This is a genomic window from Plantibacter elymi (nom. nud.) (assembly GCF_900177795.1).
Taxonomy (GTDB): domain Bacteria; phylum Actinomycetota; class Actinomycetes; order Actinomycetales; family Microbacteriaceae; genus Plantibacter; species Plantibacter elymi.
In genome coordinates, this window is sequence record NZ_FXWJ01000004.1 from 339,663 (window position 1) to 455,005 (window position 115,343).

The following is a 115,343-nucleotide window of genomic DNA, read 5'->3' on the forward strand; positions in this document are numbered from 1 at the left end:
GTCGTAATACTGGGTCGGCAGGAAGGCGAGCACCCGGCAACGCACCCAGGTGGGTTCGTCGCTCGGCTCGTAGAGGCGGATCGCGAACGGATGCGGGTCGAGGGTCGTCACGGTGCCCCCATCGTAGAGGCGGAACTCCTGTGCAGGCCAAGCACTCACCCGGCGGTCGGCACCACGTCCCAGTGCTCGCGGATGAGCTTGTCGTCGACGCGGAAGATGTCCGCTGCCAGAACGGGGTCGTCCGCCTTCGCGCCGACGCTCTGCGAGAACGTCCAGACGAGGTCGCCGTCGCTCAGCGAGATGACCGACTCCTGCGGCGGGAAGGTCGCGGAACCTGAGAAGAAGGACTTGAGCGCCGCCGTTCCGTTCGGTGCGACCGGGTTGTGCTGGAGGTAGGCGGGGTCGAAGGCCTTGTCGAGGATCGAGACGTCCTGGTCGCGGAACAGCGTGTTGTACGCGTTCACCGCGAACGTCCGGTTCTGCTCCTCCTGCTTCTCCGACGGCGCGACCGCGGGCTTCGCCGGGCTGTAGAGGTCGCTGAACATCGTGTTGGTGTTCCCGCTCGCCGGTGTCCCGGTCGCGATCGGCTGATCGAACGCCCATCGCTCGACGACGGCGCCGTCCCGCACGCGGAACAGGTCGACAGCGGCCTCGCCTGTCCGCTCATCGGCCGGGTCGGAGGCGACCTGGTAGTGCACGGCGACAAGGTCACCGTCGGCCGCGGTGTGCTTGACGACCGCCTGCGCCCCGGGGACCCGTGTCCGGTCGGCGGTGAACTCGGCGAGGACGCCGCTCGGCCCGCTCTTCTGCCCGGAGCCGTGCGCGACGGCGTCGGCCGCGACCAGCTTGTCGGTCGTGGCCACCGCTTTCGAGGAGGCGGGGTCGGGGAAGGCGTCCGTGTAGAGCTTGAGCACGGCGGCGAGGTTCTTCTGCTCGGTCTTCGAGTCGCTGCGGTCGCCCGTCGAGCCGCCGTCGGCGCTCCCCTTTCGCGCCGACGAGACCGAGGACGACGGATCAGGCACGGCTGCGGAGGTGGCCTGGCACCCCGCGAGCAGTGAGACGCCGGCGAGGACAGCAACGGCGCGGACGAGGGGGACGACGAGGGCACGTGATCTGGTCATGGAATCACTGTGCGACGGCGTTCTGAACCTCAGGTGAGGTGTCCCTGGGCTTCGCTGGGAATCCGTGTCTTTCAGTTCGACGGCGGTTGAAACCTCCCGAAGTCTGCTCTCGCGGCTCGCATCTGCCTGGCCTGTTCTCTACCCTGGGTGCAACGATCGTGTCATCCGGGGGGGGTGCATCGTGGGCTTGATCCAAGACGTGGGTGGTGGGCTGCTGCTGGCGCTCGGACTCCTGCTCGCCGTGCTGGTCCTCTTCCTCGTCCTCGCGCTCGGCACCCAGTACATGCGGATGCGCCGTCGACGGCCGCAGGGGAAGCAGGCTCGTGCCGACGTCGAGGTCCGCGCGCAGCTGTTCGAGGACGGCTTCTCCGAGCACGAGGTCGCAGACGCGATCCAGACATCCCGACCCCGTGATGATGCCTGATCGCTTTGACGAAAGGCTCCGTGCATGCTGAACCGGTACGCGCTCGCTCGCACCGTCGGCGGTCTGCTGGGCCTCGGGGTCGGCTACCTCCTGTGGGAGGGGCTGCGGAACGCGATGCTGCGCGAGATCCCCGCTGGTGCGTGGGAAGCGGCGACGATTTCCGACGCCTTCGTGTCGCTCATCGGCATCGCGGCGGTAGCACTGATCATGACGCCCGGGCTGGTGCTGTCCGCCGTCGCAGAGCAGGCGACGAGGTGGATGTCGCGCTCCTCATCTCGCCGGGCACCTGTCGACCGGAGTCGATCATCATGAACGAGCCGTGGCTCCTTGCGCTCATTCCGATCTGCAGCGTGCTCGCGCGGAACGTTACTCGCGATCTCTCGGCTCTCGGTCAGCGTGTAACCCGGCGCCCCGGGCCGGGATAGGGCCCGGGCTCGATCCGATGCCGAGAATGTCGACGTATCCGTTCCACGATCTCATCGCGTCGGCCATGCATCCATGGCGCAGTGACCGCGTCCCACTCTTCTGGGAACGGGATGTAGAGCACGGGCGGATCCACGCCCCACCCGGCGTCGAAGACGAAGCCCTCGGCCCCCTCCCAGTAGACGACCTCTTCCTTCCAGCGAGGCTCGACCTCGAACTCCGCGTCTTCCCCCGTCTGCACGCTTCGATGCTATGCCGCCCGTGCCGCCGACGGACGGGCATGACGACGAAAAACCCCCTCCGTCCCGGTGTTGCTCGGGGATGGAGGGGGCTTCTTCGTGGCGGTACCGGTGGGATTTGAACCCACGGTGCTCTTTCAAGCACACAACTTTTCGAGAGTTGCACCTTCGGCCGCTCGGACACGGTACCGGGGTCGAGTGTAATAGAAGACGAGCGCCGACGCGAATTGAGCGATGCCGGTCATCCACAGGCGGCGCGGAGGGCCGGCGGTGTCGGCGGCCGCGCTTAGGCTGGCCGCATGGCCAAGGCACCCTCCCCCGCATTCCGCTGCACCGAATGCGGCTGGACCACCGCCAAATGGGCCGGTCGCTGCGGCGAATGCCAGCAGTGGGGCACGGTCGTCGAAGCGTCGGCTCCCACCGGCGTCCTCGGCAAGCTGACCCCGATCCGCGCCACCGACGAACGCGCCGCACGTCCCATCACGGAGGCCCGCGCCGACGAGGCACCGCGCTGGTCGAGCGGCATCGCGGAGTTCGACCGAGTGCTCGGCGGCGGCATCGTCCCCGGCGCCGCGATCCTCCTCTCCGGCGAGCCTGGCGTCGGCAAGTCGACCCTGCTGCTCGAGGTCGCGTCCCGCGCGGCGAAGACCGGCGCCCGCGTCCTCTACGTCAGCGCAGAGGAGTCGGTCGGCCAGGTCCGCCTCCGTGCCGAACGCACCGGCGCGCTCCACGACGACCTCTACCTCGCCTCCGAGACCGATCTCGCCACCATCCTCGGCCACATCGACCAGGTACAGCCCAAGCTCCTCATCGTCGACTCCGTCCAGACCGTGTCCTCCTCGCAGTCCGACGGCCTCGCCGGACAACCCGGCCAGGTACGCGAGGTCTCAGCCGTCCTCACCCGCATCGCCAAGGAACGCGACCTCCCGATCCTCCTCGTCGGCCACGTCACGAAAGACGGATCGATCGCCGGCCCTCGGCTCCTCGAGCACCTCGTCGACGTCGTCTGCCAGTTCGAAGGCGACCGCCACACCGCGCTCCGGTTCCTCCGCGCGCAGAAGAACCGCTTCGGCGCCACCGACGAGGTCGGCTGCTTCGAGATGGCCGGCGACGGCATCGCCGAGGTCCCCGACCCGAGCGCCCTCTTCCTCAGCCAGAACGAGCCCGTCGCCGGCACCTGCGTCACCATCGTCATGGAGGGACGCCGCGCACTGCCTGTCGAAGTCCAGGCGCTCATCAACAAGACGCAGGCGCCGAACCCCCGCCGGGTCACCAACGGCGTCGACCCCTCTCGAGTCGCGATGATCCTCGCCGTGCTGCACGGCCGCTACTCCTACGACCTCACCGACCACGACGTCTACATCTCCACCGTCGGCGGCGTGAAGATCAGCGAACCGGCAGCCGACCTCGCGATCGCCCTCGCCCTGGTCTCCGTCATCCGCGACCTGGCCCTCCCCCGCGACCTCGCGGCTTACGGCGAGATCAGCCTCAGCGGCGAAGTGCGTCCGGTGAGCGTCGCGAAGCAGCGCGGCTCGGAGGGCAACCGACTCGGCTACAAGCTGCTGCTCAACTCCGACGTCAGCAACGACCTCAAGTCGGTGCTGGGCATCGCGAAGACCGCAGCCGAGGCGGCACAGCCCGCCCGACGCGAACGCGAGCTCGACGCCGCCTTCTGAGCGGACCCGCCCGCCTGCTCCACGAACCAGGCCCGGGGCGCCCTGTTCACAACTCCTGCGGACTGGTCCCGCAGGGCCCCAGAACGGGACCTGTCCGCGTTCGGACGACGACGTGCAGGAGTTGTGAACCGCAGACGCCGCCGAGAGCAGGACCTGCGATCAGGATCGAGCTATTCGGCGGCCGGCGCCTCGAGCTCGAGCACCCGCAGCAGTTCCTCCGGCGACGCCTGCAGCGAGTGCGGACCGGCGACGTCGAAGAGCACCGTCTCGATGTCGTCGCCGTAGGTGCGGAGGAAGCTGGCGAGCCAGGCGCCGTCGTGCAGGCCGACGTAGGGCGGCAGGGCGGCCGGCTTGTTCTTCGCATCGGAGAAGAGGAGCAGCGCGAGCCTCGCGGTCTCAGGCTGGCGGAACATCCAGACCTCGCCGGTCTCCGTCGGCTTGTCGGGGTTGCCCGGCTTCATGAGCGGGACGACGAACCGACCGTTCCGCAGGGCGAGGGCCACGGCGACCATGTCGCCGGCGGCGAGGGCTGCGGCCAAGGGCTCGGAACGGAACTCGGGTCGCTTCTGCTTCGCCATGCGTCCATTGTCGCAGGCCGGTGCGGGGCCGCGAGTCGAGCACTTCGACAGGCTCAGTGACCGAGGGGGCGGCTCGGTGACCGGGGCGGCTCGGCGAGCAGGTTCCGTCAGTTGAGGAGGAACTGCGCGCTGTCGGCGGAGACGAAGCCACCGATCGACGTGTTGAGGTGGTACGACGCACCACCGGCGGGCACCGGGTCGCGCGGCTGGTCGCAGGTGTCGGGCGCCGACCGCGTGCGGTCCCAGGTGATCGGCGGGTTCGACGAGACCGTCTTCCCCGGCTCGAGGAGCACCTGCTGGTCGCTCGGTGCGGTCTGGCAGTCCGTCGACGTCCAGTAGGGCTCGTCACCGCTCGAAACGGTGAACACCTGCTGGCTCGTGCCGGCGTTCATCGTGCACGCGGCCGAACCGGTGTTCGTCACGCTCAGCGAGAGCTGCGGGAGTTCGTCCGCCGCGAAGCTCGTCCCGTTCACGACCGCCTCGACGCGGATCTGGTCGGCCGTGCACGCGGCCGCCGAACCGGGGTCGGTGGTCGCGGCCTCGTCGATCGGTGCGGTCGTCGACGCCTCCGGAGCAGCCGTCGGCGCGGGGGTCGCGGTGGGCGTCGGGGTCGTCTTCGCCGCGGTGTTCTCGGTGCCCGGACCCGACGCGAGACGGACGATGAGCACGATGACCAGGACGATGACGGCGAGCAGGACACCGAACACGATCAACCTGCGTCGCCAGTAGACGGCGGGCCGCTCCGGTCCGCGGGGATTCGTGAGGCTCGACATGCTCACAGATTAAGTGCAGTGGCGCGGAAACGCCCGATGCCCCGCCGTCGGTGCGGACCGTGGTCCGACCGATGACGGGGCATCGGGATGGTGCTCGGTGGTGCTGGGTGTCGTGAGCGCCTAGAGCTGCTGCGCCGAGCGACGACGGGCGATCACGAGCGCGAGACCACCGACGAGGAGCAGCGCGGCGAGCGCCGCGTTCCCCCACGGCTCGGCACCGGTCTTGCTCAGGCTGCCGTCCTGGCTTCCGCCGGCCGTTCCCGAACCGGTCCCGCCGCCCGCACCGGGCTGGGTGCCCGGGTCGGTACCGGGGTCGACCGCCGCAGCCTGCACGACGATGTCCTGCCAGCCGATGACGTTGCCGTCGGCGTCTTGGACGACGAGGCGGTGGGCACCGACCGGGGCGTCCTCAGGAACCGTGACCTGCACGTTGCCGTCCGCGTCGACCTGCACGAGGCCGTCGCTGACGAGGATCGGGTCGGAGTGCAGCCAGACGCTGACCCAGGTGCCGGCGTACTCCTTGCCGACGTGGATCGTGGCGAGCTTGCCGATGATGAAGTCGGTGATCGCCTTGATCAGGTCCTTGAGCGCCTGGATGAGCGCGGACTCCGGTGCGGGCGTCGGCGGCGTGACCACCGGCGGCGTCGCGACCGTGAGCGGCACCGTCAGCGTCGTCCCCGACTCGAGTGCCGTGAGGCGCACCGTCGCCGCGCCGTCAGCGGTACCCGCCGGCACGGTGAAGGACACCGTTGCTGCACCCGCGGTGACCGGGACCGTCCCGATCGGCGAGCCGTTGAGTTCGATCGCCAGCGAGGTGTTCACCGGGCTGCCGGTCGAGGTGAGGTCGAGCTTCGCGACGTCGAACGAGACCGTCTTCCCTGCGGCGACCGCTGCGGTCGGCGCGTTCGTGACCTGCACGCTCTGGCGGGCGAAGTCCGGGGACACCGGGCTGTTCGCCGTCAGGTAGGCGATCCACGCGTCGCGGTCGACGAGACCGGAGTCGCGCGTGTCCGTGCCGTTCGCGAACTCGCGGAAGTTGTCGCCACCCTGCAGCAGGAAGCTGAAGGAGCCGATCCGGTAGCTCTTGCTCGGGTCGATCGGCGCACCGTTCACCGTGATGCTCGTGATCCGCTGTCCCTGGGCCTTCGTGGGGTCGAACGTGTACTGCACGTTCGACGACAGTCCGAGCTGCAGGTACGGACGGGACGGCACGTTCCCGGCCGCGTCGAGCTGCCACTGCTGCTCGAGCACGGTCTTGAACTGCGCACCCGTGAGCGAGGTCGTCCACAGGTTGTTGAGGAACGGCAGTACCGCGTTCGCCTCGGCGTAGGTGATGTCGCCCGCGAGGATCTCCTCACGCATGCCACCCGGGTTGACGATGCCGATGTCGGCTCCGCCCCGGTCGGCACTCGAGAGCGAGGCGCGGAGCGAGTCGGCGACGAGCGCACCGAGCGTCGACTCGGCGCCGCGGTCGTCCTTCACCCCGTTGTTGAACGCGCGGGTGATGTCGGCCTTCGCCTCACCGATCTTCTGGTTGCCGATCTCCGCCGCGACCGCGAGGGCCTTGTCGGTGATCGTCTTGACCGTCGCGACCGCCGGGAACTGCTTGACCAGGTCGGCCTCGGCCACCGTGGTGCGGGCGACGTTCTTCGCGGTGTAGGCGGTGACGTCACCCGACGCGCGGTCGACGGTCAGCGTGATCTGACCGATGAACTCGCCGTAGCTGCCGGTCTGGAGCACCGGGCGGGTCTTGCCGGTCACGCCGGGGATCGGGGCGTCCCACGCATACTGCTTGTGCGTGTGGCCGGTGAAGATGGCGTCGACGTCCGCGCTCGTCGTGGTGACGATCTCGGTGAAGGCGCTCTGTTCGGCGAGCTCCTGCTCGAGGGTCGCGCCGTCCGGCGTGCCGGCCCCGGCACCCTCGTGGTACTCGGCGACGATGACGTCCGCCTCACCGTTGGACTCGTCGCCGTCGGTGAGCTGGGCAGCGACGCGGTTCACGGCCTCGACCGGGTCCCCGAAGTCGAGGTCCGCGATGCCGGCGGGCGACACGAGCGTCGGCGTCTCCTGCGTGATGGCACCGACGACGGCGACCTTCACCCCGTCGATGTCGAGGATCGTGTACTCCTTGAGCGCCGGGTTCTTCGTGCCCTTCTGGTACACGTTGGCCCCGAGGTACGGCCAGGCGGCGTTCTTCCCGTCGGCCATGACGCGGTCGACGAGGTCGCCGTAGCCCTGGTCGAACTCGTGGTTGCCGACTGCGGACGCCTTCAGGCCGAGCGCGTTGAGCACGTCGATCGTCGGCTGGTCCTGCTGCGAGGAGGAGGCGAACAGCGAGGCGCCGATGTTGTCACCAGCGGAGATGAACGCCGTCTGGTCGGGCGCGAACATCGCCTTGAGCTGCTCGATCGTGCCCGCGAACTTCGTCGTGTTGGCGTCGATCCGACCGTGGAAGTCGTTGATGTTGAGCAGGTTGACGGTCGCGGACTCGCTCGCGTCGGCGCTGATGCCGACGATCACGGGGTCGTGGTCGCTCGAACGGAACATGTCCGGCACGTTGAAGTCGGTCACGTTCGCGTTGTAGCGGGAGTACTCGAGGGCGATCGACTCGACGGAGTTGATGTTCCACACGTCCGCACCGGTGACGCTCTGGTCGGCCTCCGGCGATGCGAAGATGTGGTCGAGTGACCCGACCGCGCCTTCGTACGCGTAGGTGTACTCGCCGGTCTTGGCCTCCTGGCTGATGTAGCCGGCGTCGCGGAGCACATCCAGCGGGTCCTCGGCGTCGTAGGAGTTGAAGTCACCGACGAGGAAGACCTTCTTCGTGCCGACGTCCTTCGAGACCGTGTCCGCGAAGGTCACGAGGGCCTTGGCCTGACGCGTGCGGTCGCCGGTGAAGGCGCCCTGACCGGTGTTGGCGTTGTCACCGGTGGCTGCTGCCGAGGTGCTCTTCGACTTGAAGTGGTTCGCGATCACGAGGAACGTCGCGGCGTCGTCCGCACCCTTGGGCTTGAACGCCTGCGCGTCGGGCTCACGGGCGTTGTCGAAGGCGGGCGAGTCGAGCAGGATGCGCGATTCACCGACGGTCTCGACGGTGGCGGACTTGTAGATGAAGGCCGTGCGGATGACGTCCTCGTCCGTGGGCACCTTCGCGGGCGACGGGACGAACGTCCAGGTGCCCTCGCCGGCATCGGCGTTGAGCGCCGCGGTCAGCGTCGTGAGGGCGTCGTCGCGGTCGAGCCCGATCGAGGCGGAGTTCTGGATCTCCTCGAGCGAGACGACGTCGGCGTCGAGGGCGTTGATCGCCGAGACGATCTTCGCCTGCTGACGGGCGAGGCTCTCGGCCGTCGCCGCACCTCGGACACCGCAACCGGCGGCGTCGGAGTTGTTCACCGTGGTCTTGCCGCCCTGACGGTCGGTGTAGAAGGTGCACCCGGTGCGGGAGTCGCCGGTGGTGGCGAAGTAGTTGAGGACGTTGAAGGTCGCGAGGGAAACGTCGCCGCCGACGCCGCGAGGCGAGGTGGAGCGCGTGTTCTCGAACGTCGCCGGCTGCACGGTCGCCGTGTTGGCACCGGTCAGCTGCTGCGTGGGCTGGAACTTCCAGTTGCTGTTGCGGAAGTCGAAGACGACCGGAGCGGTGAAGTCGACGGCGGCACCGACCCGGACGGGCGCGGTGGTCGAGAGGTACGGCAGCGGCGTGCCGGTGTTCTCCGCCTTCGAGAAGTCGACGGTCGCGCCGTCGTCGAGGACGACCTTCTCTGCCGGGACCCGCGCCGCGGCTGCGAGCGCCTCAGCGGAACCGGGCTTGCCGAGGACCGTCGGCGTGACGAACGGCGTCGTCGACGCCGCGAGCGCGATCTCACCGTAGCGGTTCGTGCTGTAGTTGTCGGTGACCGTGTAGTCGCCGGCGGGGGCGAGCAGCATGCCCTCGAGGCGTTCGCGCTCCTCATCGGTCGCCGGGAAAGCGACACTCGCGGCGGTCGGTGCCGTGACGCCGGTGGCGTCGAGCACCGTGACGGCGGCCGCGTCCGTGACCTTCAGCTGTGTCAGGCCGTAGTACTCGTCCACGACGCCGGTGACCTGCAGGTACTGGCCGACGGCGACGGAGCCGACGGTGGCCGGCGAGTAGACGAAGACGCCGTCGGACGCGAGGTGCGTCGCGGGGTCGATCGCTCCACCGGTGCCCGCGGTCTGCAGGTAGTAGCCGTTGAAGCCGCCGGTCGGGAAGCTCGCGGTGACGAAGCCCGTGGTGGTGACCGTCTGGCCGACCATCGTGCTCGCGGCGCCGGTGCCCTGGATGTCGGCGATCGTCGCTGTACCGGGCTCGACCGGGGTGGTCGGGTCGGTGGGCTCGGGGCTGGGCTCGGGGTCGGGGGTCGGCTCGGGGTCGACCGGGGTGTCGCCGGCGCTGTTCTGCGGCGTGATCGTGCCGCTGAGCGTGAAGTCGGCGGCGTTGCTGTCGGTGTCGGCGAAGTTCGTCCGGTTGATCGACTGCGGGACGCTGTTGCTCGAGGGCCCCGGGGCCACAGCTGTCTCGAAGGTGTTCGAGGTGCCGTACCCGAGCAGGTCGACCACCGAGGGGTCAGCGCCGGTCGAACCGATCGGCAACGTGACCGCCGAGGTGGACGCGACCAGCGCGATGGTGCCGGTCGACCCCGAGGGGTTGAGCGTGCCTGACACGTCTGGGGTGGGCAGAGCCGCACCGTTCCCGCCAGAGTTTCCGGCAGCTCCGACGAGGTAGTACCCGCCGGCAGCAATCGAACCGGTCAGTGGCGTCACACCGGAGGACGGGCCGGTCCCGGTCGCGTTGCGGTACTGGATCGACCAGCCGCTGACATCGACGGCCGCATCGCTCGGGTTGTAGAGCTCGACGAACTTGTTCTGGTAGGGCGCGTTCGCGCTCCCGCCCGAGAGGTAGGCCTCGTTGATGACGACGCCGAGGCCGTCGGTCGAGGCGACGGCTGGTGTCGCCACGAGGGGTGCGGCGACGAGCCCGGCAAGGGCGGCGAAGGCGGACAGCCTCCACGGGTGTTTGAACGACATGTGGCTCCGAATCGAGGGCCGTCCTCGTTCGGAGCGCGCGACAACGCACCCCCCATTCGAGGCACAGACGATGGGTAGTGCCTCACAAGCTAACCGACATGCGTGACGGAAGACCACCGCGAATGTGAACGGCACGTAAATCCGGGCCTGCTCATCTGAGCACGCGGTTCGCACTGGAAACCGGCGAAAGTGCTGATCAGCGGTGTGTTGTGAACGGTCTCATCGGTCACTCCGACGAGCACCAACCTTCAAGCTGTGGTTCAGAGCAGCTTGAGCATCCGCGTGTTACCGAGCGTATTCGGCTTGACCCGCGCGAGGTCGAGGAACTCCGCGACACCTTCGTCGGACGAGCGCACGAGCTGTGCGTAGACCTCGGGTGGGACGATCTCCTCGCCGATCTCCTGATAGCCGTGCTTCGTGAAGAAGCCGGTTTCGAAGGTCAGGCAGAACAGGCGACGCAGACCGAGCTCGATCGCGTCGTGCTCGAGGCGTTCGACGAGCGCGTGGCCGACCCCAGTGCCGAGATGGTCGGCGGAGACGGCGAGTGTGCGGACCTCACCGAGGTCCTCCCAGATGACGTGCAGCGCGCCGCAGCCGATGAGTTCGCCGTCGGGTGTCTCGGCGACGCGGAACTCCTGGACCGCTTCGTAGAAGACGACGTCATCCTTGCCGAGGAGGATGCGCTGCTGCACGAGCGGTTCGACGAGCGCCTGGATGCGGCGGACGTCGCTCGTGCGGGCGCGACGGACCACATACCCCTGCTGAGCCTGCTCGACCATCCCGCCTCCTCCTGTCAGAACCTCCGAGAAGTCTACTGACGCCAGCGCGGCGCTCCCGACCGAGCGCGGGTTGGTGGGCGCCAGCGCGGTGCTCTCGCGCGAGCGCTGCCGAAGCGGCGTGAGCGCGACCCAGCCGCGTGAGCGCGGCCCTCCAGAGGGGCGCGCTCGGTCCGGTGGGGCGCCGTCAGCGCACCGCGCTGGCGCCGGATACCGGAGTGGCGGCACCGGATCACGAGGGGCGGATCAGTGCCAGGACTTCGGGCCCGCGGTACCGGCCGGGTAGGTGTCGATCGACACCTCGTCCTTGCGCCACGCCTTGAGGACCGGCGCGACGATCCGCCAGCACTGCTCGGCGACGTCACCGCGCACCGACAGGGTCGGGTCCCCCTCGAGGATGCTCGACAGGACCTCGCCGTAGGCACTGAGCTGCCCGGCCTGGAGTTCGGCGTGGAGGGCGACCGGGTCCAACTCGAAGGGGTCGTCCTCACCGTTGATCATCAGGTCGAGGTCGAGCGACGCCGGCTTCAGGCCGATGCGGAGCCGCGCCGGGGTCTTCATGCCGTGCAGACCGGACGGGAGGTGCGGCACCGGCTTGAAGGTGAAGACGATCTCCTGACGGGTGTCCGCCAGCGCCTTCCCGGACCGCAGCACGAACGGGACACCGGCCCAACGCCAGTTGTCGATCGCGAGGGTCATCTCGGCGAGCGTCTCGGTGTGGTGCGACGGGTCCACGCCCTGCTCGTCGATGTAGGCGGGCAGCTTGCGGTCGCCGATCGTCCCGGCGCCGTAGCGTGCACGCCGACTCTCCGTGCCGTTCGCCTTCCACGTTCGGGTCGCCCGCAACACCTGGGCCATGCCGCCACGCAGATCCTCGGCGTCGACGCTCGCCGGTGGCTCCATGGCCGCGAACGCGAGGACGAGGAGCAGGTGACTCTGGATCATGTCGATCAGGGCGCCCGCACGGTCGTAGTACCCGGCGCGACCCTCGAGGGCCAGCTGCTCGTCGAAGACGATGTCGACGCGTTCGACGTTGTCGGCCGAGAGGAGCGGTTCGAAGATGCGGTTCGCGAACCGCAGGCCCAGCAGGTTGAGGACCGTCGACTTGCCGAGGAAGTGGTCGACGCGGAACACCTGCTCCTCCGGCACCAGGTGCTGGAGCAGACGGTTGAGCGAGCGGGCGGAGGCGTAGTCGGTGCCGAACGGCTTCTCGAGGGCGAGCATGATGCCCTTGGGGAGCTCCAGCTTCCGCAGCGCCTTGCACGCGAGCAGGGTTATGGCGGGCGGCAGGGCGAAGTAGAGGGCGACGTTCGTTCCGGCGGCCGCAAGGACGCGTTCGAGCGACGCCGGGTCGGAGACGTCGGCCTGCACGTAGGTGGTCTCGGCGACGATCGTCTCGGCGAGCTTCGACGGGGCGTCGGCGAATGCGGTCTCGACACGCTTCCGCCAGGCCTCGTTGCTCGACTCGGAGCGGTCGACCCCGATGAGGCGCACCGCCTCGCCACGCGGGGAGGCGAGGAGCGACGCGAGTCCGGGCAGTAGGAGTCGGGCCGTGAGATCGCCCCCGGCACCGAGGATCACGAGGGTTCGAGGGGCGGAGGATTCCGAGGTGGCGGCGGTCATGCGGCGATCCTACGCGGTGGGCCGACGAGGTCGCGCGGCCTTGCGCCCTCCCGAGGTCCACCTCACCCCGGTCCAGCGCGGTGCGCTGACGCGAGCGCGAGGGTGTGGGCGTCAGCGCGGTGCGCTGACGCGAGTGGCGCGGTATCGGCCTCACCGCGGGTCAGGGACGTGGGCGCGCCCCTCCGGAGACCCGCGCTCACGCGCTGGACCCGCGCTCACGTCAGCGCACCGCGCTGGCGACCCACCACAGCAGACCCGGGCGGGCAGGCAGTACTGTGAGCGCATGCGACTCGGAGTCCTCGACGTGGGATCGAACACCGTCCACCTGCTCATCGTCGATGCCCACCCGGGAGCGCGGCCGATCCCCCAGTCGTCGCACAAGTCGGTGCTGCGACTCATGCGCTATCTGACACCCGACGGATCGATCAGCGACGAGGGCGTCGCGGTCATCCTCGAGTCGATCGGTGCAGCGGCAGCGATCGCCCGCGAGAGTGGCCTCGACGAACTGCTGTCGATGGCGACCTCGGCCATCCGCGAGGCGACGAACGGCCCGGAGGTCCTCGCCCTCGTCGAGGAGCGGACCGGCATCGCCCTGCAGGTCCTGTCCGGTGACGACGAGGCGAAGCTCACCTTCCTCGCCGTCCGCCGCTGGTACGGCTGGTCGGCCGGCGAGATGCTCCTCCTCGACATCGGTGGCGGCTCGCTCGAGATCGCAGCCGGCGGCGACGAGTACCCCGATGTCGCGATCTCCCTCCCGCTCGGCGCCGGCCGCTCCACCGTGGGCTTCCTCCACGACGACCCGCCGACCGCCGCACAGCAGGAGGCACTCCGCCTGCACGCCCGCGAGGTGCTGACCGCAGCACTCCCCGCGTTCGCCGAGGAGCCCGACGCCCATCACGTCGTCGGGTCGTCCAAGACCATCCGCTCCCTCGCACGCCTCGCAGGCTCGGTTGCCGACGGCATCGGTGGCACCGAACGGTCGCTGCTCCGGCGCAGCCAGCTCGACGACTGGATCCCGCGCCTCGCCCGCATTCCGGCTGAGGCGCGACCGGCGCTCCCCGGGATCACCGCCGACCGCACCTTCCAGATCGTCGCCGGCGGCATCGTCCTGTCCGAGGCGATGGCCGCCTTCCGCGTCCGTGAGCTCGACGTCTCCCCCTGGGCGCTCCGCGAGGGCATCATCCTCCGGTACCTCGACCGCCTCGGCTGACCGCCGCTGTTCGTTCGCCCAGGTTTGGGCGAGTGAGCGCCGAATCGCCCGAAGATGGGCGAACGAACACCCCCGACACGACGAAGGCCCCCACTCCGCGGAGTGGGGGCCTTCGGTGACTCGGGGCTACTCGCCCGTGATCGCGAGATCCGGCGTGGCCGAACCCGTGCCGAGCGACGCCTGCGCGTTGACGCCGGCACCGACCGACTCACCACGAGCCGAGGTCGTGAAGGCGAATGCACCGTTCACGAAGTCGACGTGCACGTGGTCGCCGGCGTTGAGCTCACCGTGGAGGATCTGCTCGCTGAGCTGGTCTTCGACCTCGCGCTGCATCGCACGACGCAGCGGACGAGCACCGAGGGTCGGGTCGAAGCCGACCTCGATGAGGCGCTCCTTCGCAGGCAACGTGAGCTCGATCGTCATGTCGCGGTCGAGCAGACGCTCCGAGAGACGCTTCGTGAACAGGTCCACGATCTGCAGAAGCTCCGGCTTCGACAGCTGCGGGAACACGATGATGTCGTCGACACGGTTCAGGAACTCGGGCTTGAAGTGCTTCTTCAGCTCCTCGTTCACCTTGCCGCGCATGATGTCGTACCCGGTCGAGGCGTTGCCCTCGATCTGGAAGCCGACCGGACCACCGGCGATGTCACGAGCACCGAGGTTGGTGGTCATGATGATGACGGTGTTCTTGAAGTCGACGACGCGACCCTGACCATCCGTCAACCGGCCCTCTTCCAGGATCTGGAGGAGCGAGTTGAAGATGTCGGGGTGGGCCTTCTCGATCTCGTCGAAGAGCACGACGCTGAACGGCTTGCGACGCACCTTCTCGGTGAGCTGGCCGCCCTCTTCGAAGCCGACGAACCCGGGAGGAGCACCGAACAGTCGCGAGACCGTGTGCTTCTCGCCATACTCCGACATGTCGAGGGAGATCAACGCGCCTTCGTCGTCGAACAGGAACTCGGCGAGCGCCTTCGCGAGCTCGGTCTTACCGACACCCGTGGGGCCGGCGAAGATGAACGAGCCCGAGGGACGCTTCGGGTCCTTGAGGCCGGCACGCGTGCGGCGGATGGTCTTGGAGAGCGCCGAGATGGCCTCCTCCTGACCGATGACCCGCTGGTGCAGCGCCTTCTCCATGAAGACGAGTCGCGAGGACTCCTCTTCGGTGAGCTTGAAGACGGGGATGCCGGTCGCCTGGGCGAGCACCTCGGCGATCAGACCCTCGTCGACCTCGGCGGTCGTCTTGACGTCGCCCGAGCGCCACTGCTTCTCGAGGCGCAGACGCTCGCCGAGGAGGTTCTTCTCCTCGTCGCGGAGGGACGCCGCCTTCTCGAAGTCCTGCTCCTCGATAGCCGTCTCCTTGGCCTCGCGGACGCCGGCGATCTTGTCGTCGAACTCGCGCAGCTCAGGCGGGCTCGAGAGGATCGACAGACGCAGGCGTGCACCGGCCTCGTCGATCAGGTCGATGGCCTTGTCGGGCAGGAAGCGGTCGGAGATGTACCGGTCGGCGAGGTTCGCCGCCGAGACGAGCGCGCCGTCGGTGATGGACACCTTGTGGTGTGCCTCGTACCGGTCGCGCAGCCCCTTGAGGATGTTGATCGTGTGGGGCAGCGACGGCTCCATGACCTGGATCGGCTGGAAGCGACGCTCGAGTGCGGCGTCCTTCTCGAAGTGCTTGCGGTACTCGTCGAGCGTGGTGGCACCGATGGTCTGGAGCTCACCGCGGGCGAGCAGCGGCTTGAGGATGGAGGCTGCGTCGATCGCGCCTTCGGCGGCACCGGCACCCACGAGGGTGTGGATCTCGTCGATGAAGACGATGATGTCGCCGCGGGTGCGGATCTCCTTGGTGACCTTCTTCAGGCGCTCCTCGAAGTCACCGCGGTAGCGGCTACCGGCGATGAGCGAGCCGAGGTCGAGCGAGTACAGCTGCTTGTCCTTCAGCGTCTCCGGGACATCGCCCTTGACGATCGCCTGGGCGAGACCCTCGACGACGGCGGTCTTGCCGACGCCGGGCTCACCGATGAGGACCGGGTTGTTCTTCGAGCGACGGGAGAGGATCTGCATGACCCGCTCCATCTCCTTGTCGCGACCGATGACCGGGTCGAGCTTGTTGTCGCGCGCGGCCTGCGTGAGGTTGCGGCCGAACTGGTCGAGGATCTGCGACCCGCCCTGTGCCTGCTGCTCACTCTGGTTGCCGCCGACCGGGGCTGCTTCCTTGCCCTGGTAGCCGGACAGCAGCTGGATGACCTGCTGGCGCACACGGTTGAGGTCGGCGCCCAGCTTCACGAGGACCTGGGCTGCGACGCCCTCGCCCTCGCGGATGAGGCCGAGCAGGATGTGCTCCGTGCCGATGTAGTTGTGGCCGAGTTGCAGCGCTTCGCGCAGGCTCAGCTCCAGCACCTTCTTGGCGCGCGGCGTGAACGGGATGTGTCCCGTCGGCTGCTGCTGGCCGGTACCGATGATGTCGGTGACCTGCTCGCGCACGGCATCGAGGGAGATCCCGAGGGACTCGAGCGCCTTGGCGGCGACTCCTTCTCCCTCGTGGATGAGGCCGAGCAGGATGTGCTCGGTCCCGATGTAGTTGTGGTTGAGCATCTTGGCCTCTTCCTGGGCCAGGACGACGACACGACGCGCACGGTCGGTGAATCTCTCGAACATGATCACTCTCCTCCGGCACCGGGCAGGGTGGTGATGCCGTTAGTAGGAGCGTAACGACCGCCGCAGCTCTCTTCGCCCCTGTTCGCCGTGGGCGTGATGCGCGGCCTCCGGGAACGCCGCAGCGCACGTGCACCGGGCACGTGCGCTGCGGGTGTCGGCTGATCGCGGCTCGGTCAGACCGGGAACCGGACGGTCGCCGCGAGGGCGCCCCCACCGGGGACGTCGTCGGCGCGGACGGCGAGGATCCGGGCGTCGGAGAGCAGCGCCCGGCGGAGGATCTCGTCGATCACGCCGTAGTTCGTCGCGTCGGCGTCGTCGGCGAGCGTGACGACACCGGTGGTCTCGTCGACCGTGCCCGGCAGGTTGCTGTCGATGTCGACGAACAGGGTGTCGACCGCGTTCGCCGTCGCGGCGCGTGCCACGTCGCCGAGGTCGGTCACGGCACGACCGTTCGACGCGCGGGTGCCGAACTCCTCGCACAGCGCGTGCAGCTCGGCGGCGTACAGCTCGTCGAGGATCGGGCGCGCCGCTGCGGCGAGCTGCTCGTCCGAGCGCTCCTGCTGGTTGCCCTCGATCTCGGGCTTCACGAGGTGCTTGTAGCTCGAGACGGATCGGAAGATCCCCGTCATCGGTTCGGCACCCGCGAGGATGAGCGGCTCCTTCGAGCCGGCGAGCACCGGCGACAACGCCTTGTTGATCGCCTGCGCGTATTCCTGCATCCGGACCTTCTGTCCCTCGGAGCCCTGGATGCGTCCCTGGGGGCTGCGTCCGTCGGAACCGCGACCCCGGATCGAGTCGACTCCGGCGGCCGCGGCGACGTCGGCTGGGACACCCTCGAGTTCGATGCTCGTGGCCGGCAGATCACGCGAGACGGCGACGAGTCGCACGCCGCTCTGCGCGAGCGCCAGGACGTAGGCCGACTGCGGGAAGGTGAGCGCACGCATCAGCGGCTTGATGAAGAAGCGGTCCGAGACCTCCGTGCAGGACTGGAGGATGTTCGGGACGCGGAAGTAGCGCGTGAGGCTCGGGCTGATGTACAGCGCCAGGCTCGACGACAGGTAGCGGAGGAAGTCCGGATCCTCCTGGAGGTCGTCGACCTGCTGCGTGAACGCCGCGATCGCCGCCCGGTCTGCTCCCGCGGCCGTCAGCTGCTCGACCGCCACCTTCACCTGGTTCTTGAGGTCCAGGCGGATATGGCTCGTATCCGAGGGGTTGGTGCTCGTCGCGAGGATGATCGACACGCTGCCGGGCTCGCGAGCGGTGGCGAGCTCGACGATGTCGGAGCGGGTCGGAATATCGGTGTGGTGCACTGATGCCTCCTTCGATCGCGTCAGGCGAAGGGTCGACCGGGAGCAGGCGACGCCGTCGTGGGCCTGACTTGACCCCAGTATAGGGAGCACCCACCCCTCGATCCGGGGTCGATTCTGCGGACATTCGGAGCCGGGTCGGGCCGCGGGGACATCGATCCCGCGGCCCGGCCCTCAGGTCAATCGATGGAGACTCCGGGGTCCGCTGAGACGCTCGGTCGTCCGTCCGTGTCCCCGACCCGTCGTCTCCGGCGGAGGGCCAGGACGGACAGACCGCCGAGCAGGAGCACGCCGGCGACGACGAGCGCTCCGGTCGTGAGCCCGGCGCCGGTGACGGCCAGCGGACCAGGAGGGGCCGCCTGTCCGGTGCCGTCGGCCGGGATGACCCCGGGATGCTCCGGCTCGGGACCGGTCTCGGGTTCGACGGGGAGGATGCCGCCGTTCCATCGGAGATCCAGCGCGTCCGAACCGCTCGGTGCCGGATCGGGGATCTCGACGGCTGGCATCGTCCACAGCTCCGGATCGATCGCCGAGTTCAGCAGTTCGTCGTCCCCGACGCGCATCTCGGTCGCTGCAGCGGTCGAGCCGTCGGGGAGCCGGACGTCGACCCGATACGCACCCGAGATCACGGACTCGAAGCGGTAGGCACCGTCCGCATCCGTCGTCGCGGTCCGACTCACGATCGCTCCGTGCTTGTCCGTGCCGTGGAGTTCGAGCACGACGTCCTGGACGCCCGGGCCACGCTCGCCGTCGGGGCCGTCGTCGTCGATGCCGTCACCGTCGACGTCCCACCAGATCCGCTCACCGATCGTGGTCGACACGAGCCGCGCCGCGACCTCGTCCGACTGCGCGCCGAGGGTCTGCGTCGCGGAGTGGACGACCGCGTCGTTCACGAAGACGGCATCGGGTGCGGCAGTCCTCGTGTCGAGGGTGTAGTCCACGACGACAGGGGTGTACGGCGCGAGCTCGACGACGGTCGCCAGGATCGCGGTCGCCTCCGCGATCGACGCTGGGCATCCCTCGCCTCCGAACTCCGTCGTCGTGCACCACCGTGAACCATCCGGCAGCTCGCCGAAGTCCTCGTCGTCGAGCGGGTCGACGTGTTCGGCGACCGTGTCGCCAGGTACCGCGGTGTACCGCAGTTCCACCCCTTCCGATCGTGCCGGCTCAGCCAACACACCCTGTGCGGTCGACCCGCGCTCGTCTGTCGGGTAGGGCAGGACGTCGATCATGCGGATGTCCCGTTGGACGGCACCTGAGCTCATGTTCATGAACACGACGTCGTAGTCGAGGGGGTCACCCGCTTCGACCACGGGACGGGCAACCTGCTTGTCGATCGCCATCCCGGATGGACTGGAGACGATCACGGACTGCCAGGAGTAGTGCGAGTTCAGCGTCCCCGGGTCCTCCGGGAACCCCTCGGGCGAACCCGGGTCGTCGGGCGTCGAGACGATGACGCGGTTGAGCACCTGTCCGACGAAGAACCGGTCGGAGGACGCCGTGTACGTGATCACCGGCTCCGAGCCCTGACGGATGTCGCCGAGATCCCAGGTGAGGGCGGTGCTCCCGTCAGCCTGGAGGACGATCGAGGTCGGGGACGGGGCCGCCGAGGCCTCGTCGAACGTCAGCCCCGCCGGGAGGGAGTCGGTGACCGTCACCCCGCGGGCCCGGTCCGCGAGCCCGTCCGGCGTGATGATCTGTGGTCGCAGCGCGAAGGTGACCGAGGCACCCGCGACGATCGGAGCGGGAGCTCCTGGTGCGACCTCTGGCGCGGTCGCCCGCTTGTTGACCGCGACAGCGGCGTTCGCGGCGATCAGCTGGTCGCCACGGGGGAACTGACCGTTGCCCTCGGAGGCACGGTACCGCCCATGCCACCAGCCGTCCTCCACCCAGGAGGTGGACGACTCGCGGTCGGGCCCGTTGCCCGAGGACTTGACGCTGTACGTCTCGGTCAGGAACTCGCCGACCTCGACGTCGGCCAGCGCCTGGAGCTGCACCCAGAGCGTGACGCTGCTCCGCGTCGGCAGGCCGCCGCTCGCCGGCCGCAGACGCACCTTCGTGATGTCCTCCGCGTCGACCGCCTCGGGTTCGGAGACCCAGCTGTCGTCGCCGTCGTCGCAGGTGGTCGCGTCCATCTGCGCCTGTCGGGTCTCCGCGTCGGCTGAGGCGTCCACGCTCGGCGTCGTCCCGTACTCGATGATCATCCGCCCGCCGTTGGTCGCGGCCTCAGCCGGGGCACCGCCGCCCGGCCGCTCGCCCACGCGTTGCGTCGCCGGGTCGAAGACGGCGCACAGGATCGCATCGGTGAGCGCACTCGAGGTCGTGTTGTTCCAGACCACGGCCTGCTCGAACAGCTGGCCGCCGACGACCGGTCCGTCCCCGGACCCGATCGTGCTCTGCCCGGGAACGAGCCGGTTACCGGATTGGCGGTCGGCGTAGCGGGTGGTGTGCTCGCCACCCCCGGTCCGTTGCGCGATCGTCGCAGTCGCACTGTTGTCGGCGAGTGACTCCGGCGCGTTCGGCAACGGCGTCCCGTCGGCCGCGATCCCCGTCACGTCCAGGTCGGTGAAGTCGAGTCGGACCGGCAGGGCGCCGTTCGCAGGCACCTCGCTCTCCGGGACGAAGATCCCGAACCGTCCGACCGCGAGGTACCCCTGCGTCGTGATGGCCGCGCCGGACGCCGAACGCGAAGGGATGTGGTCGCCGCTCAGATCCGCTCCGCTGATGGTGACCGACACCGAGCGACCGTCGGGGGCGGCCACGCAGGACCACGCACCGGATTCGGAGACCCCGTCGGCGCCGCCACCGCTCGCCTTCGGGAACACGGCGGCGTCGAACGCACCCACCAGGCAGCTCTGCGCCACCGGCTGCCCCTGTGGGTTGACCGTGGCCAGCCTGGCGCCGGCCGGGTACCCGGAGAGATCGATCCGGAACGTCACGTCGTCGGCGACGTTCCCCGAGCCACGCGCACCCCGGCCTTCGTCGGTCGCGAAGTCGGTCACCGACAGGTAGGCGTCGTGGGCGACGTACCAGCCGGGTGTCCCGTCCTGTTCGACGACGTCGTTCACGATCGGCCCGCGCTTCACCCCGACGTTCACCCGAGGCGAGCTACTCACCACGAGATCGGGCGTCGTCGTCGTCGCCCGGATCTCAGAGCCGTCCTCGGCGTCGCTCGCGATGACCTCGACACCGTGCTGCGGCGCGGTCAACACCGTGCCGTGCGGCGGAGCCGTCGCGAGGACGGCCGTGAGGCTGATGGAGCTCACCGAGTTCGGCTTGACATCGGTCCGCACGCACTCGATGACGGTGCGGTCCTCGCTGACCGTCGAGCCAGCGGCGCAGTAGCCGGGCAGCTCCTCGACGGTCGGCCAGATGAGACCGCCGGACAGGCGCTGACGGACGACCACCCGGTCATCCGCAGCCGCGCCGCGGAGTTGCATCTCGATCGTGTAGGTGACCGCGTCGTGGGATCGCAGCACCTCGTCGTCCGGCGAGACGTCGAACCCGGGGCCCGCGACGGCATCGAACGGCACGCTGCCGCTGGCGGTGTGCGAGACGGACACCGCGAGCCCGAGGGCCTGGGGCGTGGCTGCGGACGCCGACGCCGGAAGCAGCGGAGCTGCCGCGAAGGCGATGAGCGAGAGGGCGCTGAGCGCCCTGGGAAGGGTGATGCGATTCACGTGACTCCGACCGTCTGGAGAGGGGGACGGTCACACGCTACACAAATTGGTCGACTGATATGTGGAATATGACGGGATTGGAGCGATATAGGACGCTTGTCGTGCACATCGTGCGTCGGCGCGTCGAAGGGGGTCGACCGCTCGACCCCCTTCGACCGGGATCACTCGGCGTCGGCCTCCGCGCGACGACGGCGGGCCAGCATGAGCAGGGCGCCGGCCGCGACGAGGAGCGCCGCGGTCACCGTCCCGGCGAACACCCATGCGGTACCCGTGGTGGCGAGGTCGCCGGATGCGGGCTTCTCGGCCTCCGGGATCCCCGGCGGGTCGGTCGGCGGCACGGGAGGCTCGGCACCGGCCACGAGGCCACCGTTCCGCGTGAGGTCCGCAGCGTCCGCGCCCGTCGGCGAGGGATCGACGATCGTGATGTCCTCCATCACACCCGCCGCGGTGTCCACGGCGGAGTTCAGCAGGTCGTCGTCGCCGACGCGGAAGGTGGTCACACCCGCGTTCGCCGGGACGTCCACGACGATCGCGTATTCGCCGGACACGAGACCCGAGAACCGGTAGGAGCCGGTCGAGTCGGTCACCGTCTCGGCCTCGATCTCCTCGCCGAACTTGTCGACGCCGGACAGGCGCATGGGCACGTCGGCGACGCCCTCACCAGGCGCCCCGTCCGGGCCATCGTTGTCGAGACCGTCCTCGTTCGTGTCCCACCACAGGCGCTGACCGATCGACGAGGAGACCACGCGGGTGCTCACGAGCGGCGAACGCGCGCCGAGCGTCTGCGACGCCGAACGGACGGTCGCATCGTTCACGAAGGTCGCTCCGCTGGGTGCCCCGGTCGAGACCAGGGTGTACGTGACCTCGACGCGTTCCAGCGTGTCGAGCGAATCGACGTCCATCCGGAGGGCCGTGACGTCAGCGAACGACGCCGCGCACCCGTCGGTACCGATCTCGGTGGCGGTGCACCAGGCCGAGCCGGCGGGGAGGTCACCGTAGTCGGCGCTACCGTCCACCCCGGTGGCCGCAGAGACGGCTTCCGGGTCGGCATCCGTGTACCGCACCGTGACACCCGACGGTGCGTCGGCGGCGTCGGCCAGCTCCCCCTCGGTGGAGGATGCTCGAGTGTCACCGGCGTACGGCAGCACGTCGATCGACGACGCGTCCTGCTGGGGCGTGTCGGCGTTCATGTTCGCGAACGCGACCGTGTAGTCGATGTCGTCACCGGACTCGACCGCCTGCTGCGCCACCGACTTCTCGATGCGCAATCCACCGGGGGTGCTGAGCGAGACCGTCTGGCGCGAGTAGTGCGCGTCGGACATCGACGGTGAGGTGGGGATCTCGTCGAGCGACGAGGGGTCGTCGGGGCTCGAGATGATCACCTGGTTGACGAAGTCGCCGACCATGGTGGAATCGCTCTTCGCCCAGTAGGAGATGACCGGCTCACTGCCGCGGTCGATCCGGTCGAACGACCAGGTCAACTCCGTACTGCCGTCCTCGTTCACCTGCACCGAATCCGGGGTGCTGGAGACGTCGGCAGGGTCATAAGCGAGGCCCTTCGGGAGCCGGTCGACGACCACGACGTCGCGGGCGGAGTCGACCAGGCCGGCCTTGCTCGCGATCTGCGGCGTCAGTTCGAACTGCACGCGTTCGCCGGAGGCGACGTGCGCGGGCGATCCGGCGTCGACGGCGGGCGCGATCGCCCGCTTGGCGATCGCGACGGAGCCCTCTGAGACGAGCAACCGGTCACCCCGGGGGAAGTCCGTGTTGGTCGACTGCACCGGGTTGTACTTGCCGTGGTACCAGTCGTCCTCGGTCCAGTAGGCGGGCGTGTCGAGGTCCGTCCCGTAGAACGACGGCGACTTGACCGAGTAGGTCTGCGTCACGGTCTCGCCGACGGGGAGCGCGTCGCGGAGCTGCAGGGAGAGCGCAGCATTGAACTGCGAGCCGGCCGGGAGCATCCCGCCGACGGGACGGTAGCGGACCCGAGTGACCTGGCTGAGATCAAGCGACTGCCAGTTGGCGGTCCACGTGTCGTCAGCGTCGTCGCAGGTCGCGGCACTGAGGTCGTCCCACCGGGTCTCATCGTCGGCGGTCGCGGCCGTGACTGGACCGGTCCCGTACTCGACGATGACCTGGCTCGGGTTGAAGTCCCCCACCGCGCCGCTGGCGCGCACGGTGACCGGCGGTGCCGTCGGTGCCGTCGTCGTGACGAACTGCGTCTTCGGATCGAACACCTGACAGACGATCGCGCCCTCCATCGGAGCCGTGGTCGAGGTGTTGGTGATGCTCGTGAAGGCGACGAAGGTCTGGCCGGCGGCGACCGGACCGTCTCCGGCGCCCACAGAGCTCTGGCCGGGGATCATGACCAGGTTCGACGGGTTGTCGAGGTAGCGCGTGCTGTGGCCGGCACCCGCCCGGCGAGTGAGGCGCGTGGTCACGGCGTTGTCGCTCAGCGGTTCCGCGGGATTGGCGATGGACTCCCCCGCGGCGTTCTCGCCGAAGGCGACGAGGTCGCGCAGGGTGACGACCGAGTCGATGCTGTCGTCGGCTGGGACATCCTCGTGCGGTACGAAGACGGCGAACTTCCCGATGCCCACGTACCCACGGGTCGGGATGGCGACGCCGGCCGAGGACTTCGTCGGGAGGTGGTCGGCACTGAGGTCGGCACCCGAGATGACCACGTGGATCAGCTGCGGGTTCGAGGGGTCCGGCGTGCACGTCCAAGTGCCGGAGTCGGTGACGCCGTCCACTCCGCCACCGGTGCTGTTCGGCAAGGCGGAGCGGTCGTAAGGGTTCAGGGCGCACCGCTGTCCGGCGAAGTCGACGGCCTCGGCGTTCTCGCTGAAGTCGGAGAGGTCGATGTCGAACGAGACGTCGCCGACGATGGCCGACTGACCCCGGGCGCCGAGTCCCCCGGCCGAGTTGTACCCGGCGAGGTCGAGGTAGGCGTCGAAGTACACCCGGTACCCCATGACCCCCTCAGGGTTGACGGCGACGTGGTCGGTGTTCCACCGTTTGACGCCGAGATTGAGGCGGGGTCCACTGCTCATGACGAGGTCGTCCGGTGTGAGGGAGGACGACACCGTCTGGCCACTGCCGGCGTCCACCGCAGTGGCCCGCACCGCGTCGGTCGGCGCGGGCAGCAGCGTTCCATCGGGCATCGCGGTGCTCGCCGAGGCGACGAGGTCGTAGGTGGACACGGAGTTCGGGGCGACGCCGTGCACGACGCAGTCGACGGTCCGGGCGTCGTCGCTCACGGCGGAGCCAGCCCCGCAGTAACCGGGCAGTGAACCGACCGCGGGCCAGGTCATGCCGTCCGGCAGACTCTGGCTGATCGTGATGGCGTCTCCCTGCGGCGACCCGTTGACCTGCACCTCGATCCGGTACGAGACGGTGTCGTGTGAGCGGACGACGAGATCCTCGCCGCTGATGTCGCGACCGGGCCCTGCATCGTCGTCGAACGGAGCAGTACCGGTGACCGTTCGCTGCAGCTTGGCCAACAGGGTCAGTGGACCAGCGTCAGGCGTCATCGCCGTCGGAGCCTCGGGCTCAGGGTCCGGTACCGCCGGCTCCTCTGGAGACGTGGACGACGTGTCGTGGGTCGGCGGTGGATCGGTCGCGGCGGACGCGGGCACGATCGCGCCGAAGCCGATCAGAGCCGCTGCCGCAGTCGCGGTACAGGCCGCGATTGCGCGCGGCGGGGACAACAGAAGTGACATGGAGTCGCTTTCTCGAGGGGGTCAACCCTGCGAGAATATCAGAGAAATATTTCTGTTGAAAACAACACATATCAGTTATCTCACTGTCTGACTATTGCAACGCGGACGTCAATCTGGCGAGATTGTCGAGCACCGTCGAGCGGAGGGGCTGCTTCAGCCACTCCGCGAGCGTCAGTTCCTTGCTGATCTCCCGGTACCCGTCCTCGACGCCGCGCATCTCCTGGACGAACTCGCGCCCGCGGACCATGAGCGAGACCTCCAGGTTGAGACCGAAGGAACGCATGTCCATGTTGCTCGACCCGATCACGGCGACGTCGTCGTCGATCGTGAAGTGCTTCGCGTGCAGGATGTACGGCGCCGGGTATTGGAAGATCCGCACACCGGCCCGCAGGAGCGCCTCGTAGTAGGAGCGCTGCGCGTGCCAGACCATCGCCTGATCGCCGATCTCCGAGACGAACAGGTCGACCGGCACACCACGCTGGACCGCGGTCGTGACCGCTGCGAGCAACGACTCGTCGGGCACGAAATACGGACTCGTGATGACGATGCGCCGCTGCGCCGCATAGATGAGCGTGAGGAACAGCTTGAGGTTGTTGTCCCCGTCGAACCCCGGCCCGCTCGGTACGACCTGCAGTTCGAGGTCGCCCACCGGTCGGGCCTCGAGCAGGCCGACCTCGTGGGACAGGACATCGCCGGTCTCGCTGTACCAGTCGCTCAGGAAGATCGTGTTGATCCCCGCGACCCCGGGGCCCTCCACCCGCGTCATGAGCTCCTGCCACTGGAGACCCCGCTTGATGTTGCCCGGCTTGTTGTAACTCCGGTCGATCATGTTCTGCGAGCCCATGAACGCGACCGCGCCGTCGACGATCACCATCTTGCGGTGGTTCCGGAGGTCCGGACGTTGGAACTTGCCCTTGAACGGTTGGAGCGGCAGCATGAGCGCCCACTGGGCCCCCATCGTGGTGAGGCGCTTCACGGTGTGCTTGTAGTCGGGGGTCCGCCAGCTCGCGAAGTGGTCGAGCAGCACCCGGACCGTGACGCCGCGAGCCACCGCCCGCTCGAGCGCGTCGAAGAACGGCTTCGTGGTGCGGTCGCAGGTGAGGATGTAGAACTCGACGTGCACGAACTGCTCGGCACGGTCGACCTCGTCGGCCATGGCGTGGAGCGAGGCCTCGTAGTCGCCGATGAGACTGACGGTGTTCCCGCCCTGCAGCGGCATCGACCCGAGGTTGCGGTTCAGCGTCACGACCGACCGGAACCAGGCCGGCGCGTTCGACGTCAGGTTCGCCTTGACGAGGTCGCGGGTCGTCTGACGGATGTAGACGTTGATGTCGTACTGCTTCCGCCGGCGCACCCGAGGCAGTTTCGGGTTGCCGATGAGGAGGAAGGCGATGACACCGACGTACGGGATGAGGAAGATCGCCAGCAGCCAGGCCATCCCCGCGGTGGGGCGACGGTTACGCGGGACGACGATCACCGCGATGACACGGATGATGAAGTCCAGGACGAGGGCCGTGATGCCCAGCCAGTTCCAGGAGAACTCGATCGTCATGTCGCCCATCCGCTCAGCTGCCGAGGCTCCAGCCTACTGACCATGCCGGACAGCTGTGGGGTGACCTCGCCACGTGATACGGGCGGGTCAGACCTCGCGAGGTGCGGAGGGCTCGACCGGCGGGAGTCCGAGCTTCGCGCGCTGCTCCGCCTCGACCTGCGCGTACGCCTTGCGCTCGTTGCGGTCGGACCGCAGGATGGCGCGCATGACCACCCAGAAGATGATGCCGACGACCACGGTGGGCAGCAGCGACCAGAGCGCGTTGAGCCAGTAGTCTTCGATCACCCGTCAATGGTACCGCCCTTCGACAGGCTCAGGGACCGAAACGGGCGCGCAGCCAGGTCAGGAGCCTCCGGCGAGGGCACCCCACAGCCCGCTGACGACGAGGTACAGGCCGATCCCGCCGACCACGATCCAGATCGTGATGCGCGCCGTCGTCGGCCCCTGCTTCTTCGGGTCCTGGTGGTCGCCGGGGTCCATCATGCTCATCGTCGCGCCTGACTGTCGGTGGTCGTGCTGCCGGGTGGCCGCTACTTGACCAGGGGGAAGAGGATCGTCTCGCGGATGCCGAGGCCGGTCAGCGCCATGAGGAGTCGGTCGATGCCCATCCCCATGCCGCCGGACGGCGGCATCCCGAACTCGAGCGCCCGCAGGAACTCCTCGTCGAGACGCATGGCCTCGACGTCGCCCTGTGCGGCGAGCTTCGCCTGCTCGATGAAGCGTTCGCGCTGCACGACCGGGTCGACGAGCTCGGAGTAGCCGGTGGCGAGCTCGAAGCCGCGGACGTAGAGGTCCCACTTCTCGACCGCGCCCTCGATGGAGCGGTGGGCGCGCACGAGCGGGCTCGTGTCGACCGGGAAGTCCATGACGAAGGTCGGGCGCTCGAGGCCACCCTTGACGAAGTGCTCCCACAGCTCTTCGACGTACTTGCCGTGGATGGGGTGCGGGACCTCGACGCCCTCACGCTCGGCGAGCGCCTTGAGTTCCTCGATCGGCGTCTGCGGCGTGATCTCGACACCCGCCGCGGCCGACAGGCTCTCGAACATCGAGATGCGGTCCCACTCGCCGCCGAGGTCGAACTCCGTGCCGTCGGCCCAGGTGACGACGTGGCTCCCGCTCGTCGCGAGCGCGGCGTTCTGGATGAGGGTCTGTGTGAGGTCGGCCATGGTGCCGTAGTCGCCGTAGGCCTCGTACGCCTCGAGCATGGCGAACTCGGGGCTGTGCGTGGAGTCGGCGCCCTCGTTGCGGAAGTTGCGGTTGATCTCGTAGACGTGGTCGATGCCGCCGACGACGGCACGCTTCAGGTACAGCTCGGGCGCGATGCGCAGGTAGAGCTCGGTGTCGAACGCGTTCGAGTGGGTGACGAAGGGGCGGGCCGAGGCTCCACCGTGCATGACCTGGAGCATCGGCGTCTCGACCTCGACGAAGTCGCGCTCGGTAAAGGTCTGGCGAAGGCTGGCCACCGTCTTGGCCCGGTCGAGCACGTTCTTGCGCGCCTGGTCGCGGGCGATGAGGTCGAGGTACCGGCTCCGGACCCGCGTCTCCTCGTTCAGCTCGTTGTGGAGGTTCGGCAGGGGCAGGATCGCCTTCGCCGCGATGGTCCACTCGGCCACCATGATCGACAGTTCGCCGCGACGACTGGAGATGACCTCACCGGAGACGAAGACGTGGTCGCCGAGGTCGACGAGTTCCTTCCAAGCGGCGAGCTGTTCGTCGCCGACGCTGGCGAGGCTCACCATCGCCTGGATGCGGCTGCCGTCGCCCGACTGCAGGCTGGCGAAGCAGAGCTTGCCGGTGTTGCGCAGGTGCACGACGCGGCCCGCGACGCCGACCGTGACGCCCGTCGCCTCGTCGGGCTGGAGCTCACCGAAGCGGGCGCGCACCGCCGGGATCGTGTCGGTGATGGGGAGGGTGACGGGGTAGGCGCCGCCGGCACCCGACGTCGCCTCGTCGATGAGGCGCTGGCGCTTCGCGAGCCGGACGGCCTTCTGCTCGGAGAGCTCTGCCTGCTCTGCTGCGTCGTCGATCGGCTCTGGCGTCGTGTCAGTCATGCGGTGGGATTCTCCTCGTGCGGTCACTGGAGTTTACCGGGGACCGTGCGGGCCGCGCGCACGGCCGGTTTCCTATGAACTGGCTATCGACGCCCTGACAAGGGTCTGCGAACAACCATTCGGAGGACACCGCCGGGTACCCGGGCCGTGCTTGGCTCGAAGGACAGGAGTCCCGATCGGGGGCACCGACGCCGGAAACGAACTCGAAAGGCTCGTCATGACGACGCTCTCCGACCACCAGCACACCGACCACCGCGAAGCCACCACCGTCCCACCGGTACCGGCCTCCCCCGCCGCGCCGCGCGGACAGGCGGGGATCGACGCCGGTCTCCTCCTCCTGCGCCTGGCGCTTGGCGTGGTCTTCATCGCCCACGGCCTCCAGAAGTTCCTCGTCGACTCCATCCCGGGCGTCGCCTCCGGGTTCGGTGGCATGGGCATCCCGGCTCCAGAGGTCGCGGCGGTCGTCGTCGCCGGTCTCGAGGTGGTCGGTGGCCTGCTGCTCATCGTCGGCCTCGGCACGCGCATCGTGGGCGCGCTGCTCGCGGTGACCATGGCGGTGGCGATGGTGCTCGTGCACCTGCCGGCGGGGTTCTACGCCGCCGACGGTGGCTTCGAGTACGTCATGCTGCTCGCACTCGCGTCGCTCGCGCTCACCCTCGCCGGCCCGGGCCGACTCGCCGTCGACGCGCTGATCCGTCGCCGCCGCGTCCGCTGACACGGGTCCGCTGACACGGATCCGCCCGCCTGCCCGGACTCGGGTGGGCGGGCGGCGGTCCGTCCACCCGGCTAGAGCAGCTCGTCGACGTCGGGCGTGGTCGCACCGCGCAGGGCCTCGTCGACCGACGACCGCACGAGCGAGGACAGGAAGCCGCCGGCGTTCTCCACACCGATGTCCTGGAGCAGACCCGTCGCCTGCTGCACGACCGCACGGGAGAAGCTCGCGGCCGTCTCCACCGCTTCGGCGTAGGCCGCTCGATCGGCCTCGGCGATGATCACGGGCTCCGCGCCCATCTCGACCACGAGCGCCTGCCCGATCGGTTGGACCGGGGCCGGTGCGGTCACGGCGAACGACGTCTCGTGCAAGCGGGCGAGATCGAGACTCGTCCCGGTGAACACCATCGCGGGGTGCAACGCCAACGGGATGGCACCGGCGCGCGCTGCCGGAGCGAGCACCGCTGTCCCGAACCGAGCCGAGGTGTGGGCGACGAGCTGACCCGGCTGCCACGCACCCACCGCCGCGAGCCCTTCGACCAACGACGCGAGTTGCGCATCGGGTACGGCGATGACGACGAGTTCGCTCCGCTCGACCACCTCGGTCGGATCGAGCACCGGCACATCCGGCAACAGGGCGTTCGCGCGTTCGAGGCTCTCCTCCGACACCGCGGTGATGCCGACGATCGCGTGTCCGGCTCCCCCGAGCGCCGCTCCGATGACCGGGCCGACGCGCCCACTCCCGATGATCCCGACGCCGAGCCTGGCGCTCCGTCGTTCCGCGCTCACGTGGTCCTCCGGTCCTGGTCGGTCGTCGGGAGCGGCACGGACGGCGCCGGGCTCTGCTCCTGCCACGGCTCGGCGTCCGCCTGCGTCGTCGGCTGGGTGTCCGACTGCCCCATCGGCTCATCGAGGTATGGCGCCGTCGCTTGCGCCTCGGCCGGCTGGTGCTCGGGGTCGAAGCTCGCCCACCGGTGACTGCGGTCGGTCGACTGCGCGACCACGATCGCCACCGACGCCGCGTCGAACATCCGCACCGCCTCGTCGCGGGCCATGGCGGGGAGCTTGGCGATCACCGGGCCGGGGACCGTGTGCGCGGTCGCGGAGGCGAGATCGAGCGCGCGCAGGAGCGGCCCCTGGTCGATCCGGATGCTCTGCAGGCGTGCGAGCGGGAGGATGTGGAGTTTGCGCCAGACCACCCCCTGCCGGAACAGCAGCATCCCGTCGCGCAGGGCGTAGCCGGTACGACGCCAGGAGAACCAGTTGATCCATCGCGAGCGGCGGGGCGAGCCCACGAAACCGACGCCGTCGCGCGTGGCGAGGGCCGATTGCAGGGGTGCCCAGGCACTGCCGTCGATGCGGCCCGCGAGCATCAGCTCCACGACCTGGGCGGCGTCCACGAGCGACCCGACCGGCAACACCGTGTTGCTCGTCGCACCGCGAGCGGCCTGCTCCAGCGAGAGGCCGGCCTTGTTGATCCGCACCCGCCACCAGCCGAAGGGGCGCCAGATGATGGGCTGCGACACCTCGATCGCGTGGATCCGGCCGGGCGGGACGGTGTCGTTGGTCGTCGAGAAGAGCCCGAAGCCGATGCGGACGCCCGAGGGCGTCGCGGCGATGCTGTAGCGCAGCGACTTCGTCACGCTCGACCAGACGAAGGCCCCGAGACTCAGCACCATGGGGACGAGCCAGAACCAGGCCCAGTCCAGGCCGTTGACGAGGAGCACCACGCCGACGACGACCGAGATCAGGACGATCACGGTGAACGGGCTGAGTAACGTGGACCCGACCAGGCGCCCGAGCGTCAGGCGCACGACGGAGTCCGGCACCGTCTCCTCCGGGTCGAGTTCGGGCGAGATGAAGTCGTCGACGCGCTCGGTGACGAACCGGGACACCCCGCCGGCGCTGTCGGGCACCGATTGCGGCGGCAGGGTCGGGTCGAGCGGGTCGCCGGCTGCGGCGGTCTGCCGGCGTTCGGCGAGCTTCACCCCGCTCGCGAGCGTGAGTACGTCCCGGCGGAGGCCGTCGGCGTCGGCACCGTACAGGTACTCGAGCTTGACGTTCGCGTCCTGGCCCGCGACGCTCACGTTGATGCGGGAGGCCCCGATGAGCCTGGCGAGGAGCGGCTTCTCTATGGAGACGCCCTGGATGCGGTCGAGCTTGGCTTTGCGGTTCGTGCGGAACAGGATGCCGCTGCGCACCTCCACCGCCTCGTCGGTGACCCGGAAGGTGTGCATGCGCCATGAGAACCAGAACACGGCGATCACCACGATCAGCCCGACAGCGATCGCGAGGAGCACCCACCCGACGAAGCCGTGGTTGAGCATGTAGTCGATCGGGTCGGTCGGCTGCTCCATCCCCGGAGCGGGGATGAAGAACTCGATGAGGCGCTCGCGGAGGTTCGCGATGACGATGCCGAGGATGGCGACGAACGCGATCCCACCTCGGAGCAACGGCGTCGCCGGGTGCAGCCGGTGCCACTGCCCGTCGACGAGACTCTGTCCGGCCACCCGTGGGACGATCGCCTCGGCCGTCGGCTTCACCCGAGGCCCCGAGGCCGGAGCCTCGAACCGCTCCGGCGGTTCTGCCGCCTGGTGCTCGCTCACAGTCCGGTCCGCCGGCTCTCCGCCACGGCGACCAGGTGGTCGCGCAGCCCCTCGGCCTCGGCTTCCGGCAACCCGTTGATCACCACTCCGGTCGAGGCGGAGGCGGTCACGAACTTGAGGTCGGCGAGGCCGAAGGCCCGCGAGAGGGGCCCGCGGTTGATGTCGACGAGCTGCATGCGCCCGTACGGCACGGCGACGAAGCGCTGCCACATGATCCCCCGGCGGAACAGCAGGTCGTCCGCGCGCAGTTGATACCCGATCGACCGGATGCGACGTGGGATGAACGCCGCGGCGATCAGGGAGATCACGGCGAAGGCGGCGAACGGCCACCAGATCCAGGTCCAGTCCCAGACGAGCGCGACGAAGACCACGGCCGCTGTGACGAGCACGAGGCCGGCGCCCTCGGAGATGAACTCGACGGCGATGAGCTTGCGGCTCACGCGGCGCCACTCGGCATCAGGCAGTTCGAGCCGCTTGCCGCTCTGCTCCGCAGGGCCGACGTGGACCGTCTCCGGCGACGACAGCTCCTCCAGCGGCGTCTCGATCAGCGGCCGTTCGGCGGGCTGATCAGGTGTGGGACGGGGCTCCCCCGGGTGCGGCGTCGTCATCATCATCCTTCGGAACGGTGCAGAACCACTCGGCCACCAAGGCGGCGACGACGAGTGCGACGGATCCCACGATGGACGCGATCACCAGCCACAACGAGCCTATCGCGGGCAGGATCGGGCGGGTCAGGACGAAGAGCAGGATCCCGACGGTCGCCCCGGCCACCAGGGAGCCCGCATGGCTCGAGGCCTTCGCGAGCGCGGCGACCCGCATGGCGCGGAACGGATCGATCCGCCGGGTGGCACGACCGGTCGTGCTGCGGCGGATCGGCCAGGACAGGGCGATGAGGATGATCGCGACCGCCACGAGCGAGACGGCGAGGGTGACGGGCGGGATGATCGACGCGCGTCCGCCGGAGACCATCGCGACCTCCACGAGGAAGCCGAAGACGACGCCCACCCCGGCGAGGACGATGAGCGGTGTCGCGGTGGTGCGGGTCACGGGTGCGTGCCGTCGTCGGGGACCACGGAGCCGTCCTTGGCGGCCGCGAGGGTGTCGAGGCGGCCGACGCCGGGCAGCGTCGCGTCGGGGTCGAGGAGCAACCAGGGCACGACGACGAAGCCGCGCTCGGCGGCTCGCGGGTGCGGGACCGTAAGGCGTTCGTCGGCGATCGTCTCGTCGTCGTAGGCGATGAGGTCGAGGTCGAGCGTCCGGTCGCCCCAGCGCTCCTCGCGGACGCGGCCGTGCGCGAGTTCGATCCGCTGGAGTTCGTCGAGGAGCGCGTGCGGCTGGAGGCGGGTGCGGACGGCAGCGACACCGTTGAGGTACGCCGGAGCCGACTCGTCGACACCGGACACCTTGACGGCCGCACTCGAGACGAGCGGTGACCGCCGCACCTCGAGCACCCCGTCGACGGCGGCGAGGTCCTCCACGGCCTGTGCGATCGTCGCGCGGCGGTCCCCCAGGTTCGCCCCGAGGGCCACGACGGCCCAGACGGCACGGGGCTTCGGTGGTCCGGGCCGACGGGCTGGGTCGTGGATCGGCGTGCGCGAGACCATCAGACGGCCCGCCCGGCCTGGGTGCGGTCGGCCTGGGTTCGCTCGATCGTCACCGCCACGTCCGCGAAGGGCACCGTGATGGGGGCGCTCGGCTTGTGCACGGTGACCCGGACCGCTTCCGCGCGCTCGTTCGCGAGTACCACGTCGGCGATGCGCTCGGCCACCGTTTCGATGAGGTCGACCGGGTCGCGCTCCACGGCTGCGACGACCGCCTCGGCGAGCTCGCCGTAGTGCATGGTCGCGCCGAGCTCGTCGCCACCGGCGGCCGGGCGGAGGTCCAGCGACACGGTGACGTCGATGACGAACTCCTGTCCGGCCTCGCGCTCGAAGTCGAAGACGCCGTGGTGCGCGAACGCCCGCAGGCCCGTGAGGGTGATCGAATCAGTCATCGGCTCCACCTTGCCATGCATCGAGGGTATCGAGAGCGAGTCTGGTGGCGGCGACGTCGTGGACGCGCACACCCCAGGCTCCGGCCTGCGCGGCCAGCACACTCACCACGGCGCTCGGCAGGTCGCGCGCCTCCATCGGTGCGTCCTCGGGGAGGAGCGCTCCGATGAACCGCTTGCGGGACGCGCCCACCAGCACCGGGTACCCGAGCTCGCGCAGTAGGTCGAGCCTCGCCAGGATGCGCCAGTTGTGCTCGGCGTGCTTGGAGAACCCGAGGCCGGGATCGACGACGATCCGGCCGGGGTCGACGCCCTGACCGCGGAGGGTCGTCACCCGGTCGTCGAGTTCCCGAGCGACGTCGACCGCCGCGTCGGTGTACGTGGCGCGGCTCGCCATGTCGGCCGAGTGCCCGCGCCAATGGCTGATGACGCAGTCGAGACCGGACGCCGCCATCACGCCCGGCATGCGATCGTCGGCGAGGCCACCGGAGACGTCGTTGATGATCGAGGCACCGGCGTCGGCCGCGGCACGGGCGGTCTCCGCGTTCATCGTGTCGATGCTCACTCGCGCACCAGCTGCGGCCAGTGCGGCGATGACGGGTGCGACCCGGTGCTGCTCCTCGCGGGTGTCGACCCGGGCGGCACCGGGCCGGGTCGATTCGCCGCCGACGTCGATGATGGTCGCGCCGGCAGCGATGAGCTCGAGCCCGTGGGCGACGGCGTCGTCGACGTCGAGGTACCGGCCGCCGTCGCTGAACGAGTCGGGTGTGACGTTGACGACGCCCATGATCTGGAACAAGCGATCACCCCGCCTGGTCGGCGGACGCGCCGATCAGGACCATCAGCTCGGCCCGTGCGGCCGGATCGGCCAGGGCTCCACGGCTGGCGATGGTGACGGTGGTGCTCGTCAGCTGGCGTGACCCGCGCATCGAGACGCAGCCGTGTGCAGCCTGGAGCACGACGAGGACGCCGCGGGGCGCGAGCCGTTCGACGAGGGTGTCGGCGATCTGCTCGCTCAGGCGCTCCTGGACCTGCGGGCGCGAGGCGAGCGTGTCGACGAGCTTCGGCAGGGCCCCGAGTCCGATGACGAGTTCGTCGGGCAGGTAGGCGATGTGCGCCGTGCCGAGGAACGGGAGCAGGTGGTGCTCGCAGACGGAGCGGAAGGCGATGTCCCGGACGAGCACGACGTCGCTGGTCGCGCCCTCCTCGATCGGGATGGGGCGGGACAGGTGCACACCGGCGTCCTGACCGACGCCCCCGAAGAACTCCGCGTACGCGTCGGCGACACGTGTCGGGGTGTCGGCGAGGCCGTCGCGGGAGGGGTCCTCACCGATCGCCTCGAGGATCTCGAGGACCGCTGCGGCGATCCGCTCGCGGTCCACGGACGACCGCGAGGCCGAACCCTGATCGGGCTCGGCCTGCGCGGCTGCGACCGCGTCGTCCGCGGTGTGCTCGCCGTGGGTCATGCGGGCTAGGCGGTCGCCGGTCGCGGCTTCGTCGCGCGGGTGCGCTTGGGCTTCACGGGAGCCTCGGGCTCGGGCTCGGAGCTGATGCCACCATCGGCCGCACCGGAGTCGATGGGTGCGGTGAACGATGCGGATCCGACGGCCGAACCCGACCCGACGGGACGCTTCTTGCTGGACAGCCAGACGGGGCGCGGCGGGAGCTTCTTGACGTCCTTGAAGATCTCGGCCAGCTGGTTGTGGTCGAGGGTCTCCTTCTCCATCAGCTCGGCGGCGAGGCGGTCGAGCACGGCCCGGTTGGTCGTGATGACCTGCCAGGCTTCGTCGTGTGCGGCCTCGATGAGCTCGCGGACCTGGGCGTCGACGCGCTGCGCGATCTCCTCCGAGTAGTCACGCTGGTGGCCCATGTCGCGGCCGAGGAACATCTCACCCGAGGACTGCCCGAGCTTGACGGCACCGACGTCGGTGGTCATGCCGTACTCGGTGACCATCTTGCGAGCGATCCCCGTGGCCTTCTCGATGTCGTTCGACGCACCCGTGGTCGGGTCGTGGAACACGAGTTCCTCGGCGACGCGCCCGCCCATCGCGTAGGCGAGCTGGTCGAGCAGCTCGTTGCGCGTGACGGAGTACTTGTCTTCGAGGGGCAGGACCATCGTGTAGCCGAGGGCACGGCCGCGCGGGAGGATCGTGACCTTCGTGACGGGGTCGGTGTTGTTCATCGCCGCTGCAGCGAGCGCGTGCCCGCCCTCGTGGTAGGCGGTGATGAGCTTCTCCTGCTCGCGCATGACGCGCGTGCGGCGCTGCGGACCGGCGATGACGCGGTCGATGGCCTCGTCGAGTGCGCGGTTGTCGATCAGCTGGGCGTTGGAGCGTGCCGTGAGCAGCGCCGCCTCGTTGAGGACGTTGGCGAGGTCGGCACCGGTGAAGCCGGGCGACTTGCGGGCGACGACCTCGAGGTCGACGCTCGCGGCGAGCGGCTTGCCCTTGCCGTGCACCTCGAGGATCTTCTTGCGGCCGGCGAGGTCGGGGGCGTCGACGCCGATCTGGCGGTCGAAGCGGCCCGGGCGCAGCAGCGCTGGGTCGAGGATGTCGGGACGGTTGGTCGCCGCGATCAGGATGACGTTCGTCTTGACGTCGAAGCCGTCCATCTCGACGAGCAGCTGGTTGAGGGTCTGCTCGCGCTCGTCGTGACCGCCGCCCATGCCGGCGCCGCGGTGGCGACCGACGGCGTCGATCTCGTCGACGAAGATGATCGCGGGCGAGTTCTCCTTGGCCTGCTGGAAGAGGTCGCGGACGCGGCTCGCGCCGACACCGACGAACATCTCGACGAAGTCGGAACCGGAGATCGAGTAGAACGGCACACCGGCTTCACCGGCGACGGCGCGGGCGAGGAGCGTCTTGCCCGTTCCGGGAGGGCCGTACAGCAGGACACCCTTCGGGATGCGCGCACCGACGGCCTGGAACTTCGCGGGCTCCTTGAGGAAGTCCTTGATCTCCTCGAGCTCCTCGATCGCCTCGTCGGCACCGGCGACGTCGTCGAAGGTCACCTTCGGCGACTCCTTCGAGACGAGCTTCGCCTTCGACTTGCCGAACTGCATGACCTTGTTGCCGCCTCCCTGCATGCCGGAGAGCATCAACCAGAAGAACACACCGATGAGGAGCAGCGGGAGGAGGAGTCCGAGCATCGACAGGAGCCAGCTCGGCTGGGGCACCTTGTCGTTGTAGCCACCGGACGGGTCTGCGGCGTCGACGGCCTCGACCACGTCGGCCGCACGGGCGCCGACGTAGTAGAACTGCACCTGCTTGCCGAACTCGTCGTCCGCCTTCGTCAGCGTGAGGTCGACGCGCTGGTCGCCGTCGGTGATGACGGCCTCCTTGACCTGACCCTTCTCGAGGAAGGCGAGACCCTCTTGCGTGGAGACCTCACGGAAGCCGTTCATGCTCATCAGGCTGATGCCGATCCAGAAGACCAGGGCGGCGATGATGAGGTACGGGATGGGACCCTTGAAGAGACGCTTGACGTTCATAAGTTGAGAGGCCGGGGCTGGCCCGTTCCCTTTCTGCAGGAGGGGTCGACGGGCGGAGCCGCGTCGGAAATCAGGCTACCCCCTCGCCGCTGGATGCCTCCCCTGTGTTTGCCGTGGGCTTAACGGGGGTGCGGTGTGAGGTCGGTGGAGTGGTTCAGGCGTAGACGTGCGGGGCGAGGACGCCGACGTCGCGGAGGTTGCGGTACTTCTCGTCGAAGTCGAGACCGTACCCGACGACGAAGTCGTTCGGGATGTCGAAACCGACGTACTTGCACTCGACGTGCACCTTGGCGGCCTCGGGCTTGCGGAGGAGCGCGCAGACCTCGATGGAGGCGGCTCCGCGCGAGGCGAAGTTCTCGAGCAGCCAGGAGAGGGTGAGGCCGGAGTCGATGATGTCCTCGACGATCAGGACGTGGCGACCCGTGAGGTCGGCGTCGAGGTCCTTGCGGATCTGGACGACACCGCTCGACTTCGTGCCGGCGCCGTACGAGCTGACGGCCATCCAGTCCATCGAGAGCGGGATGCGGAGTTCGCGCGCGAGGTCGGCCATGACCATGACCGCACCCTTCAGCACGCCGACGAGCAGGACGTCCTTCCCGGCGTAGTCGGTCTCGATCTGCCGGGCGAGTTCGGCGAGCTTGTCGCGGATCTCCTGCTCGGTGACGAGGATGGTCGTGAGGTCGTCGGAAATGTCGCTCTGCTCCATGCGTCGAGTGTATGCGAGATGACCCGGACGCCCGTGCGACCCTGCTCGGGGAGCCCCGTGGTCAGCGGGCCGCGAAGACGATGCGTCCCGCGTGCCGGGACGCCGTCAGGCCGGGCAGGTCGATCGGACCCTGGCCCGCCCAATCGGTGACGAGCCGCGCGACCTCGATCGTCTGCGACCGCGTGAGCGAGACACCGAACTCGCTCTGCACGATGTACCGGATGATCCGCTGGCGGAGCGCCGCCGGATTGGCGGCGAGGGCCCCGGCGCTGACGGATATCCCGGCCTCGGCGTGCTCGACGAGCTCCTCGATGGTCTCCTCGATCATCTCCTCGAACGCGTCCGCGTCCTCGCGAGCAGCGTCGGCGGTGCGGGCGAGGGCTTCGGCGATCCCCGGCCCGAGCTCCGCTTCAAGCACCGGCAGGACCCGTTCCCGGACCCGGACCCGCGCGTAGGCGTCGTCGGTGTTGTGCGGGTCGTGCCACGGCTCGAGTCCTTCGGCAGCGCACGCCTCGCGGGTCTGGGAGCGCCGGATTCCGAGCAGCGGTCGGAGGAGCGCACCGGAGACGGGCGCCATGCCCTGGAGGCTGCCCGTGCCCGACCCTCGTGCGAGGCCGAGGAGCACGGTCTCCGCCTGGTCGTCGAGGGTGTGAGCGAGCAGCACCAGGGACGCACCGACCTCGGCTCGCGCGGCGTCGAGTGCGGTGTATCGGGCCGCCCGTGCCGCGGCCTCCGGTCCACCCTCGGAGCCCACCTCGACGACCCGGACGAGGACGGGGTCGAGCCCGAGGGCACGCGCCTGGTCCGCGGCACGCGCCGCGACATCGGCCGAGCCCGGCTGCAGTCCGTGGTCGACGATCACGGCGCCGGCCTGCAGACCGACCTTTCCGGCTTCGAACGCGGTCGCGGCGGCGAGCGCGAGCGAGTCGGCGCCACCGCTCAGCGCGACGAGCAGGTCGGCACCGGCGACGTCACGCGACGGCGTGGAGGCCGTGCCCGCGATCGCCTCGCGCACCGCCTTCCGCAGGGCGGCGACGGACGGGTTGAGCGGGAGTCGGACGTCGTTCACGCGGACCACGCTATTGCACCGCGCCGAGCGCCTCCCCACACCGTTCGCTCCGGGACGCATCGGTTATGGTTGGTCCTCGTCGGCGACCGCGCCGACTCCACGTCATCCAACCGCGCAAGGAGCAGGCTTATGGCCGAGTACGACGCCGTCATCGAGATCCCGCGGGGCAGCCGCAACAAGTACGAGATCGACCACGAGACCGGTCGGGTCTTCCTGGACCGCGTCCTGTTCACGAGCTTCGTCTACCCCGCCGACTACGGCTTCTTCGAGAACACCCTCGGCGAGGACGGCGACCCGGTCGACGTGCTGGTCCTGCTCGACTTCCCGACCTTCCCGGGCGTCGGCATCAAGGTCCGCCCCGTCGGTGTGCTGCACATGACGGACGACGGCGGCGGCGACGACAAGGTCATCGCCGTGCAGTACAAGGACCCGCGCTGGTCGCACATCCAGGACCTGAACGACATCCCGCAGGCGACGCGCGACGAGATCGAGCACTTCTTCGTCCACTACAAGGACACCGAGCCCGGCAAGTGGGCGCGGATCGACGGCTGGGGCGACGCCGCCGCGGCCGAGAAGATCATCCTCGCGGGCTTCGACAAGCTCAAGGCGGAGGGGCACTGACCCCCTGCGGACCTCCGCACACCGCATGACGAAGCGGCCGGCACCCGAGGGTGCCGGCCGCTTCGTCGTGCGGGTCGCTGCGCTCGATCAGCCGAGCGGCGCCCCCCGGTCGGCCATGAACGGCTGCGCGTCGATAGCGCTGCCGTTGATGCGGACCTCGAAGTGCAGGTGGCAGCCGGTGGAGGCGCCGGTCGTGCCGACGTAGGCGATGACCTGCCCGGCGGAGACCTGGTAGCCGACACCGACCTGGATGCCGCCGTTCACGATGTGCGCGTAGCCGGTCGAGACGCCGGAGCCGTGGTCGATGAGGATGAAGTTGCCGTACGTGCCGTACCAGCCTGCGTAGGTCACGGTGCCAGAGGTCGCCGCGTAGATCGGGATCCCGCAGCCGCCCGCGATGTCGGTACCGCGGTGGAAGCTGCCTGAACTGCCGCCGCCGGTGGAGATCGGATCGCGGTAGCCGTACGTGCCCGAGATGCTGCCGGAGGCGGGGATAGCCCAACCCTGGCTGCTGAGCTGACCGCCGTCGGCGCTCTCACCACGCGCGGCCGCGGCCGCGGCCTCAGCGGCCTTCCGCGCCGCCTCGCCGGCTTCGAAGTCCTTGACGGTCTTCGCCGTCGTGTCCTGCAACGCGGTCAGCTGGGCGTTGAGCGTGACGATCAGCTCCTGGTTCTTCTCGAGCTTCGCCGCCGCCGCGGACGCCGCCGCCTGGGCTGCCTCCATGGCCGTCTGCGCCGCCTGTCGGAGCGACTCGCGCTCGTCGCGGGCGACACCGGCCTGCTCGCCGAGCGCAGCCGCGGTGTTGCGTGCGGCGACCGCCTGCTCGTAGACGCCGTTGCTGTGCTCGGCGACCTGGTTCATGTTGCCGAGCTTCGACAGGAGGTCGGTCGCGCCCTTGCTCTCGCCGTCGAGGAAGAGGCTCAGGCTGAGGTCGGCGCCGCCGGAGCGGTAGAGCTGCGAGGCGACCCGACCGGCCTGCTTCGTCGCGGTGTCGGCCTCGGCCGTCTTGGCATCTGCCTGCGACTGGATCGCCGTGGCCCGGGCGTCGGCCTCGAAGAAGGCCTCCTCAGCGGCCTGGAACTCCGTACCGCGCTTCTCAGCTTCGTCCTGGGCGACCTGCAGCTCGTCCTGCAACTGGACGATGAAGTTCTTGATGTTCGTGACCTCGGCGGCCTTGGCTGCCTCATTGCCCTTTGCGGCCTGGACGTCGTCCCACGAGGGGTAGTCGGCTGCTGACGCCGGACCGGCGACGCCGAACGAGCCGACGATCGCGAGCGACATGACGATGGCGGCGGTGAGGCGTCCTCGCCACCGCGCGGAGGACGCCGATCCGGCGTTGGTCGTCCGGCTTCGGCGCCAAGCGCCGGCAAGCTTCTTGCTCATGAAGTAGGGGCCCATCTCGGTTCGCTGCAGTCACATCGGTCACATCGGTACCACTGTCCACGCTAGCCCGACGGGGGTCGGGACCGGCTGTGGACACTCCCATCGGCCGCGGCATCCGGGAGTGGTCCACGCCAGAGGCTAACCCCGGCCGGGGGCCGTGGAGCGGTCATTCGGCGCCTGTCGTCACATCCGACAGGGAGCGCCGATCACTGCTGTGCGAAGCCGATTTTGGATTCGGCCGTTTCATCCGTATGCTTGTCGCTCGGTAGTCATGAAGCTTCAGGGCTTCGCGGCCCTATCGTTTAGCGGCCTAGGACACCGCCCTTTCACGGCGGCAGCACGGGTTCGAATCCCGTTGGGGTCACCACCGACTACTGGAAAAACAGCCGCTCGGATTCAGGTATAGTGAGTCTGCGCGACTGCGAGAAGCACCGAGGAACACCAGCATCACCGCAGTTCGTATCACCAGCAATTCAACATGTATGGCCCTGTAGCGCAGTTGGTTAGCGTGCCGCCCTGTCACGGCGGAGGTCGCGGGTTCAAGTCCCGTCAGGGTCGCAAAAGGTCGGAAGCCCTCTCGCAAGGGAGGGCTTCTGCTTTTGAGACATCGTCGCCGTTCGTGCAGCTGATGTACTCGGCTCTGTAGCTCAGTTGGTAGAGCGCACGACTGAAAATCGTGAGGTCACGGGATCGACGCCCGTCGGAGCCACGGAACCCCCACCTAGCTTCTACATGGTGGGGGTTCTTTTTTTGCCCGGACGCCCGCGAACACCCACGCCACCGCCTGAGTTGCCATTCCTGGCCCACGGCGGACAGACTCGCACTGTGGAATCGAAACCGTCACGCTGGGTGACCGCCTCCGTGTTCGCGGTGCTGCTGGGGACATCGCTCGTCGCGTGCTCGGACACGAAGTACGGACTGCCACCGGACGAAGCCGTCGGCGCGTGGCGGAGTGGGGACACCCGGCTCGAGCTGGCCGACGACGGAACCTTCGAAGCCACCGCTTGGCCCTCGGACGTCCAGTGCAGTCGTGGCGACGACCCCCGCGCGGACGACCCGATCGACTTCTCCGGGACGTGGATGGTGGACAACGAGGGGACCCACCGAGACCTCGTCCTGCATCCCGGTGACGGCGCATGCGAGACGTCCCGGATCACCTCCGACGTGCGGAGCGACGACGGTCTCGCGCGCCTGTGCGTCCACGCCCGCGGATCCTTGTCCGGCCCCGCAGAGAACTTCTTCACCCTCTATCAGGGTGATCCTCCGGAGCTCGAGGATCCGGATCGCTGCCTGAACTACTAGCCCGCGGGGGCAGACGAGTCTCGCCCGCCCGATCCCTGAACCTCCTCCCCGCTCCCTGAGCCTGTGGGAGGGCGCACGATCCCCGGCGGTCCCTAAGCCCCCTCCCCCGGTGCCTGAGCCTGTCGAAGGGCACTCGGAGGCACTTCGACAAGCTCAGTGACCGGAAGAGGTACATCCGCTCTCACTCCGGCCCCCGGGCAACCCTCCCTGGTCCCTGAGCAACCCCCTCCGGTCCCTGAGCCTGTCGAAGGGCCCACGAGTGCACCCCACGAATCCGGCATGCCCCCTCCGCTCCCTGAGCCTGTCGAAGGGCCCACGAGTGAACCCCACGAGTCCGGCATGCCCCCCGCTCCCTGAGCCTGTCGAAGGGCCCACGAGGACACTTCCACAACCGGTACAACTCGGCATCTGGAATGTCAGTGGTCCATGGTGGACTGGAGTCATGACCGAGACCACCCTCACCGCGATCCGCGCGAGCGACGAGTACGCCGCGCGCCTCGCGGAGTTCTCGGACCACTACGCGGACATCCAGCGTCGGCGTGCTGCTCTGGACGCCGAGGAGGCCCGGCTGCTTGCTCGCTCTGCGGCCTACGCGGACGCCTTCGCAGACGTCACGGTCCCGGCGATCTTCCCGCCGGCGGAACGCCAGGCACTCTCCCGCCGGTCGACCTGCGCAGCCCTCGCGATGGCGACCCGAACGCCTGAGCGGACGGTGCAGCGCGCGACCAACGACGCGGAACGCCTCGTGAACGACGCGCCCGCGGTACTTGCGTCGCTCGAGGCCGGGCGTATCTCGGCCCGGCACGCGCAGACGATCATCGATCAACTCAGCGACGTGCCGACCGCAGGGCGCACGGTGTTCCTCGCTGAGGTCCTGGCGATCGCGGAAGAGTCCACCAACGCGAACCTCCGGAGGCGCGCCCGCGTGCTCCGGGAGCGTCTCCACCCGGAATCGATCACCGCACGCGCCAAGCGGTCCGAGGCCGACCGCCGCGTCGAGTTCGAGCCCGCCGCCGACGGCATGGCCTGGGTGCACCTGTTCACCACCGCACCCATCGCGCAAGGCATCGCCGAGCGAGTCGAAGCAGCCGCCGCCGAATCGCGGCAGGCCGGCGACACCCGCACCTGCGCGCAGTTGCAGGCCGACGCCCTCGCTGCCCTCGCGCTCACCGGCGTCACACCCGACGACATCATGTCGAGCCCGGTGGTCCCGCACCCGATCGAAGTGCAGGAGCACATCAAGCCGACCGTGCAGATCACCGTCCCCGCGCTCACGATGGCCGGTGTCTCCGACGCACCCGGCTGCGGCAGGCGAGCCAGAGCCTGCGACCTTGATCACTCGGTCGCCTGGGAAGACGGTGGGACAACGGACGTCGGGAACCTCGCCTGTCTCTGCCGACATCACCACCGGATGAAGCACCTCCCCGGATGGAACCTCGACCACCAGCCGGGTGGGGTGCTCGAGTGGACGACACCCGACGGAAAACACCACCGGACAGAACCGGACCCCGCACCGTTCTGACCCCCGCAGGTCCCTGAGCCTGTCGAAGGGTTCTTCGTGGGCACTTCGACAAGCTCACTGACCGGGAGAGGTGCACCCGGAACGATGAGGCGTCCTCGTGGGCACTTCGACAGGCTCAGTGACCGGAAGAAGTGCACCCGGAACGATGAGGCGTCCTCGTGGGCACTTCGACAGGCTCAGTGACCGGGCTGGACTGTGCTCGCACGCTTCCGGTCCCTGAGCCTGTCGAAGGGCAGTCGGGGTGCGTTCGCTCGGTGCGCGGCAAGACTTCCGTCGGCTCACATCGTGCACCTCCGTCCGCAAGCCCCAGACATCTGGAGACCATCGCGACAGACTGGTCGCATGAGTTCTGCAGACGACCGCACCACCGACGGACCCGACGACGCACACCGAGTCCCCGCAGGGGTCGACGACGCGACCGTGGAAGCGGTCGGCAAAGTGACCGAGGCGCTCGAGGTCGTCGAGCAGGCACGCGGCATGCTCTACGGCTTCCATCGCCTGACCGGAAAGGCTGACCTCGCGCTCGGCGAAGCCGCCGACGCCCTGCGTGAAGCAGGACACGACGCCCTCGCCGACCGGATCGACACCGAGCTGGTCGGACGCAACGTCATCGACGGACGCTGGACGTTCCAGATCGTCGAGGACTACGACGGCAACTACTGGGAACCGTTCCGCACGCTCGAGGCGGAGGTCCGCAACGAACTGGCGGGCGGTCGCCGCCACCTCGCGGAAGCCGCCATGAAGGAGGACCGCCGCACGCACGGCGCGCCCCACCACGAAGCCACACCGCCGACGGTCTGAAGCCGCACGGCATCAGGGCCGCAGGCCGTTAGGCTCGATCCGATGACCGATGCACCCGTTTCCCGGACCAAGTTCTCCCGCCAACGGGTGATCGTCGGAGCCGCCGAGTTCGCCGACACGCACGGCGCCGACGCCCTCACGCTCGCCGCCCTGGCCCGCGAGCTCGACACCTCGGCACCGGCCCTCCTCAAGCACGTCCGCAGCACTGAGGACCTCCGCGCCGCCGTCGCCCAGCTCGCCCTCGCCCAACTGGCCAGCGGACTCGACATCGCGACGAACGGCCTGAGCGGGTCCCCCGCACTCACTGCACTGGCCGACGGGTACCGCCGCTTCGCCCTCGCCTATCCCGGTCGGTACGCCCTCGCGTTCTCGATCGAGGACGTCCGCGCCGACTCCGGCGAGCCGGCCGACCGCGAGCTCGTGATGCTCGTCGAACGAGCATTGGCGGGGCGCGGTCTCGACAGCGTGGCGATGACGGACGCGGGACGCATCGTCCGGGCGGCCTTCCACGGCTTCGTGTCCCTCGAGCTCGTCGGCGGCTTCACCCGCGGCGCCGACCCCGCCACCAGCTACGCTGCCCTCGTGGACCTGCTCGACCATTCGTCCGCGCTCGGCTCACGCCACCTCCAGGAGACGCCATGACCACCACGCCCGCCACCACCCCCACCGTCCTCTTCGTCTGCGTGCACAACGCCGGTCGCTCCCAGATCGCAGCCGGCTTCCTCGGCGCCCTCGCCGGCGACCGGGTCGAGGTGCTGTCGGCCGGGAGCGAACCGAAGGACCGGATCAACACCGTGGCGGTGGAGGCGATGGCCGAACACGGTGTCGACATCACCGCAGCCGTGCCCCGCATCCTCACGACCGACGCCGTCCGGGCGTCCGACGCGGTCATCACGATGGGCTGTGGCGACGCCTGCCCGATCTTCCCCGGCAAACGCTACGAGGACTGGGAACTCGAGGACCCTGCCGGCCAGGGCATCGAGGCCGTCCGCCGCATCCGCGACGACATCGAGGAGCGGATCGCCGCACTGTTCGTCGAACTCGTGCCGGCTGAGGCGTCCGAGTTCCCGGCCGCCATCGGCTCGGTCGCCCACGAAGCGCTCGGCGCGCGCGGGTTCACCCGGTTCGAGCAGCTCACGCGGGTCTCCCCCGCCGCCCTGCTCCGCATCCACGGCGTCGGCCCGAAGGCCGTCGGCGTCCTGACCGCCGAACTCGCAGCCCGCTCGCTCGCCTTCGCCTCCTGAGCGCGATCGTCGGCAAGCGCCCAGCATCGGCACGCAACCCCATTGCCCAGCGCGACACCCGTCGTATCGTGGTCGTATGAGCAAGCACGCAGCGAACGACGACAACCTCCCCGAGGACCACGAGACCACCGAGGACTCCATCGAGCAGGAGGTCGACGGCGAGGACACGTTCCTCCCCGTCGCCGAGCCGACCACCGGTCCCGCCCCCGCCCCGTAACCCGAGACACCTCCGGACACCGCGGCTCAGGGGCCGACGAGTGCCCGGAGGTCGCGCAGGGAGCCGTCGAAGACGTTCACATCGATGAACTCCTCCTTGCCGACGTACCCGGGCATCCGTTCCCGGCTGGTGTACTGCCAGAGGTCCCACGCCCGCCCGTCCGACAGGACCGGCGGCGTGACGACCGAGCGGATCCACATCGGGTTCCGCTCGTACGAGCCCGTGAGGAACGCGTCGTAGTACCGCATGGTGGCGTAGATGATCGGCGGCCGACCGTAGTGCTCCTCGAGTGCTGCGAGGAGTGGATCGAGCACGGCGGCGACCCGCTCGGCGCTCGGTGGCGTGCGGCAGTAGTCGGCGTAGCACTCGAGATCGATGGTGATCGGGAGAGCGCCCGCCGTGACCGGCACGGTGTCGAAGATGTTCTGCGCCTGCGTCTCGGCCGGGCTGTCGAAACTCAGGAAGTGGTAGGCCCCGATGAGCAAGCCGGTCTCGTCGGCCGCCCGCTGTGCACCCGCCCAGTTCGCGGCGAACCGTTCGTCCTGATCACCGGATCCCTCGGTCGCCTTCATGATCGCGAAGTCGATGGGCTGAGCCGCGAGGACGTCCCAGTCGATCTCGCCCTGGTACGAGGAGACGTCGACACCGCGCACCGCGTACGAGGCGGCCAGGATGGCGTTCGGGCGCACGAGCCCCATGGCGACGAGCGCCGCGCAGATCCCGCCGATCGCGAGCGTGCCGGCGGTCCCGACGACGAGCGGCCACCAGCGTCTCCAGAATCGGTTCATCGACTCACTCTGTCATGTCTCGGCCCTGTCCCGGTGCAGGAGGCCTCAGCGCGGGTAGAGGACGGCTGCCCGCGGGTCGACCGCGAACTCGACGACGTCGCCCGTCGACCACCCCGCGGCCGCGAGCTGCTGCACGGCGACGTCGGCGGTGATGACCGCCGAGCGGACCCGGACGACGTCGCCCCGGGGTTCGAGGTCGGTGATCGTCGCGCGGAGGGCACCCGGCGCACTCGGGCCGCTCGGCCCGTCAGCCTCGCGGACCTCGACGCGGGACGGGCGGAACGCGCAAGCGACCCCGACCCCGACCGGGATCGGATCCCCCTTCGCGGAGGAGTCGACCTCGACCTCCGTTCCGTCCGGCAGGCGGAGCCCGCGTGCCGTGCGGACGCCCGTCAGCAGTTCGAGTCCCGCGAGGTCCGCGGTAAACGCCGTCCGCGGCCGCTCGAGCACCTCCGCCGTCGGCCCCTGCTCGACGATGCGCCCGGCGTCCAGGACGATCACCCGGTCCGCGAGCGTGTACGCGTCGAGCACCTCGTGCGTCACGAGGACGGTCGTCCGCCCTCGCAACTGCTCACGGAGCATGCGGCGGAGGTGCGGGGCGACCGTCGCATCGAGCGCGGCCATCGGTTCATCGAGGAGGAGGAGGGCTGGGTCCGGGGCCAGCGCGCGGGCGAGCGCCACCCGCTGCGCCTGGCCGCCGGACAACTCGGCAGGACGGCGCCCTTCGAGCTCGGACGCCTCGACGTCCGCGAGTCGTCTTCGGGCGATGTCCCGAGCCTCGCCGCGCGACGCACCGGCGACCAGCGGGCCGTAGGCGACGTTGTCGAGCACGGAGCGGTGCGGGAAGAGCAGCGCCTCCTGCGCCAGCAGCGAGATCCCTCGTCGGTGCGGCGGCAGCCACTGGTCCCGACCCGATCCACCGACCGCGAACAGCTCACGCCCGGCGAGCGTCGCGCGACCCGTGTCCGGACGGAGGAGCCCGGCGAGGACCGCGAGCAGCGTCGACTTGCCGGCGCCGTTGGGGCCGAGCACGGCGACGGTCTCTCCTGCGGCGAGGTCGACGGCGAGCTCCCAGTCGCGTTCACGCAGCGTCGCCCGGAACTCCAGGGCCGCCTCGGTCATCGCGCCACTCCGGCGGCGGTCCGTCCACGGCGGATCGACCCCTGCGCCCCAGCGACCCCGACGACGAGCACGGCCACGACGACGAGGACGAGTGACAGCGCGACCGCGGCGTCGGGATCGGTCTCGCGCTGCAGGTAGATCTCGAGCGGCAGCGTCCGGGTGACCCCCTGCAGACTGCCCGCGAAGGTGAGGGTCGCCCCGAACTCGCCGAGGGCCCGCGCGAACGAGAGGATCGCGCCCGACACGACGGCGGGCGCGAGGAGCGGCAGCGTGACGGTGCGGAAGACGGTGGTGGGACGTGCGCCGAGCGTCGCGGCGACGGCCTCGTACCGCGCGCCGGTCGTGCGGATCGCCCCCTCCAGGCTCAGCACGAGGAACGGCAGGGCGACGAACGTCTGGGCGAGCACGACGGCGGTCGTGGAGAACGCGATGTCGATCCCGGCGTCCGCGAGTGCCGGTCCGAGCAGGCCGAGCCGACCGAAGGTGTAGAGCAGGGCGATCCCGCCGACGACGGGCGGGAGCACGAGCGGGAGGAGGACGAGTGACCGCAGCAGCCGTTGCCCCGGGAACCGGGTGCGCGCGAGGACGAGGGCGAGCGGCACGCCGAACACGATGCAGAGGGCCGTCGCGAGTGACGACGTCCGCAGACTCAGCCCGAGCGCCGCGACCGACGACTCGGAGGTGACGAGTGCACCGAAGTCCGCCCAGTCCACGCGCAGGACGATCGCGACGAGCGGCAGCAGGACGAACGCCGCGCCGACCATGGCGACGACGACGATCCAGCGGGGCACCCCCGAGCCGAGTTCCCTCACGGGGTCACGGTGCGCCGAAGCCTGCGTCGGCGAGCACCCGCTGTCCCTCGGCGCTCACGACGTAGGCCGCGAAGGCCGCCGCGACCGTGGGGTTCGCGCTCCCCGCGAGCGGCGCGATCGGGTAGGTGTTGACGGCCTCCGACGACTCGGGGAAGGTGATGCCCTCCACGGCGTCGCCGGCCGCGATGACGTCGGTCACGTAGACGAGCCCGGCGTCGGCCTCGCCCGAGGTCACCTTGCCGAGGACGTCGGTGACCGACGACTCCTCGCTGACCGGGCTCAGCGCGACACCCGTGGCGTCCTCGACGGCGTCGGTGGCCGCTCCACAGGGGACCTGCGGCGCGCACACGACCGTCTTGACGCCCGGACGGGCGAGGTCGGCGAACGTTTTCACGCCGGCGGGGTTCGACGGGGGCACGGCGATCTGCAGGACGTTGGTCGCGAAGTCGACCGGGTCGCCCTCGACGAGTTCGGCATCGGCGAGCTTCGCCATGTTCTTCTCGTCCGCGGAGGCGAACACGTCTCCGGGGGCTCCGTTCGTGAGCTGCGTGACGAGGTCGGAGGATCCGGCGAAGGTCAACTCGACGGTCGTACCGGGGTGCGCCTCCTCGAAGTCCTCCGCGAGTGCGGTGAAGGTCGTCTTGAGCGACGCCGCCGCGTAGACCGTGATGGAACCGCTGAGCTCGTCCGCCGTGGCCGAGGCGGCCGGTGTCGCGGCCGGGGCCGCGCATGCGGACGCTGCGAGCAGGACCCCGGTGCCGAGGGCGAGTGCGCTGAGCAGTCGGAAGCATCGACGGGGTGCGGTGCGGTTCATGAGCTCGCCTTCGGGGTCTCGATGAGGACCGTCGTGGCCTTCACGACGGCGATGGCCGTGGACCCGAGTTCGAGACCGAGTTCACGTACGGCCTCACTACTCATGAGCGACACCACCCGGTGCGGCCCGCACTGCAGTTCCACCTGCGCCATGACCGTGTCCATCGTGATGTCGGTGACGATGCCGACGAAGCGGTTGCGCGCGGAGCGTCCGATCTCCGAGGGGTCGACGGGGAGGACGGCGTTCTGTCGGGCCAGTCGAGCGAGCGACAGGCCGTCGACGACCGCTCGGCCCCCCTCGTCCTTCGCGCTGACGAGTGCGCCCTGGTCGATCCAACGACGGACGGTGTCATCACTGACCCCGAGGAACAGCGCGGCGTCTCGGATACGGATCTGCGGCATGCAGACAGGCTACTGCACGCATTCGCGTTGATACGACGTAACCGTAACCGCATTCGCGTTCCGGGCTGTCGGCAGTCGACCGGTGCTTCGACCCTCCGCGACGCCCACCGCTCCGAAGCATCCGTATGAGATCACGACTGCTCGCCGCCGTCACCCTGCTCGCCCTCGCCACCGGCCTCACCGCCTGCGCGTCCCCCGACGTGGGAACCGGCGGCGCCACGGGCGACGGACCGCTCGTCGCGTTCTACGGCGACTCGTACACCCTCGGCACCGGAGCGAGCGACCCGGCCAACCGCTGGTCCACCGTGGTCAGCGAGGAACGCGGCTGGCGGGAGTTCAACCCCAGCGTCAACGGCCTCGGGTTCGTGAACCACCGCGACCGCTTCGGCGACGGCAGCGGCGACCTGCCCTCCCTCATCATCGCCGAGCAGCCCGACATCGTCTTCGTCACGATGGGGCTCAACGACGCATTCAGCTTCGACGATGCCGCCGACCGGATCCACGAGCAGATCACGACGGACCTGCAGCGCCTCCGCGACGCCCTCCCGGAGGCCCGCTTCATCGTCGTCGAACCGTTCTGGTACACCGACGAGCGACCGCAGTCGATCGAGACGATCATCGGCTGGGTGGCCGACGCCGCGCAGGAGATCGACGCCGACACCATCCCCGGGGCGTCGCACTGGATCGAGGGGCACCCGGAGTGGATGGCCGCGGACGGCCTCCACCCGAACGACGAGGGGTACGCGGAGATGGCTCGCCGGATGGATGCCGAACTCGAGCGACTCGGACTCTGACCCCTCGACGTCCGTCGCTGCTCAGCCCAGGCGGATGCCCCGGTCAGCCATGAACGGGACGGCATCGACGCGCGAGCCGCCGATCCTGACCTCGAAGTGCACGTGGCATCCGGTCGAGGCACCCGTCGTCCCGACGAGCGAGATGTTCTGACCGGCGGACACCCACTGCCCCTCGCCGACGAGGATGCTGCTGTTGTGCGCGTACCCGGTCATGACGCCGCCACCGTGGTCGACGAGGACCCAGTTGCCGTAGGTACCGAGCCAGCCGGCGTAGACCACGGTGCCGGCGTTCGCGGCGTAGACCGCTCGCCCGCAACCCGCTCCGATGTCGGTGCCCGAGTGGAACGGGTTGACGCCGGGCACGGGGCGACCGGGTCGCGGTCCGTAGTTGTCGGTGATCCGGCCGGAGATCGGCAGGGCCCACCCCTGGCTCCCGACGGCACCCGAGGCACCGCCGCCTCCGCCGCCGCCTCCGCTGCCTCCGCCACCGCCGGCGTTCGCAGCGGCCTCGGCAGCCGCCCGTGCGGCCTCAGCGGCAGCCGCCGCGGCTGCAGCAGCGGCGGCCGCAGCCGCCTTCACTTCCTCGCCCTTGCGGTAGTCGGCCTCGGTGGCTGCGCGGTTCTCCTTGAGGACCACGAGCTGGGCCTCGAGCGTCGCGAGGTACTCCTGCTGCTCGGACACGGCGGTCTCGGCGTCGGCGCGGGCCGCGACGGCATCCCCGAGCGCCGTCTCGGCCGCGGCGGCGAGCTCGCCGAGGGCGGCCTCGGCGATGGTCGCCTGCTCGGTGAGCAGCGACGCCGTGTTCGCATCGGTCCTCGCCCGGTCGTAGGTGCCGTCCGTGGACTCGCTGAGCTTCGTGATCGTGCTCAAGCGCCCGAGGAGCGACTCCGGCTCCTGGCCGTCGAGGAATGCGGCGGTGCTGAGGTCGACGTTCCCCGACCGCAACCACGCGGCGACGAGCGCGCCGGCCTGGCGTTTGGAGGCCTCTGCCGCGGTCGTCGCGGCCACGGCCTGCTCGCGGAGCGAGACGGCACGGTAGCTCGCCTCGTCGACGGCCAGCTGAGCGGCCTCGTACTCGTCGGCACGGAGGACGGCCTCAGCTTCGGCGAGCGCCGCAGCGGTCTTCAGCTGCTGGACGAGCCCCTCGATCTGACCGATGGTCGACTGCTTCGAGGACTCGCTCGAGCGGGCCGCCTCGACGTCCTCCCAGCTGGGGTACTCCGCGGCGGCGGCCGGCTGCGCGAGACCCATCGAGAGGACGATGACTCCGGCGAGCGCCGCGGCGATGGAGGCGCGACGGCGCGCGGGACGGAGGCGTGGCATGCTGCCATCGTGGCAGTGGTCAGCCCCGTTCGGGGGGAGGCTCGCCCGCCTGGGAACGAACCGGCTCGGCCCGGTGCGCGAGCACGAGGTCGAGCAGGCGGTCGGCGATGCTGCGCTTCGAGCCGGTCGCCTCACCGACCACCTCGCCGGCGCCGTCGATCACGACGACCTCGTTGTCGGGCGTGCCGAAGCCGTCCGTCCAGCCCACGCGATTGAGCACGAGGAGGTCGGCGCCCTTGCGTGCCACCTTGGCCCGGCCGAGGGCCAGCAACTCCTCGCGGTCGGCGGCGGTCTCCGCGGCGAAGCCGACGACCAGTCGTCCGGGCATCCGGGCCGCGGCGAGTCCGGCGAGCACGTCGGGGTTGCGCACGAGTCGCAGGGTGAGCTCGTCGCCGGTGTCGTCCTTCTTGATCTTGTGTTCGGCGATCTCGGCGGCGCGGTAGTCGGCCACGGCTGCCGCCATGACCACCAGCGTCGCGTCGGCCGCCACGTCTTTCATGGCGACTGCGAGTTCCGCTGCTGTGCCGACCGGGACGACCCGCAGACCGTCGACCGCAGCCGCTTCGGCCGCGACGTCGGCGTCCAGGTGCGCCGCGACGAGCACCACCTCGGCCCCGCGCTCGGCGGCGGCCTGCGCGATGGCCAGCCCCTGCCGGCCGCTCGACCGATTCCCGAGGAATCGCACCGGGTCGAGCGGTTCACGTGTGCCGCCGGCCGAGACGACGACGCGCTCGGCCCGCAGATCATCCGGGTCCGCGTCCGTTCCACCGACGCGTCCGGCGAGCAGTGCCAAGCCCGCGGCCACGATGTCGTCAGGTTCGCTCATGCGTCCCGGCCCCGTGTCGCCGCCCGTCAGCGCGCCGTGCGCCGGCCCGATGACGGCCACCCCGCGCGATCGCAGGAGGGCGACGTTCGCCGTCGTCGCCGGGTGCTGCCACATCTCGGTGTGCATCGCCGGTGCCAGCAGGACCGGTGCCCGGCTGGCGAGGATGGTGGTGCCGAGGAGGTCGTCGGAGAGTCCCGCAGCGAGTTTCGCGAGGGTGTTGGCCGTCGTCGGCGCCACGACGATGAGCTCGGCGCGCTGCCCGAGGGCGACATGCCGGACTTCGGCGACGCCGTCGTAGAGGGAGGTCGTGACGGGGTTCCGGCTGATCGCCTCGAGCGTCGGCAGGCCGACGAACCGGAGGGCGCTCTCGGTCGGCACCACGTGGACGTCGAAGCCGGCGAGCACGAACCCGCGGACGACGCCGACCGCCTTGTACGCGGCGATCCCGCCCGTGATCCCGACGACGACCGTGCGCCCCGCCTCCCGCGATGCGTCCTGCACGCCCATGCCGCCTCCTCGCTTCCGGCGCTCCCGCGCCGGGTCCTCGTCTAGTCTGTCCTAGTCCGGCCGGCCGAGGAGGAACCAGCGTGTGCACCGTCATCATCGACTTCGAGCCGGGGCGCGCTTGGCCGATCGCCGTCCTCGGGCTGCGAGACGAGCAGCCGGGGCGGGCCTGGGACCCACCCGGCGCGTGGTGGCCCGGACTCGGTGCCAGCGTCCGCGGCATCCACGACCGCGAAGCGGGCGGCGCGTGGCTGGCGACGAACAACGACGCCGCAGGCGGCCCCCGGGCGGCGGTGGTCCTCAACCGACGCGAGGACCTCGACATGCCCACCGCCGGATGGACCTCGCGAGGCGTCCTCCCCCTGCAGGCCGTCACGACCGGCCTCGATGCGGACGATGCCCGCAGCGCCCGGTCCTGGAACCTCGTGGAGTTGCGTCCTGACCGCGTCGCCGTGACGAGCTGGGACGGCACCTCGCTCCGGTCGATCGACGTCGCACCCGGTCTCCACCTCGTGACGCACGAGGGTCCCGACCACCTCGACGTCCCACGGGTCCACCGGTGGCGGCCGGCCTTCCTCGACGTCCCGTCGCCCATCGGGCCGCTGGACGGCGCGACGGCCGCGTCCTGGGAGCCGTGGTTGCGCACGTTGCGCTCCACGACGCGCGTCCCCGCCGACGCCGACGAGGCGATCGTCCGCGTCGACGACCACGACGGCCTGCGCCTCGCCTCGCTCTCGGTGACCGCGCTCTCGCTCGGCCCCGACGGCGCGGTGCTCCGGAACGCCCGTCTCGCCGAGCCTGGCCATCTGCCGGAGGAGCTCGTCTGGGAGTGACCCGGACGGCGGCGGCCGGCACCCTCCGGGAGCCACGGGACCCGGATCGGACTGCGACCCGTGTGGAGGGCGCCCTGGCGCGCTCGATACTGTTGCAGCATGGCCCTGAACCCCGTGCGACTGCGACTGCTCGAGGCGTTCGACCGCCTCGGTACGATCCGCGCCGTCGGCCGTGAGCTCGACCTCAGCCCCTCGACCGTCTCGCAGCAGCTCTCCGTGCTCGAGGCCGAGACCGGCGCCGCGCTCCTGGAACGACGCGGCCGGACGCTCACCCTGACGCCGACGGGTGCGTTGCTCGTCGAGCGCGCTCGGGCCCTGCTCGCGCAGATGGACGCCATCGAGGTCGAACTGGCCGAGGTCGAGTCCGAGCCGTCCGGTCGGTTCCGCATCGCCGGGTTCGCGAGCGTCATCGCCCCCATCCTCATCCCCGCCGCGCGCTCCCTTGCACGGCAGTACCCGCGCCTCGAGGTCGAACTCATCGAGGTCGAACCGCACGAAAGCACCACCGCCGTCCAACGGGGCACCTGCGACGTCGTGATCACCGTCGATCAGGAGGACGGGTTCCTCCTCGACCCCTCGGTGCACAGCGTGCCGCTCACCACCGACCCGCTCCTGCTCATCGCGCCGCTCGACCACCGACTGGCCGCGCAGGAGCAGGTCACCTTCAGCGAGCTGCAGACGGAGTCGTGGGCCCTCGACGCACCAGGCACGTACCTCGGCGAACTCGTCCCGCTGATCTGTCGTCGCGCGGGGTTCGAGCCGAGGGTGGCCGGACGGTTCACGAGCTACGAGGTCGTCATCGACCACGTGGCGGCCGGGTTGTCGATCGCCGTCCTCCCGGACATCGCGATCGGCTCGCGGACGGACGTCGTGCGGAAGCCGATCACCGGGATGAGCGAGCGGAAGATCGTCGCGACGGCGCGGAAGGGCTCATTGCAGCGTTCGGCCGTTGCGGCAGCGCTCGCAGCGGTGCAACGGGCCACGGACGAGGCCGTCGCCCGCTGAGCCGACGCGGACCCGGCCGAGCCTCCTGTGGGGAGGATCAGCCGTGGTAGCCGGACTTGGCCATGGCGACGAGCGCCCCGACCAGGCCGATGCCGCCGAAGACGGAGATGAGGGCGATCACGCCGATGAGGATGTCGTTCACGGTCATGCACCCATCGTACTGAACCCGGCGGGCCCCACGGCTAGGGTTGGTCCGTCCCCCGACACCACCCGGAGCAGCACCATGATCACCTCATCGAGCGAGTCCCAGGCTGCCGCCTTCCGCGACGGCCGGATCCCTGCGACAGAGCACCTCGACGCCGACACGGTCGTCATCGCCGTCCCGACCGGCGACCCCGGCAACCCGTTCACCCTCTGCTCGGTCCTTTTCGGCACCGACGGTCGCGCGATCGTCGTCGACCCCGGGACCGACACCCCCGAGGGCCGCGAGCACCTGCTGCGGGAGCTCCGCGGCATCGGGGTGACGACGCTCACGGGCGTCGTCGTGACCCACCTGCACCCCGATCATCTGGGCCTCGCCGGCACCCTCCGCGACGAGCTCGCCGCACCGGTCCTCATGCACCGCCTCGAGGACGAGGCGGCCGGCTCGACGCCGCCGGGCCCGGCCGACCTCGCTGCGGCCTTGGACGAGTGGGGCGTCCCGGCGGACGACACGACCGTGCGTCCCTGGGCCACTGGTGCGACGGTACCGGCCGGGCACCTCGGCGACACCCGCGCGGACCGGACGCTCGAGGACGGCGAGCTGCTGACGCTCCCCGGTCGCTCGATCAGGGTCCTGCACACACCCGGCCACACGACGGGTCACCTCGCCCTGCGGGATGAGGACCGTGGCTACCTGTTCACCGGTGACCACGTGCTGCCGACGATCTTCTCCGGCCTCGGGCTCGGGGCGCGCACCTCACAGAACCCGGTTTCGGCCTACCTGTCGTCGCTCGACCGCGTCCGCGGCTTCGACGGCGATCAGGTGATCCCCGGACACGGCTTCCGGTTCACGGGACTCGCGGACCGCTGCGACGAGCTGGCCGCGCACCATCTGCGGCGAGCCGACGAGGTGCGCGCTGTCCTTCTGGACGACCCAGACGCGAGCGTGTGGACCATCGCCTCCCGCATCGGCTGGTCGGCCGGATGGGACGCGCTGACCGGTCTCCTCCGCGTCTCGGCCCTCACGCAGACCGACTGGCACCGGGCGCGCCTCCAGCAGCTCGCAGGCTGACCGTCCGCGCTACCGGCTGAGGCCGGCCCACCCGGCTCGACGACGCGCCAGCGCCCGTTCGAAGGCGTAGAGCCCACCGCCCGCCGCCACCCCCGCGGCGAGCACCGCGAACACGACGACCCCGATCGTCGAGGCGAGTCCGATGGGTGCGGCGATGAGGCCGCCGACGATCAGGACGAGGAAAGCCGCACCGCCACCGGCGATCCAGGCCCGGTGGACCGGGCCCCGCTCGCCCCAGTGGTCGAGGATGCCGAGCGCCAGCAGCGCACCGACCGCCCCGACGGCTGCGAGCATCCCTCCGACGAGTCCACCGACGAGGACGGCGATCCCGCCGAGATCGGCCGGATGCACCGAGACGGTCCCGACCGTCCCGAAGAGCTCTGCACCGGCTGCGAGGGCCGCTCCGGCGACCGCTCCGACGCTGACGGCGAGGCCGAACAGCGGGACGACACGGAGAAGGGACCAACCCGGGTCCGCTGCTTCATCGAATACGTCCATGGCTTCGACCGCCTCCTGCGCGCCTCGTCGTCGACGGCGCTTGGCGCTCAGCGTGGCACGAGGGTGCGTGGTGCTCCAGGGCGTTGCGCGCGGAGGAGGAGCGGGTGTAGGACTGCGGCGTCCGCTACCAGCCGCGTGTGCCCGGGGCGCCCTTGAACGGCCCGACGATCCCCGGCGTGATCCACCCGCCGTAGAAGTCGCCCTCCTGCGCCTGCACCGGCACCCCGTTCACCTCGCAGGCGTCCATGCGCCCTGGATAGACGGCGATCATGCCGAACAGCGGCGCGTATCCCGGGCGTGGATCGGGGTAGGTCCACGCGGCGGCACCGGCGACCGCGTCGCCCACCCGCACGTCGAGGTAGTGGGCCTCGCCCTTGAACTCGCACATGGTCGTTCCGTCGACCGGCACCAGGACCCCCGGCGAGAAGTCCGCCGCCGGGACGTAGTACACCGGCGGGTGGCTCGTCTCCAGGACCCGGACCGCGGCCGTCGACTCTGCGATGACCGTGCCGCCGAACCGGATCACGACGCGCTCGTCGCGCGGCTCGACCCGCGGCGGACGCGGGTACTCCCAGACGGACTCCTCACCGGGTCCGGGCTGGACGGGCAGGGGGCGGCGGAATCGCGAGGAGTCGGGCATCTCCCCATGCTGCCCGGTCCACCTGAGCGACGACCGCGAATCAGGCGCGCCGACCCTCGGGCCGGAGCGCCTGCCAGAGCAACCACGTACCGGCCGCGGCGTACCCGATCAGCAGCAGCACGACGGCCGTCGAACCGAGGTCGTAGACGACGGGGATCACCGGGGAGCCACCGACGCCGGCGTCCGTCGACTTCCAGTTCGCAGTCAGGAGGGCCAGGACGAGCAGCACCGCGGCGCTCGCGAGGATCGGTCCGCCGGTGGCCCAGACCTTCTGCTTGGTGGTCCACGCGCGCGATCGCCACAGCATGACCATGCCGGCCACCCAGCCGACGAACGGCACGACGAGCCCTCCGAGCATCACGAAGAGGGCCGCCGTAATCGCGAACCCGCGGCGTTCGAGGACTTGCTCCGCGAACGGCCGGCCGTCCTCGGGTGGGCGGGCACCCTCCTCGTCATCAGGTCCGATCACGCGCTCCTCCTCGTCGACGTCGCGCGGACGTGCATCCGTTCACCCTGCTTGCCGAACAGGCTGAGGAACTCCACCCCTGCGGCCTCGGCCCGGCCGAACCAGTGCGGGACGCGGGTGTCGAACTCGGCGACCTCACCCGCGGTGAGCACGATGTCCTGGTCGCCGAGGAGGAGCCGCAACCGGCCGTTGAGGACATAGAGCCACTCGTAGCCCTCGTGGACCTTCTGCGTCTCAGGCGTCTGCGGGCCGTCGCCGCCGTGGATGATGCTCTTGAACGCGTGGAGGCCGCCCGATCGGCGCGTCAGCGGCACGATCGTCTGGCCGTGCCGCTGGACGGGCTTCAGATGGACGCGGGGATCCCCCATCTGCGGAGCACCGACGAGGTCGTCCAGGGGCACCTGGTGCGCCTTGGCGAGTGGCAGGAGCAGCTCGAGGTTCGGTCGGCGCTGGCCGGACTCGAGCCGGGAGAGGGTGGAGACCGAGATGCCCGTCTCAGCCGACAGGGCGGCGAGGGTGGTGCCGCGATGCTGCCGGATGGCTCGCAGCCTCGGCCCGACGGCATCCAGGACGCCATCGATGGACCGTTGCTCGTCGTGTGCATGCGCCATGGGTCGATTCTCGCTCCCACGTTGCCGCTTCGGCAAGTCTTCTTGCCACTTCGGCACCGGTCGGCGCACCCTGGACACCTCCCAGCACGTCGACCGAACGGAACGATCCATGAGCACCCCCGTCACCCCAGCAACCAGCACCGACCTCGTCGACGCCGTCATCGTCGGCGGTGGCGCCGCCGGGCTCAGCGCAGCCATCATGCTCGGACGATCACGACGGTCCGTGATCGTCGTCGACGGCGGCGAGCCGCGGAACGCACCCGCCGACGGCGTGCACGGCTTCCTGACCCGAGAAGGCACCCCGCCTCGCGAGCTCCTGCGCCTCGGCCGCGCGGAGGTGGCATCCTACGGCGTCCGCGTCGTCGACGGTCAGGTCGTCGACGCGAGTCGGGATGATGAGGGATTCACCCTGACGACGGCGGACGGCGCGATCGTCCGAGGCCGCCGCCTCCTCATCGCCACCGGCACCGCCGACGAGCTCCCGCCCATCCCCGGCCTCTGGGAGCGGTTCGGCCGCGACGCCCTCCACTGCCCCTACTGCCACGGCTGGGAGGTCCAGGACCGCGTGATCGGGGTCCTCGGCACGAACGCGGAGGCCGCAGCCCACCAGGCGCAGTTGTTCCGGCAGCTGAGCGCCCGGGTCGTCGTGCTCCGCAACACCGCGGGCGCCTTCACGGCGGAGCAGGAGGCGGCGTTCGCGGCACGGGGCATCGAGGTGGTCGACGGCGTCGTGGAGCGACTCGAGATCGCCGACGACCGACTCGTCGGCGTGCGCCTGGAGGACGGCCGCACCGTCCCCGTCGAGGCGCTGGCCGTCGCCCCGGTCAACCGCGTGCGCGCCGAGGCGTTCACCGGCCTCGGGCTCCACACGCGACCGCACCCGCGTGGAGCCGGATTCGGTGACGCGATCGGCGTCGACGAGCAGGGTGCCACCTCGGTGCCGGGTGTCTGGGCGGCCGGAGACGTCACGAACCTGCGCACCCAGGTCCTCCAGGCGGCGGCCGCCGGATCGATGGCCGGCGCGATCATGAACGCCGACCTCGTCCAGGAGGACGTGCGCCGCGCGCTCGCGAAGCGGTAGAACCACCACTGTCGCGCGAGACGCGGACGTGGGACGATGACGGCACGGGGGCAGCGGCTCCCGTGCCGTCTCCGTTCCGACGAGGAGAGACATGCCGGGCGCACCCACCACGATCGACGACTACCTCGCCGCGCAACCCACCGACGCCGCGGACGCCATCGAGGAGATCCGACTCCGCGTCCACCGCATCGTGCCTGGAGTCACCGAGGCCATCCGCTACGGCATGCCGACCTTCATGCTCGACGACCGCTACCTGCTCTACCTCGGCGCCTGGAAACACCACATCGCCCTGTACTCGATCCCGCCGTTCGACGGCCCCCTCCAGAACGCCGTCGCCGACTACCGGGCCGCGAAGGACACGCTGCAGTTCCCGTTCAGCCGGCCGATCCCCTTCGACCTGATCGACCGCATCGTCACGGAGCTGTTGGAGCGGCGTCGGGCGGCGGACGCACGCCACGAGCACTGAGGGAGAGCGCCCTTCGACAGGCTCAGGGACCGGGGAAGGGTGCTCAGGGACCGAGGGAAGGGTGCTCAGGGACCGGGGAAGGGTGCTCAGGGACCGGGGAAGGGTGCTCAGAGACCGGGGAATGGTGCGCTGCGACGTCACGGGAGTATCGCGCCCGCACCCTGGGCCAGCCAGAGCCCGACGGTGGCGAGGGCCACCGTCAGCGGGGCGACCACGAACCCGAGCGCGATGAAGCGGCCCCAACCGAACTCGACGTCCGCCGCGGTGAGCCGCGCGTGCCAGAGCAGCGTCGCGAGTGCCGCCCACGGGGTGATGAGCGCGCCCGCGTTCACGCCGATGAGCAGGGCGGCGAAGCGCACGGGGTCGCCGGCCACCGGCTCGAGGGCGAGGTACGCCGGGAGGTTGTCGACGAGGTTGGCACTCGCCATACCGACCCCCGCCAGTTGCAGGAGCGCCAGGAGCGAGTCGCCGGTCCCCGCGATGGACGCGAGCGCCCGCGCGAGTCCGAGAGCGTGGGCCGCCTCGACCACGAGGAACAGCCCTGAGGCGAGCAGGACGAGCTGCCACGGGACCAGCGCCGGACGCAGCGCCGCCGGACGCCGGATGAGGAACACCACGACGAGGACCACCGCCGCACCGACCGCCGACATCCACACCGGGATGCCGGACACCAGCAGCGGCAGGAGCACGAGCACCACGACCCCGGACGTCCACAGCAGCACCCGGTCGTCGTCCTGCGCTTCCACGTCCACCGTGTAGGCACCGGCGAGCTGGCGGCGGTACACGATGGCGAGGACCACGCACGGGACCACGACCGCGATGATCGCAGGGACGACCATGAGCGCTGCGAATCCGCCGGGGCCGAGCGGGCCACCACCCGACGCTGTGGCGGCCTCGTCGATCGCGTGCTCCGCGAGCAGGTTGGTGAGGTTCGACACCGGCAACAGCAGCGACGCCGTGCACGCCAGCCAGACGGTGGTCAGGGCGAACGGCACCGGCGACAGCCCGGCGTGTCTCGCGAGCGTGATGACGACCGGCGTCAGGAGGACGGCCGTGGTGTCGAGCGAGAGGAAGACGGTGCTGAGCGTTGCCAGCGCGACGACGAGCAGCCACAGTAACCAGGTGCTCCCCCGACCCCAGCGCACGAGCCGCGAGGCGACGAGGGTGAACAGGCCGGCGTCCGCAGCGAGTTCGGCGACGACGGTGATCGCGACGACGAACAGGAGGATCGGCCACACGCGGTCGGCGATGCCGAGCGCCTCCGGGGCGGGGAGGACACCGGTGAGGATCGCGATCGTCCCGATGACGAGCAGCACGAGGCCGAGCACGGCACTGCGCACGAGGCCTCCTTCACCACCGGTCCGTCGGTGCGCTGTCGCCCGCTCGGCAGTCGATCATACGACGGCCGTTGCGGCGATCGCCGTCGGGACGGCAGCAGATCGCCTGCGAGGTCGCCCCGAACTGGGGGCATCAGCAGCCTTGGAACCGCGGCGACGGGCTGAGAGCATCGAAAGACGTGCCGAAGCAGATGCGTGGTGCTCTGGCCGCCCACGCTTCCGGTGCGCCATCATCACCGGAACAAAGGGGAACACCGTGGGTCGACTGCGAACCGAGCGAGCCGACGATCCGCGGACGTCCCTGACGAGGCGCTGGGCCACCGCCCTCGCCGGATCGGTCGCGACGGCGGCGCTGCTCGTCGGGGCACTGGTCCCGGCCACCGCCGCAGTCGCCGACAGCGCACCGGTCGACCCGGCGAACCCGCTCACCCCGACCACCGTGACCGCCGACGCCCTGCCGACGCCCCAGATCGACGGCGTCGTCTGGGACCAGGTCGTCGCGGGCGGGACGGTGTTCGTCGGTGGCCAGTTCACCACCGCCCGCCCGGCCGGCGCCGCCGTCGGCGTCGGGACCGTCCCGCGCTCCAACTTCCTCGCCTACGACCTCGCGACCGGTGGGTTGCGCACCGACATCACGACGTCGTTCGACGGCCAGATCCGGGCCATGGCCGTCTCCCCGGACCAGTCCCGGCTCTACGTCGCGGGTTCCTTCACGAAGGTGGACGGCTCGACCCGCTACCGCGTCGCCGCGTTCTCCCTCCCGTCGATGACCCTCGTCTCGACCTTCGCGCCGACCGTCAATGCGACGGTCGAGTCCATCGCGGTGACGTCCGGCAGCGTCTACCTGGGCGGCATCTTCACCTCGGTCCAGAAGACCGAACGGCTCCGCGGAGCTGCGCTCAACGCCACGAACGCGGCACTGCAGCCGTGGAACCCGTCGGTGCTGGGTGGCTCGGTCAAGGCGATCGTCGTGTCGCCGGACGGGTCGAAGGTCGTCCTCGGCGGCGGATTCACCTCGATCGGCGGATCGACCGAACCCGGGCTCGGCATGGGTGCCGTCAGCGGCGACACCGGTGGGATCCTCCCGTGGGCCGCGAACTCCATCATTCGCAACGGTGGGACGAAGTCGTCCGTCTTCTCGCTCTCCTCCGATGCCGACAGCGTCTACGGCGTCGGCTACCAGCACAGCCAGGGTGGGAAGGCCACCGAGGGCACGTTCCGGATGCGCTGGTCGGACGGCGGCCTCGACTGGCTGGCGGACTGCCACGGCGACAGCTACTCCGTGCAGGTCGTCGGCGACGTCGTCTACACCGCGGGTCATGCGCACGCCTGCGACAACACCGGCGGATTCCCAAACTCGGACGGGTACCACCGCGCCGTCGCCTTCTCGAAGCAGAGCGTCGGCCGGGTCGCCCACAACACGCCGCCCGGTGGCTGGACCTACGGCAACTTCGAGGGCAACCCGGCCACGCAGCTGCTGCACTGGTTCCCGGACATGAACGCCGGCACCTTCACCGGACTGAACCAGGGTCCGTGGGACGTCACCGCCGGCGGCGACTACGTGCTCTACGCCGGCGAGTTCACCACGGTCAACGGCGCTCCTCAGCAGGGCCTCGCCCGGTTCGCCACCCGTGCGGCCTCGACGAACGCGCAGGGCCCGCAGCTCGGGGGTTCGAAGATGACCCCGCGCGTCACCGCCGTCGGTGGCGGCGCCGCGAAGGTCACCTGGCCCTCCAACGAGGACCGCGACAACGCCGTGCTCCGGTACGACGTCATCCGAGACAACGCGACCACCGCACCCGTGTTCACGGTCAACGCGGCCTCCTCGTTCTGGGACAAGCCGGATCTGACCTTCGTCGACCAGGGGTTGACCCCTGGGCGGAGCTACTCGTACCGGGTGAAGACGACCGATGCGACGGGCAACACCGCCTGGGGTGACAACGTGTCGTTCACGGCCACGGACGGCGCTCCCATCGCGTCCACCGACCTGGACCGCACCGTCCTCGCGGACAGCCCGTCCCACTACTGGTCCCTCAACGAGGCGTCCGGCACCACCGGCGGCGACTGGGCGGGCGGCGGCGACCTGCAGCTGACCGGCACGACCCTCGCGCGCGGCCAGGCCGGAGCGGAGTCCGACGGCAGCGGCACGTCCACGGCCTTCGGCGGGGACGCGCGGGGCGTGACGGCGACCACCGAACCGTTCACCAACCGCTTCACCCTCGAGGCGTGGGTCCAGACGACGACCACGTCGGGCGGTCCGATCATCGGTGCCTCCAACGGCACTGCGCTCGGCTCCGGCAACCGCGACCGACTGGTCTACCTCGGCAACGACGGACGCGTCCGCTTCGGCCTGTACCCGGGGACCGTGCGCACCGTCACGTCGACCAGCGCGGTCAACGACGGCGCGTGGCACCACGTGGTCGCCGTCCTCGGGAACACCGGCCAGCAGATCTACATCGACGGCGTCCTCGAGGCCGAGGACACCGGGACCGTCCGGGGCCAGGACTACAGCGGCTACTGGACCGTCGGCGGCACCTCGCTCTCCGGCTGGCCCGACCGACCATCGAGCGACCACTTGGACGGCAAGCTCGACGACGTCGCGGTATACCCGCGGGCGCTCACCGGCGCGCAGCTCGCCGCACACCATGCCGTCGGCACGGACGGCATCGCGCCCGAGCCGGAGAACCAGGCGCCCACCGCTGCCTTCACCGCGACGGGAGACCTCCTGACCGTCTCCGTCGACGGAACCGCCTCGACCGACGCCGACGGCACCGTCACCGCGTACGCCTGGGACTTCGGGGACGGCGCGACCGGTGCGGGAGCCACGGCGAGCCACACGTATACGGCGGCGGGCGACTACACCGTCTCCCTCACGGTGACCGACAACGACGGAGCGACCGCGACAGCGACCCGCTCCGTCACGGCCACCGCTCCGGTCGTGACGGAGCCGACGGCGACACTCTTCGCGTCGGACGCCTTCGACCGCTCGGCGACGAGCGCGTGGGGCGACGCCCCGACCGGTGGCACCTGGACGGTCACGGGCGGGAAGACCGCGTTCGCCGTCTCCGGCTCGGCCGCCACGATCCAGGCTCCCGCCGGGGGCACGCGGACCGCACGCCTCAATGCCGTCTCGGAGGCCTCGGCGGACGTGCTGACCGATGTGGCCCCCTCGGTCATCGCGAACGGAGGTGGCGCCTACTACTCGGTCATCACCCGTCAGGTCGGTTCCGTCGCCTACTCGGCACGCCTCTGGTACCGCGCGGCGAACGACGTCCGCCTGCAGCTGCTGTCCGGATCGACCGTGCTCGTCTCGCAGAAGATCGACGGACTGACCGCAGCCGCGGCCGACGCCCTCCACCTGCGCGCGGCCGCCGGCGCCCCGGTCGACGGCGTGACCTCGCTCAGCGCCAAGGTGTGGGCAGGGTCGGCCGCGGAACCCGCTGACTGGCAGGTGACGGCTTCGGACACCAACGCCGCACTGCAGGCACCCGGCGGCGTCGGACTGTCCGGCTATGTGTCCGGGTCGGCGACCAACGGGCCGGTGACCTTCACGGTCGGCAGCTTCGACGCGATCGCCGCCGGCGGACGCGAGGCAGCCGCCACCGCGCCTGAACCGACCGATCCCGCCGACCCGACTCCGGTCGAACCGACGGAGCCGGTGACCCCGACGGAGCCGACGACACCGGTCGAACCCACGGAGCCGACCACGCCGACCGAACCGTCGGAGCCGACCACGCCGGCCGAGCCGACACCGCTCGTCTCCGACGACTTCGCCCGCACCGTCACGAGCGGCTGGGGTGACGCGACCGTCGGCGGCACCTGGACTCTCACGGGTGGGAAGACCGGCTTCGGCGTCTCGTCGGGCCGTGGCACGATCGCGGCGACCCCGGGCGCGACCCGGACGGCGATCCTCGCTGCCACCCCCGTCGCCGCCGCGCAGACCTCCGTGACCTTCTCACTCGACCAGGCGCCGACCGGCGGTGGACAGTTCGTGTCGCTCATCGCCCGGCAGATCGGCGCGGACCGCTACGTCACCCGCGCCTGGGTCCAGGCGACCGGGGTCGTCCAGCTCCAGGTCCAGCGCAACGGCAGCACCATCAGTGCGGTGAACCTGGCCGGGACGGCGGTCACTGCGGGGACCGAGATCCATCTCGTGACGAGGACGACCGGTACGACGAGCACGACGATCGAGGCCAAGGCCTGGACCGGCGACACCGAACCCACGGCCTTCCAGCTCGCCGTGGTCGACGACACGGCGGCGCTGCAGGGCTCCGGTGTCGTCGGGGTCGGCTTCTACCTCTCCGGTTCCGCCCAGGCCGCGACCAGTGTCTCGTTCCGCGACCTCCGCGTGCTGCCGGTCGGCTAGTCCGGCCTCTGGTCGCACCCGGAACCACGCCGCCGCCATCCCCGATCCGCGATCGGAGAGGTCAGGCCCGGACCCAGCGCCCGATGAGCTCGAGGAGGGCCGGCTCGGCGGCCTCCGCCGCTTCGATGCTCGAGAAGGTCACGACGCCGCGATCAGGCGCAGCCCACACTGCGAGTCCAGTCGGGTCGTCGAACCGGAAGTGCTCGACGTCGTCCCGCCGGAGCACACCCCGGTGCAGGATGACGCGGATCCGGTTCGCCGGGTGCAGGGCGAACGTGACGCGGTCCTCGCCGCCGTGGACGAAGCTGGGCGCCTTCCACTTGAGGTGCTCCGAGAAGCCCTCGTCCGAGGCCATGATCGCCTCGCGCAGACGGACCACCGCCGGCTTCAGCTGGTGCGTCAGGGAGGCGAGGTAGGCGTCCACCTCGGCGGAGGTCATGGGATCAACCCGTCGGGCGACCGACGTAGGCGGCGACGTCGCCCGATCCCCAGATGCCGCCGACACGGGTGCCCGCGCGCTCGTTGGCGGCCTCGACGATCTGACCGTTCCCCAGGTAGATGGCGACGTGGTAGTAGTCGTAGCCGCTCGACCAGAAGATGAGGTCGCCGCGCTGCTTCTGGCTGTAGGGCACGAGGCGCCCCTGCGACTGCATCGTGTAGTACTGGTTGGTCGCCGAGTGCGTCCCGATGCCGCTGCCGTAGGCCGCGCGGGTGAGTCCCGAGCAATCCCAGACGTTCGGCCCGGAACCGCCGAGCTGGTACCCCTTGCCGACCTGGGCCAGTGCGAAGGCGATCGCCGACTCGACGCCGGCGGAGTTCGGTGGAGCCACGGGAGCACCGCCGCCACCACCGCTGGAGGCACCGCCACCGGAGGATGCACCGCCACCGCCACCGCTCGACCCGCCACCACCGGACGAGCCGCCGGACGCGGGAGGGGTGTTCGCCGCCGCTGCCGCGGCGGCCGCTGCGGCGGCCTCCGCCGCCTGACGGGCGGACTCACCGGCGGCGTAGCCGCGCTCGGTCTCCGCCGTGGTGTTCTTCAGTGAGGCGAGCTGGGCGTAGAGCTGGTCGGCCTGCTGCTCCTGTGCCGCCACCGCCGCCGATGCCGCCGCCGATGCGCTCTCCGCTTCGTCGTACTTCGTCTGCGCTTCGCCCTCGAGGCGTTCGCGTTCCGTCTTCGCGACCTCCGCCTGGTCGGTGAGACCGCTCGCCGCGTTGCGGTCGGTCACCGCCTCGGCGTAGCTCGCGGCGTTCCGCTCCCCCAGCTTGTCCATGACGGAGAGCCTCGACAGCAGGTCGTCGGACTTGCCGGCACCGAGCACCAGGTCGAGGGAGACGTCCCCGCCGCCACCGCGCGACAGCTGCGCGATGAGCGCGCCGGCACGTTGCTTCGAGACCTTGGCGGCGGCGGCGGCCGCCTCGGCCTGCCCACGGAGCGCCGACTCGCGCGCGGTCGCCTCGGTCACGGCGTCCTGCGCCTGCCGGTAGGCCTCAGCGGCGATCTGCGCCGTTCGGAAGGCCGCGTCAGACTGCTGCTGGAGCGAGGCGATGAGCGCGGTGATGTTGGTGATCTCGGCGGCCTTGGCGGTCTCGCTCGACTTGGCGGCCTCGACGTCCGCCCAGCTGGGGTAGTCGTCCGCGTGCGCCGGGAGCACGCCGAGGGTGAGTGACGCCGTGACGACGCCCACTGAGAGGGCCATCGCCAGCCAGGGTCGGCGGCGGCCGTGCTGCGCACCAGGCGTTCGTGCGGGGGTCATCACTTCTCCAGTCCGACGACACGATCACGGCGACCTCGGCGGGTCGCGGCCGTCATCCTGTCACAACAGTCACAATAGAAACTTTGATCACACTAGTCACTCCGGCCCCGGAGCACCAGCTCGGATCCCCCCGGACGGGTCACGGGCGTGCCGCGGGGTGGCCCGATGTGCACGGGCCCGCCTGAGGCTGTCGAAGGGTTGCCCGCGCCGGGCGCATCCGCCGCGCGACGATTCCTCGAGGGCACTTCGACAGGCTCAGTGACCGGGGTGCGGCCCAGGGACCGGGGTGCGGCTCAGGGACCGGGGTGCGACCCACGGACGGGTGCGTGCACCGCTCAGGCTGGTTCGACGTCCTCGGGCGACCAGCGCGCGGACTCTCCGGACCGGATGATCGCGAGCAACTGCGACCGCAACGCCGACTCGTCGGGCAGCTCCGGGAAGACGTCCGCCTCGAGCCGGTGCGCGGCCAACCACGCCTCGTCGCCCGCAGGCGTCCGACTCACCACATGACGACGACGGTCGTCGACGGCGGCGATGCGCTCGACGTGCCCGGCCCGCTCGAGCCGGTCGAGCGTGCGGGACATCGTCTGGTTCTGCACCCGGGCTCGACGGGCGAGCTCCTTCTGACTGGTGGGGCCGCTGTCGAGCAGATGCAGGACGATGAGGCCGGCGTGGGTGACACCGATGCCGTCGAGGGCCTGCTGCCAGGTGTGCTCGATCAGTCGTGAGGCCGTGGACAGGAGGCGTCCGGTGGGCCAATCGGCCATGGGATCGCGGGCGGCGTCGGCGATCACGCCATCGGTCGCGCGCGCTCCATCCATGGCACCAATGTAGTCGCTGAGGCCGCCACCGAGCCGCCACCGACGACCCGCCCGACGCCGCCGACCGGTGCTGTCCCCCGTCCGACACCGGGACCCGCGGCTCGCGGCGACTGCGGCCGCACGGACGGATGACGACGGAATCGCGCGTCGACGGGCGCTCTCACCCCCAGCATTGGGGGTGAGAGCCCCCCTGGAGTGGGGGATCCGTCGATGACCCCCGCTTCATACAGTGGAAAGACATCCAAGGGGGACGCTCATCTCGACCGGTAGCACCGGGCGGTCGTGGGCACACGAGCGACGTCGCGTTCTCCGCGGGCGGCCCGAACCGCCCTTGCGCATCGCGCACCCGAACCGCACCCGAACCCACAAGTGGATAGCAGCCCCATGACGACGTACCCGAACCGCCGTCGGTCCTTCCGACACACCAGCCCTCGCTCCCATGGCGCGGGAGTCCCCGAGCTCCACGCCGACCGTTCGGCCCGCGCATGAGCGCGGACGTGAACGACAACCCGTTCCCGATCACCGGCCCCATCACCCTCGTGCGTCGTCGGGCGGCGTCGCTCACCGGCGAATCCAGCGTCGCGGTCAAGTCCCTGACGCAGCGCGAGTGGTCGAAGCGGTACCGCCGCCAGCTCGTCCTGACGGACAGCCTCATCGCCCTCTTCGCCGTGTCGGCCGCCTTCGTCGTGCGATTCGGTGACGAGCCGGTCGGACCGGAGGCCCAGCAGCTCTACGTCCTGCTGTCGGGGGTCATCGTCTTCGTGTGGCTCGCCGTCCTCGCCGTCACCCGCACCCGGGACAGCCGCATCATCGGATCCGGAGTCATCGAGTACAAGCGCGTCCTGAACGCCAGCGCGTTCGCCTTCGGCATCCTCGCGATCGCCTTCCTCGTCCTGAAGATCGACATCGCCCGCGGCTATTTCATCCTCGCGCTCCCCGCCGGCACGCTGGCACTCCTCGCCTCCCGCTGGCTGTGGCGCCGGTGGCTCCTCGGACGCCGCCGCGTCGGCGAGTACACGGCACGGACGGTCGTCGTCGGCCGGCGTGACGACGTCGCGTACGTCCTCGAACAGGTCGCGAAGCAGCACAGCATGAGCTACACCGTCGTCGGTGCGGCCGTGGTCGACGAGGAGACGGCCGAGCCGTTCTCCAGTCGTGGGACCTCCGTCCCGGTCATCGCCCATGTGGACGGGGTCGCCCAGGCCGCCGCCAACCTGACGGCCGACGCGGTCATCATCGCCGGCCCGGTCGACGGCGGCAGCGAGTACATCCGCCGCCTCGGTTGGGACCTCGAGGGGACGGCAACCGAGCTCGTCCTCGCAGCCCGACTCACCGACGTGGCCGGCCCGCGCATCCACTTCCGCCCCGTCGAGGAGCTGCCGCTCATCCACGTGGAGATCCCGCAGTTCGAGGGTGGTCACCACCTCATGAAGCGCGCGCTCGACATCGGCCTCACGAGCCTCGGGATGCTGCTCATCTCGCCGCTGCTGGCCCTCATCGCGCTCGCGGTCAAGCTCGACAGCCCGGGACCCGTCCTCTTCCGCCAGGAGCGCGTGGGCCGGAACGGCGAGCGGTTCACGATGTTCAAGTTCCGCTCGATGGTCACCGACGCGGAAGCCGCACTCCCCGCCCTGATGGCGCAGAGCGAGGGCAATGGCGTGCTCTTCAAGATGAAGAACGACCCCCGGGTCACGCGCGTCGGACGCATCCTGCGCAAGTACTCCCTCGACGAGTTCCCCCAGCTGTGGAACATCCTGACCGGGGACATGAGCCTCGTCGGCCCACGGCCGCCGCTGGCCAACGAGGTCGCCGAGTACGAGAAGGACGTCCACCGCCGCCTGCACATCAAGCCGGGCCTGACCGGCATGTGGCAGGTCTCGGGGCGCTCCGACCTCACCTGGGACGAGAGCGTCCGCCTCGACCTCTACTACGTGGAGAACTGGTCCATCACGGGCGACCTGATGATCATGTGGCAGACCGTGAAGGTCGTGTTGAAACCGGTCGGCGCCTACTGATGCGAGGACTTCTGTCGGTGATGCCCCCAAAGCGAGGGGTGTCCTGCAAAAAGAGGACAAATCCCCTTCCAGAGGGGACAACACTTCGGTACAGTCGTCATCACCACCGCGAACCGGTGGGCTTCTCGACACCCGAATCCGTCGAGGACCCGCCCGGTCAATGAAGCCCCTCGCGCGCATGCACCCGAAGCTGCGACGAGACACGCGACGCTTACCCGAGCAGACCGCGCCTCCGTCCCGTCATCTCCCGACGACGGACGCTCCGCCTGCACGCTCGCGAGCGGAAGCATCGTCGACGTGCACCGGTACCCGACCGAGCACCAGACACCCGAACACCGACGCCTGAGGCGCCGGGCACCAGCACCATCGCACCCACCCGAACCCGGTGCGGCGGTCGAACGACCATGAGAGACCCGAACTCAGCCATGTCACCCACCCTGCCCTCCGCCGTCCGACCACCATCGGCGTCCACCCGATGAGCGCGCCGAGGCGCAAGACCGTCGCCCACGGTCGACGCCCCGACGGCACGCTCCGCATCGCGATGGTCGGGACGAGAGGCGTCCCGGCCGCCTACGGCGGCTTCGAGACCGCGGTCGAGGAGATCGGCAGCAGGCTCGCCGCCCGAGGACACGATGTCACGGTCTACTGTCGGCGCACCGCCGCAGAGCAGCCGGCGGAGCACCTCGGGATGCGCCTCGTGCACCTGCCCGCGGTCCGCAAGAAGGTCCTCGAGACCCTCAGCCACACCGCCCTGTCGGTCCTCCACATGGCAGTCACGCGCCGCAACGACGTCGCCTTCGTCTTCAACGCCGCGAACGCCCCCTTCGTCCCCGTCATCCGGGCCAAGCGCGTGCCGACGGCCGTCCACGTCGACGGTCTCGAGTGGAAGCGCGCGAAGTGGAGCGGCTCCGGCAAGCGGTACTACCGCTGGGCCGAGGAACGTTCCGTGCGCACCGCCGACGCCCTCATCGCCGACGCGGCCGGCATCGCCGACTACTACGAGCAGCAGTTCGGCGTGCCGACGGAACTGCTCACCTACGGGGCGAAGATCCTGGAGCAGCCGCGCACGGACCTGCTGGGCTCCGGTGCGGGCGTCGAGGCCGGTGCCTTCCACCTCGTGGTCGCCCGCTTCGAGCCAGAGAACCACGTCGACCTCATCGTCGAGGGCTTCATCCGCAGCGAGGCGCGACACCCGCTCGTCGTGGTCGGCTCCGCACCCTACGGCGCCGAGCACAGCGAACGCATCGCGGCCCTGGCCGCCAGCGACCCCCGGGTGCACCTGCTCGGCGGGGTCTGGGACCAGGAGCTCCTCGATCAGCTGTACGCGGGGGCACTGACCTACGTCCACGGCCACTCGGTCGGCGGCACGAACCCGTCGTTGCTCCGCGCCATGGGTGCCGGAACCGCCGTCATCGGTTTCGACTCGGTCTTCAACCACGAGGTCGTCGGGAGCACCGGTTCCTTCTTCGCCACGGCGGACGACGTCGCGCGGCTCATCGAGCAGGCCGAGCTGGACGAGGCGGGCACGGCGGCCCTCGGAGCAGCGCTCCAGGCACGCGCCGCCGAGGTGTACCGCTGGGACGCCATCGCCGACGGCTACGAGGCGCTCGCCCTGCGCCTGGCCGACGGCGCGACCATCCACGGCACCGGACGGTTCAACCGTCTGCCGATCGACTGGAACCCGAAACCCGTCGCCGGCATCCACCCGACACGCATCACCGAGAGCACCGGAGGATTGGCATGACCCGAATCACTGCCGACACCCGTTCGACCACCGAGTCCTACACCGAGATCGTCGCCCGCCTCGCCGGCGCCCAGAAGAAGCGCGCACCGGGGGCCCCTGCCTACTCCATCTACGTAAACCGCAAGGCCGGGCGGTATCTCGCCGCCGGGGCGTACAAGGTCGGACTGACCCCGAACGTCGTCACCGCGATCAGCGCGCTGTTCACCTTCGCCGGCATCGCGATGCTGGCGATCCTGCCGCCCGCCTGGTGGGTCGGTGTCGCCATCTGGCTCGCCCTCGCCATCGGGTACGCCTTCGACTCGGCCGACGGCCAGGTCGCCCGCCTGCGCGGCGGCGGCTCGGCGAGCGGCGAATGGCTGGACCACGTCGTCGACGCGACGAAGATCTCCACCCTGCACCTCGCGGTCCTCATCATGGTCTTCCGCCACTTCGACTTCACGAACCCGGCGCTGTACCTCATCCCGATGGGCTACACCGTGGTCGCCGCCGTCTCGTTCTTCGCGATGATCCTCAACGACCAGCTGAAGGCCGCCTACGGCCACAAGCCGGCCCTCGACGCCCGTCGGAGTTCGCCGATGCGCTCGCTGCTCGTCATCCCGACCGACTACGGCTTCCTCTGCATGATCTTCCTCCTCATCGGCTTCCCTCCCCTCTTCTTCGCCGCCTACACGCTAATGTTCATCGCGAACACCGGTCACCTGCTGCTCGCGTCCGTCAAGTGGTTCCGGGACATGGACCGTCTCGGTGCGGCTCCCGCCGCAGACGTCCGGAGCTGATCCGACGATGAACGGCCTTGGGGGGTCCGGCCGGTCGACTGCAGCGTCGCCCGGACGGAGGACACTACTGCTCGCGCATCCGAGCGCGGACCTGTACGGATCCGACCGCGTGTTCCTGGAGACGGTGGAGGCGTTCGTGCGCGACGGCTCCGACGTCGTCGTGACGATGCCGGCCGACGGGCCGCTGAGTGCGCTGCTCGTCGAGCGGGGCGCGCGGGTGCACATCGTGCCGACGCTGGTGCTGCGGAAGAGTCTGCTGACCCCCCGCGGGTTCGGCGCGCTCGTATCGCAGACCGTCCGCGGGCTGCGAGCAGGAGGACGACTCCTCCGATCGGTGCAGCCGGACCTCGTGTGGACCAACACCATCACGATCCCACTGTGGACGGCACTCGCCCGTCTGCACCGCCTGCCGTCCGTCGTGCACGTCCACGAGGCGGAGGGCTCGGCGAAGCCCGTCGTCATGCGCGCCCTCGCCTTCCCCCTGCTGTTCGCGGACCGGCTGATCGCGAACAGCCGCTACAGCGCCGAGACGCTCCAGCGCTCCTACCGTCGACTCGCCGGTCGGACGAGCGTCGTCCTGAACGGCGTACCCGGCCCCGACGCGGTGACGCAGCCCCGCGTGGACGTGCTCGACGAACTCCGCGTGCTCTTCGTCGGCCGTCTCTCACCGCGAAAGGGGCCGGACCTCGTGATCGAGGCCGTCGACGAGCTCACCCGCCGCGGTATCCGAGCGCGGGCCGACATCGTCGGCGCCGTCTACCCCGGTTACGAGTGGTTCGAGGACGAGCTGCTGGCCTCCATCGCGGAGCGTGGGCTCGAGGGCCGCGTCACGCTGCACGGATTCCAGCCGTCTCCGTGGGCCGCGCTCGCGACCAGCGACGTGCTCGTCGTGCCGTCCCGACTCGACGAGCCCTTCGGCAACACCGCGGTCGAGAGCATCCTCGCCGCCCGGCCGGTCGTGGTGAGCGACACCTCAGGGCTCCGCGAGGCGGCCGCGGGCTACCGTGCCGCGACCTTCGTGACCCCTGGGGACGCGACCGCCATCGCCGACGCCCTCGCCGAGATCCGATCGGACTGGGCCACCCGCTCCAGCGCGGCCATCGCGGATGAGCGAATCGCCGCCGACCGGCATTCCGTCCGTTCCTACCAGGACCGGATCATCGACTCCGTGGTCGGGCTCCCGATCCGGGCGCGGCGGAGCGGACGCGTCCATGTGTAGCGCCGACCGTCGTCCGGGCCGAGTCTCCGGTGGAGCCCGTCAGGCGGCGTCGCGTGAAGTCACGGCCGGCAGCGCGGCCGTGAGCGCGTCGACGACCGCTCCGACCTGCGCGATGGTGCGGTCGTGGGCGGCCGACCCCTGCAGGTGGCCGTCGGCGATGTCGAACGGGTCTGCAGGCGTCCTACTCCGCCCGAACCGGCGGAGGCCCGTGGGCTTCCGGCTCGCGGGTGCGAACCCGCGGCGCCCGTGGATGATCGTCGCGAAGCGGTCCAACACCCCGTCGGCGTCGACATCGGCCTCGTCTGCGAAGCCCGGCACGGTGGCCAGTGCAGCCGCCTCGCGCAGGGTGAACGTCCGAGACCGCGCCGCCGGAGCGAGCGCGGCGATGGCCGACCGCTCGGCCGTGGAGGCGGTGAGGATGAGTGACGCGCCCTCGACGATCTCCAGCGAGATCGGCCGCGAGCGGTGCGTACCGGCGAACGCCGCGAAGCCGTCGCCGCGCTCCACCCGCCTGACCCGTTCGCAGATCTCGGAGCCGACCCTGGCCGACACCCCGGCGCTCTCGACCACGACGCCGTCGAAGCCGGCCAGACCGCTCAACCGTCGATGCAACAGGAACTCCGCCAGCGGCGAGCGGCAGACGTTCGCCGCGCACACCAACAACAGTGTCTGGTCACGATGCTCGTCCAGATCCCTGCTCCCCTCGTCCTCCCCACATGATAGTGGGACCACCGGGACGGCCGTACCGGCCCTCCCGCAGCACAACCCCGGCCCGGTGCCGGCAGAAGGGCACTGACGTGACCGTTCACGACTACCTCGGCGCGATCCGCAAGCAGTGGGCCGTCATCCTCATCCTGGCGCTCCTCGGTGCAGCGGGTGGGTACGTCTACGCCCAGTCCATGCCGAGCATGTACCGCTCGACGAGCAGTGCCTATGCCTCGGCCGCCTACGGCGAGTCCACGAGCGAACTGGTGCAGGGGTCGACCTACGTGCAGAACCTCGTGCAGTCCTACGCGCTGATCGCGAAGTCGCCCTACGTGCTGCAGCCGGTCATCAACGACCTCGACCTCGACCTGAGCGTCGCCCAGCTCGCCCGCACGGTCACGGCCGACACCCCGCTCAACACGGTCGTCGTCGACATCTCCGTGGTGAACTCCGATCCCGAGCTCGCCAGGGCGATCGCCGACGGCATCGCCAAGTCGCTGTCGGACGCCGTCGCGAACATCTCCCCCAAGGACGCCGCGCAGGCGGCCTCGGTCCAGCTGACCATCATCTCGCCGGCCTCGGCGCCGGTGAACCCGGTCTCCCCGGACGTGCGGTTGATCACCGGCATCGGTGGCGTGATCGGCATCCTCCTCGGCCTCGCCTGGGCGGTCCTGCGCGAGTTGGTGGACACCCGGATCCGGAGCAACTCCGACATCGACCTCGTCACGGACCTGCCGCTCCTCGCCGAGATCGGCCGTACCTCGCGTGATCGTCGGATCGCCCAGGTCATCCGTTCGAGCCCGAACGGCATCACCGCCGAGGCGTTCCGATCGCTCTGCATGAGCCTGGCGTTCGCGGACGTCGACAAGCCCGTGGCCTCCATGGTGGTCACGTCGGCCCTCCCCGGTGAGGGCAAGAGCTCCGTGTCCGTCGGACTCGCCATGTCCCTCGCGGAGTCGAGCGGCAGCGTCATCCTCGTCGACGGTGACCTCAGGAACCCGTCCATCGCCGAGTACACGGGGCTCGACGGCACGGTCGGACTCACCAGCGTCCTGCTCGGCGACGCCTCCCTCGACGAGGCGGTGCAGCCCTGGGGCGTGCCAGGCCTCGACATCCTGGTCGCCGGAGCGGTCCCGCCGAACCCGAACCAGCTCCTCGCCTCGGACACGATGCGGAGCACGCTGGACCGGTTGAAGTCCCAGTACGACTTCGTGGTCATCGACACCTCCCCGGTCATCCCGGTCACCGACCCGCTGTGGCTCGTCCACGAGACCGACGGCGCGATCGTCGTGGTCCGCGAGCGTCGCACGAAGCGTCAGCAGCTCCAGAAGGCCCTGTCGACGCTCGACTCCGTCGGCGCGCGGGTGCTCGGCGTGGTGGCCAACGACGTCCGTCATCACGAGCGCACCACCTACTACACGGACGACGAGAACGCGCGGCCCCGGCAGAGCGCTCCCGTCCTGGGCGCGCGGCGTCGGCGACCGGTCGCGGCGACGACGACGGAGCCGACGCCCGAGACCGCGGGAGAGCGGTAACCCCCGTGTCCACGACCGCCCGACACGCGCGGCCGGCGCGCCGCGGTGGATCCGGTTCACGCGAGCCGTGGATCGATTCCGCGCGCGGGATCGCCATCATCCTCGTGGTGTTGTTCCACGCGGTGATGTATCTCGGGGTGGCCGGGATCACCGGGCCGTGGTCATTGGCCAGCACCCCGCTCGACACCTTCCGCATGCCGCTGTTCTTCTTCGTCTCCGGGCTGCTGGCGCCGTCAGCGCTCGCACGCCCCTTCCGGGATCTGTTCCGCAAGCGCCTCCTGCTCCTCCTCTACCTGTACGTCGTGTGGAGCACCCTGGAGACCGCCTACGGCGCGGTGATGCCCCCCGTGGGCGACGCTCAGGATCCCGTCACGTGGTGGTCGTTCGCGTCGATCCTGGTCCAGCCGCATCCGAACCTCTGGTTCATCTACGCCCTCCCGATCTACTTCGTCGTGGCCTGGCTCATCCGCCGCTGGCCGCGCCTGGTGCAGCTCGCCCTCGCGGCCGCGGTCTCCGCTGCGTTCGGGACCGGGATGCTCTCCTCGCTCGGTGTGCCCTGGGAGAAGGCGGGTCGCTACTTCTTCTTCTTCCTCCTGGCGGCGCACGCCGCGCCGCTCGTCAGACGTCTGGCGCCGCGTCTCGGGCTCGTGCACCTGCTCGTCCTGGTCGGGGTCTACGGCGGCATCGTCGTCTTCGTCCTCAGGACCCAGGCGCGTTTCGTCCCGTTCGTCCTCCTCGGAGCCGGCCTCGTGGCGACGGCGACGGGCATCGCGCTCGCCGTGGTGTTGTCCCGCTTCCGCTCCTGCTCCTTCCTAGCGGTTCTCGGCACGAGGACGCTCCCCGTCTACCTCGTTCATACGTTCCCTATGATCGCCGTAGCTGGCGTACTGCATCCGATCGCCGAGACGCTCCCGCTGTGGTGGAGAATCGTGCTCCCTCCCGCGCTCGCGGCGGCTTCCATCCTGATCTCCCTTGGGATCCACCGGCTCCTTCGGTCGGTGCCCGGCGTCTTCACCGTCCCGGTGAAGAGCTGGACGATCGCCTCAGAACCGCGTTCTCGAAACATGGACCCGTCACAGATCCTTGCTGTACCATCCGTCAACAGCACTATCGCGCCACCCGACCGAAACGGCCTGTCACGGGCCGAGTCCGCTCCATCCGACGCAGCTGAACCTCCCCCGCATCCACCCCGCGTCGACGGATCGGGCGCTCCCGATCCCCGTGAGGAACCCCTTCTTGACTTCCGACCTCCACGCAGCCGGTCCTCCCACGACCGACCGGCCAACGCTCCGATCGACGCGCCGTCGCGTCCGACCGACTGACCGCTCGAGCGGCATCCGCCGTGCCGGCACCGTCCTGGCGAGCGGTCTCGCGGCCGGAGCCCTGCTCCTGACCTCGCTCACGGCCGCAGCACCGGCGAACGCCGCAGGTGAGACCTGGTCCGTCGGCAAGCCCGTCGCGAGCGACACCTTCGCGCGGACGGTCGCGACCGGATTCGGCGCGGCCGATCTCGGAGGCGACTACACCTCCGCGGTCACCACCGGGATGGCCGTCGCGAACGGCGGCAGCATCACCTTCACCACCCCGGGGACCGCCCGCCAGGCACTGCTCGCCGGTGTGCAGATCGCAGACGTCCAGGCCACCGCCACCATCACCGTCCCAACCCTCCCCACCGCCGGGAGCGGCGTCTACTTCGGGCTGCAGGCCCGATCGGACGGCAAGCGGTACTACCAGAGCACGGTGCGCGTCACGCCCACCGGTTCGGTCTATCTCGGCACGGCACGCATTGACGGGTCGACCACGAACCAGAAGAAGCTGTCGAAGGAGGCGCTGGTCGCATCCGGTCTCCAGCCCGGCCAATCGCTGCAGATGGACCTGCGCACCCGGTCGTCCACCACCGTCACCGTGGCCAGTCGTGCGTGGGTCGTCGGAGCGGCGAAGCCCTCCTGGCAACGGATCGCGACCGACGCGAGCGCTGAGCGGCTCCAGTCCGGCGGGATCGGCGTGTGGAGTTACCTCTCCAGCGCGGCGGCACCGCTCGGTCTCGGGATCAGCGCCCTGAGCGCGGCCCCGGTGACCTCGTCGTCGGCCAACCCGGAACCCGAACCGACGACCCCGGTCCCCGCGCCGACCGAACCGACGGACCCCGTCGAGACCCCGGTGCCGGAACCGACTACACCAGCGACCCCGACGACCCCCACCGCTCCCGCGACGCCGACCACCCCGACCACGCCGACGGGCCCTGACACCCAGGTGCCGTCGAGCGGCCGAGGTTCGGCTGCGGTCGGGGCGACCTCGTACGCGATCCCGAAGGGCGCGTTGTACGTGACGGCAGGCAACGGCACCGGGGGCTCGGGCAGTCTCGCCTCGCCCTACACGTCACTGACGCACGCCGTCGCGAAGGCGCCGAATGGATCGACGCTGGTGCTGCGCGCCGGCACCTACCGCGAGAGCGTCGTCCTCGCGAGCTCGAAGCAGCTGACCATCCAGTCCTATCCCAAGGAAGCGGTCTGGTTGGACGGCAGTGACCGCGTCACCGGCTGGAACAAGAGTTCCACGGGCTGGGCCGTGACGGGCTGGAACACCGGCTTCGACACCAGCCCGACCTTCACCAAGGGTGCGTCGGACGGCAGTGCCGAGGCCATCAAGTTCATCAACCCCGCTTACCCGCTCGCCGCCTACCCCGACCAGGTGTGGGTCGACGGCGTCGCCCAGCAACAGGTCGCCAGTGAGCGAGCGGTGGGAACGGGCACCTTCTTCGTCGACCGCGCCGGGAAGCGCCTCATCCTCGGTACGGACCCTGCCGGGAAGACCGTCACGGCGAGCAAGCTCCAGACGGCACTCGCCGTGAAGAGCGTCGGCAGCGTCGTGCGCGGCCTCGGTGTCCGGAACTACGGCAACTCGGTGTACCAGATGGGTGCGATCACGGCTCAGAACGACGCCATCACCTTCGAGAACCTCGTGGTGCAGGACAACGCCACGATCGGCATGTACGCGTGGGGCACCGGCGTGACCTTCGCGAACATCACCGCGACCGGCAACGGGATGATGGGCGGCGGAGCGAACTCGGCCGACAAGTTCACGCTCAAGAACTCCGTGATCTCGGGCAACAACGTGCAGAACTTCAACCGGATGCCGGTGTCCGGCGGGTTCAAGATCACGCGTTCGCGCACCGTCGCCTTCACCGACAACGACTTCCAGAAGAACACCACCGTCGGCCTCTGGCTCGACGAGTCGGTGTACAACGGGAAGGTCTCGGGGAACCGTTCCATCGGCAACGGCGCGACCGGCATCATCCTCGAGATCTCGGACACGTTCTCCGTGACGAACAACGTCATCGCCTCGAACGGGCGGTACGGCCTGTGGATCGGGAACACCGGCAACGTGCAGGTCTGGAACAACACCATCACGGGCAACTCGATGGCCGCCCTGCAGCTGACCCAGGACAAGCGTCGCCAGACGAACGTGAACTCCGCGGGCCACGACCGGCGTCAGCCGCTGCCCGACATGACGGTGCCGTGGATCATCAAGAACGTCACGGTGTCGAACAACGTCATCTCGGGTGCCGGCGGCGGCTGCCTCGTCTGCGTGGAGGACCAGTCGAAGGAGTTCACGGCCGAGCAGATGAAGCTCACGCTGAACGGCAACGTCTACCAGCGCGCCTCCGCGAATGCCCCGTCGCTCGCGGTGCGCTGGGGACAGGGTGCAGCGACCGCGAAGAGCTTCGCGACGGTGGCCGCGTTCACGAAGGCGACCGGCCAGGAACGGCGGTCGGTCCTCGTCGAGGGCACCGCGGTCACGACGACGGGCTACCAGTTGACGCCGGCGGCCCTCGCCCAGTCGGCGCTCGTCGTGGTCGCCGTACCGAGCTCCATCGCCGGCCTGCTGGGATTGCAGGCCGGGATCGCCCCGGCGCGGGCGGGGAGCCTCCTCAGCCCCTGATCACCCCCGGATCATGATCGGAACGGCGTGTGCTCCGGCACACGCCGTTCCGTCGTCACCCCTCGCTTTGGGGGCAACATCCCCGCGAACGGGGGAAGGCCTTCCGGGGTGCCCTTCGGTAGGATCGGATGACCGGTGGACGGATGCAGACCCGGCGCATCCCCACTCCAGGCCCTCCCGAATCGACCGACGCCCGAACGTCCTCGAACCCTGCGGCCCCGGCGAACCGACGATCCGACCGGAGCCATGAGGGGGCGATCATGACGGCACGACCGAGCATCCGAGCGACCCGCCGGACCAGCCCCACGGCCCCCGCCGAAGCGCTCGCCCCGACGGCGGCCGTGCCGACGACACCGCTCCGGCCGCACACGTGGATGGACCGGACTGCGGCGGCGACGGCCCCGGTCCTCCTCGCGATGTCGATCGACCTGCCGCAGGGCCTGAAAGTGGGCTACGTCTTCGCCCTCCTCCTCATCCCGGTGTGGCTCCCCGTCCTGGCCCGCTTCCGCGAGGCCCGCCTGTTCGGCGTCCTCGGACTCGCCGCGATCGCCATGGGAGCCGTCCTGACCGCGTTCAGCAGCGCCGGACAGTCCACCAGCCAGACCCTCCTCGCCGGGAACTCCTTCATGGTGCTGGGGCTCGTCGCCGGCACCGGTGCACTGCTCTGGGCCCGTACGGTGATCGGCGCCCCCATGGTCGCGGTCTGGTTCGGGCTCGGCATGGTGGCGGCCATCCCCCTCGGGAACGGACTCTCGAGCGTCAACGTCTGGCGCTTCGGGCTGTCCCTGCCGCTGACCGTCCTGCTCCTGGCCCTGGCATGGCGCTGGAGCTCCCGGCTCATGGAGTTCGCGGTCATCGCCGTCATCGGCGTCGTCGGCGCCCTGAACGACGCCCGTTCCGGAAGCGCGATGCTCGTGATGACGGCGGCCCTCGTCCTCTGGCAGCTGCGTCCGTCGAGCCCGGGCGGACGCGGCTCCACGGTCCGGACACTCCTGGGCCTCGGCGTCCTCGCCGCGGCCGTGTACACCATCGCGCAGGCCGTGATCCTGGGCGGGCTGCTCGGTGAGCGGACGCAGGAACGCACCCAGGCGCAGATCGACACCTCGGGGAACCTCATCGTGGGCGGCAGGCCGGAGGCCGCCGCCACCGTCGAGCTCGTCGTGAACCGTCCGCTCGGCTACGGTTCTGGAGCGCTCCCGACCCTGTCCGACATCCTGTCGGCGAAGACCGGCATGTCCTTCATCGGCTACCAACCGAACAACGGCTACGTCGAGCGGTACATGTTCGGCAACGGCTACGAGGTCCACTCCATGATCGGCGACCTGTGGGTGCGCTTCGGACTCCTGGGGACCGCGCTGATCGTGCTCCTGTTCGTCCTGACCTTCCGGGCCATCGGCGACGGACTCGCCCGCCGCGCGGCCAGTGCCCTCGTGGTCTGGCTCGCCATCAGGATGCTGTGGAACCTGTGCTTCAGCCCGATCGACTCGTCCATGCTCCTCACGATGCTGTTCCTCGGGGTGGCCTTCGTCCCGGTGGCGACTCGGCACCGGGCCGATCCGTCGGGGACCGTCGCGCTGCGCACCCTGCCGAGCTCCCGGTCGGCGGTGCGCCGATGACCGCCGCCACGCCGCAGGCCAAGCCGCGCCTCGAGTGGGTCGACGCCGGCAAGGGGCTCGCGATCACCCTCGTCGCCATGTACCACTCGGCGAGCTGGTTGCTCGGCGCCGGGTTCGAGATCGACGGGTGGCGGCAGGTCAACGAGGCTCTGTCGTCGCTCCGCATGCCCCTGTTCTTCATGCTGGCCGGACTGTTCGCCGCGAAGTGGCTGACCGCGTCCTGGAGGGCACTGTGGCGGTCGAAGCTCTCCCTCTTCGTCTGGGTGTTCCTCATCTGGGAGGTCATCGGGTCGGCGGTCTTCCTCCTCGGGCTCACGATGAAGGGTCAGCCGATCAACCTCGTCGGCACGATCCGCGACCTGGTCGTCTCGCCCATCGCACCCCGGTTCGAGCTCTGGTTCATCTGGGCGCTCGCGATCTTCTTCGTCGTCGCGAAGCTCATCCGACGCATCGACTGGCGGATCCAGCTCGTGGTCGCCGGTGTCTGTTCGGCCGCCGCGCTCAGCGGCTGGGAGACCGCCAACATCGGGTGGAGCGGCTCGGTCAAGTACTGCTTCTTCTTCCTCGCCGGTCTGTACCTGAAGGACGCGGTGTTCCGACTGAGCCGCGCGCGGGTCGGGGTGCTCCTGGTGACCCTCATGGTCTCCTGGGTCGCGGTGTCCGCGGTGGTCGCCGTGTTCGGACTGCGCTGGGTGCCCGGCCTGTACTTCGTGAACTGCGTCCTCGGCGTCGTCACCGGGGTGACCGTCAGCCGCTGGCTCGCGCGGATCCCGCGCCTGGTGTCCATCGGGTCGAACACCCTACCGGTCTACCTGACCCACACACCGCTCATCATCGTCATGGCCTACCTGCTCGCACTGCTCGCGCGGGTCACACCGATCGCGATCGTGGCCCCCGGGCTCCCGCCGGTGCTGGCCGGACTCGCGATCGCCGGGTCACTGCTCATCAGCGGGGCCGCCATGCGCGGGCCGGCACGGGTGCTCTACGAGGCACCCGGGTTCCTCCGCGGACCGGCTCCTGCTCCGACGCGCGCACGGCACTCCGATGTCCGCTGAGCCCGCCCGGTCAGCCGACGGCGCTGCCCCAGTCGGAGACCTCGCCGACGGCCACGGCCGGGTTCCCCGCGACGACGGTGCGCGGTGGCACGTCGCGGCGGACGACCGAGCCCGCGCCGACGACGGCACCCTCGCCGAGGGTCACGCCCTTCAGCACCAGGCAGCGCGTCCCGATGAGGACCTTGCGCTCGATGACGATCGGCGCGGTGTGGGCGCGGCGTCGTCCGGTCGGCGACGTCGTCCAGTGGAAGTCGGTGTCGAGGATCTGCACCTCCCAGGAGATGCGGACGTCCGGTCCGATCTCCAGGCCCGATTCGACGTTCACGATGGTGCGCATGCCGATCTTCGACCCCTTCGACAGATGCAGCGTCGCACCCTCGCCGACCCACATCTGCGCGCCCTTCGACACCGTGCAGCCGCGGTCGAGCCGGTAGGTCCCCGGACCGCCGAGCTTCACGCCCGCCTCGATCCTCGCGCCCGGGTGTCCGCGGAGCACGCCACGTGCATAGCTCCAGAAGTGCTTCCGCACGGCACGCAGTCGTCCCATCGATCCATCCGATCCTCGAATTCCCCGACTGCGAGCCTAGCGGCGACCGTCGGACCGCCAGTACCCCGTCTCCGGAGGCCATTCCCTTGACCAAGCACCCGAGCACCATCACCGTCCAGCAGTCCTTCCCGGAACCGCGGCCGACCACGAATCCGTACATCGTCATGCTGCGCGACCACCTCGCGACGACGCCCGGCGTCGCGGTGCGGACGTTCTCCTGGCGCGGGGCCATCCTCGGTCGGTACGACGTCTTCCACGCCCATTGGCCCGAGATCCTGGTGTCCGGATCCTCGGCTCCCAAACGCGCCGTCCGCCAGCTCCTCACCCTGGTCCTGCTGGCGAGGCTCGCCCTCACGCGGACGCCCATCGTGCGGACGCTCCACAACCTCCACCGGCCGTCCGGGATCTCGCGGGTCGAGCACGCACTCCTCGGACTGTTCGAGCGCCGGACGTCCTTCGTCATCGTGCTCAACGAGCAGACGGTCCCACCCGCAGGCGTCGGCGCAGCCCTCATCCCGCACGGTCACTACCGCGACTGGTACGCGCGGTTCCCGCAGCGGGACGCCGTGAGCGGTCGCCTGAGCTATTTCGGCCTCATCCGGCGGTACAAGGGTGTCGACGGTCTGCTCCGTGCGTTCACGGCCCTTCCCGGGAGCGAGCACAGCCTCCGGGTGGCCGGACGGCCGTCCAGTGACGAGCTCGCGGCCGAACTGCGCGGCCTGGCGGAGGACGACGACCGGATCGACCTCAGCCTCGAGTTCCTGAGCGACGCCGAGCTCGTGGACGTCGCGCGGCAGGGAGAGCTCGTCGTCCTGCCCTACCGCGAGATGCACAACTCGGGCGGCGCGCTCGCCGCGCTCTCCGTCGACCGTCCCGTGCTCGTCCCGTCCAACGCGGTCAACGAGCGGCTCTCCGCCGAGGTGGGACCCGGCTGGGTCGTGCAGTACGAGGGAGAGCTCGACGCCGCCGACCTCGAGCGCGCCCTCCGGGTCGTCTCGGATCCGTCACGGAGCAGCTCCCCCGACCTCTCGGCCCGGGACTGGGACCTGTCCGGCGAGCTGCACCTCGCGGCGTATCGATCGGCGCTCGGCGACGATCGACCGGACGCGTCCGGCTCCGCTGCGCGGAAGTCCGACGTCCGTGCGATCTGAGCTGCACGAGCCCACCCGGCACGCGGACACCGCTCAGGCGTCGACGCGTCGGTACTCCTCGTACGAATACCCCACGGCACCGGCGATCATCCCGAAGCCGCGCGCCAGCGTCCGGACGCCTTTCGCCCGATGGCGGAGGGATCGGGTGACGAGACCGACCGCCGACCTCACCGCGCCCCCGGCCGCGCGCACGAGCCCCTTGGCGATGCAGCGGACCCTCGCCGTGAGCCGTCCGCGGAGGGAGTCCTCGAGCGCGATGGACGTCTGGCTCCAGCTGTTGCCGCTGCTGAACGCTCGGCGCACCACCCAGTCGCGCGTGCTGCGGGCTGCCGGGACGATGTCCCAGACCACCGCCTCGTCGCACCACACGAGACGTCCGCCGGTGGCGTGCAGCGTCCGGGTGAACATCGTGTCCTCGCCGCCCGCGTGCCCGAAGGCCGTGTCGAACACCAGCCCGAGGCCGCGGACCACCCGCAGGTCGATCAGCAGGTTGTTGGTGGCTGCCACCGACACCGCCGTGCCCGTCGGCATCCGGCGCCGGGTGAAGAACTCCCCCGCCTGGATCCAGGCGGAGGGTTCCCGCTCGAAGCGGGAGACGACGGGGCCGACCACGGCCACGGCGTCGCCGCGGTCGAAGGTCGCGACGAGGTCCACCAGCCACCGCTCGGTCGGCCGTTCATCGTCGTCGATGAACACCAGCAGGTCGCTCGCAGCGGCCTCGGCGAGCGCACGGTTGCGTGCGGCGGTGATGCCGCTCTCCGATTCGCAGCGATATGTGAGCACGACCGGGCCCGCCGACGGGAACGCCTCGACGAAGGCCCGGGCGCTCTCCTGCGGATCGTTGTCGACGACCAGCACCTCGACGCGCTCGAACCGCTCGATCACCTGCTCGGCCTGCTCGATCAGCGCCGGCAGCGCCACCCGGAGGTCGTCCGGCCTCCGGAAGGTCAACATGGCCACGACCAACGAGGTCGCGGGCTGGCGTCCGGTGGCTCCGGCCGGGGTCTCCGAGTGCATGTGCTCCCTCTCCGCGGCAGAGCCGTCGATCGATGACCAGACTATTGGGTGCCGGGACGTCCCCACCGCCCCCACCTCGGGCGTCGTCGCGGCGGTGTGCGCATGACCGCCGGGACCGCGCCGGGGACCACGAGCGGCGACTTCGGCCGCCATGCCGCCCGGGGCGCGGCCGTCACGATGGTCGGTCAGCTCACCAGGATCCTCGTCCAGGTGGTGTCCGTGGTCGTGCTCGCGCGGTTCCTCACGCCCAACGACTACGGCCTCTTCGCGATGGTCATGGCCGTCGTCGGCGTGTCGGAGATCTTCCGCGACTTCGGGCTCTCCAACGCAGCGATCCAGGCGAAGACCCTCAGTGATCGACAGCGCGACATCCTGTTCTGGGCGAACTCGGGCATCGGCATCGCGCTCGGCGCGATCATCTTCGGTCTGGCCTACCTGATCGCGGCACTCTACGGGAAGCCCGAGCTCGTGCCGCTCGCGCAGTTCATGGGGCTCGCCTTCCTCCTGAACGGCGTCTGCACCCAGCACCGTGCGAGCCTCAGCCGGTCGCTGCGCTTCACGACGCTCGCCGTCGTCGACGTCGCCGCCGCCGTCATCGCGCTCGCTGTCGCCATCGTCTTCGCCGTCGTCGGCGCCGGGTACTGGGCCCTGGCCTGGCAGATGGTGACGCTGTCGTTCGCGACGCTGATCCTCGTGCTCATCGCGTCGCGCTGGCTCCCCCGGCTCCCGCGACGCGGGGTCGACATGCGGGGCTTCTACCGGTTCGGTTGGAACATGGTCGCCACCCAGCTCGTGGGCTACGCGGCCAACAACACGGACTCCTTCGTCATCGGCCTGCGCCTCGGTGCGGCTCCGCTCGGCATCTACAGCCGAGGCTTCCAGCTCCTCATGAACCCGCTGAACCAGCTCCGCGCGCCGGTCACCCGCGTCGCGATCCCGGTCCTCTCGCGGATCCAGGACCAGCAGGCGCGCTTCGACTCCTACGTCGTGCGCGGACAGGTCGCACTCGGCTACACGCTCGTCGCTGGCCTCGGGCTCGTCGCCGGCGCCGCGGAACCGATCGTGGCCCTCGGTCTCGGCGAGCGCTGGCTCGAGGTGGCCCCGGTCCTCCGGTTCCTGACGGTGGCCGGTGCCTTCCAGACCCTCGCCCTCGTCGGGTACTGGGTCTACGTGTCGAAGGGGCTCACCGCCCGGCTGTTCCAGTTCACGCTCATGAGTGCGGCCCTGAAGATCACCTTCGTGCTCATCGGGTCGAACTGGGGCGTCGTCGGCGTGGCCGCGGGCTTCGCCCTCGAGCCGGTGGTGTCCTGGCCGCTCTCGCTCTGGTGGTTGAACCGTTGGGCGCCGATCCCGATCCGGAAGCTCCTGTTCGGGGTCGTGCGCATCTCGCTGCTGACCCTCGCAGCCGGGGCCGCCGCGTACGCTGCGACCGTCCTCACCGTTGGCGGCGGTTCCGTCCTGCAGATCCTTGCCGCGATCGTGGCGGACCTCGCGGTGTACGGCCTCGCCGCACTCGTGATCCCCGCCGTGCGTCGAGACCTGCGGATGGTCCTCAGCATCGTCTCGGCCGCGCGACGGTCGAAGACCCCACCCGCCGCCTCGACCGAGCCGGACGGCCCTGCCGACGACGGGAGTCTCGCATGAACACCGCCGCCGTCCCCGACTTCCGCGGCACCGCCGTCGTGGTCGTCAACTACGGCTCAAGTGCGCTGCTCGCCGAGCACCTCACGAGACTCACCCGGGACGCTCCGGGGCTCGTGACGGTCGTCGTCGACAACCTGACGACCACCGCGGAGCGCGCCCGGCTCCAGACCCTGGCCACCGCCGAGGGCTGGTACCTGGTGGAGCCGTCGGGCAACCTCGGCTTCGGAGCAGGCGTGAACGCCGGCGTCGAACTCGCCGTCGAGGCGGGAGCCAGCCGGTTCGTGATCCTCAACCCCGACGCGGAACTCCTCCCGGCCGCTGCGGCCGCACTGTTCGCCGCGTGCGAGGCCGACCCATCGGCCCTGGTCGCGCCGCGCATCCTCCGCCCGGACGGCAGCCTCTGGTTCGGCGGGTCCGACCTGTACCTGGACGACGGTCGTATCCGCTCCCGTCGTCGTCGCCTGGCGACGGTGCCGCTCCATCGGATCGAGCCCTGGCTCACCGGCGCGTGCCTCGCCATCGGCCTGTCGCTCTGGCGCGAGATCGGTGGCTTCTCGGACGAGTACTTCCTCTACTGGGAGGATGTCGACCTGTCGCACAAGGTCGTCGCCGCCGGGGGCACGCTGCTCGTCCTCGACGGCGTCACCGCCGTGCACGCGGAGGGCGGGACCCAGGCCGTCGGACAGACCTCGTCCGGTCAGGCCAAGTCGGGGCTGTACTACTTCTACAACATCCGGAACCGCCTCGTCTTCGCCGCGCTCCACCTCAGCGAGCGCGACGAGGCCTCGTGGCGGCGCTCCACCCTCGCGGTCTCGTGGGAGATCCTGCTCCAGGGCGGCCGGAAGCAGTTGCTGACGAACCCGTCCGTGGTGTGGACCGCCGTCCGTGCGATCCGCGACGGCCGCCGACTCGCGGCGCGGATCCGCGCCGAACGGGCCTCCACCCACTGATCGGGGCCCGCACCGAGAAACGCCCCTGATGAGCATCAGGGGCGTTTCTCGGTGTGCTCCGTATCCCGACGGAGGCACATCTGGCGATGTCCCGGCGCTGCGAACACCGGTGGACACCGCCGTTGATGCGGCCGGGAGTGGGCGTCTCATCGAGGACGGCGTCCACTCCCGGCCGGGTCTCGGTCAGCTCAGAGCGCGGTGACCCGGTAGCCGGTGTAGTTCACGACGACCGGACCGTTGGTGATGGTGCTGGAGAGGTAGGTGTCCACCCCGACCGACCCCGGCGCCTGCAGCGCGGCGGTCGTGTCGGTGGTGCTCGCCTGCCAGTCGGGCTCGGTCTGCCCGTCCGCCCAGGCCTTGGCCTTGATGGCGGTCGTGCCGACACCGGACACCTGCGTACGGACCGTGATCTTCATCCCGGGGGTGTACGCGAGGCCGGCGATGTTCACCGCGGTCAACGCCGTGGATCCCTTCATCAGCTGCAGACGCAGGACACCGTTCGCCTGCACCCAGACGCGCGCCGCGTAGTTGTCGGCGCCGACCTGACGGCCGACCAGGGAGACGAACTGTCCCCCACCGGTCGATGCCTGTGCGATCGTGAACGACACCGTCGAATCGGTCGCGGTGGACGAGACCTGGGCGAGTCGAGCGGTGCGGGACTGCCCGGCCGTGGCCGAGATGAGGCCGGCGGTGCCGTTCACCGAGAACGACGACGCCGTCCCGGCGAGCGTCCACGGGCCGCCGGTCTGCGCGGCTCCCCAGCTGTTGGCCGCGGTCCGTGCGAACGTGTCCGCCGCGATGACGACCGGATTGGGGTCGACCGGGGGCACGATCGGCGCGGTGACCGTGACGGTCCGCGTGGTCGTGGCCGTGAGCCCGCCGTTGTCCGTGACCGTCGCGGTGACCGTGTAGGTCCCGTCGGCGGCGTAAACGTGTGAGGACGTCGAGCCGGTTCCGGTCGTGCCGTCTCCGTAGTCCCACGCGACCGAGGCGATCGTGCCGTCGGGATCGGTGGACGCGGTGGCGTCGAGCGCCGCGGTGAGCCCGGAGGCCGTCGCCGTAAACGACGCGGTCGGAGCCTGGTTCACCGGGGTCGGCTGGGCCGCACCCGGCGTCGCTGCGAGCAGGTCGTCGAAGGTGACGGTCACCGGTCCGTTCGTGGTCGATCCCGACAGGTAGCTGCTGAGGCCGACCAGGCCGGCGGACTGCAGCCCGGCGGTGGAGTCGGTCGCCTGGACCTGCCAGGCGGTCGGCTCCGTCGCGCCGGCGACCCAGACCTTCGCGCCGAGGGTGGTGGGCGAGGCACCCGTCACCTGCAGCTTGATCTGGAGCGCCTGTCCGGCGGTGTAGGTGAGGCCCGGGACGGTGACGGCCTGGAGAGCCGTCGCACCCTGCAGGAGCTGGATGCGGACCGCTCCGTTCGCCTGGATCCAGACGCGGGTGGAGTAGAACGCGCTCCCGACCTGGCGACCGATGACGGACGCGTACACGCCGCCACCGTTCGCCACGGCGGAGGCCGTGATCTTCGCGCTCACCGTCACGTCCGTCGCGGACACCGCGTTGAGGCGTGCCGTGCGGGTCCCGCCCGCGGGCAGCGACATCTTGCCCGTGCCGTTGCCGACCGAGAAGCTGGTGTTGCCTCCGGCGACGGTCCAGGCTCCGCCCGTCCCCGCCGTGCCCCACGCGTTGCTCGCGGTGCGCTCGAAGGTGTCCGCCGCGTAGGTGGACGCCACCGGGATCTCCGCGACCGTGACACTCAGGGTCGTGGCCGCCGTGCCGCCGCGGTTGTCCGTCACGGTCTGAGTGACCGTGTAGGTGCCCGCCGTCGCGTAGCTGTGGGTCGTCGTCGTCCCGGTGCCGGTCGCTCCGTCACCGAAGTCCCACGCCACCGAGGCGATGGTCCCGTCCGGGTCCGAGGCACCCGATCCGTCGAAGCTCGCCGTCAGTCCGGTGGACGCCGCCGTGAAGCTCGCGACCGGCAGCTGGTTGGGAGCCAGCGTCGTGGCGACGTCGTGCGAGACGCTCGCGGTCGCGCCGACGCTGTCGGTGACCGTCAGGCTCACGCTGAACGTGCCCGCCGTGGCGTACGTGTGCGTCGCGGTGACGCCCGTCCCGGTGGTCCCGTCGCCGAAGTTCCAGGCGTACGAGGCGATCGTCCCGTCGGGATCGACCGAGGCGGAGGCGTCGAAGGACCCGTCCAGGTTCACGACCGTCGGTGTGAAGGCCGCGGTCGGGAGCTGGTTCGGAGCCACGGCCGTCACCGTCTGCTGAGTGGTGGCCGTTCCACCGCGGTTGTCCGTCACCGTGAGGCTGACGGTGTAGCTGCCGCTCGCGGCGTAGGTGTGGGAAGCCGTGGCGCCGGTGCCGGTCTGGCCGTCACCGAAGTCCCAGGCGTAGGAGCTGACGACCCCGTCCGTGTCGGTCGAGGCCGACGCATCCGTGGTGAGCTGGAGGTTCGCGACGGCATTCGTGAACGCGGCGGTCGGCAGCACGTTGGGAGCCTGGCCGAGGCCGAGCTCACGGTGCTGGGTGACCTGGGCGTCGGTCAGCGGCGCGTTGTACACGGCGACCTCGTCGATCTTTCCGTTGAAGTACGGGACCGAACCCTGCCAGGCGTTGTCGCCGCCGACCCGCCAGTACCCGGTGTAGTCCTGCGCACCGGTCTGCGGGTTGGTACCGACGGACGAGCCGTCGATGAACAGCTTCATGCCGGCTGCGGACTGCTGGGCGACCACGTGGTGCCACTGGCCGTCGTTGACGGCGGCCTGTGAGGTGATCGTGTTCTCCTGGCCGGTCCAGGTGCCGAAGACGAGCTTGCCGTCGGGACGCAGGAAGACGTGTCGGTCGTACCCGCCGGACCCGCCGGTCTGGTTGGAGCCGAAGCCGATGACCTTGCCGCCCTGGGTGGAGGTGGTCTGGAACCAGGCCTCCATCGCGTAGCTGGTCGGGTTGGAGTAGCTCGACTGGCTCGAGACACCGCCCTCGTCCCAGCCGTTGGAGGTGAACTGGGCCGCCCGGTTGTCGACGCCGGAGATGGCGCCGTTCGCACCCTTGGTGACCTGACCGAAGTACAGGCCGTTCGACTCGGTCGGGCCGGCGTCGACGGCGGTGGACCCGCTCGTCTCGTTGAGGCGCCAGTAGAGTGCAGGGTCGAGGCCGAACACCGCGGCGCCGTAAGCGTCGGCCGGTGCGGTCGGGACGGTGGACGTGCGGCCGGAGGCGACGTAGTGGGCGTCGACCTGCTGGCGCGTCAGGACCGTCGGGAACACGGACACGTCGTCGATGTCGCCGGAGAAGTTGCTGCTGCTCGGGCCGTTGGGCCAGCCACCGAGGCTGTCACCACCGACACGCCAGTAGCCGTTGAAGACCTGACCGCTCGTGACGTCGGCCCGGGCCGCGACCTTCCGCCCGTCGACGAACAACTGCATGCCGTTCGCTCCGAGTGAGGCGGCGACCTGGTGCCACTCGCCGTCGTTATACGCCTTGGGGCTGGTCACGACGTTCGTCGCGCCCGTGTAGGTGCCGAAGTTCAGTCGGCCGTCGTTGCCCATGTAGACGTGACGGTCGTAGGAGGAGGAGTTGCCGGTCGCGGATCCGCCGAACCCGATGATCTTGCCGCCGGAGGTGGTCGTGGTCTTGAACCACGCCTCCGTGGTGAAGACGTTCGGGGACGGCCGCTGGACGGTGGAGGAGCTGGATCCGCCCGAGAAGGTGGTGGCCGCGTTGTTCGAGGCGGCTTCCTGGCCAACCGCTCCGCGCGTCACGCCGGTGGCGGTGAGGGTCAGGTCGTCACCCGAGGTCCAGTCGAAGCCGGTGGTCCCGCTCGACTCGCCGAGCGGCCAGAGGGAGGTCGCGCCGTCGTTCAGCACCGACTGCTGGTAGCTGCTGATCACGCCGTCCTCGGAGACGGTGACCGCGACGTTGAGTCCCTGCTGGAAGTTGCCGTACGGGTCGGTCGCCCTGATCCGGTAGTTGTAGGACTGTCCGGGCGTCAGGCCGGTGTCGAGGAAGGACATGACCGGGCGCTTCCAGAACGTGGAGGAGGCCTGGGTCGTGTACACGGGCGAGGCCGTGACGTTGTTGCGGATCACCTGGTAGGTGAGGTCCGAGTTGTCGCGGTCGTAATTGGCCTGCCAGGAGATGCGGGCCGTCCCACGGCTGAACGACGTGACGGTGGGCACGAAGTTGGAGCCGGTGAGTCGGGGGCCGTCCTTGTTCGGGGCGATCGACGCCTTCGCGAACCGCACGAGGCCCTGCATGCCCGTGCCGTTCACCTGGGTGAACTCACCGGCGTAGAGCACGTAGTCACCGGCGACGGTCACGTCCCAGGCGCCCTGACCGGTACCGGTGTAGCTGCCGGTGTTGATCGTCGGGAACCAGTTGAGCAGGGTCGGTGCCGGGGTGCCTGCGAAGTTGTAGTAGCCGTACGGGTCGGCGGTCAGCGTGCCGGTGGTGGCCTTGGTGAAGGCGGTCGCGCGCTGGAAGCCCCAGGGGTCGGTCTGCGGGTATCCGCCGACGTTGCCGCAGTAGTGGGCGTGGCTGGCCACGTAGACGACGTCGGTGTCGGCCGCCACGGAGTACGAGTCGCCGTGGCAGTCCTCGACCCACTGCAGCTCGCCGCCGGTCCAGTCGGCCTTGAACGCGCCCTCGATGTTGCCGCCCTTGCCGAAGGTGTACCCGGTGCCGTAGACGCTCGTGCCGTCACTCGTGAGCGAGTTGATCGACGCCTCCTCACCGCCGTTGCGGACGAGGGAGTTGACCGCCCACGGCATGGAGCTGCCGGAGGTGGTGCTCAGAGCCGCGAGCCCGTAGCCGGGGCTGTTCGAACCGTTCACCGACGTGAAGTTGCCACCGATGACGATCTTCGAGGAGTCGGGGCTGAGGACGAGCGCCTGCACCGTTCCGCCGACGACGTCCGGTGCGAGGCCGGTCAGTGCGCCGTTCGAGGCGGCGAAGCCCGCCACACCGGCGCGGGCCGAGCCCTGCGCCGAGGTGAACTGACCACCGGCGTAGACGGTCGTGTCCGTCGCGGTGACCGCCTTGACGATCGAGTTGATCGAGGGCGCGAAGCCGGCGACCAGCGTCTGCGTCGCCACGTCGAACGCCGCGAGGCGGTACCGGGTCGTCCCGTTGACCGCCGTGAACTGCCCGCCCGCGTACAACTTCGTACCGTCGGGCGATGCCGCCAGCGAGCGCACCTGCTGGTTGAAGTTCGGTGCCCACGGGAGCAGCGCGCCCGTCGACAGGGTGTAGGCGAGGAAGTTGTTGCGGGTCACGGTGTTCGCACCGGCCGCGGATCCCGCCGGTCGCGCGGTCGTGAACGAGCCGGCGACGTAGACGGTGTTGCCGATGACGACCTGGTCCCAGACGACGCCGTTGATCTGCGGCGCGGGAAGGGCGTCGGACGAGACCGTCGCGGGCTGGCCGGTGGTCGGCGTGGTGTCGGCCGATGCCGCCTGTGCGGTAGTCAGCGTGCCGAACAGGACGGCCGCGACGGTGATGCCGACGAGGGCGAGGCGGCGCGCGCCGGATGGTCGGTGCGTCCGCCGCGTGATCGCGGGCTCGGACAACAGCAGTGTGGTCATGGTGTATCTCGCAGTCTTCTCGGGTGAAGGAGTCGGACCGCTGGCACACACGTTCGGGAGACGCGGGCGGGCTGATGAGGTCCTCCACGCAGTCAAGCGCAAGATGGGGGACGACGATGCACCCCGTTGGGGGCAGATGCACCCCCAGATCAGGGGTGACTTTCGCTGACGGCGCCGATCACACCTGACAGATCGACAGCTGTCTGATACAGAGCGATCGTCAGCGCGGTGCGGATCCCTCGAAGACGACTGCCGGCTCGGCCGCCGCGTAGTCCACGGTCACCCGGACGGCGTCGCGCGCGTCCTCGGGGACGTTGAAGACGAAGGTGCCACGGACGGTCTCGCCCGCCGCCACCTGCTCGGGGAACGGCACGCCGCCCGGAGCGGCCAGCTCGATCGCCGGCGTGAGATCTGCTCCGTAATAGGCGTTCGCGACCGCGCCCGCCAGGGAGTAGGCGTCGGAACCGGAGTTGGTGAAGGCGATCGTCACCCGGATCGACGGGCCGGCGACCTCGCCGGGCTGAGACGCCTCGCCGTCCACGGCCTCCAACGATTCGATGCGCACGCTCACCGCGTCACTCACCGGGGCGGTCTCGTCGAGACCGATCGCGCCGTCGCTCGATCCGGCGGGGGGCAACGTCGAGCCGGGCTCCGCGGTCGGCAGCGTCGACGAGGAGGACGAGGGAAGTGCGGACGGCGCGGTCGTGCCCTGCCCCGACGGCGTGCCCGGTCGGACGGTCGACCACAGGACGATCCCGACGACGACGAGGGCGACGACCACGGAGACCACGATGGTCACGAGGCGGCGACGCCCCGGTGCTCCGGCTTCGTGTGCTGCGGGGGACACCTCGGTGCGGTCTTCTGCTTCGGCCATGTCATGCTCCAGATCGTCTCGGGAACTGTATCGCACCGGCCCGTCAGGGGGCATCGGAGCCGGCACCCCTCCTCGGGTGGCACCTGAAAGTGGACTCGGCAAGCGCTGATGACCCTCATACCCTCGGAAGAGGCTCAATGAACGCGCCGAAGACGACAGGGAAACACTCGAGTGGGGAGCGTTCGGCGATGACCGATCAGCAGAGCAGCGCGCAGCAGTCCGGACGACAGGGACGCGTCGGCTACGCCGCAGGGGCGTTCGACCTCTTCCACGTCGGCCACCTCAACATCCTCCGTCACGCGAAGAGCGCCTGCGACTACCTCATCGCCGGGGTCGTCTCCGACGAGCTGCTGCGCACCCGGAAGCGCATCGAGCCGATCGTCCCGCTGACGGAACGCCTCGAGATCGTCCGTCACATCGGCTTCGTCGACGAGGCCGTCGAGGAGACCTGGGAGGACAAGCTCCAGGCGTGGGACGCCCTGCGGTTCGACATCTTCTTCAAGGGCGACGACTGGCGCGGCACCGCGGAAGGCCTCCGTCTCGAAGCCGAGTTCGCCAAGGTCGGCGTCGAGGTCGTCTACTTCCCCTACACGATGAGCACCTCCAGCACCGCGCTCCGTCGTGCGCTCGCGCACCTCGACGAGCAGCGCGAGCTCGACACCACACTCGTCCAGGCCTGAGCCCCGCCACTCCCCCGCCCGTCCCCGCCTGCCCATCCGCGCCCCCTGCATCGCGGCGGCGAGGTACTGTTGGACGGATCGACTCACAGGGCGGTGGACACATGACGAAGGCTCGGCAGGCGCTGCTCGCACGCCTCACCGGTTCGCTGCCCGTCCACGGTTCCATTGTCGGTGTGGCCACCGAGGAGCGCACGGTCGTCATGACCTACGGCGACGGCCCGAGTCCCGACGGCACACCAGGGGTCCTCGACGCCCTCGCCGAAGCCGGCGCGACCGCGACGTTCTTCGTCCTCGTCGGCCGCGCGCGGAAGCACCCCGAGCTCCTCGAACGCATCGTCGCCGGTGGGCACGAACTCGCGCTGCACGGCGACGACCACGTGCGCCTCACCGACTTCTCCGAGGAGGTCGCCTACCGGCGCACCCTCGCGGCGAAACAGGAGCTTGAGCAGTTGAGCGGCCAGCCGATCGAGTGGTTCCGGCCGCCCTACGGCGCGCAGAGCATCGAGACCTGGCAGGCCGTCAAGCGAGCCGGCCTGCAGACCGTGCTGTGGACCGCGACCGCCTGGGACGTCAAGGACGTCGGCGAGCACGAGCGCGTCGCCCACGCCGTCCGGCACTGCCACCAGGGCTCGATCCTGCTCGCCCACGACGGCTTCGCCGGCCCGGCCGACGGCGTCGACGACGGCCCGGAGCCCGAGGTCGACCGCGGCGCGCTCGCAGCCGAGCTGCTGAGCGGCTTCGCCCGCGAGGGTCTCGTCGGCCGCTCGCTCGGCGAAGCCCTGCGGGTGGGCAAGGCCGTCCGCCGGGCGCGCTTCACGGAGTGATCATCCCCGGTCCCTGAACCGACCCCGGTCCCTGAGCCGCCCCCGGTCCCTGAGCCTGTCGAAGGGCGTCGTCAGGGACCGGAGCATTCCCTCAGTCCTTCGCGAAGCGGTCCGTCGCGTCGATGAGCGCCGACAGGATGCCCGGCTCGTCGAAGGCGTGCCCCGCGTCGGGGACGATCGTGAAGTCCGCTTCCGGCCAGGCCCGGTGCAGGTCCCACGCGGTGAAGACCGGGGTGCACATGTCGTAGCGGCCCTGGACGATCACCCCGGGCACTCCGGCGAGCTTGCCGGCATCGCGGATGAGCTGCTCGGGTTCGAACCAGCCCTTGTTCGTGAAGAAGTGGTTCTCGATGCGCGCGAACGCCACCGCGAAGTGCGGGTCGGTGAACCGGGCGACGGTCTCCTCCTGCGGGAGCAGGGTGATCGTCGAGGACTCCCACCGCGACCAGGCGACGGCCGCCGGACCGTGGACGGCCGGGTCCTCGTCGAACAGGCGGCGGTGGTAGGCCTCGATGAGGTGGCGGCGCTCGCCGACCGGGATCGGCTCGAGGTACCCCTCCCACAGATCGGGGAAGACCGCGGAGGCACCGCCCTCGTAGAACCAGTCGAGCTCGGCGTCGCGCAGCGTGAAGATACCGCGGAGCACGAGCTCGGTGACGCGCTTCGTGTGCTTCTGCGCGTACGCGAGCGCGAGGGTCGAGCCCCAGGACCCGCCGAACACCATCCAGCGCTTGATCTTCAGCGCCTTCCGGAGGACCTCGAGGTCGGCGACGAGGTGCCAGGTGGTGTTCGTCGACAGGTCGGCCGCCGGATCGCTCGCGTGCGGGGTGCTCTTGCCGCAGCCGCGCTGGTCGACGAGGACGATGCGGTACCGCTTCGGGTCGAAGAGCCGACGGTGGATCGGACTCGTCGCGCCGCCCGGGCCGCCGTGGAGGAACACGACGGGCTTGCCGTCGGGGTTGCCGGAGGTCTCCCAGTACAGCGACTGCCCGTCGCCGACGTCGAGCATGCCGGTCTCGTACGGCTCGATCTCGGGATACGGCTCACCCATACGGTCCACTTCCTCCTGTGTTCACGACACGTGTCTCATCTAGCATGCCGCACCCATCGCCCCACAGCTCGCGAGGGGTCCCGAATGGCCGGCTCGGCACACGCGGAACCGACCATTCGGGACCCCTCGCGGGCTAGAGCTGGTCGGCGGACACCGAGAAGGTGTCGCACGCGGACGGACCGGACTGGTAGCCGGTCATGAACCAGCGCTGCCGCTGCTCGGCGGAGCCGTGGGTCCACGCCTCGGGGTTCACCTGGCCGGTCGCGGCCTCCTGGATGCGGTCGTCACCGACGGCGGCCGCGGCGCTCAGGGCGTCGTCGATCTCCTGCTGGGTCACGGGCTTCAGGAAGGCGACCCCCTTCGCGTCCTCGGTGTCGGACGCCGCGGCGACCCATGCTCCGGCGAAGCAGTCGGCCTGCACTTCGATCCGGACGGAGTCGGAGGCCGGGCCCGTACCACTGCGGTCGGCGCGGTCCATGATGCCGGTGAGCGCCTGGATGTGGTGACCCCACTCGTGGGCGACGACGTACATCTCGGCGAGCGGTCCGCCCGAGGCACCGAAGCGGTCGCGCAGTTCGGCGTAGAAGCTGGTGTCGATGTAGATGGTCTGGTCCGGCGGGCAGTAGAACGGGCCGGTGGCGCTCGTGGCGGCGCCGCAACCCGTGTTCGTCTGCTGGTCGAAGATGATGAAGTCCGCCGGCGAGGTGTAGTCGACGCCGAGCGCGGGCAGCTCCTCGGCCCAGTAGGCGTCGAGCGACGAGTAGGCACCGCCCATGCGGCAGTCGACGTTCGCGTTCGCGTCGGCACCGGTCTGGCACTCGTCGGAGAGCTGGCTCTCTTCCTGCTGGCCCCCGCCGATGCCGCCGCCGCCGAGGATGCCCGAGACGTCGACCCCGAGGAACTGCGAGATGAGGGCGATCACGATGACGCCGACCGCGCCGCCACCGACGGCGATGCCGGTCGTGCGGCCCCGTCGCTTGACCTTGTTCCCGCTGATGTCGGCGTTGTCGTTGAACGTCATGTCGGCACCCTATCGCGCAGCGCGAGGTGAGGCATATCGTCGCCGGACCCTTGCGCCGACGACGATATGCCTCCTGTCAACCGGCTGCGGTCAGCGGGACTTCTTCGTGAGCGTCTTCTCGTCGACGGGAGCGTCGCCCGAGGCACGGAGCTCGGCGAAGTAGTCGGCGGCCTCCTGCTGGCGCTGCGCCTCCTGGCCGGTCGCGATGGGTGCGCGCACATGCTCAGGCGCGAAGCCGAAGGCCTCGACGAGGTCGAGGGCGTGCGGACGCAACCGGGCGATGAGGCGGTCGACGTACGCGCTGACGGCCTGGCCGCGCTGCGGGGAGAGGCGCCCGTGGATGAGGTACCAGGCGAGGTGCTTCTCGATGAGCGAGAGCCCGAAGAGGTCGTGCACCCAGGTCAGCACCTGCTTGGTGCCGGGGTCCTGGATCTGCTCGACACCCTCGGTGAACGCCTCCCACTGGAGGAGCTCGCCATGAGCGCGCGCCGCCTCGATGAGCTCGTTCTGGTGCGCGTTGAACAGGTCGGACGCGGCCTGCTTCGAGAGCTTGTTCGCGCCGCGCAGCTTCGTCGCGACCTCGGCGATCATCGATTCGACGCGCTCCGTCAGCAGCTCGCGCTGGACGTTCGTGTCGCGCAGCTGGCTCACCGAGCGTGCCGTCGACCCGAAGTCCTTCACGGTCTGCGCGAGGCTCCGGAGTCCGCTGCTGTGCACGGCGCGGTCGGTCGCCTGCTCGACGACGTAGCGGGCGAGCGCACCGGCGTCGACCTTCGCGAACTTCCGGCTGTAGTCGGTGAGGAGACGCTTGGCGACGAGCTGCAGCAGCACGTTGTTGTCACCCTCGAAGGTCGCGTAGACGTCGAGGTCGGCGCGCAGCCCGGTGAGGCGGTTCTCCGCGAGGAATCCGTTGCCACCGCACGCCTCGCGCGCCTCCTGGAGCGTGTCGAGCGCGTGCCAGGTCGACAGCGGCTTGAGGGCCGCCGCGAGCGTCTCGAGGTCCTGACGGTCGTCGTCCGAGTCGGCCTTGCCGCTGAACACCTCGTCGAACTTCACGAGCAGCCGATCGTGGGCGAAGATCTGCGCGTACGTCGTCGCGAGACGCGGCAGGAGCCGGCGCTGGTGGCGCTGGTAGTCGAGGATGACCTCCTCCTGGGTGTCGCTGCCCGCGTTGAACTGCCGACGCTCACTGCCGTAGGTGATCGCGATCTGCAGAGCGAGCGCGGAGGCCGACGTCGCGGCTCCGTCGAGGGACACCCGACCCTGGACGAGCGTGCCGAGCATGGTGAAGAAGCGTCGCCCGGGGCTCTTGATGGGCGAGGAGTAGGTGCCGTCCTCGGCGACGTCACCGTAGCGGTTGAGGAGGTTGGTACGCGGCACGCGGACGCCGGTGAAGTGCAGCCGGCCGTTGTCGATGCCGTTGAGCCCACCCTTCAGGCCGTCGTCCTCGCCGCCGATCCCGGGGAGGAATGCGCCCTCGTCGTCGCGGATGGGCACGTAGAAGCAGTGCACGCCGTGGTTCACGCCGTTCGTGATGAGCTGCGCGAACAGGGTCGCCGCCTTGCCGTGCACGGCCGCGTTGCCGAGGTAGTCCTTCCACGCCGCGCGGAACGGCGTGTCGATGACGAACTCCTGGGTCTCCGGGTCGTACGTCGCGGTCGTCGCGATGGAGGCGACGTCGGAGCCATGACCGGACTCCGTCATCGCGAAGGCACCGGGGACGTGGAGGTTCATCGCGCCGGGCAGGAACGCGTCGTGGTGCGGCTCGGTGCCGAGGTGCAGGATCGCCGCACCGAAGAGGCCCCACTGGACACCGGACTTGATCTGGAGGGACGGGTCCGCGAGGACGAGCTCCTCGAACCCGGCGATGTTGCCGCCGTGGTCGTCGGCGCCGCCGAGGCGCTTCGGGAACGCCTTGAGCACCTGGCCGTTCTCGACGAGGAGCTTCAGCTGGTGGAAGACGCGGTCGCGGTGGTCGTCCATCGACTGTCCTTCGATCCGCTGCATCTCCGGCTTGGCGGCGAGTGCGCGCGACGCGAGACGAGCCTCCGGCCAGGTGCCGAGCAGCTGGTGGGCGAGCGCCGGGACATCGATCCGCGCGTCGGACGGCGCCACCTCGACCGTCGCTGCCGTGGTACCGCTGACGCTCGTCCGGATCGCTGTGTCGACCATCGCTGTGTCCTGCCTTTCACCCATGAAAACCTCCCACAATGGTAGGACTGTCATAACGATGGGTGAAAGCGCCTGTGGGATGTGGACAAGGGCCCGCCCGATCGCCGTCGATCGACTTGGTCCTCCCCCACAGCTGTCGCAGCTCGCTCTCAGGAGCGGCGTCAGGCGTTGGCGGCGACGACCTCGATGAGCGCCTGCCCGTAGGCGTCGAGCTTCTTCGCGCCGATGCCGCTGATGCCGTCGAGCGCGCCGAGCGAGTCGGGCTTCGCCGTCGCGACCTCCCGCAGGGTCGCGTCGCCGAAGACGATGTAGGCGGGGACACCCTGCTCCTTCGCCACCCCGGCCCGCCAGGCACGCAGAGCCTGGAACAGCTCGGCCGCGGCTGGCTCGAGCTCGGCGTTCGCGCTCGACGAGCGAGAGGACGACCTCGACGAGGAGCGGGCAGCACGTTCCGGCTCGCGGCGCATGGCCACCGGCCGATTCCCCGCGAGCACCTCGGCGCTCCCGTCGGTGAGGCCGAGCGTGCCGTACTCACCGACGGTGGCCAGGAGGTCGCGTGCGAGCAACTGACGGACGACGCCGCGCCACTCCTGGTCGCTGAGGTCCTCGCCGATGCCGAAGGTCGCGAGTTCGTCGTGACGCTGCTGGGCGACGCGGTCGGTCCGCTTGCCGCGGAGGATGTCGATGATCTGCCCCGCGCCGAAGGACTGGTTGCGCTCGCGCTTCAGGCGCACGATCGTCGAGAGGAGCTTCTGCGCCGGCACGGTGCCGTCCCAGGTGACCGGGGGTTCGAGACAGGTGTCGCAGTTACCGCACGGCGTGGAGGGCTGACCGAAGTAGCGGAGCAGGTTGACCCGACGGCAGTCGACGGTCTCGCAGAGCGCCAGCATCGCGTCGAGGTGGGCGCTGAGGTTGCGCTGGTGCGCGAGGTCGCCCGGCGACTCGGCGATCATGCGCCGCTGCTGGACGACGTCCTGCAGGCCGTAGGCGAGCCAGGCGATGGACGGCTCGCCGTCGCGCCCCGCACGGCCGGTCTCCTGGTAGTAGCCTTCGACGCTCTTCGGGAGGTCGACGTGGGCGACGAAGCGGACGTCCGGCTTGTCGATCCCCATGCCGAAGGCGATGGTCGCGACGACCACGACGCCGTCCTCGCGGAGGAAGCGTGACTGCGCAGCCGCTCGAACGGAGGCGTCGAGTCCGGCGTGGTACGCCACGGCGTCCACCCCGTTGTCGCGCAGGAGCTGGGCCGTCTGCTCCACCGTCTTGCGACTCAGGCAGTACACGATCCCGGCGGTGCCGGCCGGCTGCTCCTTGACGAACGCGACGAGCTGCTTGCGGACCTCGTTCTTGCCGACGATCCGGTACTGGATGTTCGGGCGGTCGAAGCTCGAGACGAAGTGCTTCGCCTCGCCGAGGTGGAGCCGCTGCGTGATCTCCTGGTGCGTCGCCCCGGTGGCGGTCGCGGTGAGCGCGATGCGCGGGACGTCGGGCCAGCGTTCGGCGAGCTCGCCGAGCATGAGGTAGTCGGGGCGGAAGTCGTGCCCCCACTGCGACACACAGTGCGCCTCGTCGATCGCCAACAGGGCGATGGTGCCCTGGCTGAGGAACCGGCGCGTCGCCTCGGAGCTCAGGCGCTCGGGCGCGACGTAGAGGAGGTCGAGCTCACCGGCGAGGTAAGCCTGTTCGACCCGGGAGCGCTCAGCGGGATCCTGCGTCGAGTTGAGGAACGCGGCGCGGACGCCGACGGCGAGCAGCGCGTCGACCTGATCCTGCATGAGGGCGATGAGCGGCGAGACGACGATGCCGGTGCCTGGTCGGAGCAGCGCGGGGATCTGATAGCAGAGGCTCTTGCCCCCGCCCGTCGGCATGAGGACGACCGCGTCGCCGCCGCCGGCGACCTGCTCGATGATCTGCTGCTGCTCGCCACGGAACGCGTCGTACCCGAAGACGGTGTGGAGTGCCTCCTGCGCCGTGGCGAACTTCTGGCCTGCCGCACGCACCGCTACCGGAGGCGCAGCGGGCGGAGCGGCTGGAGCAGACGCGACCGCTCCACTCCCCCATGCGACACCGCCGCCGAGGTATGCGTCGTCGGGCGGTGGGGCGTCGAAGTCGTCGGGAGCGTCCGCGTCGTCCGGGATCCAGTCGGGTTCGGTGCTCCAGCTCATCCGTCGATCGTAGCCGCAGCGGCTGACACCCCGGTGCCCCTCCACAGGAACGGATCCGAAGAATTTCTCTCCTCTTAATGCGCGACCCCATCCGACACGCGGTCGGATCTTTTTCCAAACCACCCCCGTGGGGGCTCCGAAGTGTCATCGAGGGCCGGTTCTGAGAGGCACTCGACAACCGGTCCAAACCTCATCAAAGGAGAATCACATGCGTACCATCAAGCGAAACCACATGGCAGTGCTCGCACTCGCCGCCGTCGCGACCTTCGGCCTCGCAGCCTGTTCCAGCGGCTCCAGCTCCGACAGCGGTTCCTCGATGGAGCCGAGCTCCGCTCCCACCGAGTCGATGGCTGCAGACCCCGCAGCGGACCTCGTCGGCTCGGGCTGCGCCGCCTACGCTGACGCCGTCCCGGACGGTGCTGGCTCCGTCGCCGGCATGTCGGCCGACCCCGTCGCCGTCGCCGCGTCCAACAACCCGCTGCTGACCACGCTCACCGCTGCGGTCTCCGGCCAGCTGAACCCCGACGTCAACCTCGTCGACACGCTGAACGGCTCCGAGTTCACTGTCTTCGCCCCGGTCGACGACGCGTTCAAGAAGATCGACGCCGCGACGATCGACAGCCTCAAGACGCCTGAGGGCGCTGCGACGCTGACCTCGATCCTCACGTACCACGTGATCCCCGGCCAGATCGCTCCGTCCGACATCGACGGTGAGCAGACCACCGTCGAGGGTGGAACCGTCAAGGTCGAGGGCTCGGGTGACAACATCACCGTCAACGGTGCCAAGGTCATCTGCGGTGGCGTCAAGACCGCCAACGCGACCGTGTACCTCATCGACTCGGTGCTGATGCCGCCGGCAAAGTAGCCGACCGCGGGTTCACCCGCACGCTACACCGGTAACAACCCGACAGCCCCGTCATCCTCTCGAGGATGGCGGGGCTGTTCCGTTGTGTCGGGACCGGGACCCGCTCGCCCGACCTTCCCGGTCACTGAGCCTGTCGAAGTGCCCCCGAAGCACCTCGCCATCCGGAAGCACCACCGACCGGACTACCCTTCGACAAGCTCAAGGACCGAAGCGTGTCACCTCCCCCGGTCACTGAGCCTGTCGAAGTGCCCCCGAAGCACCTCGCCATCCGGAAGCACCACCGACCGGACTACCCTTCGACAAGCTCAAGGACCGAAGCGTGTCACCTCCCCCGGTCACTGAGCCTGTCGAAGTGCCCCCGAAGCACCTCGCCATCCGAGGACACCATCGACCGGACCGCCCTTCGACAAGCTCAGGGACCGAACGGGGTGGCGCTCAGAGAACGCACGGGGTGCCGGCTCAGGGACCGGGCGGGGTGCGGCTCAGGGACCGGGCGGGGTGCGGCTCAGGGCGCGGAGGTGTCCGTGCCCTGGTCGTCCGAGGTCGGCTCCGGCTTCCGCCGGGTCACGAGCAGCACGCCGATGCCGGCGATCAGGACGACGCCGATCGCGCCGACGATCCACCACACATCGCCACTGAGCCCACCAGCGGACGACTCCGGCTCGACACCGCCCGCTTCTGATGAGGGCTGAACCGTGGAAGCACCGCTCGTCGCGCACGCGGGCTTCGCGCTCCCCGCGGCGAGTTCCTGGCCCTCGGCCGGCGCCCACTCGAAGGTGTAGCTGCCCGACAGCGGGTGGCCGTCGGTCGAGACGAGCTGCCAGACGACGGTGTACTCACCCGCTTCACCGAGCTGCAGCGGCATGACGAGCGCAGGGCCGTTCACCGCTGCGCACGCGGTGCCGTAGTACAGCCGCTCGTCGCCGGGACCGGTCACCTGGATCTGGTTGGACTGGCCGGCTTCCCCGAGGTCGAGCAGGTTGTCGTTCGTCGTGATGACGAGCTGCTCCGGCTGCTCGGTGATCGTCGACCCCTCGGCCGGCGTCGTCGAGATGATGCTGTTGTGCGCTGAGGCCGGCTGGGCCACGGCGAGCACCGCCGCGACCGCGAGGAACGCGGTCGCGGCGGTGCCGACGAGACGGCGACGACGGGAGACCGTCATCAGGCCTGGCGCTTCGCGTCGGACGCTGCGCGGCGTGCGGAGGCAGCGATGACGATGCCGGCGGCACCGACGACGAGACCGGCGATGCCGAGCACGCGGCCCAGCACGTCAGTGGTGCCGGCGTCGGTCGAGGCAGCGGCCTCGGTGTGGTCGCCGTCACCGTCGTCGTCCATGGCGGCGCCACCGTGGTGGTCACCGGCTTCGGCGGCGGTCACGACGACGACGGGCGCCGGCGACTCGAGGTCGTCCTCGGTCTGACCGTCCTTCGCGACGTCGGTCCAGTCGGTCTGGCCGACCTCGCACGTCTGCGTCACGGGGAAGACGAGGGTCTTGCCCTCGGCGTCGGCCGGTAGCTGGACCTGGAAGGAGACGGTGTCGCGGTAGCCGTCGGCGAGCGGCGTCTTGGCTGTGTAGACGACGGTGCCGACGCGCTCGGCGAGCTGCTCACCGTGACTGTCGGTGATGGGCTTCGCGAGCGGGGCCATCTGCTTGTCGATGGTCCAGTTCGGGTTGACCGTCGGCGTCACGGCGTTGATCTCCTCGGGGATCTCGAAGGAGAGGCTCGTCGTGGGCGAACCGTCGCAGCCGTGACCGACGGCGAAGCTCAGCACCGTGTAGGAGCCGGCGGCCGTGGAGGTCGGCGTGACGCTGACGTGGGCGCTGGCGGCGAGCGGTGCGCCGACCGCGAGGAGCGCTCCAGCGCCGATGGCGACGGCACCGAGTACGGCGGGCTTACGGAAGGTCGGGCGGGGGGTGGTTGCGTTCATGATCGTCCTGTCGACTGATCCGCACGGCGTCGAGCGTGCGGAAAGGGGGATGGCTCACGCCGGATGGCGCGCCGAAGGGTGCTGCTGCGCTGCGGCCGACCCGGCCCCGCACGGCACCCGTCCCGGTCGGAGGGTGGTGCGTCGGTCAGGCGGCGGCGAGAGCTGGCGGACCGCGGTGTCGCAGGTGGAGCAGGACCACCCCGAGGTTGCGCGGACGGCGGTTGACCCGGACCCAGCGCACCCGACGGGGCGCGGGGACGAGGTGCGTCGGTGCCGCACGGCGGGCGAGGATCCGGACGGTCAGCGCGGCGAGCGCTGCGAGCGTCGCGCGTTCCGCGAACAGGATGGCTGCGATGGTCGCGACGGCCGCGACGAGGTGCGCCGCCCACATCGTGGTGTCGCCGTGGGTGTGCGCCGCGGTGACGCCGCCGGTCGCGAGTTCGACGACCCCGTGCCGGTGCCAGGCGGCGGGGCCGGTCGCACCGCCGGATGCGACCGTGGCGCTGACGGTGCTCGGGACGAGGGTGAAGAGCGCGTGGTAGCCGAGCTGACTCACGAGCACGGAGGCGACGACCCCGAGTGCGGTGATGCGGCGGCCGGCGAGGAGGACGCAGACCAGGACGGCGAAGGTGCCACCGACCAGGAGGACGAACGCGGACGGCGCGGCGGCCCCGCCGATCGTGTGCGAGAGGGCGGCGGCGAAGGTGGCGAACGCGGCTGCGGCGGTGCCGCGGGCGACACGGGCCCACCGTTCCGTCATGCGATGCCTCCGGGAGAGCGAGCGGACCAGGTGTCGACGCTCGTGTTCACAGCCTACCCGAGCGTCGCCCTTCGACAGGCTCAGGGACCGAGGAGGGGGTGGCCAGGACGATCGGTGCCCGGACCAGGGGGTCACTCGGGGCATTTCGACAGGCTCGATGACCGGGAGGAAGGCCCTTCGACAGGCTCAGGGACCGGGGAAGAGGTACGTCAGTGTCCGGAAGGAGGAGCGGGTGGTCAGGCCCCGGTGTCGGCGACGAACAGCAGCACGATCGAGGCGATGGAGCAGACGACGCCGATGCCGAAGGTCACGCCGAAGAGCAGCCGGAGTGCCCTCGTGTGATCGGCCGTCCGGCGGAAGCGTGCGCGCGACGGTTCCCGGCGGGCGTAGAAGACGTTCGGCTCCTCGGGGTCGCGCAGGGCGTCGAACTCCGCATCCGTGACGGGTCGTGAGTACAGCTCGGCCGCCTCGGTCATCCAGCGGACCTCGCGCCCCGGACCTCGATCGACGTCCCCGCCGCCCGCGTCCTCCGGCAGGTCCACGATGACCCCGTGCGTCTCCACCCAGCTGCCGTCCGCGGCCCGTGCGATGAGCATGACGAGCAGCACGACGACGGCGCTGCCGAAGCCGATCCAGGTGAAGACCTCGAAGACGAGGCCGAGGAGATCGTGGGGGTCCACGATCACATGCTATCCGGCGGGCGGACCCACGACCCTGACGGGCTCCCTCAGACGGACTCGGGTCGCTTCTGCCGCATGGGCTCGGCCGGCTGGTCCGGACCGTTCCAGACGCCGATGATGCCCCAGGCGACCGCCGCGATCGGGACGGCGAGGACCGCGCCGACGATGCCGCCGAGGATGGTGCCGGCGGTCAGGGCGAGGAGGACGACGAGGGCGTGCAGCTTGAGCGAGCGTGCCATGACGACGGGCTGGAGGAAGTTGCCCTCGAGCTGGTTCACGAGCACGACGATGCCGACGACGATGAGGGCGGCGACCGGACCGTTGGCGACGAGCGCGACGAGGGCCGCGAGGATGCCGGCGGCGGTCGCACCGACGATCGGGATGAAGGCGGTCAGGAACACGATGACGCTGAGCGGCAGGGCGAGCGGGACCCCGATGATCGCGAGGCCGATGCCGATGCCGATCGCGTCGACGGCCGCGATCGTCGCGGTGCCGCGCACGTACCCGCCGAGGGTGTCCACCGTCTTGCCGCCGATGCGCTTGGCACGGTCGTACGCGGTTCCGGTGAAGGGGCGGAGCAGGAACTCCCAGAGCCGCGGCCCGTCCTTGAGGAAGAAGAACAGGACGACGACCATGAGCACCAGGCCGGTGAGGAAGCTCGCCGTCGCGGAGACACCGGCGAGCGCCCCGCTGCCGAACTGGCTCGAGGTGAGGAAGTCGACCGCGGTCTGCTTGCCCTCCTCGATCTGTTTCTCGTCGATGTCGAACGGCAGGGTGCCGAGCCAGTCCTGGAGCTGCCCGAAGCCCTGCGAGGCCGAGTCGACGAGGTCCTTCCACTGGCTGCGGACGGCCCAGACGATGAGCCATCCGATGCCGCCGAGGATGACGAGGATCGAGACGAGGGCGATCCAGGTGGCGAGGATCGACGGGAGTCCCTTCGACCGCATCCACCGCATGAGCGGGTAGATCGCCGAGGCGAGGATGAGTGCGATGACGACGGGGATCATCACGAGGGAGAGCTGGGTCAGCGCGAAGACGATCAGCGCGGCGACCGCGACGATGGCCAGCGTCTGGATGCTCCGGGTCGCGAACGCGCCGATGCGGTCGTGCCAGAGTCCCCGGGCGAGCGGCTCCGGTGCGTCCTCATGCTTGTCGAACAGGCCCATGGGATCCCCAATCTCGGCAGCGGCGGAGCCGGACGGGCCCCGCGCCCAGTCAACCACGTCGGTGCGGGCCGAGGTCAGGCCGAGCGGGAGTAGCGTTGTCCGTGATAAGGAGGCGCTCATGACGAGACTCGACGCCGACCCGGTCCCCAGCGTCTGCCACGCACCTGACGGATCCGGGACGAGACTCCTCGAGGCCCGCGAGGTCCCCCTCGGCGGCGTCCGCGGCTTGAGCGTCCATCGCACCCTCCCGCAGCGCGAGCTGCCGATGATCGGCGCCTGGTGCTTCCTCGACCGCTTCGACGAGGACCGGTCGCTGATGCGCGTCCTGCCGCATCCGCACACCGGCTTACAGACCGTGACCTGGCCGCTGGTCGGCGACATCCGCCACCGCGACAGCGTGGGCAGCGACGTGGTCGTCCGCCCGGGCGAGCTCAACCTCATGACGAGCGGTCGGGGCGTGTCGCACTCCGAGTTCTCGGTGGGCGAGGAGGCGGCCGCCATGCACGGCCTCCAGCTGTGGGTGGCGCTCCCGGAGACCGCCGCCTCGGTGCCGGCGGCGTTCGAGCAGCACACGGACCTGCCCGTCCACCGCGCTCCAGGTTTGGAGGCGACCGTCCTCGTCGGCACGCTCGGCGGGGTGACGTCGACCGCGACCGTCCATTCGCCCCTACTCGGTGCCGACGTGACACTTGAGGCCGACACCGTCGTCGAGGTGCCGGTGGATCCGGCCTTCGAGCACGGCGTCCTCGTGCTCGACGGGGTGCTCGAGGTCGGCGGCGTCGAACTCGGCTCCGGCCCGTTGCTCTACCTGGCGCCCGGGTGCGATCGCCTCGAGCTCCGGAGCGCGACCGGTGCCCGCTTCGTGCTCCTCGGAGGGACGCCGTTCCCGGAGGAGCTGGTCATGTGGTGGAACTTCGTCGGTCGCAGCCATGAGGACATCGAGTCCGCCCGGGAGGACTGGGAGGCGGGGTCCTCACGCTTCGGCTCGGTCGACGGTCACGGAACGGACCGCATCCCGGCGCCGCCCTTGCCGAACGTCCGTCTGACCCCGCGCCGACGCTCGATCTGACCGCCAGGATCGGGCGCTCGAGACCCCGTTCCGAGCGGTGTCCGTCGGCGTCTCGACAGGCTGATAAAGGATAGGCTGTCCTCAGGAGATCGACTGCTCGTGAAGGTGGGCTGATGCAACGTCTGAGTACGCGACTGCTGCTGACCTGCGCCGCGATCGGCGTCGGGGGCGGCCTCGTCTTCGTCGTCTCCGGGTACGTCGGCGGCACGATCTCCGCGACCGCCCCCGTGCTCTACGGCCTCATCATCGGCGTCTACTTCCTGCCGGGCGTCGTCTCGCAGGCGCTCCTCCGACGTGGTGGCGTGGCCCTCATGACCGGGCTCACCGCCGGGCTCGTCTCCGCGGCGTTCAGCCCGCAGTGGTTCTTCCGCTACTTCGGCACCGGACTCGCGATCGGGCTCCTGCAGGAGATCCCCTTCGCCGTGTCGCGCTACCGCGTCTGGAAGGCCTGGGTGTTCTACCTGGCAGCCGGCATCGCGGGACTCGTCTTCGGCGGCTCCGTGCTCGTCGTCCTCGGGATCGAGCACTTCGCGCCCCTCGCCCAGACGGTCTACATCGCGCTCTTCGTCCTCAGCCCGATCGCCTTCACCGCGCTCGGAAGAGCGGTCGCAGCGGCGCTCGCGAGAGCCGGTGTGGGGCGGTCCATCGCGAAACCCCTGCAGCGCGACCGCGGCTCGGCCGGCACGCGGGCCTGAGTGGACCCCGTACCGCCGACGCAGCCCGCCACCGTCGTCCGGCGGGTGCGCATCCGTCACGACGAGCGCGAAGAGTGGACCCCGGACGACGTGTCGTTGCAGGTCGCACCCGGTGAGGTGGTCCTCCTGCTCGGGCCGAGCGGCTCGGGGAAGTCGACGCTCGCCCTGGCCCTCAACGGCCTCGTCCCCCACGCCGTCCCGGCCGAGTTCGAGGGTGCTGTGATCACCGGCGGGCTCGACACGGCCACCTCCACGGTCGCGCAGTTGAGCGAGCACGTGGCGATGGTGTTCCAGGACCCCGACGCGCAGATCGTCACCGGAACGGTCCTCGACGAGGTGTGCTTCGGCCCGGAGAACCTCCTGCTCCCGGTCGAGGAGGTGCTGTCCCGCGCCGAACGCGCGCTCCGGCAGGTCGGGCTCTGGGAGCGCCGGGCCGAGAACCCCGACCGACTCTCGGGCGGAGGCCGACAGCGACTCGCGATCGCCTGCGCCCTGGCCATGGGGAGCGACCTCCTCGTCCTCGACGAGCCGACGGCGAACCTCGATCCGGCCGGGATCGAGGAGGTCTACGCAGCCCTCCGCTCACTCGTCTCCGGACCCGAGGGCACCGGGAAGCGGCACGCGATCCTGCTCGTCGAGCACAACCTCGACGCCGCCATCGACCTCGTCGACCGGGTCGTCGTGCTCGATCGCGACGGGCGGCTCGCCTTCGACGGCCCGACCCGCGACGTCCTGCTCGGCCACCTCGACGAGCTGCTCGCGATGGGCGTCTGGCTCCCGGTCGCGACGCTCGCGGCCCTGCGACTGCGGTCGGCCGGTGTCGCGTTGCCGGACCTCCCCCTGACACCTGCCGAGCTGACCGCCGCACTCGACGCGACCGCACTGCCGACGCTGCCGACAGCACCCGCCGCCCCGGCCACCGCCGAGTCGTCGGTGGCGGTCCGCGTCGACCGGCTCAGCGTCGAACGCGGTCGCGGCCGCCGGCGCACCCCGATCCTCCACGAGGTGAGCCTCGAGGTCGGGACAGGCGACTTCCTCGCGGTGATCGGGACGAACGGTGCCGGCAAGACGACCCTGCTCCAGGCGATCGCCGGGGTGGTCCGGCCTCCCCGCGGGCGCGTCGACGTCGGCGGAATCGACCCGGGGCGCAGCGACGTCCGGACGATCGCGGCGCACATCGGCTTCGTCTTCCAGAACCCCGAGCATCAGTTCATCACGCACACCGTCCACGACGAACTCGCGCACGGTCTGCGGATCCGGGGCGTCGACGACACCGAGATCGAGCGTCGCGTCGTCGACCTGCTTCGGCGGTTCGGCCTGGAATCCGCCCGCGACGTGCATCCGTTCCTCCTCTCCGGCGGCCAGAAGCGCCGACTGTCCGTCGGGAGCGCCCTCATCGCCGGAGCTCCGGTGCTCGCGCTCGACGAACCGACCTTCGGTCAGGACCGGGCGCGGGCGAACGAGCTCCTGGACCTCCTCGCCGGACTCAACGCGCAGGGCACCACGGTCCTCGTCGTGACCCACGACCTCCAGCTCGTCGCCGACCACGCGAGTCACGTCGCGGTGATGGCCGGCGGCCGCTTGCTCGCCCACGACACGACCACCGCAGTCCTCGGCGACGACGAGCTCTTGCGCCGCGCGGGACTCCGGCCGCCACCGCTCGCCCAGGCGATGCGCTCGCTGGCGAACCACCCCGACTGGCGGCACCTGTCGCGACTCGACGACCTGCCCGGGGCGGCCACCCGATGAGCACCACGACCATCGACCCGTACGCCTCGAGCACGGCGCCGGCCGGTCGATTCCTGTACCGGTTGAACCCGCTCGCGAAGCTCGGCGCTCCGCTCCCGGTGATCTTCCTGCTCGCGTTCACGAGGGACCCGGTCACGCCGGCACTGTTCATCGCCCTCGCGGTCGTCGTCATCCTCGTCGGGGCCCGCCTGACGCGGACGGTCGCCCTCCTGCTCTTCGTGGCGCTGCCGCTCGTCGTCGCGATCATGTCGTTCAGCTTCGGCCTGTGGACCGACCCGAGCCGCGTCGACCAGTCCGTCCTGCTGTTCCAGGTCGGCGACTACCGGTTCTTCCTCGGGGCGCTGCTCGTCGGCCTCGCGACGGCACTGCGGCTCGCGGCCCTCCTCGTCCTCGCCTGCATCGGCGGCCTCACCTCGACCGGCCCGGAGTTCGTCCGCGCGATGATCCAGCAGCTGCACGTGCCCTACCGGATCGGGTACACGGCGCTCGCCGCCTACCGGTTCGTGCCGCGGTTCGGGCACGAGCTGGAGGTGATCCGTTCCGCCCACCGCGTCCGCGGCATGGCCGAGGGTCGCGGACCGATCGCCGCCGTCCGCCGCGCCGCCGGCACCGTCGTGCCACTGCTGGCCGGTGCCATCCGTCACGCGGAGCGGGTCGCGCTCGCCATGGACGCCCGCGCGTTCGGCGCCCATCCGCAGCGGACGGAGCGGACACGCATCCCCTTCCGCACCCGCGACTGGTGCTTCATGATCGTCTTCTGGCTCGTGAGCGCCGCCCTCCTGTGGTGGAGCCTCGCTGCCGGTCCGGGTCCCGTCATCTGGAACTGATCGTCCGGAGTCACCCGGAGGAATCGAACATATGTTCTAATGGAGGCATGCGGTGGAGCGGACAGGAACTCGGGGTCGAGGCGACGTCGGCGCTGCCGGGCCTCGCGAAGCTGAACAACCTCGTGCGCAGCGTCCAGACGCCGGAGTTCGCCGGGATCACCTTCCACGAGGTGCTCGCGAAGTCCGCACTCAACCGCGTACCCGGTCAGTCCGTGATGCCCTTCGGGTGGACCATCAACCCCTATCGGGGCTGCTCGCATGCCTGCGTGTACTGCTTCGCCCGACCGACGCATTCGTATCTGGACCTCGACGCCGGGAAGGACTTCGACTCGCAGCTCATCGTCAAGGTGAACGTCGCCGAGGTCCTCGAGAAGGAGCTCGCGAAGGCGAGCTGGGGCAGGCACCCGGTGGCGCTCGGCACGAACACCGACCCGTATCAGCGCGCCGAGGGCAAGTACCGGCTCATGCCGGGGATCATCAACGCCCTCGCCGACTCGGCGACCCCGTTCTCGATCCTGACGAAGGGCACGCTGCTCCGGCGCGACCTGCCCCTCCTGGCCGAGGTCGCTCAGCGCGTACCGGTCGACCTCGCCATGTCGATCGCCATCTACGACGACGAGCTGCAGCAGTCGATCGAACCCGGCACCCCGACGGCGGCGGCCAGACTCGCGACCGTCCGCGCCGCTGCCGACCTCGGCTTCGACGTCGGGGTCTTCATGATGCCGATCCTCCCCTACCTGACCGACACCGTCGACCACCTCGATCTCGCCCTGTCGCGCATCCGCGAGGCCGGCGCGAGCACCGTCCTCTTCTCGACCCTGTATCTGAAGGCCGGCGTCAAACCCTGGTTCATGCAGTGGCTGTCGCGGGAGCACCCCGAGCTCGTCGACCGCTACACCTCGATGTACGCGGACGGCGCCTACGCCCCGAAGGAGTACCGGAAGTGGCTGGCGGCGCGCATCCGCCCGATGATCCGCGAGCACGGGCTCGAGCGCGGCACCGAGGACCCGGCCACCGGGGGTGTCCGCTCGTCGGCGCTCGGCATGTTGCGCGACGGGTACGGCGAGCGGGCCGAGCTGCGCAAGCGCGCCCCGGAGTTCGTCACGACCGGCCTGCAGGTCCAGCCGACCCTGTTCTGACCCGTTCGTTCGCCCATGTTTGGGCGAACGAGAACTCCATCGCCCAAACATGGGCGAACGAACCGGCGTCAGGCGTCGGGGATGAGCCGCTTGCTGAGCAGCGCGACCTCGTCGGTGCCGTACCCGAGCGCCTCGTAGAACCCGATCACCCGGTCGTTGCCGGTCCGCACCATGAGGTTGATCTTCGGGCACCCGAGTTCGATGAGCAGGCGCTCGGCCTCGGCCATGAGCTCCCGACCGAGTCCACCACCCTGCTGCGCCGGCGACACGGCCAGGTAGTGCACCCATCCGCGGTGGCCGTCGTACCCCACCATCGCGGTGCCGACGACGGCACCGTCGGCATCCGCCCCGACGAGGAACAGCTCGGGCTGCGTCGTCAGCTTGCGCTCGATGTCCTTCGCCGGGTCGTTCCATGGTCGAGTGAGACCGACGATGCTCCACAGGGCGATGACGGCGTCGGTGTCGGCTGGGGTGAACGGACGGATCTGCATCGTTCCAGTCTTCCGCACCCGTCTCCCGTCCGATGCACAGGCACGCGTACGACCGCCGTCGATACAGTTGGTCACCCGAGCATCGACGAACGGACGCGTATGAGCATCGACCCTGGGCTGGAACCGGCCGCCGACGACACCCGGTCGGACGACCACCCCACACCGATCACCGTCGACACCGGCAGCGGCCCGGTCACCGGACGCAGTGCAGGCGGCGTCTCCAGCTTCCTCGGCATCCCGTATGCAGCGGCGCCGTTCGGCGACGACCGGTTCCGCCTCCCCCAGCCGGTCGAGCCCTGGGACGAGCCGCGGGACGCGACCCGGCCCGGCGCCACCGCACCGCAGGCCCCGTATGCCGGCGCGGTCGGCGACCTCCTCTCCACGGTGACCGTGCCGGGGAACGAGATCCTCAACGTCAACGTGTGGACACCGACCGAGCCGTCGACCGCCCGGCGCCCGGTGATGGTGTGGATCCACGGAGGCTCGTTCGTCCACGGCTCGAACGCGCTCGACGCCTACGACGGCACCGCGTTCGCTCGCGACGGCGTCGTCCTCGTCTCCGTCAACTACCGTCTCGGGTCCGAGGGGTTCTCGGTGCTCGACGACGTCCCGCTGAACCTCGGTCTCGCCGACCAACTCGCGGCCTTGACGTGGGTGCAGGACGAGATCGCCCGCTTCGGCGGTGACCCCGA

General features: G+C 70.1%; 97 protein-coding genes, 4 tRNA genes and 1 pseudogene (2 of these 102 cut by a window edge). 43 read left to right on the forward strand and 59 right to left on the reverse strand.

The genetic code is table 11. The features are described from left to right. Window positions 1-111, reverse strand: the 5' portion of a protein-coding gene (locus CCK91_RS14130) for a GNAT family N-acetyltransferase (RefSeq protein WP_086474714.1). The gene continues 507 nt to the left of window position 1, outside the view; the window shows 111 of its 618 coding nt (coding positions 1-111); the start codon lies at window positions 109-111; its stop codon lies beyond the left edge, outside the window. 44 nt (window positions 112-155) lie between these two features. After that, the gene (locus CCK91_RS14135; RefSeq protein WP_086474530.1) at window positions 156-1,121 is read right to left on the reverse strand and encodes a nuclear transport factor 2 family protein; all 966 of its coding nucleotides are present in this window, start codon (window positions 1,119-1,121) and stop codon (window positions 156-158) included. 181 nt (window positions 1,122-1,302) lie between these two features. Between CCK91_RS14135 and CCK91_RS14140 the strand changes: the two genes are divergently transcribed. Both CCK91_RS14140 and CCK91_RS14145 read left to right on the forward strand, forming a co-directional pair. Then, complete coding sequence (locus CCK91_RS14140) at window positions 1,303-1,545, forward strand: hypothetical protein (protein ID WP_133060003.1); 243 nt, start codon at window positions 1,303-1,305, stop codon at window positions 1,543-1,545. Window positions 1,546-1,569: 24 nt separating this feature from the next. After that, window positions 1,570-1,857, forward strand: a complete 288-nt coding sequence (locus CCK91_RS14145; RefSeq protein WP_086474532.1) for a hypothetical protein — start codon at window positions 1,570-1,572, stop codon at window positions 1,855-1,857. Between the two features lie 79 nt (window positions 1,858-1,936). On the opposite strand, the gene CCK91_RS14150 is transcribed toward CCK91_RS14145, so the two are convergent. After that, on the reverse strand, window positions 1,937-2,209 hold the full coding sequence (locus CCK91_RS14150) for a hypothetical protein (RefSeq protein ID WP_086474533.1): 273 nt from the start codon (window positions 2,207-2,209) through the stop codon (window positions 1,937-1,939). 98 nt (window positions 2,210-2,307) lie between these two features. Next, window positions 2,308-2,397, reverse strand: a tRNA-Ser gene (locus CCK91_RS14155). Between the two features lie 109 nt (window positions 2,398-2,506). Here CCK91_RS14155 and radA point away from each other — a divergent pair. Then, a complete protein-coding gene (radA, locus tag CCK91_RS14160; protein ID WP_086474534.1) occupies window positions 2,507-3,883 on the forward strand; it encodes a DNA repair protein RadA in 1,377 nt (458 codons plus the stop codon). A 170-nt stretch (window positions 3,884-4,053) separates the two neighbouring features. Here radA and CCK91_RS14165 read toward each other — a convergent pair whose 3' ends face one another. The 5 genes from CCK91_RS14165 to CCK91_RS14185 form a co-directional block, all read right to left on the reverse strand. Continuing rightward, window positions 4,054-4,461 (reverse strand): SseB family protein, encoded by a 408-nt coding sequence (locus tag CCK91_RS14165; protein WP_086474535.1) that lies wholly within the window; start codon window positions 4,459-4,461, stop codon window positions 4,054-4,056. Between the two features lie 107 nt (window positions 4,462-4,568). Next, window positions 4,569-5,234, reverse strand: coding sequence for a hypothetical protein (locus CCK91_RS14170; RefSeq protein WP_086474536.1), 666 nt, complete (start codon window positions 5,232-5,234; stop codon window positions 4,569-4,571). Window positions 5,235-5,354: 120 nt separating this feature from the next. Beyond that, on the reverse strand, window positions 5,355-10,277 hold the full coding sequence (locus tag CCK91_RS14175) for an ExeM/NucH family extracellular endonuclease (RefSeq protein WP_086474537.1): 4,923 nt from the start codon (window positions 10,275-10,277) through the stop codon (window positions 5,355-5,357). Between the two features lie 260 nt (window positions 10,278-10,537). Then, window positions 10,538-11,056, reverse strand: a complete 519-nt coding sequence (locus CCK91_RS14180; RefSeq protein WP_086474538.1) for an amino-acid N-acetyltransferase — start codon at window positions 11,054-11,056, stop codon at window positions 10,538-10,540. 243 nt (window positions 11,057-11,299) lie between these two features. Then, entirely contained in the window at window positions 11,300-12,676 is a 1,377-nt protein-coding gene (locus CCK91_RS14185) for a glucose-6-phosphate dehydrogenase (RefSeq protein ID WP_086474539.1), read from the reverse strand. 283 nt (window positions 12,677-12,959) lie between these two features. Between CCK91_RS14185 and CCK91_RS14190 the strand changes: the two genes are divergently transcribed. Beyond that, complete coding sequence (locus CCK91_RS14190) at window positions 12,960-13,886, forward strand: Ppx/GppA phosphatase family protein (protein ID WP_064294323.1); 927 nt, start codon at window positions 12,960-12,962, stop codon at window positions 13,884-13,886. A gap of 126 nt (window positions 13,887-14,012) precedes the next feature. Here the strand turns inward: CCK91_RS14190 and CCK91_RS14195 are convergent, their stop codons facing one another. The 8 genes from CCK91_RS14195 to lysS all read right to left on the reverse strand — a co-directional run bounded on the left by CCK91_RS14195 (window position 14,013) and on the right by lysS (window position 28,853). Further along, on the reverse strand, window positions 14,013-16,541 hold the full coding sequence (locus CCK91_RS14195) for an ATP-dependent Clp protease ATP-binding subunit (protein ID WP_064294324.1): 2,529 nt from the start codon (window positions 16,539-16,541) through the stop codon (window positions 14,013-14,015). A 173-nt stretch (window positions 16,542-16,714) separates the two neighbouring features. Beyond that, complete coding sequence (locus tag CCK91_RS14200) at window positions 16,715-17,851, reverse strand: baeRF11 domain-containing protein (RefSeq protein ID WP_086474540.1); 1,137 nt, start codon at window positions 17,849-17,851, stop codon at window positions 16,715-16,717. Between the two features lie 176 nt (window positions 17,852-18,027). Then, complete coding sequence (locus CCK91_RS14205; protein WP_086474541.1) at window positions 18,028-21,528, reverse strand: SdrD B-like domain-containing protein; 3,501 nt, start codon at window positions 21,526-21,528, stop codon at window positions 18,028-18,030. A 161-nt stretch (window positions 21,529-21,689) separates the two neighbouring features. Beyond that, the gene (locus CCK91_RS14210; protein WP_086474542.1) at window positions 21,690-25,250 is read right to left on the reverse strand and encodes an SdrD B-like domain-containing protein; all 3,561 of its coding nucleotides are present in this window, start codon (window positions 25,248-25,250) and stop codon (window positions 21,690-21,692) included. Window positions 25,251-25,341: 91 nt separating this feature from the next. Continuing rightward, window positions 25,342-26,811, reverse strand: a complete 1,470-nt coding sequence (cls, locus tag CCK91_RS14215; protein WP_086474543.1) for a cardiolipin synthase — start codon at window positions 26,809-26,811, stop codon at window positions 25,342-25,344. 78 nt (window positions 26,812-26,889) lie between these two features. Further along, window positions 26,890-27,087: a hypothetical protein gene (locus CCK91_RS14220; protein ID WP_194718988.1), complete on the reverse strand. Its 198-nt coding sequence runs from the start codon at window positions 27,085-27,087 to the stop codon at window positions 26,890-26,892. A 57-nt stretch (window positions 27,088-27,144) separates the two neighbouring features. Then, entirely contained in the window at window positions 27,145-27,291 is a 147-nt protein-coding gene (locus CCK91_RS19690) for a hypothetical protein (RefSeq protein WP_153303387.1), read from the reverse strand. Between the two features lie 41 nt (window positions 27,292-27,332). Further along, a complete protein-coding gene (gene lysS / locus CCK91_RS14225) occupies window positions 27,333-28,853 on the reverse strand; it encodes a lysine--tRNA ligase (RefSeq protein WP_086474544.1) in 1,521 nt (506 codons plus the stop codon). A gap of 217 nt (window positions 28,854-29,070) precedes the next feature. Here lysS and CCK91_RS14230 point away from each other — a divergent pair, with 217 nt between their 5' ends. Beyond that, the gene (locus CCK91_RS14230) at window positions 29,071-29,568 is read left to right on the forward strand and encodes a DoxX family protein (RefSeq protein ID WP_086474545.1); all 498 of its coding nucleotides are present in this window, start codon (window positions 29,071-29,073) and stop codon (window positions 29,566-29,568) included. A gap of 71 nt (window positions 29,569-29,639) precedes the next feature. Here the strand turns inward: CCK91_RS14230 and CCK91_RS14235 are convergent, their stop codons facing one another. The 11 genes from CCK91_RS14235 to tilS all read right to left on the reverse strand — a co-directional run bounded on the left by CCK91_RS14235 (window position 29,640) and on the right by tilS (window position 39,425). Continuing rightward, on the reverse strand, window positions 29,640-30,353 hold the full coding sequence (locus tag CCK91_RS14235) for a Rossmann-like and DUF2520 domain-containing protein (RefSeq protein ID WP_086474715.1): 714 nt from the start codon (window positions 30,351-30,353) through the stop codon (window positions 29,640-29,642). Then, window positions 30,350-32,170 (reverse strand): PH domain-containing protein, encoded by a 1,821-nt coding sequence (locus tag CCK91_RS14240; protein ID WP_086474546.1) that lies wholly within the window; start codon window positions 32,168-32,170, stop codon window positions 30,350-30,352. The genes CCK91_RS14235 and CCK91_RS14240 overlap by 4 nt, the downstream gene beginning before the upstream one ends. Then, entirely contained in the window at window positions 32,167-32,778 is a 612-nt protein-coding gene (locus CCK91_RS14245) for a PH domain-containing protein (protein WP_086474547.1), read from the reverse strand. Before CCK91_RS14245 ends, CCK91_RS14240 begins: the two co-directional genes overlap by 4 nt. After that, window positions 32,738-33,217, reverse strand: coding sequence for a DUF3180 domain-containing protein (locus CCK91_RS14250; RefSeq protein ID WP_086474548.1), 480 nt, complete (start codon window positions 33,215-33,217; stop codon window positions 32,738-32,740). Before CCK91_RS14250 ends, CCK91_RS14245 begins: the two co-directional genes overlap by 41 nt. Next, window positions 33,214-33,774, reverse strand: a complete 561-nt coding sequence (gene folK, locus CCK91_RS14255; RefSeq protein WP_086474549.1) for a 2-amino-4-hydroxy-6-hydroxymethyldihydropteridine diphosphokinase — start codon at window positions 33,772-33,774, stop codon at window positions 33,214-33,216. The genes CCK91_RS14250 and folK overlap by 4 nt, the downstream gene beginning before the upstream one ends. After that, a complete protein-coding gene (folB, locus tag CCK91_RS14260; RefSeq protein WP_079705157.1) occupies window positions 33,774-34,163 on the reverse strand; it encodes a dihydroneopterin aldolase in 390 nt (129 codons plus the stop codon). Before folB ends, folK begins: the two co-directional genes overlap by 1 nt. Then, entirely contained in the window at window positions 34,156-34,959 is an 804-nt protein-coding gene (folP, locus tag CCK91_RS14265) for a dihydropteroate synthase (RefSeq protein ID WP_079705156.1), read from the reverse strand. Before folP ends, folB begins: the two co-directional genes overlap by 8 nt. A 4-nt stretch (window positions 34,960-34,963) precedes the next feature. After that, window positions 34,964-35,626, reverse strand: coding sequence for a GTP cyclohydrolase I FolE (gene folE, locus CCK91_RS14270; protein ID WP_086474550.1), 663 nt, complete (start codon window positions 35,624-35,626; stop codon window positions 34,964-34,966). A 5-nt stretch (window positions 35,627-35,631) separates the two neighbouring features. Beyond that, window positions 35,632-37,650 carry an ATP-dependent zinc metalloprotease FtsH gene (gene ftsH / locus CCK91_RS14275; RefSeq protein WP_086474551.1) on the reverse strand — a complete coding sequence of 673 codons (2,019 nt, stop codon included), beginning with the start codon at window positions 37,648-37,650 and terminating at the stop codon, window positions 35,632-35,634. Between the two features lie 154 nt (window positions 37,651-37,804). Beyond that, window positions 37,805-38,356 carry a hypoxanthine phosphoribosyltransferase gene (hpt, locus tag CCK91_RS14280; RefSeq protein ID WP_064294334.1) on the reverse strand — a complete coding sequence of 184 codons (552 nt, stop codon included), beginning with the start codon at window positions 38,354-38,356 and terminating at the stop codon, window positions 37,805-37,807. A gap of 61 nt (window positions 38,357-38,417) precedes the next feature. After that, on the reverse strand, window positions 38,418-39,425 hold the full coding sequence (tilS, locus tag CCK91_RS14285; protein WP_242664549.1) for a tRNA lysidine(34) synthetase TilS: 1,008 nt from the start codon (window positions 39,423-39,425) through the stop codon (window positions 38,418-38,420). A 129-nt stretch (window positions 39,426-39,554) separates the two neighbouring features. Here tilS and CCK91_RS14290 point away from each other — a divergent pair, with 129 nt between their 5' ends. Continuing rightward, on the forward strand, window positions 39,555-40,046 hold the full coding sequence (locus CCK91_RS14290; RefSeq protein ID WP_064294335.1) for an inorganic diphosphatase: 492 nt from the start codon (window positions 39,555-39,557) through the stop codon (window positions 40,044-40,046). A gap of 87 nt (window positions 40,047-40,133) precedes the next feature. On the opposite strand, the gene CCK91_RS14295 is transcribed toward CCK91_RS14290, so the two are convergent. Further along, window positions 40,134-41,429 carry a M23 family metallopeptidase gene (locus CCK91_RS14295; RefSeq protein ID WP_086474716.1) on the reverse strand — a complete coding sequence of 432 codons (1,296 nt, stop codon included), beginning with the start codon at window positions 41,427-41,429 and terminating at the stop codon, window positions 40,134-40,136. Between the two features lie 291 nt (window positions 41,430-41,720). Here CCK91_RS14295 and CCK91_RS14300 point away from each other — a divergent pair. The 9 genes and pseudogenes from CCK91_RS14300 to CCK91_RS19695 all read left to right on the forward strand — a co-directional run bounded on the left by CCK91_RS14300 (window position 41,721) and on the right by CCK91_RS19695 (window position 46,515). Beyond that, window positions 41,721-41,796, forward strand: a tRNA-Glu gene (locus CCK91_RS14300). Between the two features lie 117 nt (window positions 41,797-41,913). Then, window positions 41,914-41,987, forward strand: a tRNA-Asp gene (locus CCK91_RS14305). 78 nt (window positions 41,988-42,065) lie between these two features. After that, window positions 42,066-42,138 (forward strand) — tRNA-Phe (locus CCK91_RS14310). A 116-nt stretch (window positions 42,139-42,254) separates the two neighbouring features. Continuing rightward, window positions 42,255-42,731: a hypothetical protein gene (locus CCK91_RS14315; RefSeq protein WP_133060004.1), complete on the forward strand. Its 477-nt coding sequence runs from the start codon at window positions 42,255-42,257 to the stop codon at window positions 42,729-42,731. A gap of 442 nt (window positions 42,732-43,173) precedes the next feature. Further along, window positions 43,174-44,253, forward strand: coding sequence for an HNH endonuclease signature motif containing protein (locus CCK91_RS14320; RefSeq protein WP_086474554.1), 1,080 nt, complete (start codon window positions 43,174-43,176; stop codon window positions 44,251-44,253). A 342-nt stretch (window positions 44,254-44,595) separates the two neighbouring features. Beyond that, window positions 44,596-45,054, forward strand: a complete 459-nt coding sequence (locus CCK91_RS14325) for a hypothetical protein (RefSeq protein WP_064294389.1) — start codon at window positions 44,596-44,598, stop codon at window positions 45,052-45,054. Window positions 45,055-45,096: 42 nt separating this feature from the next. Then, window positions 45,097-45,696, forward strand: a complete 600-nt coding sequence (locus CCK91_RS14330) for a TetR-like C-terminal domain-containing protein (RefSeq protein ID WP_086474555.1) — start codon at window positions 45,097-45,099, stop codon at window positions 45,694-45,696. Beyond that, a pseudogene (locus CCK91_RS14335) lies at window positions 45,693-46,106 on the forward strand (arsenate reductase ArsC); the annotation flags it as partial. The gene CCK91_RS14330 and the pseudogene CCK91_RS14335, both read left to right, overlap by 4 nt. Before the next feature lie 268 nt (window positions 46,107-46,374). Next, window positions 46,375-46,515, forward strand: coding sequence for a hypothetical protein (locus CCK91_RS19695; protein WP_153303386.1), 141 nt, complete (start codon window positions 46,375-46,377; stop codon window positions 46,513-46,515). Window positions 46,516-46,541: 26 nt separating this feature from the next. Here CCK91_RS19695 and CCK91_RS14340 read toward each other — a convergent pair whose 3' ends face one another. The 5 genes from CCK91_RS14340 to CCK91_RS14360 are packed head-to-tail and all read right to left on the reverse strand — an operon-like array spanning window position 46,542 to window position 50,452. Continuing rightward, window positions 46,542-47,303 carry a GH25 family lysozyme gene (locus CCK91_RS14340; protein ID WP_086474557.1) on the reverse strand — a complete coding sequence of 254 codons (762 nt, stop codon included), beginning with the start codon at window positions 47,301-47,303 and terminating at the stop codon, window positions 46,542-46,544. Window positions 47,304-47,348: 45 nt separating this feature from the next. Next, complete coding sequence (locus tag CCK91_RS14345; protein ID WP_086474558.1) at window positions 47,349-48,425, reverse strand: sulfate/molybdate ABC transporter ATP-binding protein; 1,077 nt, start codon at window positions 48,423-48,425, stop codon at window positions 47,349-47,351. Next, complete coding sequence (locus CCK91_RS14350; protein ID WP_086474717.1) at window positions 48,422-49,189, reverse strand: ABC transporter permease; 768 nt, start codon at window positions 49,187-49,189, stop codon at window positions 48,422-48,424. The genes CCK91_RS14345 and CCK91_RS14350 overlap by 4 nt, the downstream gene beginning before the upstream one ends. 52 nt (window positions 49,190-49,241) lie before the next feature. Next, window positions 49,242-50,051, reverse strand: coding sequence for a molybdate ABC transporter substrate-binding protein (gene modA, locus CCK91_RS14355; protein WP_086474559.1), 810 nt, complete (start codon window positions 50,049-50,051; stop codon window positions 49,242-49,244). Continuing rightward, the gene (locus CCK91_RS14360) at window positions 50,048-50,452 is read right to left on the reverse strand and encodes a TOBE domain-containing protein (RefSeq protein WP_086474560.1); all 405 of its coding nucleotides are present in this window, start codon (window positions 50,450-50,452) and stop codon (window positions 50,048-50,050) included. The genes modA and CCK91_RS14360 overlap by 4 nt, the downstream gene beginning before the upstream one ends. A 125-nt stretch (window positions 50,453-50,577) precedes the next feature. Here CCK91_RS14360 and CCK91_RS14365 point away from each other — a divergent pair, with 125 nt between their 5' ends. Further along, window positions 50,578-51,246, forward strand: a complete 669-nt coding sequence (locus CCK91_RS14365; protein ID WP_086474561.1) for an SGNH/GDSL hydrolase family protein — start codon at window positions 50,578-50,580, stop codon at window positions 51,244-51,246. A gap of 21 nt (window positions 51,247-51,267) precedes the next feature. Here the strand turns inward: CCK91_RS14365 and CCK91_RS14370 are convergent, their stop codons facing one another. Beyond that, a complete protein-coding gene (locus CCK91_RS14370) occupies window positions 51,268-52,569 on the reverse strand; it encodes a M23 family metallopeptidase (protein ID WP_086474562.1) in 1,302 nt (433 codons plus the stop codon). Between the two features lie 19 nt (window positions 52,570-52,588). After that, window positions 52,589-53,902 (reverse strand): bifunctional phosphopantothenoylcysteine decarboxylase/phosphopantothenate--cysteine ligase CoaBC, encoded by a 1,314-nt coding sequence (gene coaBC, locus CCK91_RS14375; protein WP_086474563.1) that lies wholly within the window; start codon window positions 53,900-53,902, stop codon window positions 52,589-52,591. 80 nt (window positions 53,903-53,982) lie between these two features. Between coaBC and CCK91_RS14380 the strand changes: the two genes are divergently transcribed. From CCK91_RS14380 to CCK91_RS14390, 3 genes are all read left to right on the forward strand, one after another. After that, the gene (locus tag CCK91_RS14380; protein WP_086474564.1) at window positions 53,983-54,732 is read left to right on the forward strand and encodes an NRDE family protein; all 750 of its coding nucleotides are present in this window, start codon (window positions 53,983-53,985) and stop codon (window positions 54,730-54,732) included. Between the two features lie 99 nt (window positions 54,733-54,831). Further along, entirely contained in the window at window positions 54,832-55,737 is a 906-nt protein-coding gene (locus CCK91_RS14385; protein ID WP_085511765.1) for a LysR family transcriptional regulator, read from the forward strand. A 223-nt stretch (window positions 55,738-55,960) separates the two neighbouring features. Beyond that, window positions 55,961-56,950: an MBL fold metallo-hydrolase gene (locus tag CCK91_RS14390; RefSeq protein ID WP_086474565.1), complete on the forward strand. Its 990-nt coding sequence runs from the start codon at window positions 55,961-55,963 to the stop codon at window positions 56,948-56,950. Between the two features lie 9 nt (window positions 56,951-56,959). On the opposite strand, the gene CCK91_RS14395 is transcribed toward CCK91_RS14390, so the two are convergent. The 4 genes from CCK91_RS14395 to CCK91_RS14410 all read right to left on the reverse strand — a co-directional run bounded on the left by CCK91_RS14395 (window position 56,960) and on the right by CCK91_RS14410 (window position 59,165). After that, the gene (locus CCK91_RS14395; RefSeq protein WP_086474566.1) at window positions 56,960-57,448 is read right to left on the reverse strand and encodes a hypothetical protein; all 489 of its coding nucleotides are present in this window, start codon (window positions 57,446-57,448) and stop codon (window positions 56,960-56,962) included. 124 nt (window positions 57,449-57,572) lie between these two features. Continuing rightward, complete coding sequence (locus CCK91_RS14400; protein ID WP_086474567.1) at window positions 57,573-58,088, reverse strand: DUF427 domain-containing protein; 516 nt, start codon at window positions 58,086-58,088, stop codon at window positions 57,573-57,575. Window positions 58,089-58,128: 40 nt separating this feature from the next. Continuing rightward, window positions 58,129-58,557 carry a hypothetical protein gene (locus CCK91_RS14405; RefSeq protein WP_086474568.1) on the reverse strand — a complete coding sequence of 143 codons (429 nt, stop codon included), beginning with the start codon at window positions 58,555-58,557 and terminating at the stop codon, window positions 58,129-58,131. Further along, on the reverse strand, window positions 58,554-59,165 hold the full coding sequence (locus CCK91_RS14410) for a helix-turn-helix domain-containing protein (protein WP_086474569.1): 612 nt from the start codon (window positions 59,163-59,165) through the stop codon (window positions 58,554-58,556). Before CCK91_RS14410 ends, CCK91_RS14405 begins: the two co-directional genes overlap by 4 nt. Before the next feature lie 109 nt (window positions 59,166-59,274). Between CCK91_RS14410 and CCK91_RS14415 the strand changes: the two genes are divergently transcribed. Then, on the forward strand, window positions 59,275-60,246 hold the full coding sequence (locus CCK91_RS14415) for an NAD(P)/FAD-dependent oxidoreductase (RefSeq protein ID WP_086474570.1): 972 nt from the start codon (window positions 59,275-59,277) through the stop codon (window positions 60,244-60,246). 91 nt (window positions 60,247-60,337) lie between these two features. After that, on the forward strand, window positions 60,338-60,712 hold the full coding sequence (locus tag CCK91_RS14420; RefSeq protein ID WP_085511774.1) for an iron chaperone: 375 nt from the start codon (window positions 60,338-60,340) through the stop codon (window positions 60,710-60,712). Between the two features lie 137 nt (window positions 60,713-60,849). On the opposite strand, the gene CCK91_RS14425 is transcribed toward CCK91_RS14420, so the two are convergent. After that, complete coding sequence (locus CCK91_RS14425; protein WP_086474718.1) at window positions 60,850-62,052, reverse strand: SLC13 family permease; 1,203 nt, start codon at window positions 62,050-62,052, stop codon at window positions 60,850-60,852. A 253-nt stretch (window positions 62,053-62,305) separates the two neighbouring features. On the opposite strand from CCK91_RS14425, the gene CCK91_RS14430 reads away from it, so the two are divergent. After that, window positions 62,306-66,415 (forward strand): LamG-like jellyroll fold domain-containing protein, encoded by a 4,110-nt coding sequence (locus CCK91_RS14430; protein ID WP_119863565.1) that lies wholly within the window; start codon window positions 62,306-62,308, stop codon window positions 66,413-66,415. A 61-nt stretch (window positions 66,416-66,476) separates the two neighbouring features. On the opposite strand, the gene CCK91_RS14435 is transcribed toward CCK91_RS14430, so the two are convergent. The 3 genes from CCK91_RS14435 to CCK91_RS14445 all read right to left on the reverse strand — a co-directional run bounded on the left by CCK91_RS14435 (window position 66,477) and on the right by CCK91_RS14445 (window position 68,993). Beyond that, a complete protein-coding gene (locus CCK91_RS14435) occupies window positions 66,477-66,854 on the reverse strand; it encodes a DUF1801 domain-containing protein (protein WP_086474572.1) in 378 nt (125 codons plus the stop codon). A 4-nt stretch (window positions 66,855-66,858) separates the two neighbouring features. Next, complete coding sequence (locus CCK91_RS14440; protein ID WP_133060005.1) at window positions 66,859-68,172, reverse strand: C40 family peptidase; 1,314 nt, start codon at window positions 68,170-68,172, stop codon at window positions 66,859-66,861. Window positions 68,173-68,507: 335 nt separating this feature from the next. Continuing rightward, window positions 68,508-68,993, reverse strand: coding sequence for a MarR family winged helix-turn-helix transcriptional regulator (locus tag CCK91_RS14445; protein WP_207568238.1), 486 nt, complete (start codon window positions 68,991-68,993; stop codon window positions 68,508-68,510). 485 nt (window positions 68,994-69,478) lie between these two features. Here CCK91_RS14445 and CCK91_RS14450 point away from each other — a divergent pair, with 485 nt between their 5' ends. From CCK91_RS14450 to CCK91_RS14465, 4 genes are all read left to right on the forward strand, one after another. After that, window positions 69,479-71,008: a sugar transferase gene (locus CCK91_RS14450; RefSeq protein ID WP_229939403.1), complete on the forward strand. Its 1,530-nt coding sequence runs from the start codon at window positions 69,479-69,481 to the stop codon at window positions 71,006-71,008. Between the two features lie 475 nt (window positions 71,009-71,483). Next, on the forward strand, window positions 71,484-72,752 hold the full coding sequence (locus CCK91_RS14455; RefSeq protein WP_086474721.1) for a glycosyltransferase: 1,269 nt from the start codon (window positions 71,484-71,486) through the stop codon (window positions 72,750-72,752). Continuing rightward, complete coding sequence (locus CCK91_RS14460) at window positions 72,749-73,528, forward strand: CDP-alcohol phosphatidyltransferase family protein (protein ID WP_086474574.1); 780 nt, start codon at window positions 72,749-72,751, stop codon at window positions 73,526-73,528. The genes CCK91_RS14455 and CCK91_RS14460 overlap by 4 nt, the downstream gene beginning before the upstream one ends. Before the next feature lie 109 nt (window positions 73,529-73,637). Beyond that, on the forward strand, window positions 73,638-74,747 hold the full coding sequence (locus CCK91_RS14465; RefSeq protein ID WP_229939401.1) for a glycosyltransferase: 1,110 nt from the start codon (window positions 73,638-73,640) through the stop codon (window positions 74,745-74,747). A 39-nt stretch (window positions 74,748-74,786) separates the two neighbouring features. Here the strand turns inward: CCK91_RS14465 and CCK91_RS14470 are convergent, their stop codons facing one another. Then, window positions 74,787-75,404, reverse strand: a complete 618-nt coding sequence (locus CCK91_RS14470; RefSeq protein ID WP_165767058.1) for an arsenate reductase/protein-tyrosine-phosphatase family protein — start codon at window positions 75,402-75,404, stop codon at window positions 74,787-74,789. Window positions 75,405-75,544: 140 nt separating this feature from the next. Here CCK91_RS14470 and CCK91_RS14475 point away from each other — a divergent pair, with 140 nt between their 5' ends. The 5 genes from CCK91_RS14475 to CCK91_RS14495 all read left to right on the forward strand — a co-directional run bounded on the left by CCK91_RS14475 (window position 75,545) and on the right by CCK91_RS14495 (window position 83,600). Beyond that, complete coding sequence (locus CCK91_RS14475; protein WP_165767059.1) at window positions 75,545-76,987, forward strand: polysaccharide biosynthesis tyrosine autokinase; 1,443 nt, start codon at window positions 75,545-75,547, stop codon at window positions 76,985-76,987. A 5-nt stretch (window positions 76,988-76,992) separates the two neighbouring features. Beyond that, window positions 76,993-78,309 carry an acyltransferase family protein gene (locus CCK91_RS14480; RefSeq protein WP_086474576.1) on the forward strand — a complete coding sequence of 439 codons (1,317 nt, stop codon included), beginning with the start codon at window positions 76,993-76,995 and terminating at the stop codon, window positions 78,307-78,309. After that, on the forward strand, window positions 78,224-80,929 hold the full coding sequence (locus CCK91_RS14485; RefSeq protein WP_086474577.1) for a right-handed parallel beta-helix repeat-containing protein: 2,706 nt from the start codon (window positions 78,224-78,226) through the stop codon (window positions 80,927-80,929). The genes CCK91_RS14480 and CCK91_RS14485 overlap by 86 nt, the downstream gene beginning before the upstream one ends. Before the next feature lie 260 nt (window positions 80,930-81,189). Further along, a complete protein-coding gene (locus tag CCK91_RS14490) occupies window positions 81,190-82,545 on the forward strand; it encodes a hypothetical protein (RefSeq protein ID WP_133060006.1) in 1,356 nt (451 codons plus the stop codon). After that, the gene (locus tag CCK91_RS14495; RefSeq protein WP_086474579.1) at window positions 82,542-83,600 is read left to right on the forward strand and encodes an acyltransferase family protein; all 1,059 of its coding nucleotides are present in this window, start codon (window positions 82,542-82,544) and stop codon (window positions 83,598-83,600) included. The genes CCK91_RS14490 and CCK91_RS14495 overlap by 4 nt, the downstream gene beginning before the upstream one ends. Before the next feature lie 10 nt (window positions 83,601-83,610). Here CCK91_RS14495 and CCK91_RS14500 read toward each other — a convergent pair whose 3' ends face one another. Continuing rightward, window positions 83,611-84,147 (reverse strand): acyltransferase, encoded by a 537-nt coding sequence (locus CCK91_RS14500; protein ID WP_086474580.1) that lies wholly within the window; start codon window positions 84,145-84,147, stop codon window positions 83,611-83,613. Window positions 84,148-84,233: 86 nt separating this feature from the next. Between CCK91_RS14500 and CCK91_RS14505 the strand changes: the two genes are divergently transcribed. After that, a complete protein-coding gene (locus tag CCK91_RS14505; protein WP_242664550.1) occupies window positions 84,234-85,298 on the forward strand; it encodes a glycosyl transferase in 1,065 nt (354 codons plus the stop codon). 33 nt (window positions 85,299-85,331) lie between these two features. Here CCK91_RS14505 and CCK91_RS14510 read toward each other — a convergent pair whose 3' ends face one another. Further along, complete coding sequence (locus CCK91_RS14510) at window positions 85,332-86,315, reverse strand: glycosyltransferase family 2 protein (RefSeq protein ID WP_086474581.1); 984 nt, start codon at window positions 86,313-86,315, stop codon at window positions 85,332-85,334. A gap of 102 nt (window positions 86,316-86,417) precedes the next feature. Here CCK91_RS14510 and CCK91_RS14515 point away from each other — a divergent pair, with 102 nt between their 5' ends. Together CCK91_RS14515 and CCK91_RS14520 are read left to right on the forward strand one after the other, a co-directional pair. Beyond that, on the forward strand, window positions 86,418-87,959 hold the full coding sequence (locus tag CCK91_RS14515) for a lipopolysaccharide biosynthesis protein (protein WP_086474582.1): 1,542 nt from the start codon (window positions 86,418-86,420) through the stop codon (window positions 87,957-87,959). Continuing rightward, window positions 87,956-88,909 carry a glycosyltransferase family 2 protein gene (locus CCK91_RS14520; RefSeq protein ID WP_086474583.1) on the forward strand — a complete coding sequence of 318 codons (954 nt, stop codon included), beginning with the start codon at window positions 87,956-87,958 and terminating at the stop codon, window positions 88,907-88,909. Before CCK91_RS14515 ends, CCK91_RS14520 begins: the two co-directional genes overlap by 4 nt. A gap of 188 nt (window positions 88,910-89,097) precedes the next feature. Here CCK91_RS14520 and CCK91_RS14525 read toward each other — a convergent pair whose 3' ends face one another. Further along, the gene (locus CCK91_RS14525) at window positions 89,098-94,494 is read right to left on the reverse strand and encodes a PKD domain-containing protein (RefSeq protein WP_086474584.1); all 5,397 of its coding nucleotides are present in this window, start codon (window positions 94,492-94,494) and stop codon (window positions 89,098-89,100) included. A 220-nt stretch (window positions 94,495-94,714) separates the two neighbouring features. Beyond that, entirely contained in the window at window positions 94,715-95,368 is a 654-nt protein-coding gene (locus CCK91_RS14530) for a hypothetical protein (RefSeq protein ID WP_086474585.1), read from the reverse strand. A gap of 188 nt (window positions 95,369-95,556) precedes the next feature. On the opposite strand from CCK91_RS14530, the gene CCK91_RS14535 reads away from it, so the two are divergent. Both CCK91_RS14535 and CCK91_RS14540 read left to right on the forward strand, forming a co-directional pair. Next, window positions 95,557-96,048 carry an adenylyltransferase/cytidyltransferase family protein gene (locus CCK91_RS14535; protein ID WP_086474586.1) on the forward strand — a complete coding sequence of 164 codons (492 nt, stop codon included), beginning with the start codon at window positions 95,557-95,559 and terminating at the stop codon, window positions 96,046-96,048. A 101-nt stretch (window positions 96,049-96,149) separates the two neighbouring features. After that, a complete protein-coding gene (locus tag CCK91_RS14540) occupies window positions 96,150-96,872 on the forward strand; it encodes a polysaccharide deacetylase family protein (RefSeq protein ID WP_086474587.1) in 723 nt (240 codons plus the stop codon). 91 nt (window positions 96,873-96,963) lie between these two features. Here CCK91_RS14540 and pip read toward each other — a convergent pair whose 3' ends face one another. The 4 genes from pip to recQ form a co-directional block, all read right to left on the reverse strand. Further along, the gene (pip, locus tag CCK91_RS14545; protein ID WP_079705114.1) at window positions 96,964-97,923 is read right to left on the reverse strand and encodes a prolyl aminopeptidase; all 960 of its coding nucleotides are present in this window, start codon (window positions 97,921-97,923) and stop codon (window positions 96,964-96,966) included. A gap of 133 nt (window positions 97,924-98,056) precedes the next feature. Continuing rightward, window positions 98,057-98,944, reverse strand: a complete 888-nt coding sequence (gene ypfJ / locus CCK91_RS14550; protein WP_086474588.1) for a KPN_02809 family neutral zinc metallopeptidase — start codon at window positions 98,942-98,944, stop codon at window positions 98,057-98,059. 90 nt (window positions 98,945-99,034) lie between these two features. Next, window positions 99,035-101,116 (reverse strand): acyl-CoA dehydrogenase family protein, encoded by a 2,082-nt coding sequence (locus CCK91_RS14555; protein WP_086474589.1) that lies wholly within the window; start codon window positions 101,114-101,116, stop codon window positions 99,035-99,037. A gap of 161 nt (window positions 101,117-101,277) precedes the next feature. Next, the gene (recQ, locus tag CCK91_RS14560; RefSeq protein ID WP_086474590.1) at window positions 101,278-103,281 is read right to left on the reverse strand and encodes a DNA helicase RecQ; all 2,004 of its coding nucleotides are present in this window, start codon (window positions 103,279-103,281) and stop codon (window positions 101,278-101,280) included. A gap of 208 nt (window positions 103,282-103,489) precedes the next feature. Between recQ and CCK91_RS14565 the strand changes: the two genes are divergently transcribed. Beyond that, a complete protein-coding gene (locus CCK91_RS14565) occupies window positions 103,490-104,146 on the forward strand; it encodes a fasciclin domain-containing protein (RefSeq protein ID WP_079705110.1) in 657 nt (218 codons plus the stop codon). Between the two features lie 505 nt (window positions 104,147-104,651). Here CCK91_RS14565 and CCK91_RS14570 read toward each other — a convergent pair. From CCK91_RS14570 to CCK91_RS14590, 5 genes are all read right to left on the reverse strand, one after another. Beyond that, window positions 104,652-105,308, reverse strand: coding sequence for a copper resistance CopC family protein (locus tag CCK91_RS14570; RefSeq protein WP_086474591.1), 657 nt, complete (start codon window positions 105,306-105,308; stop codon window positions 104,652-104,654). After that, a complete protein-coding gene (locus tag CCK91_RS14575) occupies window positions 105,308-106,075 on the reverse strand; it encodes a YcnI family copper-binding membrane protein (RefSeq protein ID WP_086474592.1) in 768 nt (255 codons plus the stop codon). Before CCK91_RS14575 ends, CCK91_RS14570 begins: the two co-directional genes overlap by 1 nt. A 145-nt stretch (window positions 106,076-106,220) precedes the next feature. Further along, window positions 106,221-106,835, reverse strand: a complete 615-nt coding sequence (locus CCK91_RS14580; RefSeq protein WP_086474593.1) for a hypothetical protein — start codon at window positions 106,833-106,835, stop codon at window positions 106,221-106,223. A 236-nt stretch (window positions 106,836-107,071) separates the two neighbouring features. After that, window positions 107,072-107,515 (reverse strand): DUF3592 domain-containing protein, encoded by a 444-nt coding sequence (locus CCK91_RS14585; RefSeq protein WP_159877764.1) that lies wholly within the window; start codon window positions 107,513-107,515, stop codon window positions 107,072-107,074. A 47-nt stretch (window positions 107,516-107,562) separates the two neighbouring features. Next, entirely contained in the window at window positions 107,563-108,681 is a 1,119-nt protein-coding gene (locus CCK91_RS14590) for an AI-2E family transporter (protein WP_086474595.1), read from the reverse strand. 118 nt (window positions 108,682-108,799) lie between these two features. Here CCK91_RS14590 and CCK91_RS14595 point away from each other — a divergent pair, with 118 nt between their 5' ends. The 5 genes from CCK91_RS14595 to CCK91_RS14615 all read left to right on the forward strand — a co-directional run bounded on the left by CCK91_RS14595 (window position 108,800) and on the right by CCK91_RS14615 (window position 114,160). After that, on the forward strand, window positions 108,800-109,750 hold the full coding sequence (locus tag CCK91_RS14595; protein WP_086474596.1) for a pirin family protein: 951 nt from the start codon (window positions 108,800-108,802) through the stop codon (window positions 109,748-109,750). Window positions 109,751-109,863: 113 nt separating this feature from the next. After that, window positions 109,864-110,445, forward strand: coding sequence for an ECF transporter S component (locus CCK91_RS14600; protein WP_071259786.1), 582 nt, complete (start codon window positions 109,864-109,866; stop codon window positions 110,443-110,445). Then, entirely contained in the window at window positions 110,446-112,194 is a 1,749-nt protein-coding gene (locus tag CCK91_RS14605) for an ABC transporter ATP-binding protein (RefSeq protein ID WP_086474597.1), read from the forward strand. Continuing rightward, window positions 112,191-113,021, forward strand: a complete 831-nt coding sequence (locus CCK91_RS14610; protein WP_086474598.1) for an energy-coupling factor transporter transmembrane component T family protein — start codon at window positions 112,191-112,193, stop codon at window positions 113,019-113,021. The genes CCK91_RS14605 and CCK91_RS14610 overlap by 4 nt, the downstream gene beginning before the upstream one ends. 47 nt (window positions 113,022-113,068) lie before the next feature. Continuing rightward, window positions 113,069-114,160, forward strand: a complete 1,092-nt coding sequence (locus CCK91_RS14615; RefSeq protein WP_086474599.1) for an Rv2578c family radical SAM protein — start codon at window positions 113,069-113,071, stop codon at window positions 114,158-114,160. A gap of 68 nt (window positions 114,161-114,228) precedes the next feature. On the opposite strand, the gene CCK91_RS14620 is transcribed toward CCK91_RS14615, so the two are convergent. Continuing rightward, on the reverse strand, window positions 114,229-114,651 hold the full coding sequence (locus tag CCK91_RS14620) for a GNAT family acetyltransferase (RefSeq protein ID WP_086474600.1): 423 nt from the start codon (window positions 114,649-114,651) through the stop codon (window positions 114,229-114,231). A gap of 99 nt (window positions 114,652-114,750) precedes the next feature. Here CCK91_RS14620 and CCK91_RS14625 point away from each other — a divergent pair, with 99 nt between their 5' ends. Further along, on the forward strand, window positions 114,751-115,343 hold the 5' end (the start) of the coding sequence (locus CCK91_RS14625; protein ID WP_086474601.1) for a carboxylesterase/lipase family protein. It continues 925 nt past the right edge of the window; the window shows 593 of its 1,518 coding nt (coding positions 1-593); it begins with the start codon at window positions 114,751-114,753; its stop codon lies off the right edge, out of view.

Bases quoted from the DNA above. Each gene is read 5' to 3' on its own strand.
- CCK91_RS14135 (WP_086474530.1), bottom strand. From the start codon at position 1,121: ATGACCAGATCACGTGCCCTCGTCGTCCCCCTCGTCCGCGCCGTTGCT.
- CCK91_RS14145 (WP_086474532.1), top strand. From the start codon at position 1,570: ATGCTGAACCGGTACGCGCTCGCTCGCACCGTCGGCGGTCTGCTGGGC.
- radA (WP_086474534.1), top strand. From the start codon at position 2,507: ATGGCCAAGGCACCCTCCCCCGCATTCCGCTGCACCGAATGCGGCTGG.
- CCK91_RS14165 (WP_086474535.1), bottom strand. From the start codon at position 4,461: ATGGCGAAGCAGAAGCGACCCGAGTTCCGTTCCGAGCCCTTGGCCGCA.
- CCK91_RS14170 (WP_086474536.1), bottom strand. From the start codon at position 5,234: ATGTCGAGCCTCACGAATCCCCGCGGACCGGAGCGGCCCGCCGTCTAC.
- CCK91_RS14175 (WP_086474537.1), bottom strand. From the start codon at position 10,277: ATGTCGTTCAAACACCCGTGGAGGCTGTCCGCCTTCGCCGCCCTTGCC.
- CCK91_RS14180 (WP_086474538.1), bottom strand. From the start codon at position 11,056: ATGGTCGAGCAGGCTCAGCAGGGGTATGTGGTCCGTCGCGCCCGCACG.
- CCK91_RS14185 (WP_086474539.1), bottom strand. From the start codon at position 12,676: ATGACCGCCGCCACCTCGGAATCCTCCGCCCCTCGAACCCTCGTGATC.
- CCK91_RS14190 (WP_064294323.1), top strand. From the start codon at position 12,960: ATGCGACTCGGAGTCCTCGACGTGGGATCGAACACCGTCCACCTGCTC.
- CCK91_RS14195 (WP_064294324.1), bottom strand. From the start codon at position 16,541: ATGTTCGAGAGATTCACCGACCGTGCGCGTCGTGTCGTCGTCCTGGCC.
- CCK91_RS14210 (WP_086474542.1), bottom strand. From the start codon at position 25,250: ATGTCACTTCTGTTGTCCCCGCCGCGCGCAATCGCGGCCTGTACCGCG.
- cls (WP_086474543.1), bottom strand. From the start codon at position 26,811: ATGGGCGACATGACGATCGAGTTCTCCTGGAACTGGCTGGGCATCACG.
- CCK91_RS19690 (WP_153303387.1), bottom strand. From the start codon at position 27,291: ATGAGCATGATGGACCCCGGCGACCACCAGGACCCGAAGAAGCAGGGG.
- lysS (WP_086474544.1), bottom strand. From the start codon at position 28,853: ATGACTGACACGACGCCAGAGCCGATCGACGACGCAGCAGAGCAGGCA.
- CCK91_RS14230 (WP_086474545.1), top strand. From the start codon at position 29,071: ATGACGACGCTCTCCGACCACCAGCACACCGACCACCGCGAAGCCACC.
- CCK91_RS14245 (WP_086474547.1), bottom strand. From the start codon at position 32,778: ATGACGACGCCGCACCCGGGGGAGCCCCGTCCCACACCTGATCAGCCC.
- folK (WP_086474549.1), bottom strand. From the start codon at position 33,774: ATGGTCTCGCGCACGCCGATCCACGACCCAGCCCGTCGGCCCGGACCA.
- folB (WP_079705157.1), bottom strand. From the start codon at position 34,163: ATGACTGATTCGATCACCCTCACGGGCCTGCGGGCGTTCGCGCACCAC.
- folE (WP_086474550.1), bottom strand. From the start codon at position 35,626: ATGACCCACGGCGAGCACACCGCGGACGACGCGGTCGCAGCCGCGCAG.
- ftsH (WP_086474551.1), bottom strand. From the start codon at position 37,650: ATGAACGTCAAGCGTCTCTTCAAGGGTCCCATCCCGTACCTCATCATC.
- hpt (WP_064294334.1), bottom strand. From the start codon at position 38,356: ATGGAGCAGAGCGACATTTCCGACGACCTCACGACCATCCTCGTCACC.
- CCK91_RS14290 (WP_064294335.1), top strand. From the start codon at position 39,555: ATGGCCGAGTACGACGCCGTCATCGAGATCCCGCGGGGCAGCCGCAAC.
- CCK91_RS14295 (WP_086474716.1), bottom strand. From the start codon at position 41,429: ATGAGCAAGAAGCTTGCCGGCGCTTGGCGCCGAAGCCGGACGACCAAC.
- CCK91_RS14320 (WP_086474554.1), top strand. From the start codon at position 43,174: ATGACCGAGACCACCCTCACCGCGATCCGCGCGAGCGACGAGTACGCC.
- CCK91_RS14325 (WP_064294389.1), top strand. From the start codon at position 44,596: ATGAGTTCTGCAGACGACCGCACCACCGACGGACCCGACGACGCACAC.
- CCK91_RS14330 (WP_086474555.1), top strand. From the start codon at position 45,097: ATGACCGATGCACCCGTTTCCCGGACCAAGTTCTCCCGCCAACGGGTG.
- CCK91_RS19695 (WP_153303386.1), top strand. From the start codon at position 46,375: ATGAGCAAGCACGCAGCGAACGACGACAACCTCCCCGAGGACCACGAG.
- CCK91_RS14340 (WP_086474557.1), bottom strand. From the start codon at position 47,303: ATGAACCGATTCTGGAGACGCTGGTGGCCGCTCGTCGTCGGGACCGCC.
- CCK91_RS14345 (WP_086474558.1), bottom strand. From the start codon at position 48,425: ATGACCGAGGCGGCCCTGGAGTTCCGGGCGACGCTGCGTGAACGCGAC.
- CCK91_RS14350 (WP_086474717.1), bottom strand. From the start codon at position 49,189: ATGGTCGGCGCGGCGTTCGTCCTGCTGCCGCTCGTCGCGATCGTCCTG.
- modA (WP_086474559.1), bottom strand. From the start codon at position 50,051: ATGAACCGCACCGCACCCCGTCGATGCTTCCGACTGCTCAGCGCACTC.
- CCK91_RS14360 (WP_086474560.1), bottom strand. From the start codon at position 50,452: ATGCCGCAGATCCGTATCCGAGACGCCGCGCTGTTCCTCGGGGTCAGT.
- CCK91_RS14365 (WP_086474561.1), top strand. From the start codon at position 50,578: ATGAGATCACGACTGCTCGCCGCCGTCACCCTGCTCGCCCTCGCCACC.
- CCK91_RS14370 (WP_086474562.1), bottom strand. From the start codon at position 52,569: ATGCCACGCCTCCGTCCCGCGCGCCGTCGCGCCTCCATCGCCGCGGCG.
- coaBC (WP_086474563.1), bottom strand. From the start codon at position 53,902: ATGGGCGTGCAGGACGCATCGCGGGAGGCGGGGCGCACGGTCGTCGTC.
- CCK91_RS14385 (WP_085511765.1), top strand. From the start codon at position 54,832: ATGGCCCTGAACCCCGTGCGACTGCGACTGCTCGAGGCGTTCGACCGC.
- CCK91_RS14390 (WP_086474565.1), top strand. From the start codon at position 55,961: ATGATCACCTCATCGAGCGAGTCCCAGGCTGCCGCCTTCCGCGACGGC.
- CCK91_RS14395 (WP_086474566.1), bottom strand. From the start codon at position 57,448: ATGGACGTATTCGATGAAGCAGCGGACCCGGGTTGGTCCCTTCTCCGT.
- CCK91_RS14400 (WP_086474567.1), bottom strand. From the start codon at position 58,088: ATGCCCGACTCCTCGCGATTCCGCCGCCCCCTGCCCGTCCAGCCCGGA.
- CCK91_RS14410 (WP_086474569.1), bottom strand. From the start codon at position 59,165: ATGGCGCATGCACACGACGAGCAACGGTCCATCGATGGCGTCCTGGAT.
- CCK91_RS14415 (WP_086474570.1), top strand. From the start codon at position 59,275: ATGAGCACCCCCGTCACCCCAGCAACCAGCACCGACCTCGTCGACGCC.
- CCK91_RS14420 (WP_085511774.1), top strand. From the start codon at position 60,338: ATGCCGGGCGCACCCACCACGATCGACGACTACCTCGCCGCGCAACCC.
- CCK91_RS14435 (WP_086474572.1), bottom strand. From the start codon at position 66,854: ATGACCTCCGCCGAGGTGGACGCCTACCTCGCCTCCCTGACGCACCAG.
- CCK91_RS14440 (WP_133060005.1), bottom strand. From the start codon at position 68,172: ATGACCCCCGCACGAACGCCTGGTGCGCAGCACGGCCGCCGCCGACCC.
- CCK91_RS14445 (WP_207568238.1), bottom strand. From the start codon at position 68,993: ATGGATGGAGCGCGCGCGACCGATGGCGTGATCGCCGACGCCGCCCGC.
- CCK91_RS14450 (WP_229939403.1), top strand. From the start codon at position 69,479: ATGAGCGCGGACGTGAACGACAACCCGTTCCCGATCACCGGCCCCATC.
- CCK91_RS14455 (WP_086474721.1), top strand. From the start codon at position 71,484: ATGAGCGCGCCGAGGCGCAAGACCGTCGCCCACGGTCGACGCCCCGAC.
- CCK91_RS14460 (WP_086474574.1), top strand. From the start codon at position 72,749: ATGACCCGAATCACTGCCGACACCCGTTCGACCACCGAGTCCTACACC.
- CCK91_RS14490 (WP_133060006.1), top strand. From the start codon at position 81,190: ATGACGGCACGACCGAGCATCCGAGCGACCCGCCGGACCAGCCCCACG.
- CCK91_RS14495 (WP_086474579.1), top strand. From the start codon at position 82,542: ATGACCGCCGCCACGCCGCAGGCCAAGCCGCGCCTCGAGTGGGTCGAC.
- CCK91_RS14500 (WP_086474580.1), bottom strand. From the start codon at position 84,147: ATGGGACGACTGCGTGCCGTGCGGAAGCACTTCTGGAGCTATGCACGT.
- CCK91_RS14510 (WP_086474581.1), bottom strand. From the start codon at position 86,315: ATGCACTCGGAGACCCCGGCCGGAGCCACCGGACGCCAGCCCGCGACC.
- CCK91_RS14515 (WP_086474582.1), top strand. From the start codon at position 86,418: ATGACCGCCGGGACCGCGCCGGGGACCACGAGCGGCGACTTCGGCCGC.
- CCK91_RS14520 (WP_086474583.1), top strand. From the start codon at position 87,956: ATGAACACCGCCGCCGTCCCCGACTTCCGCGGCACCGCCGTCGTGGTC.
- CCK91_RS14525 (WP_086474584.1), bottom strand. From the start codon at position 94,494: ATGACCACACTGCTGTTGTCCGAGCCCGCGATCACGCGGCGGACGCAC.
- CCK91_RS14530 (WP_086474585.1), bottom strand. From the start codon at position 95,368: ATGGCCGAAGCAGAAGACCGCACCGAGGTGTCCCCCGCAGCACACGAA.
- CCK91_RS14535 (WP_086474586.1), top strand. From the start codon at position 95,557: ATGACCGATCAGCAGAGCAGCGCGCAGCAGTCCGGACGACAGGGACGC.
- CCK91_RS14540 (WP_086474587.1), top strand. From the start codon at position 96,150: ATGACGAAGGCTCGGCAGGCGCTGCTCGCACGCCTCACCGGTTCGCTG.
- pip (WP_079705114.1), bottom strand. From the start codon at position 97,923: ATGGGTGAGCCGTATCCCGAGATCGAGCCGTACGAGACCGGCATGCTC.
- ypfJ (WP_086474588.1), bottom strand. From the start codon at position 98,944: ATGACGTTCAACGACAACGCCGACATCAGCGGGAACAAGGTCAAGCGA.
- CCK91_RS14555 (WP_086474589.1), bottom strand. From the start codon at position 101,116: ATGGTCGACACAGCGATCCGGACGAGCGTCAGCGGTACCACGGCAGCG.
- recQ (WP_086474590.1), bottom strand. From the start codon at position 103,281: ATGAGCTGGAGCACCGAACCCGACTGGATCCCGGACGACGCGGACGCT.
- CCK91_RS14565 (WP_079705110.1), top strand. From the start codon at position 103,490: ATGCGTACCATCAAGCGAAACCACATGGCAGTGCTCGCACTCGCCGCC.
- CCK91_RS14570 (WP_086474591.1), bottom strand. From the start codon at position 105,308: ATGACGGTCTCCCGTCGTCGCCGTCTCGTCGGCACCGCCGCGACCGCG.
- CCK91_RS14575 (WP_086474592.1), bottom strand. From the start codon at position 106,075: ATGAACGCAACCACCCCCCGCCCGACCTTCCGTAAGCCCGCCGTACTC.
- CCK91_RS14580 (WP_086474593.1), bottom strand. From the start codon at position 106,835: ATGACGGAACGGTGGGCCCGTGTCGCCCGCGGCACCGCCGCAGCCGCG.
- CCK91_RS14590 (WP_086474595.1), bottom strand. From the start codon at position 108,681: ATGGGCCTGTTCGACAAGCATGAGGACGCACCGGAGCCGCTCGCCCGG.
- CCK91_RS14595 (WP_086474596.1), top strand. From the start codon at position 108,800: ATGACGAGACTCGACGCCGACCCGGTCCCCAGCGTCTGCCACGCACCT.
- CCK91_RS14600 (WP_071259786.1), top strand. From the start codon at position 109,864: ATGCAACGTCTGAGTACGCGACTGCTGCTGACCTGCGCCGCGATCGGC.
- CCK91_RS14610 (WP_086474598.1), top strand. From the start codon at position 112,191: ATGAGCACCACGACCATCGACCCGTACGCCTCGAGCACGGCGCCGGCC.
- CCK91_RS14615 (WP_086474599.1), top strand. From the start codon at position 113,069: ATGCGGTGGAGCGGACAGGAACTCGGGGTCGAGGCGACGTCGGCGCTG.
- CCK91_RS14620 (WP_086474600.1), bottom strand. From the start codon at position 114,651: ATGCAGATCCGTCCGTTCACCCCAGCCGACACCGACGCCGTCATCGCC.